Source organism: Pseudomonas mucidolens (genome assembly GCF_900106045.1).
Classification (GTDB): Bacteria; Pseudomonadota; Gammaproteobacteria; order Pseudomonadales; family Pseudomonadaceae; genus Aquipseudomonas; species Aquipseudomonas mucidolens.
Genome location: NZ_LT629802.1, coordinates 4,809,589 through 4,924,931, shown reverse-complemented (window position 1 = coordinate 4,924,931; position 115,343 = coordinate 4,809,589). Strand labels below are relative to the sequence as shown.

Annotated in this window: 93 protein-coding genes, 2 tRNA genes, 4 rRNA genes and 1 pseudogene (2 of these 100 only partly in view); 53 read left to right on the top strand and 47 right to left on the bottom strand. The window is 58.5% G+C overall.

The annotated features are described in order from the left end of the window. The 6 genes from BLU75_RS22595 to BLU75_RS22570 all read left to right on the top strand — a co-directional run. Positions 1–88, top strand: partial view of a choline sulfate utilization transcriptional regulator gene (locus BLU75_RS22595; RefSeq protein ID WP_084378400.1) — the 3' portion only. 863 nt of this gene lie to the left of the window's left edge; the window shows 88 of its 951 coding nt (coding positions 864–951); its start codon lies beyond the left edge, outside the window; its stop codon occupies positions 86–88. A 31-nt stretch (positions 89–119) separates the two neighbouring features. Then, on the top strand, positions 120–452 hold the full coding sequence (locus BLU75_RS22590; protein ID WP_084378401.1) for a DOPA 4,5-dioxygenase family protein: 333 nt from the start codon (positions 120–122) through the stop codon (positions 450–452). Between the two features lie 160 nt (positions 453–612). Beyond that, a complete protein-coding gene (locus tag BLU75_RS22585; protein WP_084378402.1) occupies positions 613–1,581 on the top strand; it encodes a 2-dehydro-3-deoxygalactonokinase in 969 nt (322 codons plus the stop codon). Between the two features lies 1 nt (position 1,582). Continuing rightward, positions 1,583–2,203 (top strand): 2-dehydro-3-deoxy-6-phosphogalactonate aldolase, encoded by a 621-nt coding sequence (locus tag BLU75_RS22580; RefSeq protein WP_084378403.1) that lies wholly within the window; start codon positions 1,583–1,585, stop codon positions 2,201–2,203. Positions 2,204–2,250: 47 nt separating this feature from the next. Continuing rightward, positions 2,251–3,399, top strand: coding sequence for a galactonate dehydratase (gene dgoD, locus BLU75_RS22575; protein ID WP_084378404.1), 1,149 nt, complete (start codon positions 2,251–2,253; stop codon positions 3,397–3,399). Between the two features lie 175 nt (positions 3,400–3,574). Beyond that, on the top strand, positions 3,575–4,885 hold the full coding sequence (locus BLU75_RS22570; protein WP_084378405.1) for an MFS transporter: 1,311 nt from the start codon (positions 3,575–3,577) through the stop codon (positions 4,883–4,885). 321 nt (positions 4,886–5,206) lie between these two features. Here BLU75_RS22570 and trpA read toward each other — a convergent pair whose 3' ends face one another. Continuing rightward, positions 5,207–6,016, bottom strand: a complete 810-nt coding sequence (gene trpA / locus BLU75_RS22560; protein WP_084378407.1) for a tryptophan synthase subunit alpha — start codon at positions 6,014–6,016, stop codon at positions 5,207–5,209. Next, positions 6,016–7,257: a tryptophan synthase subunit beta gene (trpB, locus tag BLU75_RS22555; protein ID WP_084378408.1), complete on the bottom strand. Its 1,242-nt coding sequence runs from the start codon at positions 7,255–7,257 to the stop codon at positions 6,016–6,018. Before trpB ends, trpA begins: the two co-directional genes overlap by 1 nt. Positions 7,258–7,371: 114 nt before the next feature. Between trpB and BLU75_RS22550 the strand changes: the two genes are divergently transcribed. Further along, positions 7,372–8,268, top strand: a complete 897-nt coding sequence (locus tag BLU75_RS22550; RefSeq protein ID WP_084378409.1) for a LysR family transcriptional regulator — start codon at positions 7,372–7,374, stop codon at positions 8,266–8,268. 8 nt (positions 8,269–8,276) lie between these two features. Here BLU75_RS22550 and BLU75_RS22545 read toward each other — a convergent pair whose 3' ends face one another. After that, complete coding sequence (locus tag BLU75_RS22545; protein WP_084378410.1) at positions 8,277–8,603, bottom strand: ElaB/YgaM/YqjD family protein; 327 nt, start codon at positions 8,601–8,603, stop codon at positions 8,277–8,279. A gap of 155 nt (positions 8,604–8,758) precedes the next feature. Between BLU75_RS22545 and BLU75_RS22540 the strand changes: the two genes are divergently transcribed. Both BLU75_RS22540 and BLU75_RS22535 read left to right on the top strand, forming a co-directional pair. Further along, positions 8,759–8,974 (top strand): dodecin, encoded by a 216-nt coding sequence (locus tag BLU75_RS22540; protein WP_084378411.1) that lies wholly within the window; start codon positions 8,759–8,761, stop codon positions 8,972–8,974. A 115-nt stretch (positions 8,975–9,089) separates the two neighbouring features. Next, positions 9,090–9,314 (top strand): DUF1161 domain-containing protein, encoded by a 225-nt coding sequence (locus BLU75_RS22535; protein WP_084378412.1) that lies wholly within the window; start codon positions 9,090–9,092, stop codon positions 9,312–9,314. A gap of 58 nt (positions 9,315–9,372) precedes the next feature. Here the strand turns inward: BLU75_RS22535 and BLU75_RS22530 are convergent. Then, a pseudogene (locus BLU75_RS22530) lies at positions 9,373–10,375 on the bottom strand (LLM class flavin-dependent oxidoreductase). Between the two features lie 209 nt (positions 10,376–10,584). Here BLU75_RS22530 and BLU75_RS22525 point away from each other — a divergent pair. Both BLU75_RS22525 and BLU75_RS22520 read left to right on the top strand, forming a co-directional pair. Next, positions 10,585–11,016, top strand: a complete 432-nt coding sequence (locus BLU75_RS22525) for an OsmC family protein (RefSeq protein ID WP_084378413.1) — start codon at positions 10,585–10,587, stop codon at positions 11,014–11,016. Between the two features lie 161 nt (positions 11,017–11,177). Further along, entirely contained in the window at positions 11,178–11,417 is a 240-nt protein-coding gene (locus BLU75_RS22520; protein ID WP_084378414.1) for a DUF1161 domain-containing protein, read from the top strand. Here the strand turns inward: BLU75_RS22520 and BLU75_RS22515 are convergent, their stop codons facing one another. Beyond that, positions 11,418–11,846 carry a PA0061/PA0062 family lipoprotein gene (locus BLU75_RS22515; protein ID WP_084378415.1) on the bottom strand — a complete coding sequence of 143 codons (429 nt, stop codon included), beginning with the start codon at positions 11,844–11,846 and terminating at the stop codon, positions 11,418–11,420. It lies immediately after the preceding gene. A 104-nt stretch (positions 11,847–11,950) separates the two neighbouring features. On the opposite strand from BLU75_RS22515, the gene BLU75_RS22510 reads away from it, so the two are divergent. Beyond that, on the top strand, positions 11,951–12,994 hold the full coding sequence (locus BLU75_RS22510) for an aminopeptidase (protein ID WP_084378416.1): 1,044 nt from the start codon (positions 11,951–11,953) through the stop codon (positions 12,992–12,994). A gap of 84 nt (positions 12,995–13,078) precedes the next feature. On the opposite strand, the gene BLU75_RS22505 is transcribed toward BLU75_RS22510, so the two are convergent. Then, on the bottom strand, positions 13,079–13,738 hold the full coding sequence (locus tag BLU75_RS22505; RefSeq protein ID WP_084378417.1) for an HAD family hydrolase: 660 nt from the start codon (positions 13,736–13,738) through the stop codon (positions 13,079–13,081). Then, on the bottom strand, positions 13,735–14,277 hold the full coding sequence (locus BLU75_RS22500; protein WP_084378418.1) for a gamma carbonic anhydrase family protein: 543 nt from the start codon (positions 14,275–14,277) through the stop codon (positions 13,735–13,737). Before BLU75_RS22500 ends, BLU75_RS22505 begins: the two co-directional genes overlap by 4 nt. Positions 14,278–14,378: 101 nt before the next feature. Here BLU75_RS22500 and prlC point away from each other — a divergent pair, with 101 nt between their 5' ends. From prlC to BLU75_RS22465, 7 genes are all read left to right on the top strand, one after another. Next, positions 14,379–16,430, top strand: coding sequence for an oligopeptidase A (prlC, locus tag BLU75_RS22495; RefSeq protein WP_084378419.1), 2,052 nt, complete (start codon positions 14,379–14,381; stop codon positions 16,428–16,430). Further along, positions 16,427–16,699, top strand: a complete 273-nt coding sequence (locus BLU75_RS22490; protein WP_084378420.1) for a YheV family putative zinc ribbon protein — start codon at positions 16,427–16,429, stop codon at positions 16,697–16,699. Before prlC ends, BLU75_RS22490 begins: the two co-directional genes overlap by 4 nt. Positions 16,700–16,822: 123 nt before the next feature. Beyond that, positions 16,823–18,844: a M3 family metallopeptidase gene (locus tag BLU75_RS22485; protein ID WP_157720797.1), complete on the top strand. Its 2,022-nt coding sequence runs from the start codon at positions 16,823–16,825 to the stop codon at positions 18,842–18,844. Positions 18,845–19,017: 173 nt separating this feature from the next. Next, the gene (locus BLU75_RS22480; RefSeq protein WP_084378422.1) at positions 19,018–21,048 is read left to right on the top strand and encodes a M3 family metallopeptidase; all 2,031 of its coding nucleotides are present in this window, start codon (positions 19,018–19,020) and stop codon (positions 21,046–21,048) included. 103 nt (positions 21,049–21,151) lie between these two features. Continuing rightward, positions 21,152–22,210, top strand: coding sequence for a PA0069 family radical SAM protein (locus tag BLU75_RS22475; RefSeq protein WP_084378423.1), 1,059 nt, complete (start codon positions 21,152–21,154; stop codon positions 22,208–22,210). A gap of 224 nt (positions 22,211–22,434) precedes the next feature. Next, entirely contained in the window at positions 22,435–23,166 is a 732-nt protein-coding gene (locus BLU75_RS22470) for a carbonic anhydrase (RefSeq protein ID WP_084378424.1), read from the top strand. Positions 23,167–23,250: 84 nt separating this feature from the next. Then, positions 23,251–24,792 (top strand): SulP family inorganic anion transporter, encoded by a 1,542-nt coding sequence (locus tag BLU75_RS22465; RefSeq protein WP_084378425.1) that lies wholly within the window; start codon positions 23,251–23,253, stop codon positions 24,790–24,792. 253 nt (positions 24,793–25,045) lie between these two features. Here BLU75_RS22465 and BLU75_RS22460 read toward each other — a convergent pair whose 3' ends face one another. Beyond that, the gene (locus tag BLU75_RS22460; protein WP_084378426.1) at positions 25,046–25,693 is read right to left on the bottom strand and encodes a hypothetical protein; all 648 of its coding nucleotides are present in this window, start codon (positions 25,691–25,693) and stop codon (positions 25,046–25,048) included. 366 nt (positions 25,694–26,059) lie between these two features. On the opposite strand from BLU75_RS22460, the gene coxB reads away from it, so the two are divergent. From coxB to BLU75_RS22440, 4 genes are read left to right on the top strand one after another with little or no spacing between them, the layout of a single operon-like run. Continuing rightward, on the top strand, positions 26,060–27,187 hold the full coding sequence (gene coxB / locus BLU75_RS22455; protein ID WP_084378427.1) for a cytochrome c oxidase subunit II: 1,128 nt from the start codon (positions 26,060–26,062) through the stop codon (positions 27,185–27,187). A 58-nt stretch (positions 27,188–27,245) separates the two neighbouring features. Then, positions 27,246–28,835, top strand: coding sequence for a cytochrome c oxidase subunit I (ctaD, locus tag BLU75_RS22450; protein WP_084378428.1), 1,590 nt, complete (start codon positions 27,246–27,248; stop codon positions 28,833–28,835). A gap of 21 nt (positions 28,836–28,856) precedes the next feature. Further along, entirely contained in the window at positions 28,857–29,408 is a 552-nt protein-coding gene (locus BLU75_RS22445; RefSeq protein ID WP_084378429.1) for a cytochrome c oxidase assembly protein, read from the top strand. Positions 29,409–29,442: 34 nt separating this feature from the next. Further along, entirely contained in the window at positions 29,443–30,330 is an 888-nt protein-coding gene (locus tag BLU75_RS22440) for a cytochrome c oxidase subunit 3 (protein WP_084378430.1), read from the top strand. A 22-nt stretch (positions 30,331–30,352) separates the two neighbouring features. On the opposite strand, the gene BLU75_RS22435 is transcribed toward BLU75_RS22440, so the two are convergent. After that, positions 30,353–30,556, bottom strand: a complete 204-nt coding sequence (locus tag BLU75_RS22435; RefSeq protein WP_084378431.1) for a twin transmembrane helix small protein — start codon at positions 30,554–30,556, stop codon at positions 30,353–30,355. 84 nt (positions 30,557–30,640) lie between these two features. Here BLU75_RS22435 and BLU75_RS22430 point away from each other — a divergent pair, with 84 nt between their 5' ends. From BLU75_RS22430 to BLU75_RS22410, 5 genes are read left to right on the top strand one after another with little or no spacing between them, the layout of a single operon-like run. Further along, a complete protein-coding gene (locus BLU75_RS22430) occupies positions 30,641–31,381 on the top strand; it encodes an SURF1 family protein (protein ID WP_084378432.1) in 741 nt (246 codons plus the stop codon). After that, the gene (locus BLU75_RS22425) at positions 31,347–31,940 is read left to right on the top strand and encodes a hypothetical protein (RefSeq protein ID WP_084378483.1); all 594 of its coding nucleotides are present in this window, start codon (positions 31,347–31,349) and stop codon (positions 31,938–31,940) included. The genes BLU75_RS22430 and BLU75_RS22425 overlap by 35 nt, the downstream gene beginning before the upstream one ends. A 10-nt stretch (positions 31,941–31,950) precedes the next feature. Continuing rightward, positions 31,951–33,030 carry a COX15/CtaA family protein gene (locus BLU75_RS22420; RefSeq protein WP_084378433.1) on the top strand — a complete coding sequence of 360 codons (1,080 nt, stop codon included), beginning with the start codon at positions 31,951–31,953 and terminating at the stop codon, positions 33,028–33,030. After that, positions 33,018–33,917 carry a heme o synthase gene (cyoE, locus tag BLU75_RS22415; RefSeq protein ID WP_084378434.1) on the top strand — a complete coding sequence of 300 codons (900 nt, stop codon included), beginning with the start codon at positions 33,018–33,020 and terminating at the stop codon, positions 33,915–33,917. The genes BLU75_RS22420 and cyoE overlap by 13 nt, the downstream gene beginning before the upstream one ends. Further along, positions 33,914–34,549, top strand: a complete 636-nt coding sequence (locus BLU75_RS22410; RefSeq protein ID WP_084378435.1) for an SCO family protein — start codon at positions 33,914–33,916, stop codon at positions 34,547–34,549. Before cyoE ends, BLU75_RS22410 begins: the two co-directional genes overlap by 4 nt. 133 nt (positions 34,550–34,682) lie before the next feature. Here BLU75_RS22410 and BLU75_RS22405 read toward each other — a convergent pair whose 3' ends face one another. From BLU75_RS22405 to BLU75_RS22395, 3 genes are read right to left on the bottom strand one after another with little or no spacing between them, the layout of a single operon-like run. After that, on the bottom strand, positions 34,683–35,453 hold the full coding sequence (locus BLU75_RS22405) for a MetQ/NlpA family ABC transporter substrate-binding protein (RefSeq protein ID WP_084378436.1): 771 nt from the start codon (positions 35,451–35,453) through the stop codon (positions 34,683–34,685). 49 nt (positions 35,454–35,502) lie between these two features. After that, positions 35,503–36,177, bottom strand: a complete 675-nt coding sequence (locus BLU75_RS22400) for a methionine ABC transporter permease (RefSeq protein WP_084378437.1) — start codon at positions 36,175–36,177, stop codon at positions 35,503–35,505. Next, positions 36,177–37,184, bottom strand: coding sequence for a methionine ABC transporter ATP-binding protein (locus BLU75_RS22395; RefSeq protein ID WP_084378438.1), 1,008 nt, complete (start codon positions 37,182–37,184; stop codon positions 36,177–36,179). Before BLU75_RS22395 ends, BLU75_RS22400 begins: the two co-directional genes overlap by 1 nt. 265 nt (positions 37,185–37,449) lie before the next feature. Here BLU75_RS22395 and katE point away from each other — a divergent pair, with 265 nt between their 5' ends. Continuing rightward, positions 37,450–39,591 carry a catalase HPII gene (katE, locus tag BLU75_RS22390; protein ID WP_084378439.1) on the top strand — a complete coding sequence of 714 codons (2,142 nt, stop codon included), beginning with the start codon at positions 37,450–37,452 and terminating at the stop codon, positions 39,589–39,591. Positions 39,592–39,671: 80 nt separating this feature from the next. Here the strand turns inward: katE and BLU75_RS22385 are convergent, their stop codons facing one another. Genes BLU75_RS22385 through zur form a run of 4 tightly spaced genes read right to left on the bottom strand, consistent with a single transcriptional unit; the run spans position 39,672 to position 42,477 of the window. Continuing rightward, positions 39,672–40,391: a PA5502 family lipoprotein gene (locus BLU75_RS22385; protein ID WP_084378440.1), complete on the bottom strand. Its 720-nt coding sequence runs from the start codon at positions 40,389–40,391 to the stop codon at positions 39,672–39,674. A 37-nt stretch (positions 40,392–40,428) separates the two neighbouring features. After that, complete coding sequence (znuB, locus tag BLU75_RS22380) at positions 40,429–41,217, bottom strand: zinc ABC transporter permease subunit ZnuB (protein ID WP_084378441.1); 789 nt, start codon at positions 41,215–41,217, stop codon at positions 40,429–40,431. After that, entirely contained in the window at positions 41,210–41,995 is a 786-nt protein-coding gene (gene znuC / locus BLU75_RS22375) for a zinc ABC transporter ATP-binding protein ZnuC (protein WP_084378442.1), read from the bottom strand. Before znuC ends, znuB begins: the two co-directional genes overlap by 8 nt. After that, positions 41,995–42,477 (bottom strand): zinc uptake transcriptional repressor Zur, encoded by a 483-nt coding sequence (zur, locus tag BLU75_RS22370; RefSeq protein ID WP_084378484.1) that lies wholly within the window; start codon positions 42,475–42,477, stop codon positions 41,995–41,997. The genes znuC and zur overlap by 1 nt, the downstream gene beginning before the upstream one ends. 67 nt (positions 42,478–42,544) lie before the next feature. Here zur and BLU75_RS22365 point away from each other — a divergent pair, with 67 nt between their 5' ends. Beyond that, positions 42,545–43,465 carry a zinc ABC transporter substrate-binding protein gene (locus tag BLU75_RS22365; protein WP_172832085.1) on the top strand — a complete coding sequence of 307 codons (921 nt, stop codon included), beginning with the start codon at positions 42,545–42,547 and terminating at the stop codon, positions 43,463–43,465. 149 nt (positions 43,466–43,614) lie between these two features. On the opposite strand, the gene BLU75_RS22360 is transcribed toward BLU75_RS22365, so the two are convergent. Both BLU75_RS22360 and BLU75_RS22355 read right to left on the bottom strand, forming a co-directional pair. Further along, positions 43,615–44,568, bottom strand: coding sequence for a homoserine kinase (locus BLU75_RS22360; RefSeq protein WP_084378444.1), 954 nt, complete (start codon positions 44,566–44,568; stop codon positions 43,615–43,617). Positions 44,569–44,624: 56 nt separating this feature from the next. Continuing rightward, on the bottom strand, positions 44,625–44,915 hold the full coding sequence (locus tag BLU75_RS22355) for a DUF2782 domain-containing protein (protein ID WP_084378445.1): 291 nt from the start codon (positions 44,913–44,915) through the stop codon (positions 44,625–44,627). Positions 44,916–44,989: 74 nt separating this feature from the next. Between BLU75_RS22355 and polA the strand changes: the two genes are divergently transcribed. Beyond that, positions 44,990–47,797 (top strand): DNA polymerase I, encoded by a 2,808-nt coding sequence (gene polA / locus BLU75_RS22350; protein WP_084378446.1) that lies wholly within the window; start codon positions 44,990–44,992, stop codon positions 47,795–47,797. 265 nt (positions 47,798–48,062) lie between these two features. Here polA and yihA read toward each other — a convergent pair whose 3' ends face one another. Then, on the bottom strand, positions 48,063–48,704 hold the full coding sequence (gene yihA / locus BLU75_RS22345) for a ribosome biogenesis GTP-binding protein YihA/YsxC (RefSeq protein WP_084378447.1): 642 nt from the start codon (positions 48,702–48,704) through the stop codon (positions 48,063–48,065). Between the two features lie 192 nt (positions 48,705–48,896). Here yihA and BLU75_RS22340 point away from each other — a divergent pair, with 192 nt between their 5' ends. The 6 genes from BLU75_RS22340 (at position 48,897) to BLU75_RS22315 (ending at position 54,532) form a co-directional block, all read left to right on the top strand. Further along, positions 48,897–49,187 (top strand): c-type cytochrome, encoded by a 291-nt coding sequence (locus BLU75_RS22340; protein ID WP_084378448.1) that lies wholly within the window; start codon positions 48,897–48,899, stop codon positions 49,185–49,187. A 46-nt stretch (positions 49,188–49,233) separates the two neighbouring features. Next, the gene (locus BLU75_RS22335) at positions 49,234–49,848 is read left to right on the top strand and encodes a c-type cytochrome (protein ID WP_084378449.1); all 615 of its coding nucleotides are present in this window, start codon (positions 49,234–49,236) and stop codon (positions 49,846–49,848) included. A 199-nt stretch (positions 49,849–50,047) separates the two neighbouring features. After that, entirely contained in the window at positions 50,048–50,683 is a 636-nt protein-coding gene (dsbA, locus tag BLU75_RS22330; RefSeq protein WP_084378450.1) for a thiol:disulfide interchange protein DsbA, read from the top strand. Positions 50,684–50,693: 10 nt separating this feature from the next. Then, positions 50,694–51,572, top strand: coding sequence for an endonuclease/exonuclease/phosphatase family protein (locus tag BLU75_RS22325; protein ID WP_084378451.1), 879 nt, complete (start codon positions 50,694–50,696; stop codon positions 51,570–51,572). Continuing rightward, positions 51,569–53,656, top strand: coding sequence for a GGDEF domain-containing protein (locus BLU75_RS22320; protein ID WP_084378452.1), 2,088 nt, complete (start codon positions 51,569–51,571; stop codon positions 53,654–53,656). The genes BLU75_RS22325 and BLU75_RS22320 overlap by 4 nt, the downstream gene beginning before the upstream one ends. A gap of 99 nt (positions 53,657–53,755) precedes the next feature. After that, entirely contained in the window at positions 53,756–54,532 is a 777-nt protein-coding gene (locus BLU75_RS22315) for an N-acetylmuramoyl-L-alanine amidase (protein ID WP_084378485.1), read from the top strand. Between the two features lie 31 nt (positions 54,533–54,563). On the opposite strand, the gene BLU75_RS22310 is transcribed toward BLU75_RS22315, so the two are convergent. Together BLU75_RS22310 and algB are read right to left on the bottom strand one after the other, a co-directional pair. Then, on the bottom strand, positions 54,564–56,351 hold the full coding sequence (locus BLU75_RS22310; protein ID WP_084378453.1) for a KinB sensor domain-containing domain: 1,788 nt from the start codon (positions 56,349–56,351) through the stop codon (positions 54,564–54,566). 10 nt (positions 56,352–56,361) lie between these two features. Then, on the bottom strand, positions 56,362–57,708 hold the full coding sequence (gene algB / locus BLU75_RS22305; RefSeq protein ID WP_084378454.1) for a sigma-54-dependent response regulator transcription factor AlgB: 1,347 nt from the start codon (positions 57,706–57,708) through the stop codon (positions 56,362–56,364). A 389-nt stretch (positions 57,709–58,097) separates the two neighbouring features. Here algB and BLU75_RS22300 point away from each other — a divergent pair, with 389 nt between their 5' ends. The 5 genes from BLU75_RS22300 (at position 58,098) to BLU75_RS22280 (ending at position 62,459) form a co-directional block, all read left to right on the top strand. After that, positions 58,098–58,379: a hypothetical protein gene (locus BLU75_RS22300; protein WP_084378455.1), complete on the top strand. Its 282-nt coding sequence runs from the start codon at positions 58,098–58,100 to the stop codon at positions 58,377–58,379. A gap of 78 nt (positions 58,380–58,457) precedes the next feature. Next, positions 58,458–58,622 carry a DUF1328 domain-containing protein gene (locus tag BLU75_RS22295; RefSeq protein WP_084378456.1) on the top strand — a complete coding sequence of 55 codons (165 nt, stop codon included), beginning with the start codon at positions 58,458–58,460 and terminating at the stop codon, positions 58,620–58,622. 1 nt (position 58,623) lies between these two features. Then, positions 58,624–59,091 (top strand): inhibitor of vertebrate lysozyme family protein, encoded by a 468-nt coding sequence (locus BLU75_RS22290; RefSeq protein ID WP_084378457.1) that lies wholly within the window; start codon positions 58,624–58,626, stop codon positions 59,089–59,091. Between the two features lie 711 nt (positions 59,092–59,802). Further along, positions 59,803–61,134, top strand: a complete 1,332-nt coding sequence (gltP, locus tag BLU75_RS22285; protein ID WP_084378458.1) for a glutamate/aspartate:proton symporter GltP — start codon at positions 59,803–59,805, stop codon at positions 61,132–61,134. A 95-nt stretch (positions 61,135–61,229) separates the two neighbouring features. Next, on the top strand, positions 61,230–62,459 hold the full coding sequence (locus tag BLU75_RS22280) for a nucleoside recognition domain-containing protein (protein WP_084378459.1): 1,230 nt from the start codon (positions 61,230–61,232) through the stop codon (positions 62,457–62,459). A 111-nt stretch (positions 62,460–62,570) separates the two neighbouring features. On the opposite strand, the gene BLU75_RS22275 is transcribed toward BLU75_RS22280, so the two are convergent. From BLU75_RS22275 to BLU75_RS22185, 19 genes are all read right to left on the bottom strand, one after another. Beyond that, positions 62,571–63,182: an ABC-type transport auxiliary lipoprotein family protein gene (locus BLU75_RS22275; protein WP_084378460.1), complete on the bottom strand. Its 612-nt coding sequence runs from the start codon at positions 63,180–63,182 to the stop codon at positions 62,571–62,573. Further along, the gene (locus BLU75_RS22270) at positions 63,179–64,117 is read right to left on the bottom strand and encodes an MlaD family protein (protein WP_084378461.1); all 939 of its coding nucleotides are present in this window, start codon (positions 64,115–64,117) and stop codon (positions 63,179–63,181) included. The genes BLU75_RS22275 and BLU75_RS22270 overlap by 4 nt, the downstream gene beginning before the upstream one ends. Position 64,118: 1 nt before the next feature. Beyond that, the gene (locus BLU75_RS22265; RefSeq protein ID WP_084378462.1) at positions 64,119–64,922 is read right to left on the bottom strand and encodes an ABC transporter ATP-binding protein; all 804 of its coding nucleotides are present in this window, start codon (positions 64,920–64,922) and stop codon (positions 64,119–64,121) included. After that, positions 64,919–66,067, bottom strand: a complete 1,149-nt coding sequence (locus BLU75_RS22260) for an ABC transporter permease (RefSeq protein WP_084378463.1) — start codon at positions 66,065–66,067, stop codon at positions 64,919–64,921. The genes BLU75_RS22265 and BLU75_RS22260 overlap by 4 nt, the downstream gene beginning before the upstream one ends. Before the next feature lie 55 nt (positions 66,068–66,122). Beyond that, complete coding sequence (locus BLU75_RS22255; protein WP_084378464.1) at positions 66,123–67,154, bottom strand: DUF5924 family protein; 1,032 nt, start codon at positions 67,152–67,154, stop codon at positions 66,123–66,125. Positions 67,155–67,222: 68 nt separating this feature from the next. After that, positions 67,223–68,608 (bottom strand): M16 family metallopeptidase, encoded by a 1,386-nt coding sequence (locus tag BLU75_RS22250; RefSeq protein ID WP_084378465.1) that lies wholly within the window; start codon positions 68,606–68,608, stop codon positions 67,223–67,225. A gap of 58 nt (positions 68,609–68,666) precedes the next feature. Then, positions 68,667–70,325, bottom strand: coding sequence for a Na/Pi cotransporter family protein (locus tag BLU75_RS22245; protein ID WP_084378466.1), 1,659 nt, complete (start codon positions 70,323–70,325; stop codon positions 68,667–68,669). Positions 70,326–70,740: 415 nt separating this feature from the next. Then, positions 70,741–71,508 (bottom strand): TerC family protein, encoded by a 768-nt coding sequence (locus tag BLU75_RS22240; RefSeq protein WP_084378467.1) that lies wholly within the window; start codon positions 71,506–71,508, stop codon positions 70,741–70,743. A 65-nt stretch (positions 71,509–71,573) separates the two neighbouring features. Continuing rightward, a complete protein-coding gene (locus tag BLU75_RS22235) occupies positions 71,574–72,881 on the bottom strand; it encodes a CitMHS family transporter (RefSeq protein ID WP_084378468.1) in 1,308 nt (435 codons plus the stop codon). A 405-nt stretch (positions 72,882–73,286) separates the two neighbouring features. After that, positions 73,287–75,248, bottom strand: a complete 1,962-nt coding sequence (locus tag BLU75_RS22230; protein ID WP_084378469.1) for a DUF7844 domain-containing protein — start codon at positions 75,246–75,248, stop codon at positions 73,287–73,289. Continuing rightward, a complete protein-coding gene (locus tag BLU75_RS22225; RefSeq protein WP_084378470.1) occupies positions 75,245–75,565 on the bottom strand; it encodes a DUF2388 domain-containing protein in 321 nt (106 codons plus the stop codon). The genes BLU75_RS22230 and BLU75_RS22225 overlap by 4 nt, the downstream gene beginning before the upstream one ends. A gap of 26 nt (positions 75,566–75,591) precedes the next feature. Beyond that, positions 75,592–75,900 carry a DUF2388 domain-containing protein gene (locus BLU75_RS22220; protein WP_084378471.1) on the bottom strand — a complete coding sequence of 103 codons (309 nt, stop codon included), beginning with the start codon at positions 75,898–75,900 and terminating at the stop codon, positions 75,592–75,594. A 107-nt stretch (positions 75,901–76,007) separates the two neighbouring features. After that, entirely contained in the window at positions 76,008–76,328 is a 321-nt protein-coding gene (locus tag BLU75_RS22215) for a DUF2388 domain-containing protein (protein ID WP_084378472.1), read from the bottom strand. A 387-nt stretch (positions 76,329–76,715) separates the two neighbouring features. After that, complete coding sequence (locus BLU75_RS22210; protein ID WP_003187413.1) at positions 76,716–76,931, bottom strand: DUF1127 domain-containing protein; 216 nt, start codon at positions 76,929–76,931, stop codon at positions 76,716–76,718. A 318-nt stretch (positions 76,932–77,249) separates the two neighbouring features. Beyond that, positions 77,250–78,743: an acetyl-CoA hydrolase/transferase family protein gene (locus BLU75_RS22205; RefSeq protein WP_084378473.1), complete on the bottom strand. Its 1,494-nt coding sequence runs from the start codon at positions 78,741–78,743 to the stop codon at positions 77,250–77,252. Positions 78,744–78,923: 180 nt separating this feature from the next. Next, a complete protein-coding gene (locus BLU75_RS22200) occupies positions 78,924–80,360 on the bottom strand; it encodes an NAD(P)(+) transhydrogenase (Re/Si-specific) subunit beta (protein WP_084378474.1) in 1,437 nt (478 codons plus the stop codon). Then, positions 80,360–80,683: an NAD(P) transhydrogenase subunit alpha part 2 gene (locus tag BLU75_RS22195; RefSeq protein WP_003187010.1), complete on the bottom strand. Its 324-nt coding sequence runs from the start codon at positions 80,681–80,683 to the stop codon at positions 80,360–80,362. Before BLU75_RS22195 ends, BLU75_RS22200 begins: the two co-directional genes overlap by 1 nt. A gap of 15 nt (positions 80,684–80,698) precedes the next feature. After that, positions 80,699–81,820 carry a Re/Si-specific NAD(P)(+) transhydrogenase subunit alpha gene (locus BLU75_RS22190; protein ID WP_084378475.1) on the bottom strand — a complete coding sequence of 374 codons (1,122 nt, stop codon included), beginning with the start codon at positions 81,818–81,820 and terminating at the stop codon, positions 80,699–80,701. 449 nt (positions 81,821–82,269) lie between these two features. After that, positions 82,270–83,169 (bottom strand): LysR family transcriptional regulator, encoded by a 900-nt coding sequence (locus BLU75_RS22185; RefSeq protein WP_084378476.1) that lies wholly within the window; start codon positions 83,167–83,169, stop codon positions 82,270–82,272. A 157-nt stretch (positions 83,170–83,326) separates the two neighbouring features. Here BLU75_RS22185 and BLU75_RS22180 point away from each other — a divergent pair, with 157 nt between their 5' ends. From BLU75_RS22180 to BLU75_RS22135, 9 genes are all read left to right on the top strand, one after another. Continuing rightward, on the top strand, positions 83,327–84,508 hold the full coding sequence (locus tag BLU75_RS22180; protein ID WP_084378477.1) for an acyl-CoA dehydrogenase: 1,182 nt from the start codon (positions 83,327–83,329) through the stop codon (positions 84,506–84,508). A 13-nt stretch (positions 84,509–84,521) separates the two neighbouring features. Then, positions 84,522–85,742: a CaiB/BaiF CoA transferase family protein gene (locus BLU75_RS22175; RefSeq protein WP_084378478.1), complete on the top strand. Its 1,221-nt coding sequence runs from the start codon at positions 84,522–84,524 to the stop codon at positions 85,740–85,742. A gap of 648 nt (positions 85,743–86,390) precedes the next feature. Next, positions 86,391–87,927 (top strand): 16S ribosomal RNA (locus tag BLU75_RS22165). An 81-nt stretch (positions 87,928–88,008) separates the two neighbouring features. Continuing rightward, a tRNA-Ile gene (locus BLU75_RS22160) sits at positions 88,009–88,085 on the top strand. A 30-nt stretch (positions 88,086–88,115) separates the two neighbouring features. Then, positions 88,116–88,191: transfer RNA gene (locus BLU75_RS22155), tRNA-Ala, on the top strand. Between the two features lie 233 nt (positions 88,192–88,424). Then, positions 88,425–91,318 (top strand): 23S ribosomal RNA (locus BLU75_RS22150). 161 nt (positions 91,319–91,479) lie between these two features. Continuing rightward, positions 91,480–91,595, top strand: a 5S ribosomal RNA gene (gene rrf, locus BLU75_RS22145). A 108-nt stretch (positions 91,596–91,703) separates the two neighbouring features. Continuing rightward, positions 91,704–91,819: ribosomal RNA gene (rrf, locus tag BLU75_RS22140) — 5S ribosomal RNA — on the top strand. The 16S, 23S and 5S rRNA genes sit together here with 2 tRNA genes alongside, the layout of an rRNA operon. Before the next feature lie 348 nt (positions 91,820–92,167). Further along, entirely contained in the window at positions 92,168–94,048 is a 1,881-nt protein-coding gene (locus tag BLU75_RS22135; protein WP_084381902.1) for a methyl-accepting chemotaxis protein, read from the top strand. A gap of 47 nt (positions 94,049–94,095) precedes the next feature. On the opposite strand, the gene BLU75_RS22130 is transcribed toward BLU75_RS22135, so the two are convergent. The 5 genes from BLU75_RS22130 to BLU75_RS22110 form a co-directional block, all read right to left on the bottom strand. Beyond that, positions 94,096–94,557: an SRPBCC family protein gene (locus BLU75_RS22130; protein WP_084381903.1), complete on the bottom strand. Its 462-nt coding sequence runs from the start codon at positions 94,555–94,557 to the stop codon at positions 94,096–94,098. 21 nt (positions 94,558–94,578) lie between these two features. Continuing rightward, positions 94,579–97,968, bottom strand: coding sequence for an amino acid adenylation domain-containing protein (locus BLU75_RS22125; RefSeq protein ID WP_084381904.1), 3,390 nt, complete (start codon positions 97,966–97,968; stop codon positions 94,579–94,581). Beyond that, the gene (locus tag BLU75_RS22120) at positions 97,965–98,909 is read right to left on the bottom strand and encodes a diiron oxygenase (RefSeq protein ID WP_373863679.1); all 945 of its coding nucleotides are present in this window, start codon (positions 98,907–98,909) and stop codon (positions 97,965–97,967) included. The genes BLU75_RS22125 and BLU75_RS22120 overlap by 4 nt, the downstream gene beginning before the upstream one ends. Beyond that, complete coding sequence (locus BLU75_RS22115; protein ID WP_084381906.1) at positions 98,909–99,685, bottom strand: DUF3050 domain-containing protein; 777 nt, start codon at positions 99,683–99,685, stop codon at positions 98,909–98,911. The genes BLU75_RS22120 and BLU75_RS22115 overlap by 1 nt, the downstream gene beginning before the upstream one ends. A gap of 440 nt (positions 99,686–100,125) precedes the next feature. Beyond that, a complete protein-coding gene (locus tag BLU75_RS22110) occupies positions 100,126–100,836 on the bottom strand; it encodes a GntR family transcriptional regulator (RefSeq protein ID WP_084381907.1) in 711 nt (236 codons plus the stop codon). A gap of 278 nt (positions 100,837–101,114) precedes the next feature. Between BLU75_RS22110 and lapG the strand changes: the two genes are divergently transcribed. Together lapG and lapD are read left to right on the top strand one after the other, a co-directional pair. Continuing rightward, positions 101,115–101,807 carry a cysteine protease LapG gene (gene lapG, locus BLU75_RS22105; protein ID WP_084381908.1) on the top strand — a complete coding sequence of 231 codons (693 nt, stop codon included), beginning with the start codon at positions 101,115–101,117 and terminating at the stop codon, positions 101,805–101,807. 14 nt (positions 101,808–101,821) lie between these two features. Next, a complete protein-coding gene (gene lapD / locus BLU75_RS22100) occupies positions 101,822–103,768 on the top strand; it encodes a cyclic di-GMP receptor LapD (RefSeq protein WP_084381909.1) in 1,947 nt (648 codons plus the stop codon). Positions 103,769–103,773: 5 nt separating this feature from the next. Here lapD and BLU75_RS22095 read toward each other — a convergent pair whose 3' ends face one another. Further along, positions 103,774–104,112 (bottom strand): tryptophan synthase subunit beta, encoded by a 339-nt coding sequence (locus tag BLU75_RS22095; protein WP_084381910.1) that lies wholly within the window; start codon positions 104,110–104,112, stop codon positions 103,774–103,776. 161 nt (positions 104,113–104,273) lie between these two features. Then, on the bottom strand, positions 104,274–115,343 hold the 3' portion of the coding sequence (locus tag BLU75_RS22090) for a retention module-containing protein (protein ID WP_090221563.1). Its footprint extends 2,583 nt past the window's final position; the window shows 11,070 of its 13,653 coding nt (coding positions 2,584–13,653); its start codon lies beyond the right edge, outside the window — the gene reads right to left on this strand; its stop codon occupies positions 104,274–104,276.

The following is a 115,343-nucleotide window of genomic DNA, read 5'->3' as shown; positions in this document are numbered from 1 at the left end:
CGATCGCTTTGTCGACTGGCTGGCTGCGGAACAGGCCAGCAGCGCGCAGTCACTGACGGGGCTGGCCCTGCCCTCCATTGCGGTCTAGGATTTGCCGATTACCGAGTCCGGAGCCTGGCATGCAACGTATCAAGGGGTATCACGCCCATATCTACTTCGACGCCACTACCCTCGACCAGGCGCGCAAGCTCTGTGAAGACGCGGCGACCATATTTCCCTTGCGCATGGGACGCATGCATGAGCGCCCGGTGGGGCCGCACCCCGACTGGAGTTGCCAGTTGGCGTTCGATCCCGAGTACATCGGCTTGGCGCTGCCGTGGCTGGCGCTTAATCGCAACGGGCTGGTGGTGTTCCTGCATCCCGACACCGGCGACGACCTGAAGGATCACACTGAGCACGCAATCTGGATGGGCGCCATGCGTACCCTGGATCTGTCGATTTTCCAGGCCTGACTCCCCACGGTTGAGCAGTGTAAGCGTGTGAACGCGCGGGGAACTCCCTTTAGCTTGTTCCAATATATGGGATCTGTATTTATATATTGAGATTTCGTAGGCCTTAGGTTTATATTCGCCTCATCTGCTTTTTCAGCACTCTCTGACTTCAGGTGAAGCGATGCAGGCGCAATTGATCGCGCTCGATTGGGGAACCACCTCCCTTCGTGCCTACAAACTCGGTCCTGGTGGCCAAGTCCTTGAACGACGCTCCCTGGCCTCGGGGATCATGCATTTGCCCACCGAGGCGCGGATGATTAACGGTGTGCATTGCAGCAATGGCTTCGAGTTGGCCTTTGATGCGGCCTGTGGAGATTGGCTGGATACCCAGCCTCACCTGCCGGTCATTGCCTGCGGTATGGTGGGCAGCGCCCAGGGCTGGAGCGAGACGGCGTACCGTGACAGCCCGGCCGATGTCACGACCTTGGGACAGGCGTTGCACGTGGTGCGCAGCCTGCGCGGCAGCGACGTGCATATCGTGCCGGGCGTGATGCAGCGCGACGGCGTGGCCAACGTGATGCGCGGCGAGGAAACCCAAGTATTGGGCGTACTGCAAAGCCTGACCGCCGATGACGTGTTGATCGGCTTGCCGGGGAGCCATTCCAAATGGGTCGAAGTGAGCCGCGGTTGCATCACCCATTTCGACACCTTCATGACTGGCGAGCTGTTTGCCGTGTTGCGCGATCACAGCATCCTGGGTCGCACGCAAAAAACCGCTGACACGTTCCAGGCCGCCGCGTTTGACCGAGGTGTGCAGGTAACGCTGTCGGCCGACGGCAAGATGGGCCTGCTGTCGACGCTGTTCAGCACCCGTGCGCTGGGTTTGGCCGGCGAGCTGAGCCCCGAGGAACAGCCGGATTACCTTTCCGGCCTGCTGATTGGCCACGAGCTCTCCGGCTTGCGGGCACGCAACAACACCCAGCACCGCGATATCGTTCTGGTGGGCAACAACGCGTTGTGCAGCCGCTATCAGCGGGCCCTCCAGTCATGCGGCTTTCCCCACGTGACCCTGGCGCGCGAGGCCGCTGAACGGGGCTTGTGGCAACTGGCTGTCGCGGCCGGGCTCGTTCAACCCTTATTGGAGGCCTGAGATGCTCAAGCAAGCACTGACACACAACGGTTTGATCGCAATCCTGCGCGGCCTGCGCCCGGATGAGGCCCACGCTATCGGCCAGGTGTTGTACCAGGCCGGATTCCGGGTCATCGAAGTGCCGCTCAACTCGCCGGACCCTTACACCAGCATCCGCACCTTGCGCGACAGCCTGCCCGCCGATTGCCTGATCGGCGCCGGCACGGTGCTGACCGCCGAGCAGGTGCAGCAGGTCAAGGCGGCGGGCGGCCAAGTGATCGTGATGCCCCACAGCGATGCCCAGGTGCTGCGCGCGGCAAAGGCCGCGGGCCTGTACCTGTCGCCCGGTGTTGCCACGCCGACCGAAGCGTTTGCGGCGCTGGCTGAGGGCGCTGATGTGTTGAAGCTGTTCCCGGCCGAGCAAATGGGCCCGGCGGTGGTCAAGGCCTGGCTTGCCGTCTTGCCGGCCGGCACGGTGTTGCTGCCCGTCGGCGGCATCACACCGGACAACATGCAGGTGTTCGTCGACGCCGGCGTCAAAGGTTTTGGACTGGGCTCCGGGCTGTTCAAGCCGGGCATGACAGTTGATCAAGTGGCGAGCCGCGCCCAGGCGTATGTCGCGGCCTGGAATGCCTTGAACTGATTGTGTATGGCGCCACGGGCGTCGCATCCGACAAGAGAGATAAGAAGATGAAAATCACCAAACTGACGACTTACATCGTGCCGCCGCGCTGGTGTTTCCTCAAAGTGGAAACCGATCAGGGCGTGACTGGCTGGGGCGAGCCCGTGGTTGAAGGCCGCGCCCACACTGTGGCGGCGGCCGTCGAGGAACTGTCCGACTACTTGATCGGCAAAGACCCGCGCAATATCGAAGACATCTGGACAGTGCTGTATCGCGGCGGTTTCTACCGTGGTGGCGCGATTCATATGAGCGCGCTGGCGGGTATCGACCAGGCGCTGTGGGACATCAAGGGCAAGGCGCTGGGCGTGTCGGTCAGCGACCTGCTGGGCGGCCAGGTGCGCAACAAGATTCGTGTGTACTCGTGGATCGGTGGCGACCGCCCGGCCGACACCGCCCGCGCCGCCAAAGAAGCGGTTTCCCGTGGTTTTACCGCGGTGAAGATGAACGGCACCGAAGAGCTGCAATTCCTCGATACCTTTGAAAAGGTCGACCAGGCCCTGGCCAACGTCGCCGCCGTGCGCGATGCGGTGGGGCCGAACGTCGGCATTGGCGTGGACTTCCATGGGCGGGTCCATAAGCCGATGGCCAAGGTGCTGATGAAGGAGTTGGACCCGTACAAGCTGATGTTCATCGAAGAGCCGGTGCTCAGCGAAAACTATGAAGCGTTGAAAGAACTGGCGCCGCTGACCAGCACCCCGATTGCTCTTGGCGAGCGGCTGTTCTCGCGCTGGGATTTCAAGCGTGTGCTCAGCGAAGGCTACGTCGACATCATCCAGCCGGATGCGTCCCACGCCGGCGGCATTACCGAAACCCGCAAGATCGCCAATATGGCCGAAGCCTACGATGTGGCGCTGGCCCTGCACTGTCCGTTGGGGCCGATTGCGCTGGCGGCATGCCTGCAACTGGACGCGGTTTGCTACAACGCGTTTATCCAGGAGCAGAGCCTGGGCATTCACTACAACGAGAGCAATGACCTGCTGGACTACGTCCGGGATCCGGGCGTCTTCGATTATGACCAGGGCTTCGTGAAAATCCCCAACGGGCCGGGCCTGGGTATCGAGATCAACGAGGAATATGTGATCGAACGCGCCGCCATCGGCCACCGCTGGCGCAACCCGATCTGGCGCCATGCCGATGGCAGTTTTGCCGAGTGGTGAGCTGACACCCTGTAGGAGCGGGCTTGCCCGCGAAAAACCTGAGAGCGCCTCGGGGAGTCAGGCTTCCCGTGTCATCGTTGACGATTTTCGCGAGCAAGCGCTGGGCGCCCCCTCGCTCCTGCAGGTATTAGTGCCCCAGCTTCCCCGTCCTCAACAACCATAAAAAGAGGCCTCTATGCTCTCCCCTCCAAGCACCGGACACGCGTCTTTGGTGGCGCCTAGTCGCAAGCGCTATTTCATCATGGTCCTGTTATTTATCACGGTGGTGATCAACTACCTGGACCGCAGTAACCTGTCGATTGCCGCACCGGCCCTGACCAGCGAACTGGACATCGACCCGGTGCATGTCGGGTTGATTTTCTCGGCCTTCGGCTGGACCTACGCCGCCATGCAAATTCCCGGCGGCTGGCTGGTGGACCGCGTGCCGCCGCGCATTCTCTACAGCGTTGCCTTGCTGCTGTGGTCGATCGCCACGGTGATGCTTGGCTTTGCTGCCAGCTTTATCGCCTTGTTCGTCCTGCGCATGGCGGTTGGCGCCCTGGAAGCACCGGCTTATCCGATCAACAATCGGGTGGTTACCAGTTGGTTTCCCGAGCGGGAGCGCGCCACGGCGATTGGTTTTTATACCTCCGGGCAATTTGTCGGGCTGGCGTTCCTCACGCCGGTGCTGGCTTGGTTGCAGCACCACTATGGTTGGCACATGGTGTTTGTCAGCACCGGTGCCGTGGGCATCCTTTGGGCGGTGATCTGGTACGCGGTGTATCGTGAGCCGCGGGACTTCAAGGGCGTCAACGCTGCTGAAATCGAGTTGATCCGCGAAGGCGGCGGGTTGGTGGATCTGCAGACGCAAACCGCCCAGCGCAAGGCGCCATTCAGTTGGGTCGATCTGGGGATCGTGCTTAGCAAGCGCAAGCTGTGGGGCATCTATCTGGGGCAGTTCTGCCTGAACTCGACGCTATGGTTCTTCCTCACGTGGTTCCCGACGTACCTGGTGAAATATCGCGGCATGGATTTCATCAAGTCCGGCATGCTCGCTTCTCTGCCGTTTCTTGCGGCCTTTGTCGGCGTGTTGTGTTCCGGGTTGTTTTCCGACTGGTTGATCCGCCGAGGCGCTTCGGTCGGCTTTGCGCGCAAGCTGCCGATTATCAGTGGGCTGCTGATTTCCACGGCGATCATCGGCGCTAACTTTGTCGACTCGACACCGTTGGTGATTGCGTGTCTGGCGGTGGCGTTTTTTGGCAATGGCCTGGCATCGATCACCTGGTCGCTGGTCTCGACCCTGGCGCCGGCACGGTTGTTGGGGCTGACGGGTGGAGTGTTTAACTTTATCGGCAACTTGGCGGCGATTACCACGCCGATCGTGATTGGGTTTCTCGCTACCGGGGATTCGTTTGCGCCGGCGATTACCTATGTCGCGGTCCTGGCATTGTTGGGGGCGCTTTCCTACATTCTGCTGGTGGGCAAGGTGGAGCGGATTGAGTTGTAGGGGCTTGGGGGAACTTGGCGCTTGGACTTTGTAGGAGCGAGCTTGCTCGCGAAAATCGTTAACGATGACACGGGAAACCTGAAATCCCGCGGCGTCCTCAGATTTTTCGCGAGCAAGCTCGCTCCTACAGAAGACGGTTTGATCTTGAGCGCCCCCGTTAACCCATGCGGGTCGAACGCAGGGGAACCTATATCAGCCGCTACCGCAGTAGCGGATATGGACACAACCCACAAAAAAAGGGACCCCGAACAACGTTCGAAATCCCCTCTCAAGCGGCTCGGCCCGCAGCGCTAGGGCTCCGCAACCGCCTATCCGCACCACTTACTTACGTGCGTTGCGTACACCTTCCGACAACGCTGCGCACAAACTCAACACCCCATCAATCGCCTGCGCGTCATCACTGGCATTGGCGATGTGATCGATCAGTGCCGAACCCACCACCACCCCGTCCGCCAGGCGCGCAATGGCCGCCGCTTGTTCCGGCGTGCGGATGCCGAAGCCGATGCTGATGGGCAGGTCGGTATGGCGACGCAGACGGGTCACGGCTTCTTCGACGTGTTCCAGGGTGGCGGCACCGGCACCGGTCACGCCAGCGACCGATACGTAATACACAAACCCGGAGCTGCCGTTCAGTACGGTCGGTAGACGCCTATCGTCAGTGGTCGGCGTGGTCAGGCGAATAAAATCGATGCCTGCGGCCTGGGCCGGATCGCACAGTTCGCCGTTATGTTCGGGCGGCATGTCGACCACAATCAGGCCGTCGACACCGGCGGCCTTGGCGTCGTCAATAAACTGCGGTACGCCGTATTTGTGGATCGGGTTGAAATACCCCATCAATACTAACGGCGTGTCGTTGTTGTCTTTGCGGAACTCACGCACCATTTGCAGGGTTTTCGCCAGGTTCTGTTTGGCGGTCAGCGCGCGGATGTTTGCCAGTTGGATGGCCGGCCCGTCGGCCATTGGATCGGTGAACGGCATGCCCAGCTCGATCACATCGGCACCGGCCGCCGGCAAGCCCTTGAGGATCGCCAGCGAGGTGTCATAACCCGGGTCGCCGGCGGTGACGAAGGTCACCAGGGCGGCACGGTTCTGTTCCTTGAGTTGCGAAAAGCGCGTTTGCAGGCGGCTCATCAGTGTTTCTCCTGCTGGGATTGTTCTTGTTCAGAGTGTTCCATGTGGAACATCACGGTCTGCATGTCTTTGTCGCCACGGCCTGAGAGGTTGACCACCATCAGGTGATCCTTGGGCAGGCTCGGTGCGCGCTTGAACACTTCAGCCAAGGCGTGGGCGCTTTCGAGTGCAGGGATAATCCCTTCCAGGCGGCAGCATTGGTGAAAGGCTGCGAGGGCTTCGTCGTCGGTCACCGAGGTGTACTGGACGCGGCCGATGTCATGCAACCAAGCGTGCTCAGGGCCGATGCCGGGATAATCGAGGCCGGCGGAAATCGAGTGTGCGTCGATGATTTGACCGTCGTCGTCTTGCAACAGGAAGGTGCGGTTCCCGTGCAGTACGCCGGGCACACCGCCGTTGAGGCTGGCGGCGTGCTTGCCGGTTTCGATGCCATGACCGGCCGCTTCGACGCCGATGATCTGCACGTTGGTGTCATCCAGGAACGGGTGGAACAGGCCCATGGCGTTGGAGCCGCCACCGATGCACGCCACCAGGCTGTCAGGCAGGCGCCCTTCCTGGGTCTGCATCTGGTCGCGGGTTTCCTTGCCGATCACGGCCTGGAAGTCGCGCACCATCGCGGGATAAGGATGTGGACCAGCCACGGTGCCGATCAGGTAGAAGGTGCTGTCGACGTTGGTCACCCAATCGCGCAAGGCTTCGTTCATCGCGTCCTTCAGGGTGCCGGTACCGGCGACCACCGGGATCACTTCGGCGCCCAGAAGCTTCATGCGGAACACGTTGGCCTGTTGGCGTTCGATGTCGGTGGTGCCCATGTAGATCACGCATTGCAACCCAAAACGCGCGGCGACGGTGGCGGTGGCCACACCGTGCATACCGGCGCCGGTCTCGGCAATGATGCGTTTTTTGCCCATGCGCCGCGCCAACAGAATCTGCCCGATGCAATTGTTGATCTTGTGCGCGCCGGTGTGGTTCAGCTCTTCGCGCTTGAGGTAGATCTTGGCGCCGCCACAGAACTCGGTCAGGCGTTCAGCGAAGTACAGCGGGCTTGGGCGCCCGACGTAGTCGCGCTGGAAGTAGGCCAGCTCTTCGTTGAAAGCCGGATCGACCTTGGCCGCTTCGTATTCGCGGGCCAGGTCGAGGATCAACGGCATCAGGGTTTCTGCCACGTAGCGGCCGCCGAACGCGCCGAACAGGCCGTTGGCGTCAGGGCCGTTGCGTAAATCGGTCTGGGACTGAGTCATGGGGCGCTCCAGGAAGAGAATGGGGGAGAAGCAATGACCGTCACTCTACCCCTGACGCTCTGCTGTGAAAACCGATAAGATCGCTGCAACATGTCAGGAAAACTCACAGATACCATGAGCCGAGACCTTCCCCCACTGAACGCCCTGCGCGCGTTCGAAGCCACCGCTAGGCTCAATAGCGTCAGCCAGGCTGCGGAACAATTGCATGTTACCCATGGCGCCGTCAGCCGACAGTTGAAAGTCTTGGAAGAACACCTTGGCCTGAGTCTTTTCGTCAAGGAAGGACGCGGCCTTAAACTCACAGATGCCGGCGCGCGCTTGCGAGACGCCAGCTACGAGGCTTTCGAGCGTTTACGCGACGTCTGTGGCGAACTGTCGCAAAGCAGCGCCGATGCGCCGTTTGTGTTGGGTCTATCAGGCAGCTTGCTGGCGCGCTGGTTTATTCCGCGCCTGGGTCGTTTGAATGCGGACTTGCCGGACTTGCGCTTGCACCTGTCGGCGGGAGAAGGCGATCTTGATCCTCGGCGCCCGGGGCTGGATGCCCTGCTGGTATTTGCCGAGCCACCCTGGCCGGCGGATATGCAGGTGTACGCGCTGGCCAGCGAACGGATCGGTCCGGTGTTGAGCCCGCGCTTTGCGCATTATGAGCGCCTGCGCAAAACCTCTGCCAATGCCTTGCTGGAGGAACCTCTGCTGCACACCACTTCACGCCCGCAAGCCTGGCCCAGTTGGGCGCGACAGCATGGAATCGAGGCTGGCGCGTTGAAATACGGTCAGGGTTTCGAGCATTTGTATTATTTACTTGAGGCGGCCGTGGCGGGCCTGGGTGTAGCGATTGCGCCGCAGCCGCTGGTGGCGGAGGATCTGCGGGCGGGGCGCCTGGTTGCGCCGTGGGGGTTTAGTGAAACCCCGGCGCAACTGGCGTTATGGCTACCCAAGCGCGCCGCGGACGGGCGCGCGCGACAGCTGGCGCAGTGGCTCAAGGCCGAGCTTGAGCGCCAGCCGGCGTAGCCGGTGTCTCAGTTACCGCGTTTGCACAGCAGATAAGCGGCCAGCAGGCCCAGCGCGCCAACGGCGACGCCGGCGGTAGTCCATGGGTGCTCCTGCGCGTAATCTCGGGTAGCCACACCGGTTTCGCGGATTTTCACTTTGCTTTCTTCATAGGCGTCGCTGATCAGATGGCGAGAATGCTTGAGGGCGTTCTCGGCATTGCTTTTCAGGGCCTTCAGCGTTTTGCGCGACTCGTCCGATGTGTCGTCCTTGAGGCTCTCAAGGGATTTGAGCAGGCTCGAAATCTCGGCTTCCATGCTTTCCAATGACGCTTTGCGTAAAGAGGTGTTGGCCATGTGGGCTCTCCTGGAGTGATTGAGTGGCGTGTGTTGATTCCGACTGCGGCGGTTTCAGAAAGTGCAGTAAATCTGAACTTTGAGATAGGGAAAGCCGCCACAAGCAGTAAGAGCATTGACTGCTAGGCTTCATTTACCCCCTCAGGAGAAACGTCATGTCTGATCATCACACCTACAAGAAAGTCGAATTGGTCGGTTCGTCCCCCAGCAGTATCGAGGACGCCATCAACAACGCGTTGGCCGAAGCCAGCAAGAGCATCAAGCACTTGGAGTGGTTCGAGGTCACCGAAACCCGTGGGCACATCAAGGACGGTAAGGCCGCGCACTTTCAAGTGACCATCAAGGTGGGCTTTCGTATTGCCAATAGTTGATCGGGTCGGTTGAACTTTGCACGCTGGCTGATTGCCATAACCTGCGCTACAACCTTGGAGCGCCGATGCGATGCGCGTCGGCGCGCTTTTTTGATCAGCGCAAGGAAAGTATCGGATGAACAAGTTTCTGTTAGCGGTAGGTTTGTTGAGCATCGCGGGCACGGCCCTGGCGGCGGGCAAGCCGTGTGAAGAGCTGAAAAGTGAAATTGACGCGAAGATCCAGGCCAATGGCGCTTCAGGCTACACCCTGGAAGTGGTGGACAAGGGCACAGCCGCCAGTGGCGAAGTGGTCGGCAGCTGTGAGGGCGGTACCAAGGAAATTGTCTACAACCGCGGGTGATCCCGTGCGGCAGACATGAAAACCGACGCCGGAGCGTCGGTTTTTTTATGGCTGACGATCAGCCCTTCATTACCTGGGCCAGCAGCTCGTAGGAGCGGAGCCGGTCGGCGTGCTCGTACAGGTCACACGTAAAGATCAACTCGTCGGCGCCGGTCTGTTCGACCAGCACTTCCAGCTTGGCGCGAATCTTCGCCGGGCTGCCGACCATTGCCAGGCCGAGGAAGCTGGCGACGGCGTCTTTCTCATGGGGTAGCCACAGGCCGTCCATGGTTTTCACCGGCGGGCGCTGCACCAGGCTTTGTCCGCGCATCAGCGCCAGAATCCGTTGGTACACCGAGGTCGCCAGGTAATCGGCCTGCTCATCGGTATCGGCGGCCACCAAGGGCACACCAAGCATGACGTAGGGCTTGTCCAATACGGCTGAAGGCTTGAAGTGATTGCGATAGACGCGAATCGCCTCATGCATCATGCGCGGTGCGAAATGCGAGGCGAAGGCGTAGGGCAAACCACGCTCGCCTGCCAGCTGTGCGCTGAACAGGCTTGAGCCCAGCAGCCATACCGGCACGTTGGTGCCGGTGCCCGGTACGGCAATCACCCGTTGGTCGGGGGTACGCGGGCCCAGATACGCCATCAGCTCAGCGACGTCTTCGGGGAAGTCGTCCGCGCTGCCGGAGCGTTCACGCCGCAGGGCGCGGGCGGTCATCTGGTCGGAGCCGGGCGCACGGCCCAGGCCCAGGTCGATACGACCGGGGTACAGGCTTTCCAGGGTGCCGAATTGCTCTGCAATCACCAGCGGTGCGTGGTTGGGCAGCATCACCCCCCCCGGAACCGACGCGTATGGACGAGGTGCCACCGGCCAGATAACCCAGCAATACGGAAGTCGCGGAACTGGCGATGCCGTCCATATTGTGGTGTTCGGCTACCCAGAATCGGGTGTAGCCAAACTGTTCCACGTGTTGGGCCAGGTCCAGGGAGTTGCGCAATGATTGCGCCGGACTGCCGTTAGCGCGTACGGGAACCAGGTCGAGGGTTGAGAATTTGACGTCGGACAGCGGTTTCATAAGCCTGCTTCTCCAGGGGGGCAGGATTTGACGAGCCAAAACCTGCCGCTTCATGTGCATGCTCTATGCAATGAGGGCATATACCCGAGTTTCAATAGCAGCTGCGAAATTTCCTACTGAATGACTAGGTTTTTCCGATGAGGTGAACTTTGCCAGAGCTTCTATCCTCAGAACCTTACTGACGCAAAACCACTGCATGGGAGATAGCTATGAGTATCAAGAAAACAGCATCCGCTCACTGGGAAGGCGACCTGAAGACTGGTCTGGGCTCCATCTCGACTGAAACCGGCGTGCTGCGCGAAGCGCCCTACGGCTTCAAGGCACGTTTTGAAGGCGGCAAGGGCACCAACCCTGAGGAACTGATCGGCGCGGCCCACGCCGGCTGTTTCTCCATGGCCTTTTCGATGATTCTCGGCGATGCCGGGCTCAAGGCTGACAGCATCGACACCACCGCCGAAGTGACCCTGGATCAAGTGGAGGGCGGTTTTGCAATCACCGCCGTGCATCTGATTCTCAAGGCGAAGATTCCGGGTGCCAGCCAGGCGCAGTTCGATGAGTTGAGCAAGAAAGCCAAGGAAGGATGCCCGGTGTCGAAGGTGCTCAACGCGACCATCACCCTGGACGGCACATTGGTGAACTGAACCGTTGGGTAAACATCGCAGGTCCCCGTGGCGAGGGGGCAATCCCCTCGCCCGGTTATTTTGTTCTGCGTTAAATCAGAACTCGCGTTTCGCAAGTGTGGTCTCATCAGTATGCAGCCATGGTGCACACTCGTGCGCAGCGCATTTAGGGAGCTTCACACATGAAACGTTTTGCCTTGGCGATTATTTGCGGTGCTTTGGCCACCTCAGCGCTGGCCGCCCCGAAAGACTGCGAAGAGCTCAGGAAAGAGATCGAGGTCAAGATCCAGGCCAACGCGGTACCTTCCTATACGCTGGAAATTGTCAGCAAGGAAGAAGGCGACAAACATGATGAGGCCATGCGTGTCGGCACCTGTGAGAACGGCACCAAGACCATCATCTACCAGCGCAATGACGAGTGATCAGGGCAGGCAGTTGACGCTGCGTTCCTCGGCCAGCAACTGACGCTGCGCGTCATACAGCCGGATATTCGGGGTAAACGCCAGGGAGCGGCCTTCCAGTCGATAGCGCTGGCCGGCCTCGAAGTGGTCATATTGCACGGTGATGAAACAGGTGCGGTCTCGGGGTTGGCTCAACCCGCCGCCCAGGCCCCCGCCGGAATACACTTCAAAATCGAAACGCACCATCAGTTCATGGCTGCCGGGTGGCACCTGGAAGTAGCGGCCATCGTTCAGGGATTTTCCGTCCAGGCGTTGCGCCATGACCATCTTGGCGCCGGGTGTCGGCGTGGCAAAATCGACCCAGGCCTGTTGCGGGTCAGGCGCGGGAATCGGTGTCGAAGCACAGGCGCTGAGAAAAATCATCGCCAAGGGAAGTAGAAACTGACGCATGTCGGGTCCTCACCGGTAGGAATGATGTGAGCATAGCGCCGATGGCTGCAGACACCCTACAAGCACGATAGTCTGGCAGGCCAACTACCCAGGAGCGGTGTGTAATGGTCGGGCGTTTATGTGCGGGGCTGATGTGTTTGATGCTCGGCGGGTGTTCCAGTGTCAGCTATTACAGCCAACTCGCCAGCGGCCAATGGCAATTGCTGCGGGCGCGGGTGCCGGTGGCCGAGGTGATTGCCGACCCGTCGCGGCCGCAGGTGTTGCGCAAGCACTTGGTTCATTCCCAGGAGGCACGTACTTTTGCCAGTCAGCAACTGCACTTGCCGGATAACCAGAGTTACCGACTGTATGCCGATATCGGTCGACCCTACGTCGTCTGGAATCTCTTCGCCACCTCCGAATTTTCCCTGTCACCGCAGAACCATTGCTTTCCGATTGCGGGCTGCGTGGCTTATCGCGGTTATTACAGCCAGGGCGCGGCGCGGGGTCAGGCAGCGTTGTTGCAGCAACGCGGCATGGACGTGTCGATTGGTGGGGTTGAAGCCTATTCCACCCTGGGCTGGTTCAATGATCCGATCATGAGTTCGATGATGGCGTGGGGCGAAGAGCGACTGGCGACGCTGATCTTTCACGAACTGGCCCACCAGCGTGTTTATGTGAAGGACGACACCGCGTTCAATGAGTCGTTTGCCACCTTCGTCGAGCAGGAAGGTACCCGGCAATGGCGTACAGCCCGTGGCCTCGCGCCGGCCAGTCAGGCCGCGTTGCAGCAGCGCGACCAGTTTATCCGTTTGCTCCTCGACACCCGCAAACGCCTGGAAACGCTCTACGCGCAGCCTTTAGCGGCCGATGCAATGCGCCGGGCCAAGCAGGCAGAGTTCGAGCGTTTGCGCAGCGACTACCGCCAGTTGCGTGACAGCCAGTGGGCCGGCGACAGGCGTTATGACGCCTGGATCAATCAACCGATGAACAATGCGCGGCTGTTGCCGTTTGGACTGTACGACCAATGGGTGCCGGCGTTTGCAGCATTGTTTCAGCAGCAAGGCGGGGATTGGGTGAAGTTCTACAGCGCGGTGGAACAGTTGGGCCGGTTGCCGATAGCGCCGCGCAAGGCGGCGTTAAGGCAGTTGGAGAGTCTGGGTCTTTAGGGCCTCTTCGCGAGCAAGCCGACACACATTTGACCTGCAAACACCGAGCAAAATGTGGGAGCGGGCTTGCTCGCGAAGACGCTCTCAAGGGCGCCGCAAAAACGCCTGATGCATATCGGCTAACGTCTCAAAGTGCCAAGTCGGCGCCTCGGCGCTCAACTCCTCAAAACTGCCAAACCCATACCCTACCGCCGCGGCATCCAGTCCATTGCTGCGGGCCCCGATCAGGTCGTGCTTGCGGTCGCCAACCATCAAGGTACTGGCGGGGTCCAGCCCTTCCTCGCTCATCAAGTGGGCGATCAGCTCGACCTTATTGGTGCGCGTGCCGTCCAGTTCACTGCCGTAGATCAGCTTGAAATGCTTGGCGAAATCGAAATGGCGGGCGATTTCGCGGGCAAATTCCCACGGCTTGGAGGTGGCCACATACAGTTGCCGGCCCTGGCTGTTCAAGTCTTGCAGCAGCGGCATGACGCCCTCGAACAGCCGGTTTTCATACAGCCCCGTGACCTTGAAGCGCTCGCGATAGAAGTTCACCGCTTGCCAGGCCTTGGCCTCGTCGAAATCATAGAACTGCATGAAGGCCTGCAGCAGCGGTGGACCGATAAAGTGCTCGAGTCTGCTCAGGTCGGGCTCGTCGATCCCCAGTTTGCCCAAGGCATACTGGATGGAGCGGGTGATGCCTTCCCGTGGGTCGGTGAGGGTTCCGTCGAGGTCGAAGAGAACGGTTTGGTAATGCAGGCTCATTGGTCGAATCCTTCAGCCAGGTGCAGGTCCTTGAGCTTCACGTAGTTCGCGGCGCTGTAAGTGAAAAAGGCGCGCTCCTTGTCAGTCAACGGGCGGATTTGCTTTACCGGGCTGCCGACGTACAAGAATCCGCTCTCGAGTTTCTTGCCGGGCGGCACCAGGCTGCCCGCACCGATAATCACATCGTCCTCCACCACGGCACCGTCCATCACAATGCTGCCCATGCCGATCAGGATCCGACTGCCGATCGTGCAGCCGTGCAGCATGACTTTGTGGGCGATGGTCACGTCGTCCCCGATCAGCAGCGGGAAACCGTCAGGGTTGAAAGGTCCGGCATGGGTAATGTGCAGCACGCAGCCGTCTTGCACGCTGGTGCGCGCACCGATGCGGATGCGGTGCATGTCGCCACGGATCACCGTCAGCGGCCAGACCGAGCTGTGCGTGCCGATCTCGACATCGCCGATCACCACCGCCGACGCGTCGACGAAAGCCCCGGCGCCCAGGGCCGGCGTGTGATTCTGATAGGTGCGAAGGGTCACGATAGCCTCTCTCTCTTCTACTGATAGCTGCGGTGGGTGTTGATTGTAATTAAGATGGCCCCATCTTTGTCTTACCTGTTTCTCCAGCCAAGGTGCCAACCGTGAGCGTGAACAACCCTCTTTTGCAGTCCTACGACCTGCCGCCGTTCTCGGCGATCCGTGCCGAGCACGTCCAGCCGGCCATCGAACAGATCCTCGCCGACAACCGTGTCGCCATCGAAGGCATCCTGCAAAGTCAGGGAAAAAATCCGACCTGGGCCGGTCTGGTCCTGGCCATGGACGAACTCAACGATCGCCTGGGTGCCGCCTGGAGCCCGGTCAGCCACCTCAACGCCGTGTGCAACAGCGCCGAGTTGCGCGAAGCCTATGAAGCCTGCCTGCCCGCCTTGAGCGCCTACTCTACCGAGCTGGGCCAGAATCGCGAGCTGTTCCAGGCTTTCGAAGCCCTCGCCAACAGTCCCGCGGCCGCCGATTTCGACGTGGCGCAAAAAACCATCCTGGAACACGCCCTGCGTGATTTCCGTCTGTCGGGCATTGATTTGCCGCCGGAGCAACAGCAACGCTACGCCGAAGTGCAGAGCAAACTCTCTGAGCTGGGTAGCAAATTCTCCAACCAGTTGCTGGACGCCACCCAGGCCTGGACCAAACACGTCACCGATGAAGCCATGCTCGCCGGCCTGACCGACTCGGCCAAGGCGCAAATGGCTGCCGCGGCCCAGGCCAAGGGGCTCGACGGCTGGTTGATTAGCCTGGAATTCCCGAGTTATTACGCGGTGATGACCTACGCCCACGACCGGGCACTGCGTGAGGAAATCTACGCCGCCTATTGCACCCGTGCGTCGGACCAAGGCCCGAATGCTGGTCAGAATGATAACGGTCCGGTCATGGAACAGATCCTCGATCTGCGTCAGGAGCTTGCCCAGTTGCTGGGTTTCGCCTCGTTCTCCGAACTGAGTCTGGCCACCAAAATGGCCGAGTCCAGCGATCAGGTGTTGAGCTTCCTGCGCGACCTGGCCAAGCGCAGCAAGCCATTTGCCACCCAGGACCTGCAACAGCTCAAGGCTTACGCCGCCGAACAAGGGTGCGCGGACCTGCAAAGCTGGGACAGCGGTTTCTACGGCGAAAAACTGCGTGAGCAACGTTACAGCGTGTCCCAGGAAGCCCTGCGCGCCTACTTCCCGATCGATAAGGTGCTGGGCGGCCTGTTCGCCATCGTCCAGCGACTGTACGGCATCGAAATCGCCGAGCAGAAAGGTTTTGATACCTGGCACCCGGATGTCCGGCTATTCGAAATCAAGGAAAACGGCGAGCATGTCGGCCGCTTCTTCTTCGACCTGTACGCCCGCGCCAACAAGCGCGGCGGTGCCTGGATGGACGGTGCCCGCGACCGTCGTCGCACGGCTGATGGCGCACTGCAAAGCCCGGTGGCCAACCTGGTGTGCAATTTTACCCCGGCCGACAGCGGCAAACCTGCCCTGCTGACCCACGACGAAGTCACCACCCTGTTCCACGAGTTCGGCCACGGTCTGCATCACTTGCTGACCCGTATTGAACACGCGGGCGTGTCCGGCATCAATGGCGTGGCGTGGGACGCGGTGGAATTGCCGAGCCAATTCATGGAGAACTGGTGCTGGGAGCCGGAAGGCCTGGCATTGATTTCCGGGCATTACGAAAGCGGCGAAGCACTGCCCCAGGACCTGCTGGAAAAAATGCTCGCGGCGAAGAACTTCCAGTCTGGCCTGATGATGGTGCGTCAATTGGAGTTTTCGCTGTTCGATTTCGAGCTGCATGCCACTCACGGCGATGGCCGCAGTGTGTTGCAGGTGCTCGAAGGTGTGCGCGACGAAGTCTCGGTGATGCGCCCGCCCGCCTACAACCGCTTCCCCAACAGCTTCGCGCATATCTTTGCCGGCGGTTACGCGGCGGGTTATTACAGCTACAAGTGGGCCGAAGTACTCTCGGCGGATGCGTTCTCCAAATTTGAAGAGGAAGGCGTGCTTAACGCGCAAACAGGTCGTGCGTTCCGTGAAGCGATCCTCGCCCGGGGTGGATCCCAGGCGCCGATGGTGCTGTTCGTCGACTTCCGCGGACGCGCGCCGTCGATTGACGCACTCTTGCGTCACAGCGGCCTGAGTGAGGACGCAGCAGCATGAGTGAAGGGCCTGTGATTACCAAACGACGCTTTATCGCCGGCGCGGTCTGCCCGGCGTGCAGTGAGCCGGACAAATTGATGATGTGGACTGAAGACAGCGTGCCGCACCGCGAATGTGTGGCCTGCGGTTATTCCGACACACTCAATGAACAAGGTCTTTCAATACCCAAGGAACTGGGCACGCGGGTCAATACCTCGGCGTTGAAAGCGCCGGATGCCAAGGTGCAGACGGTGCAGTTTTTCCCTAATCCGAAGCTGAAAAAAGACTGACTGAAGTAGGTCATCGTCCTTGCGCCGCCCAGGCGCGAGACGATGTACATAGATACGGCTTTGCCGGGGTGCGTTCTTCCTAGACTTTTGCGTTCCAGTCCCAGGACGAAAAGGATCGCACCCATGCCCGTACAAAATCCGTTATTGCAGACGTTTGACCTACCACCGTTTTCGCAGGTGCGCACCGAGCATCTGGCGCCGGCGGCCGAGGCGTTGATTGTCGAGAGCCGTCGTCAGGTGGCGCACATCATTCAGACCCAGACACCCTTCCCGACGTGGGACGACCTGGTCCTGGCGCTGGATGACATCCTCGCTCGCCTCGAACTTGCCCAGGGCGTCGTCACCGTGCTGGATGCGTCCGAGGTGGATGAGGGATGGGAGCGCGCGGCCAGCGACTTTCACGGGCGGTTGAATGATTTTCGCGCCGAGCTGATGGGCAATCCGCAGTTGTCCGCGTTATGCACACAGTTGGCCGCCAGCCCGATAGCGGCGCTGTTCGACGCGCAACGTCGACGCATCCTGGGGAAAATTCAGGTGCAGTTCCGTCGCTCAGGTCTTTCCTTACCGCAGGTCGAACGCGAGCGCCTGGCGTACTTGCGGCTGGCCAACGAACTGCTGGAAGGCGAGTTTTCCAATCGACTCGCCCAGGCGACGGCCGCGTGGAGCAAGCATGTCGAGGATGAGGCGCTGTTGCAGGGCGTTCCCGCCAGCCTCAAGCAGGCGATGACGGCCAAGGCGCAGGCCAAGGGATTGCCGGGGTGGTTGATCACGCTGGACAGCGAAATGTTTCGCGGGATTATGGCCAATGCCGAGAACCGCGCGCTGCGTCAGGAGGTGTGTGAAGCGTTTTTCAGCCGCGCCTCCGATGTCGGGCCGCACGCAGGCTTGTACGACAATACCGACCACCTGCTGACGGTGCTCGATGGACGGCACGAGATAGCCAGGTTATTGGGTTACGAGCACTTTGTGCAGGTGGTGCTGGAGGAGCAGATGGTGGATTCCGTCGACCAGGTGCAGCGCTTTTTCCAGGCGCAGTTGGCCAGCGAGCAATCGACCTTTGCCAGCGACCGTCGGCAACTCCAGGCGTTTGCGGCGAACCACGGTGTCCATGACTTGCAGCTGTGGGATTACGCGTTTTTTTCCGAAAGACTTCGTCAGCAAATGACCGGTATTTCGGCGGAACAGATCCGTGAGTACTTCACCCTGGATCACACCCTGGTACGTGTGTGTGAGCTCTTCCAGCGCTTGTTCGCCGTGCAGTTTGTCGAGCGCACGGATTTCGACACCTGGGCCGCGCCGGTTCGGTTGTTCGAGGTAAAGGAGTACGACGCGGTCATCGGCTATGTGTTTTTCGAGCCGTTTGCCGGCACCAGTAACGAGCAAGGTCCCAACACCATTGAACTGCGTGCCCGGCACCGCGACGCAGAAGGCCTGTTGAACCGGCCGATCGCCGTGATGCAATGTAACTTTCTGCAAGACATGCCCGGCCAACCCTATCTGCTTGACCACCTGCGCCTGCGGATTCTGCTGCATGAGTTTGGGCATTGCTTGCAACATATTCTGACCACCGCGGACAACCGCAGGCTTTCCGGGATGGCGAGTTACGGGCGTGACACCGCAGAGTTTATCGGTGAGTTCTTCGAGTTGTGGTGCTTCCAGCCACAAATACTCGTTTGGCTATCTCGGCATTACCAGACAGGCGCGCCCTTGCCGTCCGATCTGGCGCAAAAGCAGCTGACCTACCTTTCCACGCAAACCAGCTGGGACACGGCGGAGTTGCTGACCGATGCCATCTTCGACTTCGAGGTACACCGGACCTGGGGCGATGGACGCAGCATCCGCCAAGTGTTCGCTGAGGCGGTGGCGCGAGTTGGTCAGCTTGAGGGCTTGTCGAGGTTGCGCCCGGCCAACCAGTTGACTCACATCATGCAAGGCTACGCGGCCAGTCTGTATTCCTACAGATGGTCAGGCGTGCTCGCGAAAGAAGCGTTCCAACGCTTTCTGCGCGAAGGCTTGTTCAATCCGAACACTGGCCGTGCCTTCCGCCACGCGGTATTGGCGCCGGGCAATTCACGCTCGTTGCTCGACGCCTTGCAGGTATTTCTTGGGACGAGACCCGCCGCCCTGGGCCCGGCCCCACAGTGAAGGAAACGCAACAGCAGGCAAATCCGCCATCCCAGGTTGCAGATAACCGTGCCTGAATTAATTGGCATCATCTTCCAGGCCGCCTGGTCTGTAAGCGATACCTATAATACCGCCCAGCGTCAGGCCTTCCTTTCAGACTGTTCATTCAGTCCAGATTCAGAGGAAGGTTTCCCATGCTCAATGATACTAATCCGCTGTTGCAGGCCTATGATCTGCCGCCTTTTTCGCGGATCCGCGCCGAACATTTTTCCCCGGCCCTTGACCGGATCCTTATGGAGAGCCGCGCTCAAGTGGCGCAGATCATCGCGAGCCAGACACCGTTTCCAACCTGGGACGATCTGGTCTTGGCGATGGACGACATCCACACGCGCCTGGAGGTTTTTGACTATCTGTTGGGCCTTCTGACCCTGACCAGGACTGGGGACGCCTGGACACAGGCCTCACTCGACTGCCGCGATCGGCTGCACGACTTCCAGCGCGCGCTGCGCCAGAACGCCGAACTGTTCCAGCTCTATCGGCGGTTGGCGAGCAGCGACATAGCTCGGCTATTCGAACCGGCACGCAAAAGAACCTTGGAAAAAATCCTCCGAGACTTTCGCCAGAGCGGGTCTGCACATACCTCGCAGGCAGACCTGGACGTAGTGAAGCGACGCATTCAAGACGGCGAGCGTCTGTTCCTGGAACAGCTGCACCGGGCCAATAAAGCCTGGAGCAAAACGATTGACGATGAGGCGCTTTTGAGCGGTCTGCCGTCGCTGTTCAAACAGCAAATGGCCAGCCAGGCACGCGAGGCCGGGCACGCAGGATGGCGGTTGACGCTCAGTTTTGAATCGTTTCGCATCGTCACGCGCTACGCGGATGATCGTTTCCTGCGCAAGGAAATGTACGTGGCTTACAGCACCCGCGCCTCGGATCAAGGACCGCACGCCGGCGAGTTCGACAACAGCGCCCTCTTCCAGCAATTGCTGGATGACCGTCAGCAGTACGCCAGCTTACTCGGCTATGCGAATTTCGCCGAGATGGCGATCGAGCCAGAGCAAGCCGAATCTGCCGCGCAGGTCCTGACGTTCTTGCGCGGGCAACTCGAACGGCAGCAAAACGCTTTGGCCCGGGATGCTGAGCAGCTCTGGGAGTTTGCCATGCGACGCGGGTTCTGCGAACTCCAACCGTGGGACTACCAGTACCTGACGGAGAAATTCCGCCAGCAAACCCTGGGGATTTCGAAACACACGCTAAACGTCTGGTTTCCCATGGAATCGACGTTTTCACAGCTGTTGCTGATCGCGAGGGATCTGTTCGGGGTGACTCTGATCGAACGTCAGGACGTGGTGACCTGGCAGGCGGATGTGCGCCTTTTCGAAGTCAGCGAGTATCAAGAGATTATTGGTTATATCTATTTTGATCCGTTCGAGGATCCGAATCGCAACGGTCTGCCTTCTACCACCACCCTGCGCAACCGCCAGATCAGCGCTGAAGGCAAGCTCCAGCGGCCCATCGCCGTGCTGCATGGCTGGCTGCCGCGTGGCTCGCAGGCAAACCCGGTGTTGCTCGACCATCAGCAGCTGCAAATCCTCTTTCATGAATTCGGTCATTGTTTGCACCATGTCTTGAGCCGGGCCGCCTATCGCGACATTTCCGGCATTTCGGAGGTCTCGCGCGATACCTCCGAGTTTGCCGGGTTGTTGTTCGAACAGTGGTGTTTCTCCCGGCAATGCCTGGTCCGTATATCCAGGCATTATCAAACCGGGGCGGCGTTGCCTGGCGAGATCGCCGATCAGTTGCTGGTCTTGGCCAAGACTCAGACCAGTTGGGAAACCGCTGCCCTCTTGCGCAACGCCTTGTTTGATCTAGAGGTGCACCGGACCCACGGCGATGGGCGTATGGCCCAGCAGGTATTCGAGGACGTCAGTGCGCAAGTCGGGCATCTTCCGGTGTTCGCCAACGAGCGCTGGCCCAATGGCCTGGAACATATGGCGATAGGCTACGCGGGGAAAATCTACGCCTACGCCTGGTCGAAGGAATTGGCCGTTGCCGTGTTCCAAAGGTTCGAGCGCGACGGTGTGTTTAACGGGGCAACAGGACGCGAGCTACTCGAAACCGTGCTGGGGCCGGGCGATTCGCGGCCGCTGCTTGAATCGATCACGGCTTTTCTCGGGACGCCGCCGATCATCGCCGCGCCTGCACACCCTCACCCAAAGGGCTGACGGTGCAAACGTTGGCCAGGGCGCGCCGTCCATCTGAATGGCTCTGGTTAAATCCGTGCTCGTCGAATACTGTATGGGCATACAGTTTATCGGATTATGACCTATGCCCTCGTCTCTTGCGCCACGCGGCCGTGGCACCGGCACCAACCTGCACAACCGCTTTGCGCCGACTGTCAGCGTGGCCGAGGACGACGGCTGGCATCAGGAGGTCCCGCCGACCCAGAGCACCGAAGTGCGCCTTGAGATGGCGAAGACCATCATCACCCGCAACACCTCGCCCGACCTGCCGTTTGACCGCTCCATCAACCCCTATCGAGGCTGCGAGCACGGTTGCATTTATTGCTACGCAAGACCCAGCCACGCCTATTGGGACATGTCTCCTGGCCTGGATTTCGAAACCCGCTTGATCGCCAAGAGCAACGCCGCTGAGGTCCTGGAACGGCAACTGTCCAAGCCGGGTTATGTGTGTGCACCAATCAACCTGGGTGCCAACACGGATCCGTATCAGCCCATCGAGCGGGAGCACACGATCACCCGGCAAACCCTGGAAGTGCTGCTGCGCTACCGTCATCCGGTGACGATTATTACCAAGGGTTCGCTGATCCTGCGCGATCTTGATCTGCTGACGGAACTGGCTCGACAGCGTCTGGTGGCGGTGATGATCAGCCTTACCAGCCTGGACGATGAGCTCAAGCGCATTCTGGAACCCCGGGCGGCAGCGCCCAAGGCCAGGTTGCGGGCCATTCGGGTGATGCGTGAAGCGGGGATCCCGGTGGGCGTGCTGTGTTCGCCGATGATCCCGATGATCAACGACAGCGAGTTGGAAAGCCTGCTGGCCGAGGCCCACGCCGCTGGTGCGCAGAGCGCGGCCTACATGATGTTGCGCCTGCCACTTGAAGTGGCGCCGCTGTTCGAGGAATGGCTGGCGGCCCATTATCCGCAACGCGCGGCCCATGTGATGAGTCTGGTGCGCCAGGTGCGCGGTGGTGAGGTGTATGACAGTCGTTTCGGTATACGCATGCGGGGTGAAGGGCCATTCGCCGATCTGCTGGCGCAACGCTTTGCCAAGGCGATCAAACGTTTGGGGCTTAATCGTCGGGAAGGTTTTAACCTGGATTGCACGGCGTTTTGTCCCCCTGGCAGGCAGCTGGCATTGTTGTAGACTGACGCAAATACGTGTTCTTGGCAGCGCGGATAATCGCGTTTTGATATCAATGAAACCCGCGAGATAGAGCGGTTTATTCAGTTTGAGTTAAGTTTCGGCGGATACCTTGTTCATCGAGTGACTAACGAGTCGGCGTCGCTGGTTGAGTGGTTTTCCGCTATTCGCTGGCGATGTGTCGAACTGAACGGGAAGACTCCCCGCTCCAACCAAGAGGATGAATCATGAGTGACAAGGATAAACAGCCGTTGGCTGCGTCGGCTTCAGCCCCTCATCAGGTGGAGTCCGCCGATGCAGCGCTGCAACATATCGTTGATGGTTTTATGCATTTCCATAACGAGATCTTTCCCCAGCAGGAAGAACTCTTCAAGAAACTCGCCACGGCCCAGAGCCCGAGAGCGATGTTTATCACCTGCGCCGATTCGCGCATCGTTCCAGAACTGATTACCCAGAGTTCCCCCGGCGACCTGTTCGTGACCCGTAACGTCGGCAACGTGGTGCCACCCTATGGGCAAATGAACGGCGGCGTTTCCACGGCCATCGAGTACGCGGTACTGGCCTTGGGCGTGCAACACATCATTGTGTGTGGGCACTCCGATTGCGGCGCCATGCGCGCGGTGCTCAATCCCCAGAGCCTGGAGAAAATGCCGACCGTCAAAGCCTGGCTGCTCCACGCCGAGGTCGCCAAGACCATGGTCCAGGACAACTGCGACTGCGCCAATGAAGGCGAAAGCATGAAGGTGCTGACCGAAGAGAACGTCATCGCTCAGTTGCAGCATTTGCGCACCCACCCGTCGGTGGCTTCGCGCATGGCCAACGGTCATTTGTTTATCCACGGCTGGATCTACGACATCGAGACCAGTGAAATTCGGGCCTACGATGCGGGTCTGTCGGCGTTTCGACCGTTGAGCGGCACCGATTCGATCCCTTCGGCGACGCCTAAAGCGCGCTTCTAAAACCCTTCCCCGTCGGGTAACGCAATGGCTGCCATAGCGTAGCCAGGCGTTGTCACGCCCGGCGAATGCCTCGGGAGAGTCATTATGCGTGCTGCTCAATTGAAAGCTGTATTGCCACGGGAGCTGTTAGCGTCCGTGGTGGTGTTTCTGGTCGCCCTGCCATTGTGCATGGGTATCGCCATCGCTTCGGGCATGCCACCGGCCAAAGGCTTGATCACTGGCATCATCGGTGGCCTGGTGGTTGGTTGGATGGCGGGATCGCCGCTGCAAGTCAGCGGCCCCGCAGCCGGTCTGGCGGTGTTGGTTTTCGAACTGGTGCGCCAGCATGGCATGCTCATGCTCGGGCCAATCCTGCTGCTGGCGGGCTTCCTGCAACTGGTCGCCGGACGCTTGCGTCTCGGCTGCTGGTTCCGCGTGACCGCCCCGGCGGTGGTCTACGGAATGTTGGCGGGAATCGGCGTGCTGATTGTCCTGTCGCAAGTCCATGTGATGCTGGATGCGGCACCGAAACCCTCCGGACTGGATAACCTCGCAGGCTTTCCCGCTGCCTTGGCCGAGGCTATTCCCGCGCTGGGTGGCGGGTTCGGTTGGCAAGCCGGTTTGCTCGGGCTGTCGACGATTCTGGTGATGTGGCTGTGGGATAAACTCCGTCCGCAAAAACTGCGTTTTGTGCCGGGAGCGTTGCTCGGAGTGGGTTTGGCGACGGCGGCCAGCCTGGCGCTGGCGTTGCAGGTCAAGCGTGTTGAAGTACCGGAAAACCTCGCCGATGCCATCGATTGGCTGCGCCCCAGCGATCTGCTGAACCTGGCTGATCCGAATCTGTTGATCGCAGCCTTTGCGGTGGCCTTTATCGCCAGCGCCGAAACCCTGCTGTCAGCAGCGGCGGTTGACCGTATGCACAGCGGACAGCGCTCGGATTTCGACAAGGAATTGTCCGCCCAGGGCGTAGGCAACATGCTGTGTGGTCTGGTCGGAGCGTTGCCCATGACGGGCGTGATCGTGCGCAGCTCGGCTAACGTTCAGGCGGGTGCGACCACGCGGTTGTCAGCGGTGTTCCATGGCTTGTGGCTGTTGGCGTTTGTGTTGTTGCTGTCCAGCGTGCTGCAAAGTATTCCGGTGGCGAGCCTGGCGGGTGTGCTGGTGTATACCGGGGTCAAGCTGGTGGATCTCAAGGCGTTCCGGGGGCTGGCTCGTTATGGTCGGATGCCGATGGTTACCTATGCGGCCACGGCCTTGGCCATCATCTTCAGCGACCTGCTCACGGGTGTGCTGGTGGGCTTTGGGCTGACATTGCTCAAGCTGGCATTCAAGGCCTCCCGGCTGAAAGTCAGCCTGATCGACTTGCCTCAGGAGGGCGAGATGGAGCTGCGCCTGAGCGGTGCAGCGACCTTTCTGAAAGTGCCCGCGTTGACCCAAGTATTGTCGACCGTACCCACGGGGACTACCGTGCATGTACCACTCAATAACCTGAGTTACATCGACCATTCCTGTCTGGAGCTGCTGGAGGAATGGGGCCGTGCCAATGCGGCGCAGGGCTCGACGTTGGTGATTGAGGCGCGAGGCTTGAAGCGCAGGTTGGAAGGCCGGGTGCGGACGAACACCGGGATTGGCTCGGCAGCGGCCTGAACCCCTCGCTCCTGCAGCATATTTATCTACACAATTTGAGCAGATAGGGCTGTTGTGGCGAGCGGGCTTGTCCCGCGTTGGACTGCGAAGCCGTCCCAAAATCAGCCGCTACGGAGTATTTGATACACCGCATTCGGCTTACTGGGGCTGCTTCGCAGCCCTACGCGGGGCAAGCCCGCTCGCCACGGGGAAACTCACCAGATTCTGAAAGTTGTGTAGAGCCCTATGCTCCTACAGGAGCGTGATCGGGAAATTACGCTGGCTGATCCAGCTCCAACTCCACACCCAACTGTCGCGACAGGCACGGCCAGCGCTTCCACGCCGCTTCGGTGTCGGGGCTCTTGAGCTTGTCGCGATAGGCTTCAACCGACTCCAGGGCAAAGCTGTCCTCGTCGAGCATTTCATCGACCGCCAGGTGTACGGCTTCATCCAATTGGTTGGCAAAATCCTCGCCGATCAACTGATGTGCGATCAGATTGGCGACGGTGGTATCCGCTGGAATCAGCGGCTGACTGAAGTGCTTGATATACAAATCGTTCACTTCTTCTACCAGCCTGTGGGCCAGGTAGGCCTCATCCAGCAAGCTGTCCAGGCCTTCATGGCCGGCGAGGATTGTAGGGGGCTGCAGGAAGAAATGTTCGGCAATTTTCAGCACGGGTTTTATCTGGCTTTCAATACCCGCTTCGCGGGCGACTTCATTGGCGGCATCCAGCAAGTCCGGGACCAGATCGATGTAGGCAGCGACGAATCGCGTCATCACCCCGTTACGATCCTGTCCAGCCAGTGAAATGGACGAATGTAGATGGGGCAACTTTGCTTCCAACTGCCGGGCAAGCTGGTGAGTGCTGGCTTCGTGTTGATGGGCACGGGAAATCTGCTCGCGCAATGCGGCGGTGTTCATGAAAGCTCCAGAAATACAGGCACGGGAAAGGGGACTGCATAAGGTAGCTCGTTTATACGGGCTCCTCAGACGCATTTGTCATAATTATTTCATGCTTATGTGTGTTCGCTATATCGAAATGCCATCGTTCGTCGGATAGGCGTTCAATCCCCTGCCCGATCTGCACCGTTGGTCATTTTTTATTGATTTGCCCTCTCACATTGCGGGGTCGCAGTCGCTGGCTATACTCGGGTTTGTACGCGATTAGCTGATGACGCCCAACTGCATAAGCAGGCAAGGCTTGGCGGATGCAAGCATTTTGGAAGCCGCCCCCTTGGCCGCAGGTGCACACCGGCGGGATAACAAGAACGATAAGGGGAACCCGCAATGACGCGACATCCACATGTTTGGATGGGCTTACTCTTGTGGTCAGTATTCAGCCAGGCGCAGGCCGCCTGGACGGTGAATATGGCGCCAGGGGCCACTGAAGTCAGTCACGCTGTGTTCGATTTGCACATGACCATTTTCTGGATCTGTGTGGTGATCGGCATCATCGTGTTTGGCGCGATGTTCTGGTCGATGATTGTCCATCGACGCTCCACCGGTCAGGTGGCGGCCAAGTTTCACGAGAGCACCACGGTGGAAATCCTCTGGACCGTCGTGCCCTTGCTGATTTTGGTCGTCATGGCCATTCCGGCGACCAAGACCCTGATCGACATCTACGACAGCAGTGAGTCGGATATCGATATCCAGGTCACCGGCTACCAGTGGAAATGGCATTACAAATACCTCGGTCAGGACGTGGAGTTCTTCAGCAACCTGGCCACACCCGCCGAGCAAATTCAAAACAAGGCCGACAAGGGCGAGCACTACCTGCTGGAAGTCGATCAGCCATTGGTGCTGCCGGTGGGCGCCAAGGTGCGCTTTCTGGTGACTGCGGCCGATGTGATCCACTCCTGGTGGGTGCCGGCCTTTGCGGTCAAGCGCGATGCTATCCCCGGATTCGTCAACGAAGCCTGGACCCGTGTCGAGAAGCCCGGGATCTACCGTGGCCAATGCGCCGAACTGTGCGGCAAGGACCACGGTTTCATGCCGATCGTGGTCGAGGTCAAGTCCAGGGCCGACTACGACGCCTGGCTGGGCGAGCGCAAGCAGGAAGCCGCCAAACTCAAGGAACTGACCTCCAAGGAATGGACGCTCGAGGAGCTGGTAGCGCGCGGCGACAAGGTTTACCACACCGCCTGCGTCGCCTGTCACCAGGCCGAGGGCCAAGGCCTGCCGCCGATGTTCCCGGCGCTCAAGGGCTCGAAAATTGCCACCGGGCCGAAGGCCGATCACCTCGGCATCGTCTTCCACGGCAAGCCCGGCACGGCGATGGCCGCCTTCGGCAAGCAGCTCTCGGAAGTCGATATCGCGGCCGTGGTCACTTACGAACGTAATGCGTGGGGCAACAACACAGGCGACATGGTGACCCCGAAAGACGTACTGGAACTCAAACAGGCGGAAAGCCAATGACCTTCTTCCCTGCGTATTCCCTGAACCGTCCCGCCCACTCGTTTGCAGGAGAAAGGCCATGAGCACTGTGATCGATGACCACGGCCATGCCGGTGACCACGCGCACGGCCCGGCCAAGGGCCTGATGCGCTGGGTACTGACCACCAACCACAAAGACATCGGGACCATGTACCTGTGGTTCAGCTTTGCCATGTTCCTGTTAGGCGGTTCCTTTGCCATGGTGATTCGTGCCGAGCTGTTTCAGCCCGGCTTGCAGATCGTCGAGCCGGCGTTCTTCAACCAGATGACCACCATGCATGGCCTGATCATGGTGTTTGGCGCGGTGATGCCGGCCTTCGTCGGCCTGGCCAATTGGATGATCCCGCTGATGATCGGCGCGCCGGACATGGCGTTGCCGCGCATGAACAACTTCAGCTTCTGGCTGCTGCCCGCGGCATTCCTGTTGTTGGTGTCGACGTTGTTTTCGCCGGGTGGCGGGCCGAATTTCGGCTGGACGTTCTACGCCCCGCTCTCCACCACTTACGCTCCGGAAAGCGTGACCTTTTTCATCTTCGCCATTCACCTGATGGGCGTCAGTTCGATCATGGGGGCGATCAACGTGATCGCGACCATTCTCAACCTGCGTGCGCCGGGCATGACGCTGATGAAGATGCCGCTGTTTGTCTGGACCTGGCTGATCACCGCGTTCTTGCTGATCGCGGTGATGCCGGTGCTGGCCGGTTGCGTGACGATGATGTTGATGGACATTCACTTCGGCACCAGCTTCTTCAGCGCCGCCGGCGGTGGTGATCCGGTGTTGTTCCAGCACGTGTTCTGGTTCTTCGGTCATCCCGAGGTGTACATCATGATCCTGCCGGCGTTCGGCGCCGTCAGCGCGATCATCCCGGCGTTCTCGCGCAAGCCGCTGTTCGGCTACACCTCGATGGTTTACGCCACGGCAAGCATTGCCTTCCTGTCGTTTATCGTCTGGGCGCACCACATGTTTGTGGTGGGTATTCCATTGGTGGGCGAGTTGTTCTTCATGTACGCAACCATGCTGATCGCAGTGCCCACCGGGGTGAAGGTGTTTAACTGGGTCAGCACCATGTGGCAGGGTTCACTGACGTTCGAGACACCGATGCTGTTTGCCGTGGCCTTTGTGATCCTGTTCACCATCGGTGGTTTTTCCGGACTGATGCTGGCCATCGCCCCGGCGGACTTCCAGTACCACGACACCTACTTTGTGGTCGCGCACTTCCATTACGTGCTGGTGCCGGGGGCGATCTTCGGAATCTTCGCCTCGGCCTACTACTGGCTGCCGAAATGGACTGGCCACATGTACGACGAAACCCTGGGCAAGCTGCATTTCTGGCTGTCATTCGTGGGGATGAACATGGCGTTCTTCCCGATGCACTTCGTTGGGCTGGCGGGCATGCCGCGTCGGGTGCCGGACTATAACCTGCAGTTCGCCGACTTCAACATGGTGTCGTCGGTGGGCGCTTTCATGTTCGGGGCCACGCAGATTTTCTTTCTGTTCATCGTCATCAAATGCATCCGCGGCGGCCAGCCCGCGGCGGCCAAACCCTGGGATGGCGCCGAGGGGCTGGAATGGAGCGTCCCCTCGCCCGCGCCGTACCACACCTTCACCACCCCGCCGGAGGTCAAATGAAGAGCCGGAAGGGAGACATCCATGGCTGAGTCCCTGCCGACCCGACGCCTGATTACGCGCCTGTTGATCCTGGTGCTGGCGATGTTCGCTTTCGGCTTTGCCCTGGTGCCGATCTATGACGTGATGTGCAGCGCGTTTGGCATCAACGGCAAGACGGCCGGGCAGTACCAGGGCTCGCAGGTGGTCGATCAGTCGCGGCAGGTGCGGGTGCAGTTTCTGTCCACCAATGCAGTGGATATGGTCTGGGAGTTTCATTCCACGGCTGACGAGGTGGTGGTCAATCCTGGCGCGGTCAGCGAGATGGTATTTATCGCCTTCAACCCCACCGACAAACCGATGACGGCGCAGGCGATCCCGAGTATTTCCCCGGCGGAAGCGGCGATGTACTTCCACAAGACCGAGTGTTTTTGCTTTACCCAGCAAGTGCTGCAGCCAGGGGAGCGGATCGAGATGCCAGTGCGCTTCATTGTCGACCGTGACATGCCCCTGAATGTGAAGCACTTGACCCTGGCTTACACGCTGTTCGATATCACCGCGCGCCAACCGCCCGTGGCTGTCCATACCGGCGGCTAGGCGTGCCTGCGGGCTCGATTAGGAGAACGAATACATGTCGAATCATGATACGTACTACGTACCAGCGCAAAGTAAATGGCCGATAATTGCCACGTTCGGCATGTTGATCAGCGTGTATGGGCTGGGCCTGTGGTTCAACGACCTCAAGGCAGCACGCCCTGAATCAAATGGACCGCTGATCTTTTTCGTCGGCGGCCTGTTGTTGGCCTACATGATGTTTGGCTGGTTCGGCGCGGTGATCAAGGAGAGCCGCGCCGGCCTCTACAGCGCCCAGATGGACCGTTCCTTCCGCTGGGGCATGACCTGGTTCATCTTTTCCGAGGTGATGTTTTTCATCGCATTCTTTGGCGCGCTGTTTTACGTGCGCAATTTGTCCGCGCCCTGGTTGGCCGGAGAAGGATCGAAAGGTGTTGCGCACATGTTGTGGCCGAATTTCGAGTTCGCCTGGCCGCTGCTCAACAACCCGGACCCGAAACTCTTCCCGACGCCTGAAGGCACCATCAGCCCGTGGGGTTTGCCGTTGGTCAACACCATTCTGTTGGTGAGTTCCAGCGTGACCATCACCATCGCCCACCATGCGTTGCGCAAGGGCCATCGTGGCGCGCTGAAAATCTGGCTGGCGCTCACGGTGTTGCTGGGGGTGGCCTTTCTTGGATTCCAGATTGAGGAATACGTCCACGCCTACAAGGAGCTGGGCCTGACATTGGGCTCCGGGGTGTACGGCGCGACCTTCTTTATGCTGACCGGCTTTCACGGCGCTCACGTCACCATCGGCACCATCATTCTGTTCGTGATGCTGATGCGCGTGCTGAAAGGGCATTTCAATGCCGAACACCAGTTCGGCTTCGAGGCGGCCAGTTGGTACTGGCACTTTGTGGACGTGGTGTGGATCGGCCTGTTTTTCTTCGTTTACGTACTGTGAAGCGCTTTGTCCCAGCGCCTAGTTACCACGGGACATGGGAGACCAGTTGGCCGCTGAAGAAACCCCAGGTGATCAATGCCAGGGTGATCACGGCCAGCGTGACACGTACGGTCAAGGCAGTGACGAGGCGGTTGGAGTTGCCCTCGTCCTTGACCAGAAAAAATAAGCCACTGAACAGGCTCACAACGGTAGCGATCAGCATCAGGGCAATAGCGGCTTTGAGCATGGTCAGGCTCCTGGGCTCTTTTGGGGAGGGGCGAGCAATGAGATTCAGTATAGCCAGCGCACCAGCGACCTCGGTGGCAATGCCATGAAACGCTTTCGCCCTGGGATTGCGCCGACGCTGGTGGTGCTGGTGTTGCTGCCGCTGATGGTGAGTCTGGGGTTCTGGCAATTGTCCCGTGGCCAGGAAAAACAGGCGCTGCTGGAAAACTACGCCGAGCGCAGGGCGGCGGAACCGGTGAGCGCCGAGCAATTGCAGGAAACGCTGGATCCGGCCTTTCGGCGAGTGCATCTACGTGGGGCGTTCGACGCCGAGCACAGCGTGCTGCTGGACAACCGGATGCGCGACGGCAAGGCGGGCGTGGAGTTGCTGCAACCCTTTCATGATCAGGCCAGCGGCCTCTGGCTGTGGCTCAATCGCGGCTGGCTGCCTTGGCCGGACCGGCGCACGCCCCCCGCCTTCACCACACCGGCGCAACCCTTGAGTCTCGATGCGTGGGTGTATGTGGCGCCCGGCGAAACCTTTCAACTGCACGCCGATCCTGACGGCGGCGCCTGGCCGCGCTTGCTCACCGCGCTGCATCCGGCGGCGTTGTGGGCGGAGCTTGGGCGCAACGGATTTACCTATGAGCTACGGGCCGAAGCCGGCCCGGCGACTTACGCAACCCATTGGCCGGTAGTGGCCATGGGGCCGGAAAAACACTTGGGGTATGCCGTGCAGTGGTTCGCCATGGCGCTGGCGCTGTGCGGTCTTTACCTCTACCTCGGATGGCACAACGCAAGGGAGAAGCACCATGGGAACAGCCATGAATCCACCCAGCATGTCTGACACACGCGCCGCGCCCGACCGGCGCAAGGGGCGTTGGCAGCTGATCCTGATCGTACTGATGGTGATCGGTCCGATGGTGCTGGCCACCTTTATGTACAAGTTGCAGTTCTGGGTGCCGGACGGTCGCAGTTATCACGGGCAGTTGATTGGCAACGGCCAGACCCGCGCCGATATCGGCGTCCTGGCAAACGAAGAGCGTTGGCAGCTGCTGGTCACCGCGCCCACCGCCTGCGCTGCCGATTGCCAGCAGTTGGTGTACCTCGCGCGCCAATTGCAGATCGGCCTCGGTCGAGATGCCTCGCGCGCCAGCCACGCCTTGGCCAGCGCGCAGCCGGTCAGTGCCGAGTACGAGGCCAAGCTGAAAATCGAATACCCCCAATTGCAGCGCTACCCGCTGGCGTTGCCGGCCTTCAACCAGAACGCCGCCGCGCCGGGAGATGCGCAACTGTGGATCGTCGATCCCCACGGCAATCTGGTATTGCGCTACGACGCCCAGGTCAAGGGCAAAGACTTGCTGAACGACCTGCGCCATCTGCTGAAACTGTCGAATATCGGATAAGGGCATCGTCATGGCCAAACCTGGATTTCGCCTCGCGTTGTTTGCCACTTTGCTGGCGTTGGTGGTGGTGTTGCTGGGGGCCTACACCCGGCTGACCCATGCCGGCCTCGGTTGCCCGGACTGGCCAGGGTGCTACGGTTTTATCAGCGTGCCCAAGAGCGAGGCGCAACTGGCCCATGCCGAACTGCATTTCCCGGATACGCCGGTGGAGGCCGACAAGGGTTGGAACGAGATGGTTCATCGTTACGCGGCGGGCACGCTGGGGTTGTTGATCGCCCTGCTGGCCGCGCGTGCCTGGACCCACCGACGTCATCCGGGGCAGCCGTTGAAACTGCCCTTGTTCCTGCTGGCGGTGGTGTTTGCCCAGGCGATCTTTGGCATGTGGACGGTCACACTCAAGCTCTGGCCGCAAGTGGTCACCGGGCATTTATTGGGCGGCTTTGCGACCTTGAGCCTGCTGTTTTTGCTGACACTGCGCCTGTCCGGTGTGTTGCCGGCATTGATCGTGCCCCGGCGCTTGCAGTATTGGGCGACGGCCGGGTTGGTGCTGGTCATTGGGCAGGTCGCCCTCGGCGGCTGGGTCAGTTCCAACTATGCGGCAGTGGCCTGTATCGACTTGCCGACCTGCCACGGGGAATGGTGGCCGGCGGCAGATTTTGCCAATGGTTTTCATCTGACCCAGCACATCGGGCCCAACTATCTCGGCGGGCAACTGGACAGCGAAGCCCGCACGGCGATTCATCTGACCCATCGCATGGGCGCGTTGGTGGTGACGCTGGCGCTGCTGGGGCTGGCCTGGCAACTCAAGACGGTAGGCATGACGCGTCTGGCCGGCCTGCTGCTGGCCGCGCTGGCTGCGCAAATCGCCCTGGGGCTGAGCAATGTGTACTTCCATCTGCCGCTGCCTGTGGCGGTCGCGCATAACGCAGGTGGCGCGGCGTTGCTGGTGACGCTGGTGCTGGTCAATTATCACGCCCGTACCAGCCTGGTCCGGGTGCGTCATCACGTGCCGCTCGGTTGGCGCTTCAGCCCGCGTAAACAGGTATCGGGCCTCATTACCCTCAAAGGAGAGATGCCATGGCGACCTTGACCGAGACGTGTGACAGTCGAGCGATCTGGCGTGACTACCTGGAGCTGACCAAGCCCAAAGTGGTGGTGCTGATGCTCATCACATCCTTGGTGGGCATGTTTCTCGCCACCCGGGCCGGCGTGCCATGGCCGGTGCTGATCTTCGGTAACCTGGGCATTGCGCTGTGTGCCGGCGGCGCGGCGGCGGTCAACCATGTGGTGGATCGGCGCATTGATGCGCTGATGGCGCGTACGCACAAGCGCCCGCTGGCGGAAGGCCGTGTTTCACCAGCCGCCGCCCTGGCCTTTGCGCTGGTGCTGGCGGTGGCAGGATTGGCGTTGCTGCTGACGTTCACCAATCCCTTGGCGGCATGGCTGACGCTGGCCTCGCTGCTGGGTTACGCGGTGATCTATACCGGCTTTCTCAAGCGTGCCACACCGCAAAATATCGTGATTGGCGGCCTTGCCGGCGCGGCGCCGCCGTTGCTGGGCTGGGTCGCGGTGACCGGTCATGTCAGCGCGGAGCCATTGTTGCTGGTGCTGATCATTTTCGCCTGGACGCCGCCGCACTTCTGGGCCCTGGCGATTCATCGCAAGGAGGAATATGCCAAGGCTGATATTCCGATGCTGCCGGTGACCCACGGCGAGCACTACACCAAGCTGCATATCCTGCTGTACACCTTTGCGTTGTTGGCTGTGAGTCTGATGCCTTATGTCATCCACATGAGCGGATTGTTATACCTGGGATCTGCGTTGATCCTGGGCGGACGCTTTCTGCAATGGTCCTGGGTGCTGTACCGTGGCAGTCGGCCGCACGCGGCGATCAACACCTTCAAGTACTCTATTTGGTACCTGTTCCTGCTGTTTATCGCCCTGCTTGTAGATCACTACTTACTGTTGAACCTATGACTCGAACTCAAAAAACTGTCTTTATTCTGGTGGCCCTTGTGGCGTTGGTCGTGGGCCTGACCGTCAACAAAGTACTGTCCGGCAAGGGGCAGGGTGATCCAACGGCGTTGATCGACGCGGGCATTATCCTGCTGCCGCAAAGCCGTCAGTTACCGCCTGTGAGCATGACCAATCAGGACGGTCAGCCGGTACTGGTCAACGCGTTGAAAGACAAGTGGAGCCTGTTGTTCTTTGGCTACACCTTCTGCCCGGACATCTGCCCGACCACCCTCGCCCAACTGCGGCAGATCAAGAGTGAACTGCCCAAAGACGTTGTGGATAAGTTGCAGGTGATTTTGGTCAGCGTGGACCCGCATCGCGATACGCCGACGCAACTCAAGCAGTATCTGGGCTACTTCGACCCGCAATTTTTGGGCCTGACCGGCGCGAACGTGGAGGATGTGCAGAAGGTATCGAATGCGGTGAGTATTCCGTTCATTCCGGCGGACACCAGCAAACCCAACTACACCGTCGACCACAGCGGCAACCTGGCGCTGATCGGCCCCGACGGGACGCAGCGTGGATTTATCCGTGCGCCGTTGAATAACCAGAAGCTGGTGGCGCAGTTGCCGGGGTTGTTGCAGCGTAACTAAGCCGAGTGGCTATAAATGTGGGAGCGGGCTTGCTCGCGATAGCGGTGGGTCAGTCAACCTGTTTACTACTGATACACCACAATCGCGAGCAAGCCCGCTCCCACATTTTGATCTCCAGGGGCTTGGAGATCGATCAGAACGCCGGCTTGACCGCGCCTTTGTACTTCTCTTCGATGAATTTTTTCACTTCAGGCGTGTGCAGGGCTGCGACCAGCTTCTTCACAGCGTCCGAATCCTTGTTGTCCTCGCGGGTCACCAGGATGTTGACGTAAGGCGAGTCGCTGCCTTCGATTGCCAGGGCGTCCTCGGAAGGGTCCAGCTTGGCTTCGAGGGCGTAGTTGGTGTTGATCAGCGCCAGATCGACCTGGGTCAGTACGCGTGGCAGCGTGGCGGCTTCCAGTTCGCGGAACTTGAGGTTTTTCGGGTTGGCGGTGATGTCCTTGATGGTCGACAGGATGTCTGTCGGGTTCTTCAAGGTGATCAGGCCGTTCTTGGCCAGCAGCAACAGTGCGCGGCCACCGTTGGTGGCATCGTTTGGGATTACCACGTTGGCGCCGCTTGGCAGCTCGTCCAGGGTCTTGTACTTGCTGGAGTAGGCGCCCAGGGGTTCCAGATGCACGCCGGCAACGCTCACCAGGTGCGTCCCCTTGGCTTTGTTGAACTCATCCAGGTACGGCTGGTGTTGGAAAAAGTTGGCATCCAGGCGTTTTTCGGCCACTTGTACGTTCGGTTGAACGTAGTCGGTGAAGACCTTGACGTTCAGCTCCACGCCTTCCTTGGCCAATGCTGGCTTGACGAACTCAAGGATCTCGGCGTGCGGCACCGGTGTGGCGGCGACCGTCAGGGTCTCGGCATGGGCGGAAAACGCGGCAACGGCGGCGAAAGCAACCAGTAGTTTTTTCATCCAACAAGCTCCTTGTTCGGGCAGGCCGACGTCAGGTCGGCAATGGCCGTTATTTTCGAGAGAAATGCGCCACCAGCTTGTCGCCGACGGTTTGCAGAATTTGCACCAGAACAATCAGCATCACCACAGTCACAACCATCACGTCGTCCTGAAAGCGCTGATAACCATAACGAATGGCCAGGTCACCCAACCCACCTGCGCCGACCACGCCGGCCATGGCGGTATACCCGACCAGTGCGATGGCCGTGACGGTGATCGCGGCGATAATGCCGGGCCGTGCCTCGGGCAGCAACGCCTTGACGATGATCTGCCGCGTCGTCGCGCCCATGGCTTGCGTGGCCTCGATGATGCCGCGATCCACTTCACGCAGAGCGGTTTCCACCAGTCGGGCGAAGAATGTCGAGGCGCCGACCACCAGCGGTGGAATCGCTCCCGCCACACCCAGGGAGGTCCCCGTAAGGAAGACCGTGGTGGGAATCATCACAATCAGCAGGATGATAAAAGGCAGGGAGCGAATGGCGTTAACCACAAAGGCCATTATCGAATAAGTGGCTTTCTGTTCCAGCAACTGTCGCGGGCTGCACAGAAACAGCAGCACGCCCAGCGGCAGGCCGATGAGTACAGTAAAGAACAGCGAGGTGCTGAGCATCAGCATGGTATCGCCGGTGGCAACCCAGATGTCGGCCCAGTCAACCTGGTCGAAGTAATGCAGTAAACCGTCCATTAACGCAGAATCTCCATGTGGACATCGGCCGCGGTGAAGCGAGCGAAGGCCGCTTCCATGTCACCGCCGGTAATGGCCAGGGTCAGTTGCCCGTAGGGAGTGTCTTTGATGTGGTCGATACGACCGGCCAGGATGCTGTAGTCCACGCCCGTTTCGCGGGCGACGGTTCCCAGCAGTGGCGCGTAGGTAGCGTCGCCCTGGAACGTCAGGCGCACGATGCGCCCCGGCACGTGGGCGAAGTCATTGCGCTGCTCGCCTTCATCGACCTGCTCGGCTTCTTGCACGAAGCGCTTGGTGGTCGGGTGCTTGGGGTGCAGGAACACCTCGGCCACGCTGCCTTGCTCGACGATCACGCCGGCATCCATCACCGCGACCTGGTCACACACGCGGCGGATCACGTCCATCTCATGGGTGATCAGTACGATGGTCAGCTTCAACTCACGGTTGATCTCCGCCAGCAGTTGCAGAACCGAAGCGGTGGTCTGCGGATCAAGCGCGCTGGTGGCCTCGTCGCACAGCAGGATTTTCGGCTTGGTGGCCAAGGCGCGGGCGATGCCCACACGCTGCTTCTGACCGCCTGATAACTGCGCCGGGTATTTCTTCGCGTGGTCGGACAGTCCGACGCGGGCGAGCAACTCAGCCACGCGCTCATCGACTTCGCGACGCGACAATTCACCCGCCAGTTTCAGCGGTAATGCCACGTTGTCGGCGACGGTCTTGGAGGCCAGCAGATTGAAGTGCTGGAAAATCATCCCTACCTGCTGGCGGAAACGGCGCAGGCCGTTGGCATCCAGAGCGGTGACTTCTTCGTCATCGACCGTGATCTGGCCGCCAGTGGGCTCTTCAAGGCGGTTGATCAGACGCAGCAGGGTACTTTTCCCCGCGCCAGAGTGACCAATCAGGCCGAACACCTGGCCGTTTTCGACCCGCAGGCTGCTGGGATGCAGTGCGGGAATATCCTTACCGGCGACCCGGTAAGTTTTATGGACGTTATGAAACTCGATCACGTAGCGAACCTTGTGGGGCGCATTAAAAAGGGATCAGCGGTTAGCCGGGCGCGCATTTTAGCCTGTCCGTATAGCGTTTCTTAGCATTTATTTCGCATTCAACCAGCGATTTGGCAATAACGCGATCAAAGGTCATAAAAAAGGAACGGTACAAAACCCCGCAAGTCATTACTTAAGCAACTCGATTCCCAGGTGCCGTGCCTGGGGTTCGCCCGAACGGAGCCGGGGATCGCCTTGGCCACTGCAAGCGAGGAGTTTTTGTCTGATGAGTACTAAAAAACCTGTGTCCCCGTCCAAGAGTGAATTGGCGGGCACCGACACACTGGATCGTGGCAACACCAATGCCAAGCTGCAAAGCCTGGAAACCTTCCGTTCCGACGCCACAGGCCAAGCGCTGCGAACCAATCAGGGCGTGAAAATCGCCGATAACCAGAACACCTTGAAAGTCGGATCCCGTGGCCCTTCGCTGCTCGAAGATTTCATCATGCGTGAAAAAATCACGCATTTTGACCATGAGCGGATTCCGGAGCGTATCGTCCATGCCCGGGGTACCGGCGCCCATGGTTACTTCCAGAGCTATGAAAACCATTCTGCGCTGACCAAGGCTGGGTTTCTGCGCGACCCTGCGCACAAAACCCCTGTGTTTGCGCGCTTCTCCACGGTACAGGGCCCACGTGGCTCGGGTGATACCGTGCGCGATGTACGCGGTTTTGCCGTGAAGTTCTTCACCGACGAAGGCAACTTCGATCTGGTGGGCAATAACATTCCGGTATTCTTCATTCAGGATGCGATCAAGTTTCCTGATTTAGTGCATGCTGTAAAACCTGAGCCACACAACGAAATTCCTACCGGTGGCTCGGCTCACGATACATTCTGGGATTTTGTCTCGCTGCAGCCAGAGTCGGCGCACACGGTGATTTGGGCCATGTCTGACCGGGCGATTCCAAAAAGCCTACGCAGCATGCAAGGTTTTGGCGTTCACACCTTCCGCCTGATCAATGCGCAAGGCCAGTCCAACTTCGTCAAGTTCCACTGGCGCCCGACCGCAGGCACCTGTTCGCTGGTGTGGGATGAAGCGCAAAAACTTGCAGGTAAAGACACCGATTACCATCGTCGCGATCTCTGGGAAGCGATTGAGAGCGGGGATTACCCTGAGTGGGAGTTGGGTGTGCAGGTGATTCCTGAAGATAAGGAACACGCGTTCGACTTTGACATCCTTGACCCCACCAAGCTGATTCCTGAAGAACTGGTGCCGATCACCCCGCTGGGCAAAATGGTGCTTAACCGCAACCCCGACAATTTCTTTGCCGAAGTCGAGCAGGTCGCGTTCTGTCCCGGGCACATCGTACCGGGCATCGACTTCTCTAATGATCCGTTGCTGCAGGGCCGGCTGTTTTCCTACACCGATACGCAAATCAGTCGACTGGGCGGGCCGAACTTTCACCAGTTGCCGATCAACCAGCCGGTGACGCCGCTCCATAACAACCAGCGTGACGCCATGCATCGTTCCACTATCGACAAGGGCAGGGCGGCTTACGAGCCGAACTCCATCGACAACGGTTGGCCCAAGGAGACACCGCCAGCGGCGCAGGACGGTGGCTTCGAGACCTATCCGGAGCGGATTGAGGCGCACAAGGTCCGCGAGCGCAGCGAGTCGTTCGGCGATCACTTTTCTCAGGCGCGGCTGTTTTTCCGCAGCATGAGCAAGCATGAACAAGAGCACATCATCGCGGCCTACAGTTTCGAGCTGGGCAAGGTGGAGCGTGAGTTTATTCGCGCCCGTCAGGTCAACGAAATTCTGGCCAATATCGATCTGGAGCTGGCCAAGCGCGTTGCACAGAATCTCGGGCTGCCAGTGCCGACCCAAGGCACGGTCCCGGAGCGTAATACCAAGCCCGAGCGCTCTCCAGCGTTGAGCCAGGCCAATTTGCTGCCGGGTGATATTAAAACCCGTAAAGTTGCGATCCTGGCCGCGAATGGCGTGGATGGCGCGGTTATTTCAGCGTTGAAAAAGGCACTTGAAGCAGAAGGCGCGCACGCCAAGTTGCTCGGGCCGACTTCGGCGCCGGTCACCACCGCCGATGGCAAGATGTTGCCAGTGGATGCGTCCATGGAAGGCATGCCGTCTATTGCGTTCGATGCGGTGTTTGTACCGGGCGGTGCCGATTCGGTGAAAACCCTGAGTGGGGATGGGGTCGCTCTGCATTACGTGCTGGAGGCCTACAAACACCTGAAAGCGATTACGTTGGCCGGTGAGGCCAAGCAATTGTTGGATCTGTTGAAGCTGGAGGCCGATGCCGGGTTGATCGTGGGCGGGGACGCCAAGGCGTTCAAGGCGTTCTTTGCGGCGATTGCCCAGCATCGGGTCTGGGATCGTGAGCCTAAGGCGAAGGCGATTCCGGCCTAATACATGGGGGATTTGCCAGGCCACCAGCGCCTACAGTTGAGAGGTATTCAGCTGTAGGCGCTGGTTTGCCTGCGCAGACATCATTCGGCTTTACGAGGAATCAAAACCACCTGCGCCGGGATGTGTTTCAGAATCTGTCGGTGGATCTTCAGGTCGTACCCCGGATCGATTCGCTTCACCCGTTTGGTCAACAGCGTGGCCAGCCACGGGTAATCCTGGGTGCGCGGCGCCTGGATGCTGACATCACACTGATAATTCACCACATCGGTGGCAATCGCATCCAATTGATGACGAAGTTTCGAAATGTCCGTGAGATTAAGCGCGACGGTAGTGCTATCGGCCGCCGGGTCGATGACCTTGGCGGGCGGCCGGGCTTCTGCCGCTTTCAACGCCGCTTCGGCTTTATCCAGTTCGGCCTTACGGGCGTGAACAATGGCGCTATTGACGCCACCGGTCAGTGCGGGCGCCTTGGGCATCAAGGCCCGGGCACGGCTCAATGCCGTTGCCGCAGCGTTGACATCGCCTTTTTGCAGCACGATCTGGCTGCGCTGCAAATAGGCTTCGGCCAATTGGCGTTGATAAGGCTCCAGCGTCGGGTCGTCAGGCGACTGCGCCTGCAAGGCCGCAAGCTGGTCTTCGGCCGTGGCCAATTCGCTGCTGGCCAGGTTTTGCTCCAGCTGTGCGATGGCCGCAACGCGCGCATCCGGCGCGCCAGGGGCGGCGGGCGGTGTGCTTTGGCAGGCGCCCAGCAGCAGGGAAAATGCGGCAAGGAGCAAATAACGGGAGGTACACGGCTTCATTCCTGCGACTCTCTAATTGCGCAAAAAGCGAGCAAGTCTACACCCCACGACGGGGCAGGACAAAACTCAGCAGAAACAGGGCGGCCGCCGCGACCACAATTGACGGCCCGGCCGGTGTGTCCTTGAACCAGGACAACGCCAGGCCACTACACACGGCAAGCATCCCCAACACGCTGGCGCCGACCGCCATTTGTTCCGGCGAGCGTGCGTGACGCTGGGCGGCGGCGGCGGGAATGATCAACAGCGACGTGATCAACAATACGCCGACAATCTTCATCGCGACAGCAATCACCACCGCAATCAGCAACATCAGGGTCAGGCGCAATGCCGGCACCGGTAAACCTTCGACGGTGGCCAGCTCTTCGTGGACCGTGATCGCGAGCAACGGACGCCACAGAGCCACCAGCAGGATCAGCACCGCAGCGCTGCCGCCGAGGATCCAGTACAGGTCGGCGGGGCTGATCGCCAGCAGATCGCCAAACAGATAGGCCATCAGGTCGATCCGCACTTCATGCATGAAGCTCAGTACCACCAGGCCCAAAGACAGGGTGCTGGGCGCGAGGATCCCCAGCAATGTGTCAGAAGCCAGTGGCTGGCGTTGTTGCAACGTGACCAGCAACACGGCCAGCAGCAGGCAACCTACGGTCACCGCAATGGTGGGGCTGATATCCAGCAAAAAACCCATGGCCACACCGAGCAAGGCCGCGTGGGACAGGGTGTCGCCAAAGTAGGCCATGCGTCGCCAGACCACGAACGAGCCCAGCGGGCCCGCGACCAAGGCCAGAGCCAGACCCGCGAGCAGGGCGTAGAACAGAAAATCAGCCATGCTTGCAGCTATCTCCGTGAACGTGAGTGTGGGGTGCCTCAGGATCGTCGACCACCGCGCCATGCAGGTCATGGGCATGATCGTGGTGATGGTGGTAAATCGCCAGGCTCTGGGCGTTCTTACCGAACAGCTCGACGAAAGCCGGGTCGCCGCTGACGTGCTCCGGGTGGCCGGAGCAACAGACGTGGCGATTCAGGCACACCACCTGATCGGTGGTGCTCATCACCAGGTGAAGGTCGTGGGAGACCATCAGGACGCCGCAGCCATGGCGATCGCGCAAGCGGGTGATCAGGCTGTACAGCTCGGCTTGCCCGGCAACGTCGACGCCCTGCACCGGCTCGTCGAGCACCAGCAACTGCGGTTCGCGCAACAAAGCACGGGCCAGCAGTACACGCTGCATTTCACCACCGGAAATGCCTTGTATCGGGTTATCGATAACCTGTTCGGCCCCGACTTCCTTGAGCGCCGCCATCGCGCGAGCGCGGTCTACGCCAGGCACCAGGCGCAGGAAGCGCAGTACCGAAAGAGGCAAGGTCGGGTCCACGTGCAGTTTTTGCGGCATATAGCCGACCCGCAGCTTGGGTTTGCGCCAGACGCTGCCACTGTCGGGCTTGAGCAAACCCAGCACGGCACGCACCAAGGTGGTTTTGCCGGCGCCGTTGGGGCCGATCAGCGTGACGATCTGCCCTGGCTCGACGCTCAGTTGGATATTGTCCAGCACGGTCTGGCCAGCGAATGTGACACCGACCTGCTCCAGGCGGATTAGCGCAGTGCTCATCAAGCCCCCTGGCAGCCCGAGCAGACACCGACCACTTCGACGGTTTGCCCTTCGACCCGGAAACCGACGTCATGGGCGCTCTTGACGATGGCGTCGCTGATGCTTTTTTGTTCAAGCTCGATGGCCGCGTGGCAGTTGCGGCAGATCAAAAACTGGCCCTGGTGCGCATGTTCCGGGTGGCTGCAGCCGACGAAGGCGTTGAGCGATGCGATGCGATGTACGAGACCGTTTTCCAGCAGGAAATCCAGCGCACGGTACACCGTGGGTGGCGCGGCGCGGCGGCCGTCCTGTTCGCTGAGCACGCCGAGAATGTCGTAGGCGCCCAGTGGCTTGTGACTTTGCCAGACCAGTTCGAGCACCCGGCGACGCAGGGCGGTCAGGCGCAGACCTTGCCGCGCACACAGGGCGTCGGCCTCTGACAGCGCGCTGTGGACGCAATGAGAGTGGTCATGGGGACGACTGGCAAGCGGTGTTTTAGGCATGAGCGGCAACAGATTTTTGTGAGAGACGTTATTATGTTACCCGTTCCTGCTGCCTTGAGTGCTCATCGTGTCCCGACTTTTTCCCGCTTTTGTCGTATTTGTCACCAGTTTATTGATGACCGGTGCCGTCCAGGCCGAGGTCCGGGTGCTTACCAGCATCAAGCCCCTGCAGCTGATCGCTGCCGCGGTGCAGGACGGTGTCGCGGTTCCACAGGTGTTGCTGCTGCCGGGCGCATCGCCGCACAACTACGCGTTACGACCTTCCGACGTACGGCGTGTGCAGTCATTCGAGCTGCTGTATTGGATTGGCCCGGACATGGAAGGCTTCTTGCCGCGTGTATTGAAGGGCCGTAATTTGCCGACGGTGGCGGTGCAGGACCTTCCCGGCATGAAGCTTCGCCATTTTGCCGAAGATAACCATTCCCACGGCGAAGGAGCCGACGACCATGATCACGCTCATCGTCCGGGTAGCCTGGATGCGCATTTGTGGCTGTCGCCGGTCAATGCGCGGGTGATCGCCACCCGGATGGCGGCGGATTTGAGCGCCGCCGATCCGGCCAATGCGGCGCGTTACCAGAGCAATCTGCAAGCCTTCGACGGTCGTCTGGATGCTTTGGATGTGCGCTTGAAAGCGCGTCTGGCGAACGTCGCCGGGAAGCCCTACTTCGTGTTTCACGAGGCCTTCGATTACTTTGAAGACGCCTATGGGCTCAAGCACGTAGGCGTCTTCAGCGTGGCTCCGCAAGTGCAATCCGGCGCCCAGCATGTGGCGGCGATGCGCAAGCGTCTGGAGGACGTGGGCAAGACCTGCGTGTTCAGCGAGCCGCCGCTGCGCCCGCGTTTGGCTGAGACGCTGGTGGCCGGGTTGCCGGTGAAATTGGCGGAACTGGATGCGCTGGGCGGTTACACCCCGGCCACGGCCCAAGGGTATGAGCAATTGCTGGAAAAACTCGGCAATGATCTGGCCGGTTGCCTGGAATCCCTATAACAAACCTGTAGGCGCGAGCTTGCTCGCGAAGAACTTATAGGCGCTGCGCTTATCCAGGAAACACGCGTTATCGTTGACGTTTTTCGCGAGCAAGCTCGCTCCTGCAGAGAGCAGTCGCGAGCAAGTTCGGTCAAACAGGTGGCGCTGGGTTACAAGGCGAACGGCAGGTGCGTACTCACCTGCTGGCGCAGAGCCAAGCGCTGCTCGAACTCGGCCGGGTCATGAATCAGCACATCCTGGCCGGCAAAGGTCTCAGCGGCGATCAGGCGTGACAGCCAGAACCGCACACATGCCACCCGCAACATGCTTGGCCACAGCTCGGCCTCCTTGGCGGTAAACGGTCGCAGTGCTGCATAGGCGCCCAGCAGTGCGCGCGCCCGTTGGCCGTTGATCATGCCGTCGGCATCCGAACACCAGTCGTTCAGGGCAATCGCCACGTCATACAGCATCGGCCCGGAGCACGCGTTGTAGAAGTCGATCAGCCCGGTCAGGTGCGTGCCTTCGAACATCGCATTGTCGCGAAACAGGTCAGCGTGGATATTGGCCCGAGGCAACGCCAGGATCTGCTCCTTATGTGTCTGGATTTCATCCAGGGCAGCTTGCAGCAGGCTTTGCTGTTGCGCGCCGAGGTGCGAAATCAACCGCGAGCCCTCGTTGAGCATCCACTCCAGCCCGCGATCTGTCTTGCGTTCCAACACTTTGTCGCCTTGGGTCGCCAGGTGCAGATGGCCGAGCAACTCGCCCACTTGCACGCAGTGCTGGGCGTTGGCGTCCTGGATATGCTTGCCCGCCAGGCGCGGCTGCAACAACGCCGGTTTGCCGGCCAGCGTGCGTAAGGCCACGCCGTCGGTGGTGCGCAGAGCGTAGGGTACCGGCAAGTCGGCGTCGTGGAGGACGTCCAGCAACTCGATGAAGAACGGCATTTCCTGCACTGGACCGCGTTCAACCAGGGTCAGAACAAACTCGCCATGCTCCAGGCTGATAAAAAAATTGGTGTTTTCGCTACCAGCGGCGATTCCCTGGAAGTCAAGCAGGCGGCCGAGCCCGTAAGGAGCAAGAAAGGTTTCCAGCTCGGACCGAGCCAGGGGGGTGAACACAGACATGGTTAAAACTGCCAGTACGGGCGCTGCGGGCCGCAGCGCCAATTGAAATTAAGAAATCATTTCCATTCGAAAATCTTCCATGACGGGATCAGCATATCCGGCTGGTCCGAGCGGATGAAGTTTGCATCGGTTCCGTCCGCACGCACCAGGAAGTACGGTGGCGCGCCTTTGGGCGTTACCTTGATTGCGTACAGAAATCCGTTCTGACGGTATTCGCGGATCTCCTTGTCGCCTTCGGTGCGGATGGTAACGTCCGGGTCACCCGAAGGGGCAGTATCCGCCGCCATGGCGGCGATGGGAGAGAATGCAATCAAACCGGTCAACAGCAGGCGATTGAATGTACGCATGATAACCTTGTCCCTTTGTCGTCATTGGTCCGGCTATTCTAGCGCCTGACCCGCCGAAAAGGTTGATCCTGCTCATGAGCCAAGCCCCCCTCGTCCTGGTGGACGGTTCTTCATACCTGTATCGCGCTTTCCACGCGCTGCCGCCGCTCACCACGTCCAAAGGCCTGCCGACCGGCGCGGTCAAGGGCGTGTTGAACATGCTCAAAAGCCTGCGCAAGCAATACCCGGACAGCCCGTTCGCGGTGGTGTTCGACGCCAAGGGCGGGACATTTCGCGATGATATGTACGCCGAATACAAGGCTAACCGCCCCAGTATGCCCGACGACATGCGCGTGCAAATCGAACCGCTGCACCAGAGCGTGATTGCCCTGGGCTTCCCGCTGCTGTGTGTCGAAGGCGTTGAAGCTGACGATGTGATCGGAACATTGGCCCGCAGCAGCGCGGCAGCCAGGCGACCGGTGGTGATCTCCACGGGTGACAAAGACATGGCGCAGCTTGTCGACGGGCACATTACCTTGGTCAATACCATGACGGGTAGTTCCATGGACGTTGACGGCGTAAAGGAGAAATTTGGGGTCGCTCCCGAGCAGATCATCGACTATCTGGCATTGATGGGCGATTCGTCCGACAACATTCCGGGTGTGCCGGGGATTGGTCCCAAGACGGCTTCCGGCTTGCTGGTGGGCGTCAATGGTGGCCTGAAAGAGCTTTATGAGCAGCTCGATATCGTCCCGACCCTGCCCATCCGCGGCGCCAAGACCTTGCCGGCCAAACTCGAAGAACATAAAGAGATGGCTTTCCTTTCCTATCAGTTGGCGACCATCAAGGTCGATGTACCGCTGGAGGTCGGGCTGGACGATCTACATTTGATCGAGCCGGACCGCGAGAAGCTGCTTGAACTGTACACCTTGCTGGAGTTCAAGAGCTGGTACGAAGAGATTGCGCGTGATGCCAAGCGCGTCGAGCTGAAAGCGGCCGCCGAGGTCGCGCCGGTCCAGGCCTCTGTTGTGCCCGAAACTGTCGAGGCGGTGGCTTCGGTGGCCGTCGAGCCTCAGTACGAAACCATCCTTGATCAGGCGCGTTTCGACGCCTGGTTGAAGAAGCTCAATGACGCCAAGCTATTTGCCTTCGATACCGAAACCACCGGGCTCGACGCTCATCAAGCGCAGTTGGTGGGGGTGTCCTTTGCCGTACAAGCCAACGAAGCCGCCTATATCCCGCTGACCCATGCCTATATCGGCGTGCCGCAGCAACTGGACCGAGACACGGTGTTGCTGGCGTTGAAGCCGCTGCTGGAAGACCCGGAAAAGCTCAAGGTCGGCCAGCACGCCAAATTCGATATGAATATCCTGGCCAATTGCGCCATTGGTGGCGATCCGGCCTGCGGTATCAACGTGCGAGGCATTGCCTTCGACACCATGCTCGAATCCTACGTGTTGAACTCCACCGCGACTCGACATGACATGGACAGCCTGGCGAAGAAGTATTTGGAGCATGACACCGTCAGCTTCCAGGACATCGCCGGCAAGGGCGCCAAACAACTGACTTTCGACCAGATTCCTCTCGAGCTGGCCGGTCCGTATGCGGCAGAGGACGCTGATGTGACCCTGCGTTTGCACTTGGCGCTGCATGCGCAGCTCGCGGCGTTGCCGAGCCTGGCCAGCGTGCTGACCGATATCGAGATGCCATTGGTGCCCGTACTGGCGCGGATTGAACGCCAAGGGGCGTTGGTGGATGCCGATTTGCTGGGTGTCCAGAGTATTGAGCTGGGTAACAAAATGGTCGAGCTGGAGCGCCAGGCGTATGAAATCGCCGGGGAGCAGTTCAACCTCGGTTCGCCCAAGCAGTTGGGGGTGATTCTCTACGAAAAACTCGGCCTCCCGGTGCTCAAGAAGACCGGCAAGGGCCAGGCGTCCACGGCCGAGGAAGTGCTGGCCAAACTCGCCGAAGATGATTATCCGCTGCCCAAGGTACTGATGCAGTACCGCAGCATGAGCAAGCTGAAAAGCACCTACACCGACCGCCTGCCAGAACAGATCAACCCGCGGACCCGGCGGATTCACACCTCTTACCATCAGGCCGTGGCCGCTACCGGGCGCTTGTCGTCAAGCGATCCGAACCTGCAGAACATTCCGGTACGCACCGCCGAAGGTCGGCGGATCCGCCAGGCGTTCGTCGCGCCCAAGGGCTACAAGTTGTTGGCGGCAGACTATTCGCAGATTGAGCTGCGGATCATGGCACACCTGTCCAAGGATGAAGGTTTGCTGAATGCGTTCCGCGACAATCTGGATGTGCACACGGCCACGGCGGCCGAGGTGTTCAAGGTTGAACTGGGCGAAGTCACGTCCGACCAGCGCCGCAGCGCCAAGGCCATCAACTTCGGCCTGATCTACGGCATGGGTGCCCAGAAGCTGGGCAAGGACATCGGTGTCGATACTAAGACGGCCAAGGCTTATATCGACGTGTACTTCGCCCGTTATCCCGGGGTTCGCGAGTACATGGAGCGCACCCGCGCCCAGGCGTCTGATCAGGGTTATGTCGAAACACTGTTCGGGCGCCGATTGTATCTGCCGGATATCCATTCCAATAAACCCCAGGAGCGTGCCGGCGCAGAGCGTACGGCGATCAACGCGCCGATGCAGGGCACCGCGGCGGATATCATCAAGAAAGCGATGGTCAAGGTCGATAACTGGCTGACTGAATCAGCCCTGGATGCCAAGGTCATCCTGCAGGTACACGACGAATTGGTCGTCGAGGTGCGTGAAGACCTGGTGGCCGAAGTCAGCGAAAAAATCCGTGAGCACATGAGCGCCGCGGCGCAGTTGGATGTGCCACTGTTGGTTGAGGTCGGGGTAGGTAATAACTGGGACGAGGCGCACTAAGCGTGGACTTTTGCTGCGGCGCAATGCCGCAGCGGTTTTTTTTTGTCAGAAAAGGCCGGCAGTTATTTCCACTGGTTTTTTCGGGGGCCTGGAACTTAACCCATAAAAAGCCAGTCATAGGTACTGAATGGGTGGTGAAGCCCTTCAATGCTCCTATGTTGTGTTAAGTGTTGGCAGATATCTGGACCCCGCCTTAGCGGTCCGGAGCTTGGACCCCGAACTTCCCTCCCCATACGAAGTCCGGGGTTTTTTTTGTCCGGCGTTTTTATTCCGCCGCTTCGCTACCCTTGTCCGCCAGCTCCATCCAGCCCGCCAATACGGTGTAGGCATCTTCCAGGCCCATGCGCTTGGGGGCCGAGAACAGCTGGATAGTGATTGCGTCACCCCAACCCTTTCGAATCTCGGACTGCACCTTGAGCAAGGTGTTCTTCGCCGCGCCGTAGGTCAGTTTGTCGGCCTTGGTCAGCAGAATATGCATCGGCATGCCGCTGGCGACTGCCCAATCGAGCATCAGCAGGTCGAAGTCAGTCATTGGATGACGGATGTCCATCATCAAGATCAAACCCTTCAAACTCTCCCGGCCGCCCAGATAGGCTTCCAGGTGACGCTGCCAATGCAGCTTCAGCGGGATGGGGACTTTTGCATAACCGTAGCCCGGCAGGTCGACCAGACGCCGATCTTCGTCTAGCTTGAAGAAGTTGAGTAACTGTGTGCGTCCTGGCGTTTTCGAGGTGCGGGCCAGGCTGGCATGGGTCAGGGTGTTGAGCGCGCTGGATTTGCCAGCGTTGGAGCGTCCGGCGAAGGCAACTTCAAAGCCTTCGTCGTCCGGGCATTGGTCGACTTTGGCTGCGCTGAGCATGAAGGTGGACTGTTGGCACAGACCGAGGATGGGGTTCTTGAGTTGCATGGGATTTCCGATGTGGGCGGTGCCGGGAATGGGTGCGGCAAGTAGTGTCGTTTCCGTTTCAGTAGCGCCAGTATATAATGCCGCAGATTTTGTGTGTGCTTTGTCCCGGCGAAGGACGAAGTTCACGGGAGCGAAAGACCTTTATTGCGCATTAGAACGCAAAACGCTCCCAAACCCTGAAAAGGTCGATGTATGACCAGGTGGATGCTAGCTGTCGGTGTCCTGATGACGCTTGATTGCGCTCAGGCTACACAGGATCCGGACGCTGTGTACAACCGCGTTTGTGCGGCTTGTCATGCCGGACAGTTGCCAACGGCCCCGAAACGGGGTGATCGGGCAGCGTGGGCGCCGAGGCTGGCGCAAGGCATGGGTACGTTGGTGCAACATGTGACCCAGGGTTTCAAGGCGATGCCGCCGCGTGGTTTGTGCATGGACTGCAGTACCGAGGATTACCAGGCCATCATTGTTTTGATGAGCGAGTAGACCCGGTCCATAACTCTATAACCCTTAGCCGTAATTGGATTAGCTGATGAACAAATTGATCGTGAGTCTGCTGTTGACCTTGGGTATCACTGGTGTTGCCCATGCTGCAGGTGACGCTACTGCTGGCCAGGCGAAAGCCGCAGTATGTGGTGCCTGCCATGGACCGGATGGCAACAGTCCGGCACCAAATTTTCCAAAGCTGGCGGGCCAGGGTGAGCGTTACCTGACCAAGCAGCTGCACGATATCAAGGACGGCAAACGCACGGTGCTGGAAATGACCGGTTTGCTGACCAACCTCAATGATCAGGATCTGGCGGATATTGCGGCGTTCTACGCCAGCCAGACTGGCAGTGTGGGCGCTGCGGATCCCAAGCTTGTTGCTCGCGGCGAGAAGCTGTTCCGGGGCGGCGACCTTGATAAAGGTCTGCCGGCCTGTACCGGCTGCCACGCCCCGGACGGTTCGGGTAACGCTGCGGCGGGCTTCCCGCACCTGGGTGGCCAGCATGCCCAGTACATCGCGAAACAGTTGACTGATTTCCGCAAGGAAGAGGCCGGTCGAGCCAATGACGGCGATGCAATGACTATGCGTACCATCGCTCGCAAGCTGAGCGACGAAGACATTGCAGCGGTAGCCAGCTACATCCAGGGCCTGCACAAATAAGCCGTGGATGATATGTCCCGCCGGGCGATGTGGCTCGCGCAACGTTAACGCTCGATTAATCTGTCGATGCGAGCATAAAAAGGGTGGCTTCGGCCGCCCTTTTTTGTACCTGCTACCGTTACACTAACGAACTCATGCCCGTGTAGACCTGTCTTAAATAAGGTCGCGCGAGGCGACCTTATTTGTTCAGGAGTAAAGCATGCGTAATCTGATCCTCAGCGCCGCTCTCGTCAGTGCCAGTCTCTTCGGCATGACCGCGCAAGCCGCCGATGTGCCGCTTGAAGCGGGTAAAACCTATGTTGAGTTGGCCAACCCGGTACCGGTTTCCGTGCCGGGCAAGATCGAGGTTGTCGAGCTGTTCTGGTATGGCTGCCCGCATTGCTACTCGTTTGAACCAACCATTAACCCGTGGGCCGAGAAGCTGCCCGCGGACGTGAACTTCAAGCGTATTCCCGCCATGTTCGGCGGTCCCTGGGATGCACATGGCCAGATGTTCCTGACCCTGGAAGCCATGGGTGTCGAGCACAAGGTACATAACGCGGTGTTCGAAGCGATTCAGAAGGATCGCAAGCCGCTGACCAAGCCGGAGCAGATGGCGGACTTCCTCGCCACTCAGGGCGTGGACAAGGAAAAATTCCTCGCAACCTTCAACTCCTTCGCTATTCAGGGCCAGATCAAACAGGCCAAGGAACTCGCACAGAAATACGGCGTGCAAGGTGTTCCAACCCTGATCGTCAACGGCAAATACCGCTTCGACCTCGGGACTTCCGGCGGTCCTGAGCAGACGCTCAACGTTGCCGACCAGTTGATCGCCAAAGAGCGCGCAGCCGAGTAAGGGGCTTTCCATGCGTCGCTGGGGTACCGAACGGTTGGTTGGCCTGCATGACCCGCAGGTCAACGAGCACCATCTGGAATCCACGGGCTTGCCGGCAGACAGCCGGCTGCGGCTGTTGAGTTTCAATATCCAGGTGGGGATCAGTACCGAGAAGTACCGGCATTATCTGACCCGTGGCTGGCAGCATTTGCTGCCCCACAACGGTCGGGCCAGTAATCTGCAGAAGATTGGCGACTTGCTGGGTGACTTCGATCTGGTAGCCCTGCAGGAGGCCGATGGCGGCAGCCTGCGTTCCGGCTATGTCAATCAGGTCGAGCACCTGGCCCAGCTCGGCGCATTTCCTTACTGGTATCAACAACTCAATCGCAACCTCGGAAAGCTCGGTCAGCACAGCAATGGCGTGCTCAGTCGCCTGAAACCCTGGGCGATCGAGGATCATCCGTTACCGGGCCCCAAGGGCCGGGGTGCGATTCTCGTGCGCTTTGGCGAGGGGCCCGAGGCGCTTGTCGTGGTGATGATGCATCTGGCGCTCGGGGCTCGTACCCGTACTCTGCAGTTGGCTTATATCCGTGAGCTGATTGGCAACTATAAACACCAGGTGCTGATGGGAGACATGAATACCCATGCCAGCGACCTGCTGCAGAATTCCCCGTTGCGCGATCTCGGACTGCTGGCTCCTCAGGTCGAAGCCACTTTTCCCAGCTGGCGCCCGCAACGTTGTCTTGATCACATCCTGCTGAGCCCCACCTTGACCCTGGAAAGTGTTCAGGTGCTGGCGCAACCCATTTCCGATCACCTGCCGGTTGCGGTAGAGATTCGTCTGCCGGGTTCGCTCACGGTGGATGCATTGCCCGCGTTGAGCCCCGGCCCTCGCGGACCTCTTGCATGAGCGACGACGCCCAGCGCTGGAAAGAAAAATACCTGTTAAGTCTCGAGCAACAAGAAAAGGTCGAGCGGCGTTGGGCTGCGCGCCTCGACCTGCTGCGCCGTGGCCTGGTGCGCAGCACGTTGGCGGCCGAGGGGACTGATCGAGCTGTTGACCAGTGCATGAAAGAGATGCGCGATGTCGTGCGTACCGATGATATGGACGCCGCGTTGGCCGCGTTGTTGCCGCGCCTGGAAAAGGCGGTGTTGGACTCAGAGCACCGTCGGGAAGTGCGCGTTGATCAGACCAGCGCGGCGCTGACGGCATTGGTGGCCCAGTTACAGGCGTTGCCGTTGCCTCGGGAAGTGAGTCGCCCGCTGAAGAGCTTTGCCAAACAATTGGACAGCCGCGTCGGTCAGGCGCGTGAAATTCCGCTGTTGCTCGGCGAGTTGAGTGACCTCCAGGGCCAGGCCTTGAAGAATCTCGAAGCGCAGGACGAGCCCGGTCGTCCGGGGTTGCTACAGCGCTGGTTTGGCGCCAGAGAAACGGCTGGAGACTTCGCGGCCGGCGAACCGACTGTTTCTTCACCGCCGCCAGTGGGGAAACCTGCCGCCAGGCCGGGCGCTGTCCCGGTGCCGGTCCAGCCACCAGCGGCTGGCGTGGAAACCCCGGAACTGACTGAGGCGCTGCGTGCTTTTGCTCCACTCCCGCTGGCCGACGCGACGCCTGCTACCGAAACCCCGGATGAGGTGATCAGCGCACCCGTGACGAAGGCCATTGAGGTCGGCAGTCAAGCGTTGGTGTCGCCGTCCGTTTCAGTGGCCCCGGCAACCGTTACCGAAGCACCTGTTCACATGGTCCAAGCGCCAGAAACACCGCTCATCGAGAGCGTGACTGCCGCACCGATCGAGCCTGTGGTCAGCGCGAAGGTGATGGTGCCGCCTGTCCCGACCAATGCACCGGAGCCTACGATCATCGGCAGCCTTTGCTTGCCGCCAGTGCTGGCCGTGGAGACCGATGAAGACGATCAGCAATATGCGCTTGCGGATTCTCCCGAACCTTCGTACAGCTCAGTCGCCAGGCACATCGAGAGCACGTTGCTCGGCCTTCTCGAGGACCTGGTCCTCTCCGAGCGTCATCGTCCTCAGGCTGAAGCGATGCGCGAGCGCCTGGCCCACGGGCTGAACTGGTATGAGCTGTTGCCGATCCTCGATGATCTGGCCGTACTGATGCTGGCCATCACCGACAGCGGGCAACATGAGTTCGAGGACTATCTCAAACGCCTCAATGACCGCCTCGAGGCATTCCAAAGCAACCTGAAGGCCGCCAGCGACGGACATGCCGACAACCGATCGGCGGCGCGGGAAATGGATACGCAAATCCGTGAACAGGTGGATGGCTTGCAAAGCAGCGTCCAGGACGCTGCAGACCTTGAGAGCCTCAAGCACGTGCTGGAGAACCATCTTGAAGGTTTGCTGGGGACCATGGATCAGCATCAGAAGCAGCGTGACCAGCGCGAACACGAGGTGGCCGCGCGCTTGCAGGGTTTGGCGGAGCGGGTCGCCAGTATGGAGCAAGAGGCCCAGGGTTATCGCGAACACCTGGAAGTGCAGCGCCAGAAAGCGCTGATCGACCCCCTGAGTGGATTGCCGAATCGTGCTGCCTGGAGCGAGCGCCTGGAGCATGAGGTCAATGTCTGGCACCAACATGGCAATAACCTGTCGCTGGCCATGCTGGATCTGGATCATTTCAAACGGATCAACGACAACTATGGCCATCTGGCCGGCGACAAAGTGTTGAAGATCATCGCCAATGTACTGGGCAAGTGTCTGCGACCTACTGACTTTATCGCGCGTTTTGGCGGTGAGGAGTTTGTTTTGCTGATGCCGGGCTCGACCTTGGGCGAGGCGGTGGCCGTGGGTGAGCGCCTGCGGTCGGCCATCGAGGCATGCCCGTTTCACTTCAAAGGCGAACGGGTGACAATCACCCTGTCCATCGGCATCGCACAGTTTCTACCCGGCGAGCGCAGTGATCTGGCGCTGAAACGTGCTGACGAGGCGTTGTACCGGGCCAAGGCCGCGGGGCGTAATCAGGTGCAGGCGGCCTGAAATTTGTGCCATTTTGTATAAATGATTGTATTTGGCCGCTGGCCGGCGAACGGTACGTTACACTGTTGCATTATCGTCTTAAGCGTACTGTTCCCTGCCATGAAATTTCTCTGCTCTGCCCTTCTGTTTCTGTTGCTCGCTGGTTGTGCAAGTGGTCCTCGCCTGAATACCAGCCACCCTTCGGTAAATTATGACGAGCGTGTCCAATTCGTCGTCGTTCATTACACCTCCACGTCCCTCGAGCGTTCGCTGGCATTATTGACCCATGGTCAGGTCAGCAGTCACTACCTGATTGGCGATGATGCCTCGGCCACCATTTACAAACTGGTGGATGAAAGCAAGCGCGCGTGGCATGCAGGAGAAAGTGAATGGATGGGCCGCACCTGGCTCAACTCCAGCTCCATCGGTATCGAGATCGTCAATCAAGGGTACCGTGATACGCCGACCGGGCGTGTCTGGTATCCGTATTCCGAAGCGCAGGTTCAGTCGCTGGTGACGTTGCTCAAGGACATCAGCAAGCGCAACAAGATCGACCCGCGCTATATCATCGGTCACAGCGATATTGCCCCCCTGCGCAAACTGGATCCGGGCCCTTTGTTCCCATGGAAACGCCTGGCTGATGAAGGGCTGGGTATCTGGCCGGATGCCAGCGCGGTGGCGCGCTATCAGGTGCAATACGCCGCCGATCTGCCGAGCATTACCTGGTTCCAGGAAGAGTTGGCGCGCTTGGGCTACCCGACGCCGCAGACGGGCGAGCTGGATGTGGCGACGCGTCATGTACTGGCAGCGTTCCAGATGCGTTTCCGGCCATCATTGTTTGACGGTACGCCGGACGCGGAGAGCGCAGCGATTCTGCGTGCCCTGAACCGTCGTTGAATACAGAAGCCGGTATGCCGGCTTCATCGATTCAAAGCGGCAACGCCATATAAAATTGGGTGCCCTGCCCTGGTCGCGAATAAACGCCCATGCGCCCGCCATGCAGTTGCACGATCTCTTTGCACAGCGCCAGGCCCAGGCCGGCGCCGCCTTTCTTGCGGCCCACTTGGACAAAGGGTTCGAAGATGCGTCCCTGCTGCCCATAAGCGATGCCCTCACCGTTGTCCTCAACGCTGACGATGACCCGCTCGCCATGACGACGCGCCTGCAGGCGAATTTGCCCGCCATCGGCGGTGTGGCGAAGGGCGTTGCCCAGGAGGTTGTCGAGTACCCGCTCCAGTTGTGCTTGATCGGCATGCAGCCTGGGCAGTCGTGGCTGGGCTTCTACCAACAGCTCAATGTTCTGCGCATTCGCGGGCTCGGTGAAGCGGGCGCGGGCATGCTCAAGCAAGTTATTGATATCGCAGGGTGCCAGCGTGAGTTTTTGCAGGCCGTTCTGGTAGCGGGAGAAATTGAGCAAATCGTTGATCAGTTGCATCAGGCGCTGCATTTCTTCATTGACCGTATTCAACAGGTCGGCTTCGCGAGACTCGGCGGGAAATTTCGCGCGTTCCTGGAACAGGCCGAACGCCATGTGCATGCCGGTGACCGGGGTGCGCAGCTCATGGGAGGCACGCAGTACAAACTCACTGCGCACGCGCTCGAAGGCGCGTTGTTCGGTGACGTCATGCAGTACCATCACGGCGCCCAGGATATGGCCCTGGGTATGACTGACCGGTGTCAGGCTGTACGTCAGCAAGCGCGATTCGCCCTCCACTTCCACTGCAAGGTCTTCAGGGTCTCGCTCCAGGTTGCCGCCGCGCAACACCAACTGCAGCTGTTCATCCAGCTCCGGGCGCCCGAGTGCTTCAGCCAGCCCCTGGCCCAGGCGGTTTTCGTCCCAGCCCAATTGGCGCTGTGCCACGGGGTTGAGATGCTCCAGCTGGCCCTGGCGATCAATCATCAACAAGCCATCATCAATACTGTCAAGCACGGCCTGCAGGCGCTGCTGGCCTGCGAGCAGCTCATTGACGTTGGTGGCCTGGTGCTGGCGCAAGGCTTCGGCCATGAGGCCGAAGCGTCGGGTCAGCAAATTCATTTCTACTGCCGATGAGATGGGCAGTGTCACCTCAAAATTGCCTTGGCCGATTTTGTCGGCGGCCTTGGCCAGTGCCTCGATTGGTCCGCCAAAACGCTGGGCGATGCCATGGGCGGTGATAAAGCCGATGATCAGTACTGCCAGCCCTACCAGCCCCAACAGAGCGGCAACCCACAGCGCACGCTCCCGGGACCGGCGCTCGGTGGCGTTGATATTTTCCAGCGCTCTTTTGTGTTCGCCGATCAAACCATTGCGCAATACGTTGAAACTGACCGTCAGTTTCTCGTCATTGCGCAGGTTTGGTTGCGTGCTTTTACTTTCTTCGAACGCTTGCCAAAACCTCAGATAGTTGACTTTGGCTTGGGTGAAACCACGGTTGCTGGTGTCTTTTTTCTCATGCTCGACGCCTTGGTCCAACACCGTGAGGTAGTACTGTCGGGCGGCTTGCAGCTTGGCCGGGTCTGGTTTCTCCTTGAGCATCAGCATCAGTTGGTCGCCTAGGGACTGGCGCAACTTGAGTCCCAGGTCGAGGGTGATGAAGTTGTTGCGGATCAATGATTCCTGGCTATGGGCCATTTGCATGACGCTGACCAGGCCCAGCAGTAAGCCGAGCAGGGCCACGGTGATCAGCGCTGAAATACTCAGGAACAACCGAGTGCGCAGTTTCATCGCCAGCTTCATAAGGTGCTGCTCACAGGTTGTATTGTTTACGTTTGCGATACAGCGTCGACGCGTCAATGCCGAGGGTTCTGGCCGCCTGATCAAGGGTGTCGCTGGTGGCGAGAACCGCGCCGATATGCGCTTTCTCCAGCTCATCCAGGCTTAAGGCCGCCCCGATGCGTGGTGAGTTGTTGGTGGATTGCTCGGCCATCCCCAAGTGGCTGATTTCGACCTTTTCCTGAGCGCAGATGATGCTGGCGCGCTCCACCACATTGCGCAGCTCGCGGATATTACCCGGCCACCGATAGTTGAGCAGCGCCTCTCGTGCCTCATCGCTGAAGCCTCGCGCCGGCCGCGCATACTCTTTGACGAAGCGCGCCAGGAAGCGGTCGGCCAGCGTGAGAATGTCTTCGCTGCGCTCGCGCAAAGGCGGCAAGTGCAAGGTGATGACATTGAGGCGATACAGCAAGTCTTCGCGAAAGCGTCCGTCGCGGACCATGTCTTCCAGATTCAGGTTGGTGGCTGCCAGGATGCGTACATCGGCGCGGCGCGTGACCGGATCACCGACTCGTTCATATTCCTTGTCCTGAATAAAACGCAGCAACTTGGGTTGCAGGGTCAGAGGGAAATCGCCGATTTCGTCGAGAAACAGCGTACCGCCATCCGCTTGGTTGACGCGGCCCAAGGTGCTTTCGCTGGCCCCAGTGAAGGCGCCGCGGCTGTGGCCGAATAGTTCGCTTTCCATCAGCTCTGCGGTCAGTGACGGGCAATTGATGGTGACGCAGGATTTCTTCGCCCTTTTGCTCCAGCCATGAATCGCTCGGGCCAGTTCACCCTTACCGGTGCCGGACTCGCCGAGGATCAGAATATTGGCATCGGTGCTTGCCACCTGGCGGGCCGTCTCCAGTACCACCATCATTGCCGGGCTGTGAGAATCAAGGCCGTCCTTGGATTGACGCACGGCGCCTTCGAGCACTTCGAGACGTGCCGAGAGTTGGCGCACTTCCAATTGCTTGGCGGTCGCCAGGCGCAACTGGTCCGGGCTGCACGGCTTGACCAGGTAATCGGCGGCGCCGGCCTGTATCGCGTCCACGGCCGTATCCACTGCCGAGTGCGCGGTGACAATCACCACGCGCATCCACGGCGCCTGGATGCGCATTTGTGCCAGCACATCCAGGCCGTTGTCTTCGCCCAGGCGCAGATCCAGGAAGCACAGGTCGAACACTTGGCGTTGCAACAGCGCGTCAGCCTGGGCGGCACTGTTGGCAGTGGCTACGGTGTAGCCTTCATCTTCCAGGCAGTAGCGGAAAGTGCGAAGGATCGCCGATTCGTCGTCGACTAAAAGAATGCGGCCTTGTAGTTCCTTGGCTGATTCCATTTGTCCCGCGCTCCTTAAAAATGAATGATCTTGGTTAGTCCCGGAATAATCGGGCAAGTTGCATGGTTTATTCTGATTGATGCAAAGCGGTACCGCGCAACTATCTGCGCTTAGGCTGCCGGGGCTCGAGTCAGTGCGCTTTCCCACCTCCTGTCATTCTCTGGCAGTCAGATATCTGCGTCTTATCCCTTTGCCCGACCACTGGTCATCGTGCATTTCGCACGGCAAGGATAGGCGCATCGTGCAGGATGCTGGCGCGACAAAATACTCGAATATCATAACCTGCTGATTTTTATGATGTTTTCTCTCTATAGAAACTGGCACGCGCTCTGCACTATCTCTCATACAAGTGTCATTGACCGATAATCAGAATGCGGGAGAGATTCAGGATGACTCGCCAACGCCTCAACCAACTGCGTGTATCGCCACTGCGTCTGCAGCAAGGTCTCTTTGCAAGCCTGGCCTTGATGGTGACATTGATCGGTGGCCAACAGTTGCAGCGTTGGGAGCAGAGTCAGCACATCCCGCAAGTCGAGCATCCGGTCATGACCCAGAGCCATTTTCGTCCCGTTGGCAGCTACGATGCTGACGTGACGCCCCCGCGAATGATGGTGGTTGAACAGGACATTGCCCTGCACGATCAGCCTTACCAAGAACGTTGGGTGTTCTAGGCATCACCCTGGCGCTCGTAGCGGGCGACAGGATCTGCGCAGCTGTCATTCATAAGTAGAAGCGTAAGGAGAATCACCATGTTGAGTTGGGCAATCACATTCCTGATCATTGCCATTGTGGCTGCTGTCTTGGGCTTCGGTGGTATCGCGGGCACCGCCACGGGTATCGCCAAGATTCTCTTTGTCGTATTCCTGGTGATGTTCATCGTGTCTTTCTTCTTTGGTCGTCGCGGTCGAGGCTGACATGTTCGACTTTTCTCTGAAAGCCGTTGCTGCTGCCCTGTTGTTGGGCGGCAGTGGCTTGGCGATGGCCGCCAATGATGGTCAGTCCCGGGCCACCGAGCTGCTCAGCTCCGATGAGCAATACCGCGAGACCTGGAAGGACGTGGTGGAGAAGGAAGAGCGCTTGCCGGAATGGGTGATGAACCTCTCCGGTAGTGCTGAGCAAATGAATGCCGTGGAAGAGGATGGCGACAAATATTTGGTCGGGCCGCTCTGTGAAACCGCAGACACCTGCCTGAACAAACGCTTGATCGTTGCTTTCAGCTACGACAAGGAAGATGCCTACGCCATGTTGGTGGAAGTCCCGGCCGGTCTGCCGACTGACAAGTCGCCGACCCGGCATGCGACTTACCGTTTTATCGGTAAGCCAGACGAAGGCATGCAGGCGTTGCTGCGTGAACAACTGAAAAAAGATCCGAACTGGTATTAGGCTCGTTTGACGGACCTGATGCCTACGCACAGCGGTCGGTTACCGCCGTGCGTTTGTGCCACGGCATAACCGTGGTGCATGACCAGGGGGCCGGGTTGCTCTGATCAAGGTAGATTGGCGTGACCTACGGGGACAGGGAGTGCCTGCGCGAGGGCCGGGTCAGGAGAGTAAGCTGCGCCGCACGTTCGCGGGTCGAAATGACTTGTCGAACGTGCGGCGTACTTGCTGTGTTGGGTTTCTGCCTGATGCCGGCCATAGCTGAAAACTTCCAAATTTCTGTACTCCAACCGTTTCGCGGTGTTTCTGCGTGACCATCTATCGAGAAAATTTCCGCCTACCTCGAACTATTTTTCGAGGTATGCCTAGGAATTTTCGAGAGTTTTTCCTACATGGCAGAAAATTCCGAAAAACCCTGAGCGAGCCTGAAATGGCAGGTTCACGGCATGTATGCCTGACAGAATGTCGCATTTGAACTGACCGAGCAGACAGTTTTGTCTGAAAAAATCCATGCCGATTCGGCATGGGGTAGGCGTTTACGGCATTAGACGGCGCTCCCCCGCATCGCAATAGTTGCGCCTTTTTTCGCTTGCCAGTAAGCCATATCGGCCATCTTGCGGTGACCTTCTACGGAGGCTGATGCACACACTTTTTCGCTTCCGGGCGTTCCAGCTGACGCATCTGCCTGAGTCCACTTGAAACAAGGGTAATGACATGAAGAAGGCAAAACTAAGCCTCGCCTGGCAGATCCTCATCGGTCTGGTATTGGGGATTGCAATCGGTGCTGTACTCAACCACTTCAGTGCCGAAAAAGCCTGGTGGATCAGTAACGTGTTGCAACCGGCCGGCGATATCTTTATCCGCCTGATCAAGATGATCGTGATCCCGATTGTGATTTCGTCGCTGATTGTCGGAATCGCCGGTGTAGGTGATGCGAAAAAGCTCGGCCGGATCGGCGTAAAAACCATTGTTTACTTCGAAGTGGTCACCACCATTGCGATTGTTGTCGGCTTGTTGCTGGCCAACCTGTTCCACCCAGGTGCCGGCATCGACATGAGTACCCTAGGTACCGTCGACATCTCCAAGTACCAGGCGACGGCCGCCGAAGTGCAGCATGAGCATGCGTTCATCGAGACCATCCTCAACCTGATCCCCTCGAACATCTTTGCTGCCGTGGCCCGCGGCGAAATGCTGCCGATCATCTTCTTCTCCGTATTGTTCGGCCTGGGCTTGTCGAGCCTCAAGCCTGAACTGCGTGAACCCTTGGTGACCATGTTCCAGGGCGTGTCCGAGAGCATGTTCAAAGTCACCCACATGATCATGAAATACGCCCCTATCGGCGTATTCGCGCTGATCGCGGTGACGGTCGCCAACTTTGGTTTTGCCTCGTTGCTGCCGCTGGCCAAGCTGGTGATTCTGGTGTACGTCGCCATCCTGTTCTTTGCGTTTGTGATTCTCGGCCTGATCGCCCGCCTGTTCGGCTTCTCGGTGATCAAACTGATGCGCATCTTCAAGGATGAGTTGGTGCTGGCCTATTCCACCGCCAGCTCCGAGACGGTGCTGCCGCGTGTGATCGAGAAAATGGAGGCCTACGGTGCGCCGAAGGCAATCTGCAGTTTCGTGGTGCCGACCGGCTATTCATTCAATCTCGACGGTTCGACTCTGTACCAGAGTATTGCGGCGATCTTTATCGCCCAGCTGTATGGCATCGACCTGTCGATTGGCCAGCAGTTGATGCTGGTGCTGACCCTGATGGTCACCTCCAAAGGTATCGCAGGCGTGCCGGGCGTCTCCTTCGTGGTACTGCTCGCGACCCTGGGCAGTGTGGGTATTCCGCTGGAAGGCCTGGCATTTATCGCCGGTGTCGACCGCGTCATGGACATGGCCCGTACCGCGCTGAACGTGATCGGCAATGCGCTGGCCGTGCTGGTTATCTCGCGTTGGGAAGGCATGTACGACGATGCCAAGGGCGAACGCTACTGGAACTCCCTGCCACACTGGCGTACCAAGCAAGTGCTGCCGGCTGGCGATACCCTCCAAGGCTGATCATCGCCTGATGTGAACAAACCCCGGTAAATCCGGGGTTTGTCGTTTGTGTCAGCCCCGTTATCATTCGCCACATATTTCGAGGGGTGTAACTGATGCTCAATGGCCTGTGGCTTGGCTTCTTCGTCGTGGCAATGGTGTCAGCACTGGTGCAATGGCTGGTGGGAGGCAACGCCGGGATTTTTGCGGCAATGGTGGAAAGCATTTTCGCCATGGCCAAGTTGTCGGTGGAAGTGATGGTGCTGCTGTTTGGTACCTTGACCCTGTGGCTGGGCTTCTTGCGCATTGCCGAAAAGGCCGGGATCGTCGAATGGCTGGCCAAGGCCCTCGGTCCGTTGTTCCTGCGACTGATGCCGGAAGTGCCGGCCGGTCACCCCGCCATTGGCTTGATCACCCTCAATTTCGCCGCCAACGGCCTGGGGCTGGATAACGCGGCAACGCCTATCGGCCTCAAAGCCATGAAGGCGCTGCAAGAACTCAACCCCATTCCCAACACCGCGACCAACGCACAGATCCTGTTCTTGGTACTCAACGCGTCCTCCCTGACGCTATTGCCGGTAACAATCTTCATGTACCGCGCCCAGCAAGGCGCGCCCGACCCGACGCTGGTGTTCCTACCGATCCTGCTGGCAACCAGCGCCTCGACCCTGGTAGGCCTGTTATCGGTGGCGCTGATGCAGCGCCTGCGTTTATGGGACCCGGTGGTGCTGGCCTATCTGGTTCCAGGTGCGCTGGTGTTGGGCGGGTTCATGGCATTGCTGGCTACCTTGTCTGCCACGGCGCTGGCCGGGCTGTCGTCGATCCTGGGCAACCTGACGCTGTTTGGCCTGATCATGTTGTTTTTGCTGATTGGCGCGCTGCGCAAGGTCAAGGTCTACGAAACATTTGTCGAGGGCGCGAAAGAAGGGTTCGACGTTGCGAAGAATCTGCTGCCTTATCTGGTAGCAATGCTCTGCGCGGTCGGCGTGTTACGTGCGTCCGGGGCACTGGAATTCGGTCTGGAAGGTATTCGCCATCTGGTGGCCTGGACGGGCCTGGATACGCGTTTTGTAGATGCCTTACCCACGGCGATGGTCAAGCCATTTTCCGGCAGCGCGGCGCGGGCCATGCTGATCGAGACCATGCAGAGCCAAGGTGTGGACAGTTTCCCGGCGTTGGTGGCGGCGACGATTCAGGGCAGTACCGAGACTACTTTTTATGTGCTGGCGGTGTACTTTGGCTCGGTGGGTATTCAGCGTGCGCGGCATGCGGTGGGCTGTGCGTTGCTGGCGGAGTTTGCCGGTGTCGTGGCGGCGATTGCGGTCTGCTACTGGTTCTTTGGCTGAGGCTTGGACCGCTAATCCTGTAGGAGCGAGCTTGCTCGCGAAGACCTCAAGGGCGCCGCGTTATCGTTTAGGTTTTTCGCGAGCAAGCTCGCTCCTACAAGGGTTTGGCTATCAGCGTTTCGGTGCGGTATTGCCCTGCTGCACAGCCCACTCCACCACCTGCTTATTCAAGGCATCCCCAGCCAGCCCAAACCCAGCCACCACCGCTGGTACCTGGGTATCATTTATAGGTTGATGCACCTCGAACCGCTTGGCGGCGATGATCCGTTGATCACTGCTGCGTACCAACCGCGCATCCAGTCGAATCACCACTTCCACCGCGCTGCCCCGATACTCGCTTTGAAAGGCCTGCAACTGCCCGCCCAGCTCGAAATCCGCTTGCAAGTTGGTGTCGTCGGTACTGAGTAGGGTGACCCGCCCGTCGCGCTGGAAGCCATCGAGCAGGCGATTGCGTAACAGCACGGGGGCGGGATCGCTCCAGCGTGACTGAGCGTAACTGCTGATCAAATTACCCTGTGGTACCACGGCAATGCGCGGGCTATCGAGGAATTCGCTGGTCTGTGGCTTGGCCAGGCGCAATGACCAGGCGACGGGGCTGCCTTGGCCGGATGCCTGGGACGAAGGCAGTCGATAGACATCCGACGGATCAGCCTTGGGCAAAATCGAACAAGCGCTGAGCACGGCCAAGGCGAGCGGGGCGATCAGTAGGTAAGCACGCTTCATGGCGTGAACTCCTTGTTTTTCTCGCTGCCCAGCAGGTAGCCGCTGGGGTTGGCTTCCAGGCGGCGGGCAATCGCCCGCAACGCGCTCAGGGTATCGCGCAGTTCGCGCACGGCCGGGGCCAGTTCATTCAGCCCCTGCATACCGCTGTTGAGGGAGTCCTTGTTGTCATTGAGCAAGGTGTTGATGGTCACGGTGCTTTGCTCCAGGGAGCGCATCACGCCTTCGGCACTGCCAAACATTTGCTTGCCTTGGTCGTTGAGCAAGCCGTTGGCGTTACGCATCAATGCGCTGGTCTGTTCCAGGGTGGCGCCGGCCTGTTGGCTGACGTGCGCCAGTTGCTGCAAGACCTGTTTGATATCGCCGCGTTGTTCGGCGATGGCGCCGGTGGTTTGCTCCAGATGTGCCAGGGTGCTGCTGAAGCGATCGACATTGTCCGTGGAAAAAACGCGGTTGGCATTGTGCAGCAGCAGGTTGATGCTGGTCATCAGGTCATTGCTGTTGTTCAGCAGGCGGGCAATGGGCGATGGCGAAGCGGTAATCTGCGGCAGGTTGCCGTTCTTGCCCCTGAGCTCGGGGCTCTGTGGGGTGCCGCCACTGAGCTGGATGATCGAGGTGCCAGTGATGCCGGTCAATGCCAGCTTGGCCTGGGTGTCTTCCTTGATCGGTGTCTGGCCGGCCAGGCGAATACGCGCGAGGACACGGCGTGGATCCTTGGGGTCCAGGCGCAAGCTGGTGACATCACCGACCTTGATCCCGCTGTATTGCACCGCGCTGCCTTGGGACAGACCGCTGACCGCCTCGTTGAAGATCACTTCGTAATCCTGGAAGGCGCTGTCGACGCTGGATTTGGCCAGCCACAGGCCGAATAGCAAGGCGCCGACCACGACAATCACGCTGAACAGGCCGATCATCACATGATGGGCTCGGGTTTCCATGTCATACCTCGTTGAGCTGTTGAGCGGCATCCAGTGCCGCGCGGCCCCGTGGGCCATGAAAGTACTCGTGAATCCAGGCGTCGTCGGTTTCCGAGACAACATCGATGGTATCCGCCACCAGCACCTTTTTTTGCGCCAACACCGCCACGCGGTCGGTGATGGTGTAGAGCGTATCGAGGTCGTGGGTGACCAGAAACACACTCAGGCCCAAGGCATCGCGCAGGGTCAGGATCAACTGATCGAAAGCGGCAGCTCCAATGGGGTCGAGGCCGGCAGTGGGCTCATCGAGGAACAGAATGTCCGGGTCCAGCGCCAGGGCTCTTGCCAGTGCCGCCCGCTTGATCATCCCGCCAGACAGCGAAGACGGGTATTTGTCGGCGGCCGACAAGGGCAGTCCGGCGAGCGCCAGCTTTACCGCCGCCAGATGTTCGGCGTCGGGACGGCTGAGACCGGCATGTTCAATCAGGGGCAAGGCGACGTTTTCCGTCACCGTCAGCGAGGAAAACAGTGCGCCCTTCTGAAACAGCACACCGAAACGGCGCTCCACCAGCGACCGTTGGTGTTCCGGCAGGCTGGGCAGGTCCTGGCCAAACACCCGGACCTGACCTTCGCTGGGCTGACGCAGGCCAATGATGCTGCGCAGCAACACCGATTTACCGCTGCCCGAGCCTCCGACCACGGCCAGAATCTCGCCTTTGTACACATCCAGGTCGAGGTTTTCATGCACGCTCTGGGGACCGAAACGGTTGCCCAGTCCACGGACTTCGATCACCGCCTCAGCGGGCGCTCGCGGGACACGACTCACCAGCCCATCTCCATGAAAAACAGCGCGGCCACCGCGTCGAGCACGATCACCACGAAAATTGATTGGACCACGCTGGAGGTAGTGTGAGCGCCGACGGATTCGGCGCTGCCGCTGACCTTGAAGCCTTCCAGGCAACCAATGGCGGCGATCAGGAAAGCGAAGATCGGGGCTTTCACCATGCCCACCAGGAAATGCTGGACGCCGATGTCCGATTGCAGCAGCGAGAGGAACATGGCCGGCGAGATATCCAGCGCCACCGCACACACCACGCCGCCGCCGATGATCCCTGAAAGCATCGCCAGAAAAGTCAGCATCGGCAACGCTACCAGCAGCGCCAGGACTCTGGGCAGCACCAGCAACTCCATGGGGTCGAGGCCCAGGGTGCGGAGGGCGTCGATTTCTTCATTGGCTTTCATCGAGCCGATTTGCGCGGTGAAGGCGCTGGCGGTACGGCCGGCCATCAGGATCGCGGTGAGCAATACCCCGAATTCACGTAGGAAGGAAAACGCCACCAGGTCCACGGTGAAAATACTCGCGCCAAAACTTTCCAGCACGGTCGCCCCCAGAAAAGCCACCACCGCACCTACGAGAAAGGTCAGCAAGGCGACGATGGGCGCCGCGTCGAGCCCGGTCTGTTCGATGTGCGCAACCACGGGTGTCAGGCGCCAGCGCTTGGGGTGAAACAGGCCACGGGCAAAGGTTTCAAGGATCAGGCCGATAAAACCCAGCAACTTCAGGGCGTCTTGCCAGACGGTATCCACCGCACTGCCGATGCGCGCCAGTAACTGGATGCCGGCGCTTTCCTGCGGTTGTTTGACCGGCACACAGAAATCATTCAGCGAGCGGTAGACGGTTTTGAGCAGCGCACGATCGGCGCCGGACAGGCTGCAGTCGGACTGCTCGGTGCAGTGCTCGATGCGCTCGGGCCCCAGCAGCTCAACCAGCAGCGAGGCTCCGGCGGTGTCGAGGGCGCCCAGGCCGTTCAAGTCAATGCGCGTGCTGACGTCGTATTGGCCGTCGAGCTTTTCCGAGCGCTTTTTCAGTGCCGTGTAGTGCAGCAGCGTCCAGTCCCCGGTAACCCTGAGTCGGGGAGGCTGGGTGGACGCATCCAGATGAGCGTCGCCGGGCGTTGTGCTACTGGTCATAAGCTCCGAGCTTGTTTGGCTATTTCCCAAAGCCTAGGTAATAGCACGATCCAGCTTACTTTGGCGTGTACGTTTGTGCTGTGTCAGTGACTTTAAATCGCAACACGCCGATCACTTGCCCGTCCTCGGTCAACACTCGCACTTGCCAGCGCCCCACGGCATCTGGCGGGAAGTTCTGCTTATGGGTCCAGGCCCGATAGCCTTCCTTTCGGCCGCCGTGGATATCCAGGGCAATGCGATCGACTTCTTTACCGTTGAACTGCCAGACATGGTAAATGCGCTCGTCCAGCCCGCGCGGCGCGTTGATCGCGGTGTAGGCATACAGTCCGCTGCTGCGCAGTTGGCTGGCGCTGACTTCCTTGAGGTCATCTCCCGGAGTGCGATCCTGCAGTTGCGTGCTGATCGCGACCTCGCTCATCCACAGCGTGGCCGGTGGTACCCAACTGCGCAGGAACCAGCCGGCGCAGCCGATGGCCGCGGTGACGCCCAACAGCATCAGCCACCCGCGCACGCTGCGCAGCGGCAGGCTCACCGCGAGGCTGGGGATCGACAACAGCATCGCCACGCCGAGGGCCAATTTGTAACTCTCGGCGGTGGTCAGGTGCAGGATGATCGGTAATGCGGTGAGCAAAGCGGCAAACAGTGTCAGAGTGTGCAACGCTAAAAACAGCGAGCGCTTGGGGGACAGCCATTTGTAGTACAGCGGATCGATGATCGATACCAGCGCGGCGGCGCCCAACAACCCGGTGAAAATCGACTGGCTGCTGTTCCAGGTCGTGGTGACGAAAAAGAATGGCAGGACAAAAAACAGGCTTTCCTGGTGAATCATCTGCGTGGCGTAGCGCAGCAGCGGCTCGGGAATTTCTCGATTGAAGACCTTTCTGAACAACTGGGTGAAGCTGTTTTCCAGCATCAGCCATAACCAGCTCACCAGCATGATGATGGCGATCCAACTGGCCATGCCTTGTTGGCGATCGACGAGGATGAAACTGCCCACCCCCGAGATAAAACCGCCGAGTGCGATCACCCCGGGATAGCGCTTGATCAATTCGAGGAGGCGCTGGATGTAATGGGTCAGGTTAGGCATTCGGCGGTTCACAGTCTTGATAGAAAAAAGCCCAGACAGAATAACGTCTTAGCCGTTGCATTGGGGTGTCATCGCGCAACTGCTTTGCGATAACGACGCACGCCAGACACCACAATGGCTATCAACCCCAGCACCCCCGCGGCCATCCAACCCAGGGCGTCATAGCTGAACAGCGGCTTTTCGATGCGCCAGTAGCCGGGCTGATTGAAGAGTTGGCGCATGGCCTGATTGGTTTGTTCCAGGCTGACAGCTTTAATGCGCTTGGCCGGGTCACTGAAGCGACCTTCGTGGTAGTCGCCGGCCGCGCTCCAATAATAATCGGCCAGGGCGCTGTTACCTTGCACAGCCCAGGCCTGTCGGGCGATGGCGGCCTGTTGCAGGCGGATGAAAGTCGCCGGATCGAGGCCCTCCCTGAGCAACCGGGCCTTGAGGGCTTCCAGGACACGTTCGGCCTCGGGCAGGTCGTCGCGCTGAAGGTCGGCCCTGAGGCTCATGAAGCCGACGCCGCCGCGCACCTCGCGTTCGCTGCCGGGTCCGTAGGACAGGCCGTGCTGCAGGCGAAGATGACGATACAAGGTCCAATCCAGATAGTCCTTGAGCAGGTCGTAAGTCGCGTCGTGCTGATCGTCCAGTACCGGTTCGGGGAACAGCCAGTGCAGTGTGGCGCTATCGCCGACCCAGCCACGGATCAGGTCGCGACGGATGGCTGCGGCGTGCTCGATTTGCGGAAGAAGGCGATGTTCGCTGGGCTCTACCGGCTCCAGCTGGCCATAGGTTCGCTCCAGATAGGCGGGCAGCAGCTTGTCGAGATCGCCGACGATGATCAGGGTCATGTTGTTCGGCGCGTACCAGTCCTGGCGCACCTTCTCCAGTTGGGCACGGGTCAAGTGGCTGACCTCTGCCCGCTCGGCACACTTGAGGCCCAATTCCACCGCCAATTGGTTACTGGCGCCGCGGCCCAGGTCCTGACGATCCAGCAAGCGCTGCAAGTGTGAGTAATGGCCGCCGTCTTCGCGCTCCACCACCTGTTTGGCGGTGTGGATGGCCGCGTCACTCAGCTCGGTACGGGTCAGGATTGCCAGCAACAGGTCCAGCACCTTGCGCTGGTTGTGGGCCGGCGCTTCGATGACAAAGGTGGTGTCGGCGTTACTGGTGTAGGCGTTCCATTCACCCCCCAAGGCTTGCATCTGCTCTTCCAGATCACCCTCGCCGCCGCCGTCGATACCGCTGAACAGCAGGTGTTCCAACAGGTGGGGCAGCTCCTTGTGTTCACAACTGAAGTCATCCAGGCCAACGCCGACCACCAGGCGGATGGCGACGTGACCGCGCTCGGCACCGGGTTTGAGCAACAGTTGCAGACCGTTGGGCAACATATAACCTTCGACTTGCAAGCGATCAAAGGCAAAGGCATGTGCCGAGCCGAAGAGCAGGCAGGCGAATAACAGGCGACGCATAACTGGCTTCCTGGCGAGTGAGGTCGATTGTTAACTGACTTCACGCGCCGCTGTACGTTCAGGGCGAATGCGTGATGTCGATGATATTGTCCACGGCCAGCGCGCCGGTTTCGGAGGTTTCCAGCACCACATAGGCACTGCTGCAGAACAGCGAGTTCAGGCGTTTCATGTCGGCAATCAGCTCCAGGTGCAGGGAGCTGGTCTCGAGGCTTTGCACGATTTTGCGTTGCAGGCGGCTGACGTGGGCGTGGGCCAGGCGTCTTTCCTGGGCGCGGAAACGACGCTTCTCGCGTAACAATTGCCGGGCACTTTCCGGGTCGGCGCTGAGGAACACCGTCAGGCCCAGGCGCAGATTGGCGATCAACTGGCTGTGCAAGCCTGCCAGTTCTTCCAGGCCGACATCGGAAAACGAGCGGCGCTGTGAGGTTTTCTGCTGCTGGACCTTACGCAACATGCGTTCGATCAAATCGCCGGCCAGCTTGAGGTTGATCGACAGCTCGATGATCTCGGCCCAGCGCCGGCTGTCTTGCTCGCTGAGGTCTTCGCGGGGCATTTGCGCCAGATAGAGTTTGATCGCGCTGTAAAGCGCTTCGACGTCATCGCTGAGGCTGCGCATCTCCTGGTTGATGGCGGTTTGTTTGCCGCGCAGCACCTCCAGCATTGAGGTCAGCATGGTGTCGATCAAGTCCCCCAGGCGCAGAGTTTCCCGGACCGCGTTGGCCAAGGCCAGGCTGGGAGTGGTCAGCGCCGTCGCGTCGAGATGACGAGGTCTGGCCAGGCCATTGGCTTCAGGTCGTTCCGGCAGCAGCCAGGCACACAGGCGCGCCATGGGGCCGATGGTGGGCAGCAGGATCAAGCAACGGATTACGTTGTAGAGCAGGTGAAAGGTGATGACCATGCCTTGGGCGCTGTAGTCCAGGGCGTCCAGCCACAACACCAGCGGATCAAGGACCGGGATGATCAGCAGCAAACCGATCAGCTTGTACAGCAAGCTGCCCAGGGCGACCTGGCGCCCGGCGGCGTTTTGCATATTGGTGCTGAGGAACGCCAGCACTCCGCTGCCGATGTTGGCCCCGATCACCAGCCCGATGGCCACGTGCAGGCCAATCACGCCGGCGCCCGCCAGGGTCGCGGTCAGCAGGACAGCGGCCAGACTGGAGTAGGAAATCATGGCGAACAAGGCGCCGATCAACGCATCCAGCAGAATATCGCCGGTCAACGAGGCGAACACGACTTTGACACCTTGGGCGTGGGTAATCGGCCCCGCCGCTTCGACGATCAGTTGCAGCGCGAGAATGATCAGACCCAAACCGATGCCGACCCGGCCCATTTGTCCGGCGCGCGTTTGTTTGCGGGACAGGAAGAAGATCACGCCGAGAAAGATCAGTAGCGGTGATAGCCAGGACAGGTCAAAGGTCAGTACCCGCGCCATCAGCGCCGTACCGACGTCGGCGCCAAGCATGGTTGCCAGGGCGGGCGTCAGTCCCATCAGGCCTTGGCCGACAAACGAAGTCACCAGCATGGCCGTGGCGTTACTGCTCTGCACCATGGAGGTGACCAGAATCCCGGCAATGAACGCCAGCCAGCGCTTGGCCATGTTCTGTCCGATGACTTGGCGCAGATTGGAACCGTAAATCCGCAGGATACCGGTTCGGACGATGTGCGTGCCCCAGATCAACAGGGTCACGGCGGAAAGCAGATTGAGCAGGGTCAGCATGCTCGGCCCCCCTGTGTGGTGTGCTCCACTGGAGCAACGAAATGTTACCGCGTGCCGCTCTACGTCTTGTATTTAAGCTGTAGTTGGCGAATGGGCTTTGCGCCAGCATCGCATAGCTTGAAACAAAACGGTCATCAAACTGGATTTTTACAGACCCTAGAAACCCCTGTAGGAGCGAGCTTGCTCGCGAAAAACCTGAAGACGCCGCGGGGTGTCAGATTTCCCGTGTCATCGTTAACGACCTTCGCGAGCAAGCTTGCTCCTACAGGTGCACCTGAGCCGAGCCGTGTGTAGGCGCGAGCTTACTCGCGAAGACCTCAAGGACGACGCGTTGAATCAGACAGCACACGTCATCGTTGAGGTCCTGCACGAGCGCGAATCAGGCGTCGCCCTCGCTCCTAGCGGGACTGCGGGGTTATTGGCCCGGGAAGTCCTTGCGCAGCTTCACTGGATCTTGCTGTTTTTTCTTCTTCGCGATGGCAGTGCGCATCTTGATATTGATGGCCTCTACCGCCAGCGAGAACGCCATGGCGAAGTAGACGTAGCCTTTTGGCACGTGAACATCGAAGGATTCGGCGATCAGCACCGTACCTACGACCAGCAGGAACGACAGTGCGAGCATTTTCAGCGACGGGTGCTTGTCGATGAACTCGCTGATAGTGCCCGCGGCGAGCATCATCACCAGCACGGCGACGACGATGGCGGCGACCATGACCGGTACGTGGGAAACCATACCTACGGCAGTGATGACCGAGTCCAGGGAGAACACGATGTCGATGATCGCGATCTGGATGATGGTGTAGATGAACTTGCCACCCTTGCCAGTCGGCTCATCATGGGTTTCGTCTTCACCTTCCAGGGCGTGGTACATCTCCTGGGAGCTTTTCCACAGCAGGAACAGGCCGCCGAAGAACAGGATCAGATCGCGTCCGGAAATGCCTTGGCCGGCGACGGTGAACAAGTCTGCGGTCAGTTGCATGACCCAGGTGATCGACAGCAGCAACAGGATCCGCGTGATCATGGCCAGGGCCAGGCCGAAAATCCGGGTACGCGCCTGCATATGCTTGGGCATGCGGCTGACCAGGATCGAAATCATGATGATGTTATCGATGCCCAGAACGATCTCAAGGGCCGTCAGGGTGAAGAAGGCAATCCAGATTTCCGGATTGGTCAGCCATTCCATGTGTATTCCTTTGAGCGAGTGTTAGACCGCACCGGCAGTCAGGCCGGCGCAGTGGGTTGTTACGATTATAGAGCGCTGAACAGCGGAAAAATCCCCATCAGCAAGGCGGCGACCATTATGCACAGGCATACCAGCACTGCCCACTTCAGAGTGAAGCGTTGGTGATCGCCGAATTCGATACCGGCCAGGGCCACCAGCAAGTAAGTCGAGGGTACCAGCGGGCTGAGCAAATGCACGGGTTGACCGACGATCGAGGCGCGGGCCATTTCCACGGCGGTAATGCCGTAGTGGCTGGCGGCTTCGGCCAGTACCGGCAGTACGCCGTAGTAGAACGCATCGTTGGACATGAAGAAGGTGAACGGCATGCTTACCAGCGCGGTGATCACCGCCAGGTACGGGCCCAAGGCTTCAGGGATGACCGCCAGCAGGCTCTTGGACATGGCATCGACCATGCCGGTACCTGACAGGATGCCGGTGAAAATACCGGCGGCGAAAATCAGGCCAACCACGGCCAGCACGCTGCCAGCGTGGGCGGCGACGCGGTCTTTCTGTTGTTGCAAGCACGGGTAGTTCACGATCATCGCGATACTGAACGCCACCATGAACAGCACCGGCAACGGCAGCAGGCCGGCAATCAGGGTGCACATCAGGGCCAGAGTCAGGAAGCCGTTGAACCAGATCAGTTTCGGGCGACGAGCATCCGGAAATTGCGAGACGCTGATTTCGTTGTGGTCGACCTCATCACCCAGCAGATGCAATTCGCCCAGACGTGCGCGTTCACGTTTGCCGTACATATAGGAAATCACCAGGATCGCCAGGACACCAGCGAGCATGGCGGGGATCATCGGTACGAAAATATCCGAAGGGTCCACGTGCAGCGCACTGGCGGCACGTGCGGTTGGACCGCCCCACGGGGTCATGTTCATCACGCCGCCGGCAAGGATGATCAGGCCGGCCATGATCCGTGGGCTCATGCCAATGCGTTTGTACAGCGGCAACATGGCGGCCACGCAGATCATGTAAGTGGTGGCGCCGTCACCGTCCAGCGACACCACCAGCGCCAGCACAGCGGTGCCGACCGAGACTTTCAGCGGGTCACCCTTGACCAGCTTGAGGATCTTGCGCACGGCCGGGTCGAACAGGCCGGAGTCGATCATCAGGGCAAAATACAAGATGGCGAACATCAACATCACGCCAGTCGGCGCCAGCTTGGTGATGCCCTCGAGCATCATCGGACCGATCTTCGGCGCAAAACCACCGAACAGCGCGAACAGGATTGGGATAATGATCAAGGCAATCAGCGCGGACAGGCGCTTGGTCATGATCAGGAACATGAACGTGATGACCATGGCAAAGCCAAGGAAAGTCAGCATAGGAATACTCCAGGCGTAGCGCGACTAGGGAATGGCGAACCGGGGGACGGTCAGCGCAGAACGAAAAACGCGAGGCGTACGGGGGGAGTCGAGATAGACAGGCGGGTACGTGCAAACATCAGAATCACCATTGTTGTTGTAAATTGGGCCCCAGAGCGCTGAAACACTCAGGGTGGCCAACCGGTCTGTCGCCGGTAGTGAAGGCGATCCTAATCGCGCAAGCTTTCAGCCAGCTTTCGCTGCATAAGTTAACCGGTAGCAGCTGTCGAGCCCTGGCGAGGCGGCGTTGGCGGTGTGTGACGCAGCCTCGCCAGGGCTCGACAGCTGCTACGGAAGGGCCCGGTGCTTACGCTTGCCAGGCGTGATTCAAGACGCTACCGGCGAGGAAGTTGCCAGGCGCGTTTTTCAGGGAAGTTGCAGGCCGCCGGCGGCCTTGTGCAATGCCCGCAGATGTTCGCCGACTTGTTTGAGGTTGGCCTCGCAGGCAGCAATCTCGGCCGCGCGTGAAGGCTCGAGCAGCGCCCTCACCTCTTTATCCAGCTCGCCGGTCAGCGATTGCAGTTGTTTCTGGCGCACAGCGCTTTGCGATTCCAGCCGCTGCCATTCCTTGGGCTGCGGCAAACCATAACCGCTGCTGTCGAGCAGTTCCGCCGGGCGACTGAGGAAGCCGCTGTTGGCGAGGATCTGCTGCAAGGTCGCATTTGCCTTGTCCATTCCGCCGTTCTTCAGTTCCCGGGCACCGAGGTAGCGTTGCTTGACCTCGTCTTGGGCGAGCATCAGCTGTTTGCGAAAGCTGGCCTGTTCCAGGAGCAATAACGCGGCGCTGGTGCGCAAATCAGCCTGGGCGAACCAGGGACGACGTTGCTCGGCGCTCAACGCCAGCCAATCTTCGACCTGGGTTTGCTTGATCGGCAAACGCTTCCTCAAGACCTCGAACATCGCCTGGTAGCGCTCGCGGAAGGAGTCGAAATGGTAGCCCAGACGCAAGGCCTCCCGACGGTCGTCGAGTACGCTGGTGTCGGCCAGGCCCCGGGCCGCGAGGACCTCCAGCAAACCGTTGGGGGTGATGTTGTCCAGAGCGGTCAAGCGCGGATTGGCGCTGCCGCTGCGTAACAGTTTCAGGCCTTCCACTGCACAGTTGTTGGACAGGAAGTAGTAATTGCCGTCGTAGCTCCAGTGCATTTCGGCAGCATGCTCGACGGTGTCATTGATCTCCTGGCGCGTGAGGATCAGCGGTACGGATGCCAGGCCGCGCAGTTCAGTCTTGGTGTATTCGTCGATGACTTGGGCCAAAGGCAATATGAACAGCCGCGATGGGTACTTGCCCACCAGCCCGTCCCAACTCGACAACTGTACGTCGCCGACGAACGCGCGGTAGGACAGCACCAGGTGCTGGTCCAGATCCAGGCGGCAATCCGGACCGCGCGGCCGACCAGGCGCGCAAATCACCAGGCGCAGCATGCTGTGGCCCCAGCGGCTCACCAGGTTCTGATTGGCTTCGGCCAACAGGTAATCGATGGCGTAGACCCGTTCAGGATCGACCTGGCCCAATGGCGTCTTGGCAAAATCGTTGCCAGCGTTGAGGAAGGCGAACGTTTTCGCGCAGGTGTCCTTGACCGGCGGCGCCCAACCGAAATGTTCCTTGTAATACCGATACAACGCGGGTCGACGGCAGGCGTAGCTTGGGTCGAGGAGGAAGTACTCCATGTTGACCGCGACGAATTCCTTGGGATTGGTGATCTCGTAAAGGTCTGGACTGCGAGCCGCTTGTCGGTTGTGTTGCTCACGCGCGCCGCGACGACCGACGTACTGCGGCCAGCCGGCCAGGTCCAGCAAGCGTGGATCATCACTGAGGGTAAAGCGGCGGTCGTTCTGGCCACGGCATTGATCGGGCAAGCCAATCAACCCGGTGACGTTGTTCTGGCGACTGCAGCGACGGATCAGCGAGCGCTCGGCAGTTGGCCACAGGCGCGCACGGTCATAGATATGGGTCAGCTCATGCAGCACGGTGGCGAGCAGTTCCTGGCGCACGGTGCCGTGGGGGCGATGAGTTTTGCGGGTGGCGGCGCTGCCGTCAGTCAGGCTGGCCAGCAATTTATGATTGAGGTTCAGTTCAGAGACCAGCGAAGCCTGTCCATAGGCATTGCCTGGCATATCGTCGCTCCAGCTGACGTCAATCCGCCGGTCGAGTTGCGCAATAAAGCGTGGCGGCAGGGCCTGCATGGCTTCATCGAGCAGCGTTTGGCTGGCCTGTTGTTCGGCGCGGCTCAAGCCGTCGGTCTTGAGCCTCAATTGCAGCTCGGCCTGAGCGGTGCCGCCAAACAGCAGCACGCTTGCGGCCAGTGACCAGGCAGCGAAACGCCTCACAATGCGAGGATGGCTTCTGCAAGTACCTGATCGCTGGCGTCGCGGGCTTCTGGCACGCGAGTTCGCAGGGTATCGAAAGCAGCTTCCAGGCGAGCGCCGCGAAGGGTGCCATCGGTGGCGACGAAGCTGGCCGCGTCATCGTGGGCTTCACGCACGACTTTGGAGTCGCGGATGGAGGTGGTGGTATCTGAAGTGAAATCAATGGTGCGGCCAAAGGCACGAACGATGATGTTACTGGTGGCCACCAGGGTTTGCGCCTGGGCGACATCAGCCAACAACACCAAGCCGAGAGCGGCAGCGATCAGCGGGCTACGCATGGGATGACTCCGAAAAACAAAGATGGTTATTGGACGAGAATTGCTTCGGCCAGTTCAAGGTCACTGGACTTAAGTTTTGGTTGGCGTGCACGCAAATAATTCAGTGCCGACTCCAGCCGGGCGCCCCGCCATTGACCTTCAGTGGCAATGAACGCGGCAGCGTCATCCTGGGCCGCCAGGATCCGTTTACGGTCGAACGGAGCGGAGCTGACTTTGCTGGTGGCGTAAGCGCTGACTACGACGCTTTGGGTCGACAGGTCAAAGGCTTGCGCCGAACCCGGCCAGCACACCGCAAACAACGCGGGAGCAATCAACAAACGGTATAAAAAAGCCATGGGACTCGACAATTGAAAACGAGCGCCAAGGCTAGCGCAATGCCCGTACGAGAGCCAGCGCCGAGGCTTCGGGGAGCGGCGGGCGCTCCCCGATTCTCTGTCTGCGATCAGATAGCCAGGATTGCCTGGGCCAACTGAGCGTCAGTAGCGGTGTTCAGTTGCGGCGCTTGTTGGCGGATCTGCGCCAGCGCGCTTTCCAGTTTCACACCGCGAATCGCGCCTTCGCTGGCAACGAAGCTGGCAGCGTCGTCACGGGCAGCGCGCACGACTTTATTGTCGCGCAGGGACGATGTGGCATCAGAGGAGGCGTCAGATGTGGCTTTCAACGCGCCGACGATCGAGTCGGTGGTCATGATGAAGCTCGAGGCACTCGCGTTGGCAGCCAGGGTCAATAAGGCAGCAGCGCTTAGCAGGCGTAGACGGGACATGGGATGACTCCTGAGTATGAAGAAGAAGGTGGCGCACAGCCGCCTCTGTGAGCGGGACGTTGTTGCTATTGGCATCAGACGCGCGTTCTACAGGGTTCGCCACATGATGACAGGATATTAGCTGGCACTTGTCGGTTCGGGTAGCTAAAGGTCGGAAGTTGTTCTTTGGCGCTCAGCTGGAGCGAAAACAGTTCGCAAGGAAACTGTACTTGTTTGATTCGTCTTTTTTAAAATTGTACTTGTCGAGAAGCTGGCCACGCGAGTCATCTTGTTTTTTCAATGCCCAGATACAACAAAACCCGCATCCGGTTACCCGGAGCGGGTTTTGCTATAACAATTCGGGGTGCTGGCGTTGGACCCGGCAGGTCAGGGCCAGCAAGCGCTAAATCAGCGCCAGAACGGCTTGCTCAGCTCTTCGTAGCGTTGAGCTTCGCTAATCCCGGCATCAGCCAGCAGACGCGAGTCCAGACGAGCCAGTTGATGGCGGCTGGAGATGCGGCGCTGCCACAACATCAGGTTGGCGAGAACGCGCAGAGGCAGGGAAGCCTGGGTGTTTACAGCTTTTTCTTCGAAGAACAGTTCGGAACTGAGTGTACGTTCCATGATGACATCCTTCCGCTTGTGGCGGGATTAGGTAGTGGTTTAACTGATGCCAATGATCCTCCTCCGGCGCAAGACTCTCTAGATACAGTTCACCTGTATTGTGAGGGGCCAGTTAACTGTTTATAGCGGCTGTACTGTCCTAAAATGGACAAACCGTACCTGTCGGCACTTAAATGGTGCGTTTTAGGTGTTTTCGCGGGGTTGAGTAAGGTGTTTCTGTAGGAAATGACCGGTACAGCAGTACAGTTTTTGTCATGGGGTGAGTCGGCGTGGCAAGGCGGATACCACTGTATTGGCATCCGCCGGGTTCTGTTTCAATTACGCCTTGAGCATATGTCCGGTTTCTTCCAGATTGATATGCCAACTCAGGGCATCGCGCAGGATGTGTGGCGTGTGGCCGCCTATTGCGCAGGCTGCTGTGAAGTAGCCGTTCAGCGCGTCGCGATAGTCCGGGTGCACGCAGTTGTCGATGATCACGCGTGCCCGCTCCCGTGGGGCCAGGCCGCGCAGGTCGGCCAGGCCCACTTCGGTCACCAGGATGTCGACGTCATGTTCAGTGTGGTCGACATGGCTGACCATCGGTACCACGCTGGAAATCGCCCCGCCCTTGGCAATCGACTTGGTCACAAAGATCGCCAAGTGTGCATTCCGAGCGAAATCCCCCGAACCGCCGATGCCGTTCATCATCCGCGTACCGCAAATGTGGGTGGAGTTGACGTTGCCGTAGATGTCGAACTCCAGCGCGGTGTTGATGCCGATGATGCCCAGGCGCCGTACCACTTCGGGGTGGTTGGAGATTTCCTGTGGGCGCAGCACGAGTTTGTCCTTGTAGCGTTCCAGGTTGCCGAATACGTCGGCATTGCGCCGTTCCGACAAGGTGATTGAGCTGCCGGAGGCGAAGCTCAGCTTGCCCGCGTCGATCAGGTCAAACGTCGAGTCCTGGAGCACTTCGGAGTACATGCTCAGGTCTTCGAAAGGTGACTCGATCAGGCCGCACATCACTGCGTTGGCAATATTGCCGATACCCGCCTGCAGGGGGCCGAGCTTGTTGGTCATGCGGCCTGCGTCAACTTCCTGCTTGAGGAAGTTGATCAAATGATTGGCGATCCACTGGGTATCGCTGTCGGGTGGGGTGACGGTGGAGGCGGAATCGGCCTGATTGGTGATGACGATGGCGACGATTTTCTCCGGCGGGATCGGGATTGCGGTGCTGCCGATACGATCGTCGACCTTGACCAGCGGGATCGGCGTACGCGTTGGCCGGTAGGTCGGGATATAAATGTCGTGCAGGCCTTCCAGGTTCGGGTTGTGCGCCAGATTGATCTCAACGATCACCTGCTTGGCGAAAATCGCGAAGCTGGCCGAGTTGCCCACCGAGGTGGTCGGTACAATATGGCCTTGCTCGGTAATGGCCACGGCCTCGATCACGGCAATGTCCGGCAACTTGAGCTGATTATTGCGCAACTGCTCGACGGTTTCCGACAGGTGCTGATCGATGAACATGACGTCGCCGGCATTGATGGCCTTGCGTAAGGTGCTGTCCACCTGAAACGGCATACGCCGCGACAGCACGCCGGCCTCAGTGAGTTGTTTGTCCAGGTCGTTGCCCAGGCTGGCGCCGGTCATCAAGGTGATTTTCAACGGCGAGGTCTTGGCGCGTTCGGCCAGGGCGTGGGGCACGGCCTTGGCTTCACCGGCGCGGGTAAAGCCGCTCATGCCGACGGTCATGCCGTCCTCGATCAGGGCGGCAGCCTCGGCGGCGCTCATGACCTTGTTCAACAGCGAAGGCAAGCGGATACGATCACGGTACATGGATGGTTATCTCGGGCAACGGAAGCAAGGTGGGCAGTCTAGTGATTTGAAAAGATTTCGTCCCGCTACCATGGTCGAATGCCAGGCAGCGATTTAGAGCCTTTGGTCGGGTTTTATCCGTTAATAAAAAACCCCAGCCTACTGCAGGCCGGGGTTTGGGGTATTGCGCTGGAGCAGTGTTTATTCGACGGCCTTGACCATATCTTCGATGACTTTCTTGGCGTCGCCGAAGACCATCATGGTCTTGTCCAGGTAGAACAATTCGTTATCCAGGCCGGCATAACCACTGGCCATCGAACGCTTGTTGACGATGATGGTCTTGGCCTTGAACGCTTCGAGGATCGGCATGCCGGCAATCGGCGACTTTGGATCGTTCTTCGCGGCGGGGTTGACCACGTCGTTGGCGCCGAGCACCAGCACCACGTCGGCTTGGCCGAACTCGGAGTTGATGTCCTCCATCTCGAACACTTGGTCGTAAGGCACTTCTGCCTCGGCCAGCAACACGTTCATATGCCCAGGCATGCGACCGGCCACCGGGTGGATCGCGTACTTCACGGTTACGCCGTGATGCGTCAGCTTCTCGGTCAGCTCTTTCAGCGCGTGCTGTGCCCGTGCAACCGCCAGGCCGTAGCCGGGAACGATAATCACGGTGTCGGCGTTGGTCAGCAGGAAGGTCGCGTCGTCAGCCGAACCGGATTTTACCGGACGGGCTTCTTTCGAGCCCGCCGGACCGACAGCCTCCGCGGTATTGCCGAAACCACCCAGCAATACATTAAAGAAGGAGCGGTTCATCGCCTTGCACATGATGTACGAGAGAATCGCGCCGCTCGAGCCCACCAGGGAGCCGGCGATGATCAGCATCGAGTTGTTCAACGAGAAGCCGATACCGGCCGCCGCCCAGCCCGAATAGCTGTTGAGCATCGAGACCACCACCGGCATGTCGGCGCCGCCAATCGGGATGATGATCAGCACGCCGAGCACGAACGCCAGCGCCAGCATCAGCGCGAAGGCGCTGAGGTTGCCGGTGAACATGAACACCAGGCCCAGGCCCAGAGTGGCCAGGCCCAGCACCAGGTTCAGCTTGTGCTGGCCGCCGAACTGTACCGGTGCGCCCTGGAACAGGCGGAACTTGTACTTGCCCGAAAGTTTGCCGAAGGCGATGACCGAGCCGGAGAAGGTGATGGCACCGATGGCGGCACCGAGGAACAGCTCCAGGCGGTTGCCCGCGGGAATCGGATCTCCCAGCAGTTTGACGATGCCCAGGGATTGCGGCTCGACCACCGCCGCGATGGCGATAAACACCGCGGCAAGACCGATCATGCTGTGCATGAAGGCCACCAGCTCTGGCATCTTGGTCATTTCTACGCGTTTGGCCATGATCGAGCCGGCGGTGCCGCCGATCAGCAGGCCAACGATCACATAGCCGATGCCGGCGGTGGCAAGTTCTGCGCCGAGCTTATAAATCAGGCCGACGGTGGTGAGCACCGCCAATGCCATGCCAAGCATGCCAAACAGGTTGCCGCGCCGGGACGTGGTCGGGTGCGACAGGCCTTTGAGGGCCTGGATAAAGCAGATCGACGCGATCAGGTAGAGCGTCGTGACAAGGTTCATGCTCATTACTTGGGCGCCTCTTCTTTTACGGCTTTCGGGGCTTTTTTCTTGAACATCTCAAGCATGCGGCGAGTCACCAGGAAGCCGCCGAATACGTTTACTGCGGCCAGGGCTACGGCCAGCGTGCCCATAGTCTTGCCCAGCGGCGTGACGGTCAGCGCGGCAGCGAGCATGGCGCCAACGATGACAATCGCCGAAATCGCGTTGGTCACCGCCATCAATGGCGTGTGCAGCGCGGGGGTGACGTTCCAGACCACGTGGTAACCGACATAAATCGCCAGCACGAAGATGATCAGGTTGTAGATACCGGGGGAGATAAGCTCTTCCATCGTCTGAATCCCTGCTTAGGCGTTTTTGCGGATGACTTGGCCGTCGCGGCACATCAAGCACGCGGCGACGATGTCGTCTTCGAGGTTGATTTCAAACTGCCCTTCCTTGGTGAACACCAGTTTCAGGAAGTCCAGCAGGTTGCGCGCATAAAGAGCCGAGGCATCGGCCGCGACGGCTCCGGCCAGGTTGGTAGGGCCGCAAATGGTCACGCCATTCTCCACCACCACCTGGTCAGCGACGGTCAGCGGGCAGTTGCCGCCCTGGGCTGCGGCGAGGTCGATGACCACCGAGCCAGGTTTCATCTGCGCGACGGTCTCGGCGCTCAGCAGTGTTGGTGCCTTGCGCCCGGGAATCAGTGCGGTGGTGATGACGATGTCGGCTTGTTTGGCGCGCTCGTGCACGGCCAGCGCCTGGCGCTGCATCCAACTGCTGGGCATGGGGCGCGCGTAGCCGCCGACGCCGACGGCGCATTCGCGTTCCTCATCGGTCTCGTATGGCACATCGACGAACTTCGCACCCAGGGATTCGATTTGTTCCTTCACCGCCGGACGCACGTCGGAGGCTTCGATCACCGCACCCAGGCGTTTGGCCGTGGCGATCGCCTGCAGGCCCGCGACGCCGGCCCCGAGGATCAGCACGCGCGCCGCTTTCACGGTACCTGCGGCGGTCATCAGCATCGGCATGAAGCGTGGATAGTGATGGGCGGCCAACAGCACCGCCTTGTAGCCCGCGATGTTGGCCTGGGAGGACAACACGTCCAGGCTTTGTGCACGGGAGGTGCGCGGCGCGGCTTCAAGGGCAAAGGCGGTGATGCCGTGTTCGGCCAGTCTGGTGATGGTTTCGTTACTGAACGGATTGAGCATGCCCACCAACACGGTGCCGCTTTTAATCAGCGTCAGTTCGCTATCGCTGGGCGCGACCACCTTGAGAATCAATTCGGCACCGAACGCGTCGCTGGCACTGCCAATGGTTGCGCCCGCCGTTTCATAAGCACTGTCGACGACGCTGGCATTAATGCCAGCCCCGCTTTGTACAGTGACCTTATGGCCCTGGCCGATCAGCTTCTTGATGGTTTCCGGGGTTGCAGCAACCCGCGTTTCACCGGTCTGGGTTTCGAGAGGAACACCAATGTGCACGTCAAATCTCCTGCATGATCTTTTTGCTTTTGATTTTTGTAAAAAGGCCAGTGCACCGTGAGTGGCACATCTGGGGCGGCCGATCAGCACGATCCCGCTTAAATGACAGCGGGGCGCGGCATTTTGCAGGCGAACTTTACGACCTTCAAGGGATTATGACGGGTGACGAAAAATTAACTACAAGTCATCCTGTGACTGATTGTCGCATTCACTGAGAATTAACCGTTTAAATACAATAAATTATGAGTATCACAAAAAAAAATGATTTTTTCCCATCGCTGATATGAATGGTCGGTTATGGAACCGTGATTGTCGCTGGAAGCCTTATAGCTCATGGCTTGGAGGAGGTTTTCTGCCAGATAGGTACAGTCTGCATAATTGCGACAAATACGTATATCTGTAGGGCCTGATATTAGTTGACTACAGGGTCAGCAAATCACGCGAACCCTTTAAAAGTGTAGGGTGTAGCGGTGTGACTGGTCGATCAGCCAGTCTCTGAATGCGTGCAAAGACGCGGATTCGACTTTTCGCTCGGGGATCATCAGGTAATACGCCTTGGTGCTGCTTAATGTTTGTGGATTGGCGATCACCAGTTGTTTGTCGTTCAGCTCTTTTTGAATCAGGAACGGCGGAATCAGCGCAATGCCCATGTCATGCATGGCCGCTTGCGACAACATGGAGAATAGCTCGTAGCGTGGGCCTGTCATGTCGCGAGGGATGTTCAGGTGCTGGGCGCTGAACCATTGGCGCCACGCGTAGGGGCGAGTGGTTTGTTGAAGTAGCGGTAGCTCGGCAATTTCTTCTGCGCTGAAGTGCGGCCGGTTCTCAAGTAATCGCGGGCTACATACCGGGAGTGGGTTTTCTCCCATTAATCGGTGGGATTCGGTACCTGACCAGTCGGCATCCCCGAAATAGATCGCTGCATCGAACTCGGTGTCGGCAAACAGGAACGGGCGCGTGCGGTTGGTCAGGTTTACCGTGACTTCGGGATGTTGTTGCTGGAAATCCCTGAGACGTGGAATCAGCCATTGAGTACCAAATGTGGGCACCACCGCCAGTTCGATGACGTTGGCGCCCTGCTGGCCCATCACCGATAGCGTGTCACGTTCAACGGCGTCCAGCTGCGCCGCGACCCTGCGACTGTAGGAAAGTCCGGCTTCAGTCAGTTTGACGCCGCGGCGTGAGCGTCGAAACAGCTCGACACTCAAAAACTCTTCAAGGCTGGCGATCTGTCGGCATATGGCGCCCTGGGTAATGGAAAGCTCCTGCGCCGCCTTGGTAAAGCTCTCGTGACGGGCGGCGGCTTCAAAGCTGACCAGGGCCGTGGTGCTGGGGATTTTCCTGCGCATGTACCGTACCCTCACTAATAAAAGGCAAAAATGCCCTTTTAAATCTTCACGAAGTGAGAAATTAGCACAAGGCTATGCAAAAACCTCGTTTGCCCTCCTCGCCTGTCCGGCCTAGGCTCCACCCACGACTTTTGATTTTCTTCGCGAGGACTCACTCATGGGTGGCAAGGCAAGCTTCAACTGGATCGATCCGCTGCTGCTGGATCAACAGCTCACTGAAGAAGAACGCATGGTGCGCGACAGTGCCGAGCAATTTGCCCAGGACAAGCTGGCGCCGCGTGTGCTTGAAGCCTTCCGCCATGAAAAGACCGATCCTGCGATTTTCCGTGAAATGGGTGAAACCGGCCTGCTGGGTGCCATGATTCCGGAGCAGTACGGCGGAAGTGGTCTGAACTATGTCAGTTATGGGCTGATTGCTCGTGAAGTCGAGCGTGTCGACTCTGGCTATCGTTCGATGATGAGCGTGCAGTCATCCTTGGTCATGGTGCCTATCAATGAATTTGGCACCGAAGCCCAAAAGCAGAAATATTTGCCCAAGCTGGCCTCCGGCGAGTGGATTGGTTGTTTTGGTCTGACCGAGCCAAACCATGGTTCTGACCCAGGCGCGATGATCACGCGTGCGCGCAAGGTGGACGGTGGCTACAGCCTTACTGGCAGCAAGATGTGGATCACCAACAGCCCGATTGCCGATGTATTTGTGGTCTGGGGGAAGGACGATGCCGGCGATATTCGCGGTTTTGTCCTGGAAAAGGGCTGGAAAGGCCTCAGTGCGCCGGCGATCCACGGCAAGGTCGGTCTGCGCGCTTCTATCACCGGCGAAATCGTCATGGATAACGTGTTCGTGCCTGAAGAAAACATCTTTCCCGATGTGCGAGGTTTGAAAGGTCCGTTCACCTGTTTGAACTCGGCACGCTACGGGATCTCCTGGGGCGCATTGGGGGCCGCGGAGTTTTGCTGGCACACGGCGCGCCAGTACACCCTGGATCGTCAGCAGTTCGGTCGCCCGCTGGCGGCCACGCAACTGATCCAGAAGAAGCTGGCGGATATGCAGACTGAGATCACGCTTGCCCTGCAAGGCTGCTTGCGTCTTGGGCGGATGAAGGATGAAGGTACGGCGGCGGTAGAGATCACCTCGATCATGAAGCGTAATTCGTGTGGCAAGTCCCTGGATATTGCGCGCATGGCGCGTGACATGCTCGGTGGTAATGGTATCTCCGATGAATTCGGGGTTGCCCGCCACTTGGTCAATCTGGAAGTGGTGAATACCTATGAGGGTACCCACGATGTGCATGCGCTGATCCTGGGTCGTGCGCAAACCGGTATTCAAGCGTTCTATTAATAGGAGGGCGACCATGGGCGCGCTATCGCACCTGCGGGTACTGGATCTGTCACGTGTATTGGCCGGTCCCTGGGCCGGGCAAATCCTCGCTGATCTCGGGGCTGAAGTGATCAAGGTCGAGCGACCTGGGAATGGTGACGACACGCGTGCCTGGGGCCCGCCCTTTCTAAAGGATGCCTCGGGCGAAAACACCAGCGAAGCTTCGTACTATTTATCGGCCAATCGCAATAAAGAGTCAGTGACCATCGACTTCACGCGGCCGGAAGGGCAGTCGCTGGTTCGCGACTTGGCGGCAAAGTCGGACATCCTGATTGAGAATTTCAAGGTAGGTGGGCTGGCGGCTTACGGTCTGGATTATGAGTCGCTCAAAGAGCTCAATCCTGAACTGATCTACTGTTCTATCACCGGGTTTGGCCAGACAGGTCCTTATGCTGGGCGTCCGGGATATGACTTTATGATTCAGGGGCTGGGCGGACTCATGAGTTTGACGGGGCGTCCCGAGGGTGATGAGGGTGAAGGGCCGGTCAAGGTGGGGGTCGCGCTGACCGATATCTTGACTGGACTCTACTCCACCGTAGCGATTTTGGCGGCGTTGGCTCACCGCGATCATGATGGCGGGGGGCAGCATATCGATATGGCGTTGTTGGATGTGCAGGTGGCCTGTCTGGCCAATCAGGCCATGAATTACCTGACCACGGGGGTGTCGCCCAAGCGGTTGGGTAACGCCCATCCGAATATTGTGCCGTATCAGGATTTTCCTACGGCTGATGGCGATTTCATTTTGACCGTTGGTAATGACGGGCAGTTTCGCAAGTTTGCCCAGGTCGCAGGACAGCCGCAGTGGTCGGATGATCCGCGATTCGCTACTAACAAGCTGCGGGTAGCGAATCGAGCGGTCCTTATTCCTTTGATTCGTCAGGCCACGGTATTCAAGACGACAACCGAGTGGGTGACCCAGCTCGAGCAGGTTGGAGTGCCGTGTGGGCCGATCAATGATTTGGCACAGGTATTTGCAGATCCCCAGGTGCAGGCGCGGGGGCTGGCTATTGAGTTGCCCCATGCGCTAGGAGGAATGGTCCCGCAGGTGGCCAGCCCTATTCGCCTTTCCAAAACGCCGGTCGAGTATCGGAGTGCTCCTCCCTTGCTGGGTGAGCATACGGCGAAGGTGCTCCAGCAAATATTGGGGATGGAGGCGGCGAATGTCGCCGCGTTGAAGGCGGCGGGGGTCATCTAGCCCAGTTCTCCTATATAGAAGAGTAGGCGCCATGTCGTGGGTCTATATAGGAGACGTCCTGGTTACTCTTTAGCCATTGCTAACTAATTGATTGGAATCTGAAATTAACGGTTGACGGGGAATTATATCTGTCTATAATTCGCCCCACTTCCGGCGCAGTCGAAACGGAAAACCCCTTGGTAAACAAAGAGTTATGCGGAGTTCGACAGCGGCCTGCTTCAGATCATCGAAGCCTGGAAGAAGTTGCTGGAGCAAGGTTGTACGGCTCTACCAACGGTTCGATCTTCTCGGTCGAAAGCGGTAAAAAAGAGGTGTTGACAGCAGCGTGTAACGCTGTAGAATTCGCCTCCCGCTAACGAGAGATCGGAAGCGCAAGTGGTTGAAGTTGCAGAGGAAACTTTGAAAACTTCTTAAAATAACCGCTTGACAGCAACAGAGGCTGCTGTAGAATGCGCGCCTCGGTTGAGACGAAAGATCTTAACCAACCGCTCTTTAACAACTGAATCAAGCAATTCGTGTGGGTGCTTGTGGAGTCAGACTGATAGTCAACAAGATTATCAGCATCACAAGTTACTCCGCGAGAAATCAAAGATGTAACCAACGATTGCTGAGCCAAGTTTAGGGTTTCTTAAAAACCCAAAGATGTTTGAACTGAAGAGTTTGATCATGGCTCAGATTGAACGCTGGCGGCAGGCCTAACACATGCAAGTCGAGCGGTAGAGAGAAGCTTGCTTCTCTTGAGAGCGGCGGACGGGTGAGTAATGCCTAGGAATCTGCCTGGTAGTGGGGGATAACGTTCGGAAACGGACGCTAATACCGCATACGTCCTACGGGAGAAAGCAGGGGACCTTCGGGCCTTGCGCTATCAGATGAGCCTAGGTCGGATTAGCTAGTTGGTGGGGTAATGGCTCACCAAGGCGACGATCCGTAACTGGTCTGAGAGGATGATCAGTCACACTGGAACTGAGACACGGTCCAGACTCCTACGGGAGGCAGCAGTGGGGAATATTGGACAATGGGCGAAAGCCTGATCCAGCCATGCCGCGTGTGTGAAGAAGGTCTTCGGATTGTAAAGCACTTTAAGTTGGGAGGAAGGGTTGTAGATTAATACTCTGCAATTTTGACGTTACCGACAGAATAAGCACCGGCTAACTCTGTGCCAGCAGCCGCGGTAATACAGAGGGTGCAAGCGTTAATCGGAATTACTGGGCGTAAAGCGCGCGTAGGTGGTTTGTTAAGTTGGATGTGAAATCCCCGGGCTCAACCTGGGAACTGCATTCAAAACTGACTGACTAGAGTATGGTAGAGGGTGGTGGAATTTCCTGTGTAGCGGTGAAATGCGTAGATATAGGAAGGAACACCAGTGGCGAAGGCGACCACCTGGACTGATACTGACACTGAGGTGCGAAAGCGTGGGGAGCAAACAGGATTAGATACCCTGGTAGTCCACGCCGCAAACGATGTCAACTAGCCGTTGGGAGCCTTGAGCTCTTAGTGGCGCAGCTAACGCATTAAGTTGACCGCCTGGGGAGTACGGCCGCAAGGTTAAAACTCAAATGAATTGACGGGGGCCCGCACAAGCGGTGGAGCATGTGGTTTAATTCGAAGCAACGCGAAGAACCTTACCAGGCCTTGACATCCAATGAACTTTCTAGAGATAGATTGGTGCCTTCGGGAACATTGAGACAGGTGCTGCATGGCTGTCGTCAGCTCGTGTCGTGAGATGTTGGGTTAAGTCCCGTAACGAGCGCAACCCTTGTCCTTAGTTACCAGCACGTAATGGTGGGCACTCTAAGGAGACTGCCGGTGACAAACCGGAGGAAGGTGGGGATGACGTCAAGTCATCATGGCCCTTACGGCCTGGGCTACACACGTGCTACAATGGTCGGTACAAAGGGTTGCCAAGCCGCGAGGTGGAGCTAATCCCATAAAACCGATCGTAGTCCGGATCGCAGTCTGCAACTCGACTGCGTGAAGTCGGAATCGCTAGTAATCGCGAATCAGAATGTCGCGGTGAATACGTTCCCGGGCCTTGTACACACCGCCCGTCACACCATGGGAGTGGGTTGCACCAGAAGTAGCTAGTCTAACCTTCGGGAGGACGGTTACCACGGTGTGATTCATGACTGGGGTGAAGTCGTAACAAGGTAGCCGTAGGGGAACCTGCGGCTGGATCACCTCCTTAATCGACGACATCAGCTGCTCCATAAGTTCCCACACGAATTGCTTGATTCATTGAAGAAGACGAAAGAAGCAGCCCGAAATTGGGTCTGTAGCTCAGTTGGTTAGAGCGCACCCCTGATAAGGGTGAGGTCGGCAGTTCGAATCTGCCCAGACCCACCAATTTTGTGTGGGAAACGCCTGTAGAAATACGGGGCCATAGCTCAGCTGGGAGAGCGCCTGCCTTGCACGCAGGAGGTCAGCGGTTCGATCCCGCTTGGCTCCACCACTACTGCTTCTACTGTTTAAAGCTTAGAAATGAGCATTCCATTGTGATGATGGTGAATGTTGATTTCTAGTCTTTGATTAGATCGTTCTTTAAAAATTTGGGTATGTGATAGAAAGATAGACTGAACGTTACTTTCACTGGTAACGGATCAGGCTAAGGTAAAATTTGTGAGTGATTGCGAATTTTCGGCGAATGTTGTCTTCACAGTATAACCAGATTGCTTGGGGTTATATGGTCAAGTGAAGAAGCGCATACGGTGGATGCCTTGGCAGTCAGAGGCGATGAAAGACGTGGTAGCCTGCGAAAAGCTTCGGGGAGTCGGCAAACAGACTTTGATCCGGAGATGTCTGAATGGGGGAACCCAGCCATCATAAGATGGTTATCTTGTACTGAATACATAGGTGCAAGAGGCGAACCAGGGGAACTGAAACATCTAAGTACCCTGAGGAAAAGAAATCAACCGAGATTCCCTTAGTAGTGGCGAGCGAACGGGGACTAGCCCTTAAGTGGCTTTGAGATTAGCGGAACGCTCTGGAAAGTGCGGCCATAGTGGGTGATAGCCCTGTACGCGAAAATCTCTTAGTCATGAAATCGAGTAGGACGGAGCACGAGAAACTTTGTCTGAATATGGGGGGACCATCCTCCAAGGCTAAATACTACTGACTGACCGATAGTGAACTAGTACCGTGAGGGAAAGGCGAAAAGAACCCCGGAGAGGGGAGTGAAATAGATCCTGAAACCGTATGCGTACAAGCAGTGGGAGCCCACTTTGTTGGGTGACTGCGTACCTTTTGTATAATGGGTCAGCGACTTATTTTCAGTGGCGAGCTTAACCGAATAGGGGAGGCGTAGCGAAAGCGAGTCTTAATAGGGCGTCTAGTCGCTGGGAATAGACCCGAAACCGGGCGATCTATCCATGGGCAGGTTGAAGGTTGGGTAACACTAACTGGAGGACCGAACCGACTACCGTTGAAAAGTTAGCGGATGACCTGTGGATCGGAGTGAAAGGCTAATCAAGCTCGGAGATAGCTGGTTCTCCTCGAAAGCTATTTAGGTAGCGCCTCATGTATCACTGTAGGGGGTAGAGCACTGTTTCGGCTAGGGGGTCATCCCGACTTACCAAACCGATGCAAACTCCGAATACCTACAAGTGCCGAGCATGGGAGACACACGGCGGGTGCTAACGTCCGTCGTGAAAAGGGAAACAACCCAGACCGTCAGCTAAGGTCCCAAAGTTATGGTTAAGTGGGAAACGATGTGGGAAGGCTTAGACAGCTAGGAGGTTGGCTTAGAAGCAGCCACCCTTTAAAGAAAGCGTAATAGCTCACTAGTCGAGTCGGCCTGCGCGGAAGATGTAACGGGGCTCAAACCATACACCGAAGCTACGGGTATCATCTTCGGATGATGCGGTAGAGGAGCGTTCTGTAAGCCTGTGAAGGTGAGTTGAGAAGCTTGCTGGAGGTATCAGAAGTGCGAATGCTGACATGAGTAACGACAATGGGTGTGAAAAACACCCACGCCGAAAGACCAAGGTTTCCTGCGCAACGTTAATCGACGCAGGGTTAGTCGGTCCCTAAGGCGAGGCTGAAAAGCGTAGTCGATGGAAAACAGGTTAATATTCCTGTACTTCTGGTTATTGCGATGGAGGGACGGAGAAGGCTAGGCCAGCTTGGCGTTGGTTGTCCAAGTTTAAGGTGGTAGGCTGGAATCTTAGGTAAATCCGGGATTCTAAGGCCGAGAGCTGATGACGAGTTACCCTTTGGGTGACGAAGTGGTTGATGCCATGCTTCCAAGAAAAGCTTCTAAGCTTCAGGTAACCAGGAACCGTACCCCAAACCGACACAGGTGGTTGGGTAGAGAATACCAAGGCGCTTGAGAGAACTCGGGTGAAGGAACTAGGCAAAATGGCACCGTAACTTCGGGAGAAGGTGCGCCGGTGAGGGTGAAGGACTTGCTCCGTAAGCTCATGCCGGTCGAAGATACCAGGCCGCTGCGACTGTTTATTAAAAACACAGCACTCTGCAAACACGAAAGTGGACGTATAGGGTGTGACGCCTGCCCGGTGCCGGAAGGTTAATTGATGGGGTTAGCTAACGCGAAGCTCTTGATCGAAGCCCCGGTAAACGGCGGCCGTAACTATAACGGTCCTAAGGTAGCGAAATTCCTTGTCGGGTAAGTTCCGACCTGCACGAATGGCGTAACGATGGCGGCGCTGTCTCCACCCGAGACTCAGTGAAATTGAAATCGCTGTGAAGATGCAGTGTATCCGCGGCTAGACGGAAAGACCCCGTGAACCTTTACTATAGCTTTGCACTGGACTTTGAATTTGCTTGTGTAGGATAGGTGGGAGGCTTTGAAGCGTGGACGCCAGTCTGCGTGGAGCCAACCTTGAAATACCACCCTGGCAACTTTGAGGTTCTAACTCAGGTCCGTTATCCGGATCGAGGACAGTGTATGGTGGGTAGTTTGACTGGGGCGGTCTCCTCCTAAAGAGTAACGGAGGAGTACGAAGGTGCGCTCAGACCGGTCGGAAATCGGTCGTAGAGTATAAAGGCAAAAGCGCGCTTGACTGCGAGACAGACACGTCGAGCAGGTACGAAAGTAGGTCTTAGTGATCCGGTGGTTCTGTATGGAAGGGCCATCGCTCAACGGATAAAAGGTACTCCGGGGATAACAGGCTGATACCGCCCAAGAGTTCATATCGACGGCGGTGTTTGGCACCTCGATGTCGGCTCATCACATCCTGGGGCTGAAGCCGGTCCCAAGGGTATGGCTGTTCGCCATTTAAAGTGGTACGCGAGCTGGGTTTAGAACGTCGTGAGACAGTTCGGTCCCTATCTGCCGTGGACGTTTGAGATTTGAGAGGGGCTGCTCCTAGTACGAGAGGACCGGAGTGGACGAACCTCTGGTGTTCCGGTTGTCACGCCAGTGGCATTGCCGGGTAGCTATGTTCGGAATAGATAACCGCTGAAAGCATCTAAGCGGGAAACTAGCCTCAAGATGAGATCTCACTGGAACCTTGAGTTCCCTGAAGGGCCGTCGAAGACTACGACGTTGATAGGTTGGGTGTGTAAGCGCTGTGAGGCGTTGAGCTAACCAATACTAATTGCCCGTGAGGCTTGACCATATAACACCCAAGCAATTTGCGTCGGCTCTCTAATCCAGAGCAACCAGATTGCGGTGTGTGAAGACGATACAAACCGAAAGTTTGCAGCACACACAAATCTATTACATACCCATTCGCTGGAACGTGATCTCGTTAGAGAAAACGCGCCGGCTACCGAATTTCTTGACGACCATAGAGCATTGGAACCACCTGATCCCATCCCGAACTCAGTAGTGAAACGATGCATCGCCGATGGTAGTGTGGGGTTTCCCCATGTGAGAGTAGGTCATCGTCAAGATTAAATTCCAGAACCCCTGTCTGCTCACGCAGACAGGGGTTTTGTTTATGTAGAAGTCCATGATTTTCACCGGCACGTTGCAAATGCAACGCTCTGGTCACAGAATTTCTTGACGACCATAGAGCATTGGAACCACCTGATCCCATCCCGAACTCAGTAGTGAAACGATGCATCGCCGATGGTAGTGTGGGGTTTCCCCATGTGAGAGTAGGTCATCGTCAAGATTGAATTCCGAAACCCCCGTCTGCTAACGCAGGCGGGGGTTTTGTCGTTCAGGGCCAGTGCATATTCTTGCCACACCGCTGACTCACGGCATGGAAACGGCGTGCATCCTCGCAGAAGCTCCAGCATTGGCATCGATTGATTAGCCCCTGAAATTGCTACCACTGGTCGCTTTCGTACATAAAAAGAGCATTAGGCTCATAAAACCCTAAGATTTATTCCGATTTGGCCGAAAGCCTGAATAACCATGCGCGCACCGAAATAGAGCGGTCGAAGAATCCGCCTATGACATTACATGGAATATTGCACCCGGCACGCTCATTCCCATTTGGCAAAAAGAAGTCAATGAAATGAATCTCAAGTTCAGTCATAAAATTCTGTTGGCTGCGTCAGGCGTTGTAGTTGTAGCCTTTGCGTTATTCACGCTGTACAACGATTACCTGCAACGCAGCACGATCAAACAAAACCTGGAGTCATCCATCGAGCAATCCGGTGACCTGACGGCCAGTAGCGTGCAGAACTGGCTCAGTGGCCGGATATTGGCATTGGAAAGCCTGGCGCAAAACGTTGCGCATCAAGGCGGCAATGCTGATCTTCCTGGTTTGGTGGATCAGCCAGCATTCACCTCAAACTTCCAGTTCACCTACGTGGGTCAAACCAACGGCGTTTTCACCCAGCGCCCTGATGCGCAAATGCCTGCTGACTACGATCCGCGTCAGCGTCCCTGGTACAAGCAGGCAGTTGCCGTTGACAAGCCAATGCTCACACCGCCTTATATGGCCGCTGTCGGTGGCCTGATCGTGACCATCGCTATGCCGGTCAAGAAAAATGGCGAGTTGCTCGGTGTAGTCGGTGGTGACCTGAGTCTGCAAACCCTGGTGAAGATCATTAACTCGGTGGACTTCGGCGGCATCGGGCATGCGTTCCTGGTCAGCGGTGACGGTCAGGTGATCGTTAGTCCGGACCAGGATCAAGTGATGAAAAACCTCAAGGACATCTACCCAGGCACTCCTGTGCGTATCGAGAAGGTCAACCAGGACGTAGTGCTCAATGGTCAGGATCGCATCCTGTCCTTTACCCCGATCAGCGGTTTACCGAGCGCAGACTGGTACATCGGCTTGTCGATTGATAGAGACAAAGCCTATGCGCCTTTGGGTAAATTTCGTACCTCGGCCTTGATCGCGATGTTCATCGCGGTCGCGGCGATTGCGCTATTGCTGAGTTTGTTGATTCAAGTATTGATGCGCCCCCTGACCACCATGGGCCGTGCGATGCAAGACATTGCCCAGGGTGAAGGTGACTTGACCCGTCGTTTGGTTGTGGAAAGCAAAGACGAGTTTGGCGAGCTGGGCGGTGCTTTCAACCAGTTTGTAGAACGCATTCACGCATCGATCAGTGAAGTGTCTTCCGCAACCCGGCATGTACATGATCTTTCCCAGCGCGTGATGGCATCGTCCAACGCTTCGATTATCGGCTCCGACGAGCAAAGCGCGCGTACCAACAGTGTGGCTGCCGCTATTAACGAACTGGGGGCCGCCACCCAGGAAATCGCCCGCAACGCCGCGGATGCCTCGCAGCACGCGAGTGGTGCCAGTGAGCAAGCGGATGACGGCCGCCAAGTCGTCGAGCAAACCATCCGGGCGATGTCGGAGCTGTCACAGAAAATCAGCCTGTCCTGCACTCAGATCGAAACCCTGAATGCCAGCACTGACAACATTGGCCACATTCTCGACGTGATCAAAGGCATTTCCCAACAAACCAACCTGTTGGCCTTGAATGCCGCCATTGAAGCTGCCCGTGCGGGAGAAGCCGGTCGTGGCTTCGCCGTGGTTGCTGATGAGGTGCGCAACTTGGCTCACCGTACGCAGGAGTCAGCAGAGGAAATCCATAAGATGATTACCTCGTTGCAGGTTGGTTCACGTGAGGCGGTGACCACGATGAACGCCAGCCAAGTGTCCAGCGAAGAGAGTGTCGAAGTTGCCAACCAGGCAGGTGCACGACTGGTGAGTGTGACCCAGCGTATCGTCGAGATCGATGGGATGAACCAGTCCGTAGCGGCGGCCACCGAAGAGCAAACGGCGGTGGTGGAGACGCTTAACGTCGACATCAACCAGATCAACCTGCTTAACCAGCAGGGCGTGAGCAATCTCAACGAAACCTTGAAAGACTGCGATGCTCTGTCGCAGCAAGCCAGTCGCTTGAAGCAATTGGTCGACAGTTTCAAAATCTGATCGTCAACGGGGTGCGGGCGTCGACGCCTTCACCCCGTCATGTTTGTTCAGGTAAGCAGCTGGCGCACGTTGTTCAATGCGCTTTGCGCGAAAGCCTGGATGAACTGTTCAAACCCGGCTGCGTCGCTCCTGTCGACAGGCTCTGCCATGAGGGTCCAGGTCGCCCTGGAATGGGTCTGCCCCAGCGACTCGACACTCATTGCCGCCCACAGTCGAGCCACGTTCAACGTGTTGTAGATCGTCGTCCAGGTCATGTGCATCGCGTCGCAATCGTGGCTGTTGAGCTGCTCTACCACGATGTTGCCATCGTGGAAAAATTTCTTGCGCAGCGATCCCACTCCGTCTCCCGTCATTTCAATGCGGGACAGGGCAGGAATGAACGCGTCAAATCGGTTGAAACGGCCCACGACATTCCACAGCTCGATGGCGCTGCAGGCAATCGTGATTGAGCACACCACGGGTCTGCTGTTGGGGTTCTTGATCAACGTATCGGGTTGCAGTGGTTTCATAAGGTTTTCCTGGGGGCGGGCTCACAGAAAGCCGATGGTCTTGAGGTATTGGCAGCCCTTATGCAACAACTCGGGACTTTTCTCCGGGTACTGCATCCCCATCCTTTCGACGCCATACCGCGCGTTGTCGTGGCAAATCAGCGACGTGTCGCCGATGTCCTCTTGCGGCTCATTAAGGTAGAAGCCGAGAACACCGAACAAAGCGTTTTCGCGACCGACTTCCCGCAGATGGTGTTGCCAATCGGCCACGCTCACCAGTTCGAACACATGACCTGCCTGCCGAAAGGAATCGACGTAGGTCTCCCAACTCAGCGGTTGCGGGTTGTGCAAATTGAACACGCTCCTTGCTGAGTCGTGGCGGCCGCTGTGGAAAGCAATGAAACGCCCCAGAAAGTCCACTGGCATCAAATCGAAGTTCAGATTCCAGCGTGGCACCCGACCCAATTGCAGCGAGCCTTTGAGCATTAGCATCAAGCGATTCTTATGCGGTTGGCAGACCCCGTTTTGACTATTGAAACTGATGTTCCCGGGGCGATAGATATTGACCCAGGCACCTTGTCTGGCGGCGCGGTCCAATAAGCGCTCAGCCACCCATTTGGACAGGTTGTAACCGTTCTTGAGGTAGAGCGGTGGTGTAGGAGCCGCGGGCGTTTCAAGCACATTGCCTTGGGCGTCTATGCTGCTGGAGGCCGACAATGTCGAAACGAAATTGAATACCTTCTTGCGATGGGTTTCACACAAGCGAAGACATTCCAGCACGGGTTCCACGTTGTCCCTGGCGAGGGCGGCGTAATCCATGACGTGATTGACGTGGGCCGCGTTATGTACCAGCACCCCGTATTGCCGGGCCAGGTATTGATAGTCCTGGGTGGCCAGCCCGAGGTGCGGCTGACAGATATCGGCGGCGTAGACCTGCAGCCGGCGCCAATCCAGATGCTCCATGCGGTACTCACGCAAAGCCTGTGCAAATCGGGTCGCGGCCGACAGTCCAGCACTTTCACGGACCAGGCAGGCAACCTCCGTCGCACCGGCCGCCAGGAGCGCTTCGACAATATGCACGCCGACGAAACTGTTGGCGCCGGTCACGATGACTTTTTGCCGATCACCCGCCCGCGCCGTCGGTAGCATGCGTATACCCAGCGCCCGCCGCGTGTCCCGTGCCGCATGATGAGTGGGTGTGTGGACCGCTGCGTCATTCCCCATCAGCGCCGAGAGGTTGCGCACCGTTGGCGCTTCAATAAACCGGCTGAGCGGTAGGCTGCGACCATACAACTCGCGGATACGCAGCAGCAGGGTTGAAAGCAGAATGGAGTGACCGCCAAGGTGGAAAAAACTATCGTCCGTCGATATCTCGCTGACCGGTAACGCCAGCAGTTCACTCCACAGGTGGAGCAACTGAGTTTCCATGAGCGTTTGCGGCGCGCGCAGGATGGCATCCGGGGCGGGCTGAGCCACCCGCTTCAGCAGTGCCTGTCGATCGACTTTGCCGTTGCTGGAATACGGCATTTCCGCCAGCTCGGTGCAGACGGTCGGTTGCATATAGTCCGGCAGTGTCTGCCGGGCATAGTGCCTGAGCGCGCTAAGGGGCGAGTCCGAGTCGCGGGCGTCGGGCTGCGCCACAAAGGCCAGGATTCTCAGGTCTCGATCAATTACCACGGCCACCTGGCGGAAAAGATGGCTGTCGCGCAGGCGCTGTTCAATCTCCTGAGGCTCGACCCGAAAGCCGCGTATCTTCACCTGATGGTCCACACGTCCGACAAACTCGATCCCATGTGCCGTCCACTTTGCCCTGTCGCCGGTACGATAGGTGCGCAGGACTTGCCCATCAGGCAGCGACAGCTGCACAAAATGCTCGGCGGTGTGCCGTGGCTGGTTCACATAACCCAGGCTCACTCCGGGTCCGGCGATGTACAGCTCGCCCACAACGTGCTCATCGACGGGCTGCTGGTGTTCGTCGAGAATCAGCACCTGGCTGTTGGCAATAGGCACACCGAGATGACGATTGCTGTCGTCGACCTTTAGTCGGCAAGTGGTGGCCAGAACCGTGGCCTCCGTCGGTCCATACAGATTGTGTAAAGCACATTGCCCAGCCAGATGCTCGATCACATGGGGCTCGCAGATGTCGCCGCCGGTCAGCAGGTGCTCAAGGTTCCACGGCCCTTCCAGCGGCAGGATGCTCAGGAGTGCCGGCGGTACGAATGCGTGGCTGATGCGCTGTTGGCGGATGAGTTTAACTAACTGCCGAGGGTCGTGGCGCTGCTCCTCGGTGGGCACTATCAGCGTGGCTCCCGCGCTTAAAGAGGGGAAGAGGTCAATCAGCGAAGAGTCAAAACTCAAAGACGAAAACTGCAGGACACGACTGGATTCGTTGAGCCGTACATGTCGGGCATACCATGCACAGAAATGCGCCAGATTGTGCTGGCTGAGCCAAACCCCTTTGGGTTGTCCCGTGGTCCCCGAGGTATAGAGCACCATGCTGGCGCTATCGATGGAGGGTAGAGTTCTTACCAGCGGTTGGCGGTTATCTGTATCTTGGCTATCGATAAGGCTGACATTCAAGGCCGTGAAATGCTCTCGCAAGGGATGCTGACCGTCATCCAGCAATACTACGGCTCCTGCGGTGTCCAGCATGCTTTTCTGGCGTACCGGCGGGTGGCCCGGCTCCAGCGGCAGGTAGATCGCGCCGCACCCCATGATTGCCAGAATACTGGCATACAACTCGACAGACTTGCCCAGGCAGATCCCGACCACTGGTGTTTGTACGCCCTCGATCAACGGCCGCAGAACGTCTTGAATGGCCAGGCTTTGTCGGTGCAAGTGAGAGTAACTGAAGGTACTGCCTGCAATGTTCAGCGCCGGTCGCTCGGCAAAGGTCCGCAAACTATGCTCCAGGCGTGTGATCAATGGCGTCCTGGCGTTTTCCAGAAGTACCGGGTCGGCGGTCCGGTTAAAACGATGCAGGTACGCCAGTCCTTCCAGGCCCTGTAAACCTTGTTCTGGAAATACAGAAGCAGTCGCGGTTTGTGAGAGGTATTCGGCCTGGCGCGAGAAGCCACTGACATGCCTTGCGACCCATTCGACCAATCGCGCCACTGCTTGCCGACGTAGTCGTTGACCATTGCCGCAGGGCTCCGGCGTCACATCCAGAACAGCAATTAACTGGTGCGCGCGGTCATAGCAGCGAAACTGCAGTGACGGCAGGCCGCATTCAACCAACGGGCCGACGGCTATGCGCAGACTCATCCATGTCGCCTGGTTTAGCGCTTGCGAAACGGGCTGGCTGCCGTCTTCAATCAACAGGTCGATATCCGGCGTTGAGCCGCTGAGCCCATGCCCGAAAGCTCCCAGCGCCAGCTTCACTTCATTCAAGGCCGGGCTGCTACCGACCAGCATAATTTCCAGGCGTCTCATGAGCTTCTCCCCGATCCAGGCAGGTAGGCCTCCAGCGACTGGGCAATACAAGGTGTTTGCAGTAACCCGCTACGGCGCAGAAATCCCATGATGTTTTCGATCAACGGGTGCTGGCAGGTAATCGGAAAGGCCAGTGCATGAATCTCCGCTCGGAGTGCCTCGCGGGTGCTGGCGTTGACGTCCAAGTGCTCGATCAACTGTAGGTCGAAGTCTTTTTGCAGTGCATTAGTCAAATAATGCTGAAGGAAGACGGGCAGGATTTGGGCGATACAGTCGCGATCCTTGGCGCTTGCCGTTTGCCAGTAGATTCGTACCAGATGGGTCCAGAATTTGGCGTGGCGGCCCTCGTCCAGTAAGTGGTCAGCCATCAAGCCCCTGACTGACAGTTTGACGCTGTCATCCCTGGCGAATGCCGCCACTTCATGGGTGACGGTGTTCTCGGCAATCGCCACGCAAATCAGCTCGATAGCGTCTCGCAGATGGCTCGGGGCTTTCGCCTGTGCAATGGGTATGGCGCGACTCAACTCGATTGCCGCTGGCAGTTGAAGGGGAGCGATGCCGGTCATCGCCACCGTTTGCTGCATGAAGTCCATGGCGACGAGGGCGTGATAATCCTCATCGACGACGATGGTCATGGCGCCGTAGCGACAAGCAGGCGGGAAGGGCACTGAAAAGCGGTTTTTGGCGATGCTTCGGGCGGTGTTGTCGACGATTTCCGTTTCGAAAATCACCACATCATTGATGAATTTATAAAACGTTTGCACCAGGACAAAATCGCGCCACTGGGGACAATGCTCAAGAAACGCGGCGCTGAGCACTAAAGGCTGGCGACATTGCGGGTAGATCAGCTTGTCGTCGTTCTCCAGCACGCGACGCGGGCGCGTGCGAATGGTCGCGTGCAGCTCCCAGTCTTCGGCAAATGAGCGATAGTCGCTGGCCATCACAGCGTTACCTCCCTTCGTTCGGCGGGCGAAGGCTGAAGGAGTCCGTCCCATAAAGCGATACGGCTCTCCACGGCGCCAAGAGCAGCGCTACAGGCTTGTTGTTTGTGGTGCAGGTTGGCGTGGGTCAGTCGACTGAGCAATTGCTCGGCAGCGGGTCCGTGCTCTTGAGTATCCAGTTCAATATGTCGCTTGAGGTAGTAGCACAAGGTCGGTGCCTGGTGATGCATGACTTCACAGCCGTCCAGAAACCGTTGGAACATCGCCGGTATGACACTTTCACGACCATGCACAAAGGCCGCCGCGACGCAGTGGGTTGGCGCGTGCAATGCGATATCCAGTGTGCGCCTGACGAAGCGTTCCACTGCCGGATGAATATCAATGCGCGATAACGCGGTGTCGACGGTTACGCCCTCTCGTTGCAGGGCGATGAAGGCTTCGATGGGAGCCGTGCTGGCACCGATTTGGCGCATGGCGTCCAGGTACAGTTCGAAGTGACTGTAATGACCATCACTCGTGCAGGTGTCTGACTCCTCGCTCAGTACGATCTCGTTTATCAGGCGTGCCGCCTGCGGGTCAGCCGGTGGTAGCCAGGGCAAACGAATACAGGTCAAATCCCGTTGCAGGCGTTTTACCAATGTCATGAAGTCCCACACGGCAAATACATGGTTTTGCATAAAACTTCTGAGTTTGGTCAGAGAGTTGACCTCCCGGAAGATAGGATGGCTGCGAAGTTGCTGTTTTTTAGATTCAAGTAGTTCTCGGTGTTGGAGCATGATTGATGCCTATAAGTCGTTATGTCGGCTCAAGTAAAAGAAGATTCATTGTGACAACGCATGAGCGTTGTTTTTTCGGGCGAATACAGCAATAGCCCGTGCTCAATGACCCACGTGGGGTGTGGTGACTGGTGAGTATCAAGTAATTACAAAACGCTCCAGTTTTATTTAGCGGAGCATTGCGCATGGCAAGGTTCAAGCAGGTATTCACGCTCTCGATAGGAATGTCGGGAGTCAGTGAGAAAATATTAAAGCGCTTAAGCGTAAAGATGCTGTTTGAATGTTATAAATTATTTTTCGAGGAAAGATGCATGGGTCTGGTAATTGTTAGTTAAAAGTAAGAAGTTTCCTTTGTGTTTGCCGGGCTATATGAACAATGTGCATTCAAGACTGCGGGACGCCGCTTTGTGGCCGACGGAGGGCGTCCGGTTCCGGAAAAACTATACGGCGTCTTTATCGCAGTCCTGCTTGAGACTATTCAGGTAAAGAGTAATCACCTCCATGCCGCGCATGAGATGGTTGTGCAGCGTCAGTACGCTTTCGTCGACTTTTTTCTGCGCTACCAGGTTCAGCAGTTCGCGATGATCCGCTTGAGACGTCTCGCCCAGCCCCATGGCTTCAAGGTTGAAGCGCAGAAATCGCTCCTCTTCATTCAGGCCGTGCTCAACCAGCTTCAACAACCGCTGGTTGGGAGCTTGGCCATACAGCGCCATATGAAACAGACGATTCAGCCGGCCGATTTCGGTGTAGTCGGTCTCACGTTCCAATGCATCAATAATGGCAGCCGCTTGGGCGATATCTTCTTCGTTGAGCCGAGGAATCGACAAGCGCAATGCCTCGGACTCCAGCAGAATGCGCAATGCGTAGGTTTCGCCCGAGTTGTCTTCGATCAGCGGTGCAACGACTGCTCCCTTGTGGGTCACCACATGCAACAGCGACTGAGCCTCCAGTTGGCGCAACGCCTCGCGCACGGGCATCCGGCTTACCCCGAAGAGGCTGGCCAGTTCTTGCTGGCGCATGGCTGTGCCGCAGGGGAGGCGGCCATCCAGAATGGCGTTGCGTAATGTTTCTTCAATGACGGCTCGGGCGAGGTGAGCGGGAATGGGTTCGCGGATTTCGATGCTGCTCAAAGGGTTCGGCTTCTGCGTCACGACTACGCTATCCTCCTTTAATAATTAGTATGGGTTCGGCTAATTGGATCCAAAGAACACTAGAGAGTGCTTGCGAGCTTGTCAAACGGGCAAGGTTTCCGTTTGTAAGTTGTGCAATAAGGCCGTTTTTCGTCTTACAACAGAGTTTGACGATGACTTACAGCCCTTGATTGCATTTACCTGACAGACTTTGCGTGATTGCATGGTGCCATTGTCTTTTGTCGGGCGAACCGTCACCATCCATTGATTATCCGTCTCTCTTTTACGGACTGAACGCATTGGCGGTACGTTTAATTCCCTCCCGGATTCTGTGCTGGCTGTTTTCAGCGCTGCTGCTGGCTGGCTTATTGCCTGGCGGGTTGCATGCCGATTGGGATTTCTCGCAGATCAGTCGCCGGGCGACCGCCCTTTATGGGCCGTTGGGTGCAGGCCAGCAGCGGATTGATGACTGGCAGCGCCTATTATCGACGCAAAAACAAGTCGGCGAGTTGGAGCAGCTCAAGGTGGTCAACCTGTTCTTCAACAAACAAGTGCGCTATGTGGAAGACATTGATCTGTGGGGGCGGGTGGATTATTGGGAAACTCCCATCGAAGCGCTTTGGAAGGGGGCCGGCGATTGTGAAGACTATGCGATTGCCAAATACTTCAGCCTTCGCCGCCTGGGCGTTCCCAGCGAAAAATTGCGCATTACTTACGTCAAGGCGTTGCGTCAGAATCGTGCCCACATGGTCCTGACCTATTACTCGACGCCCGATGCCATGCCGCTGGTGCTCGACAGCCTGATCGATGACATCCGCCCCGCCAGTCAACGCACCGACTTGCTGCCGGTCTATTCCTTCAACGCCGAGGGTTTGTACCTGCCAGGCGCCAAGGGCAACAAGAAAGTCGGTGATACCAAGCGCTTGTCGCGCTGGCAGGATGTGTTGAAAAAAATGCGTGCGGAAGGCTTTCCAGTCGAACCGGCCAACTAGGAGTAACCGTTCAGATGTCTTTGTTCAAACAACTGTTGATCGCTATCTGTCTGTTCCTGGTGATCGCTTTCAGCGGCAGCTTCATGGTCAGCCTGGAAAGCTCGCGTACGCAGTATGTGAACCAGTTGCGCTCCCATGCGCAAGATGCGGCGACGGCGCTGGCGCTGTCCCTGACACCGAATATCGACGACCCGGCGATGGTCGAATTGCTGGTCAGTTCTATCTTCGACAGTGGCTACTACGCGAGCATCCGCGTGGTGGACCTGAGCAATGACCAGACCATCGTCGAGCGTAGTGGTATCCCCGATAACAACGGTGTGCCGGATTGGTTCGTCAAGTTGATCGGCCTGGAGTCAGCCGGTGGCGATGCCTTGGTCAGCCGTGGCTGGGAACAGGCCGCGCGGGTCGAGGTGGTCAGCCATCCGATGTTCGCCTTGGCGAAGCTCTGGCAGAGCGCGCTGGGTAGCCTGGGCTGGCTGCTGCTGTGCGGCGCGGTCAGTGCGGTGCTTGGGGCGTTGTTGCTGCGCCGGCAATTGAAACCGTTGGATTACATGGTCAAGCAGTCTCACGCCATCGCCCGCCGGGAATTCCTGAGCCTGCCCGACCTGCCGCGCACCCCGGAACTGCGGCGTGTGGTACAGGCGATGAATCAGATGGTGGAAAAGCTCAAGGCACTGTTCCAGGAACAGGCTGAGCGCAGCGAAAAACTGCGGGTGGAATCCTATCAGGACACGCTTACGGGCTTGGCCAACCGTCGTTATTTCGAGATGCAACTCAACGCCCGGGTCAGCAATCCTGAAGAAACCAGCTCTGGTTACTTGCTGGTGTTGCGGATCAAAGACCTGGCCGGTCTCAACCAGCGCCTGGGTGGTCAACGCACCGACCGACTCCTGCAGGCGGTGGGCCAACAGCTGCTGCGTGAATGCGCGCCGTACCCGGAAACCCACAATTTGGTCACGCGGATCCGCGGCGGTGAGTTTGCGGTGCTGGCACCGGGGCTGGTGCGTGAAGAAGCGATGCAATTGGCGCAAAACCTGGAAAAAAATCTGCTCAGCCTGCAAGCCACCGGCGCCAGCGATGTCACCCCCGTTGCCTGTATCGGTCTGGCGCCGTTCAATCATGGGGACTCGCCTCAATCGCTATTGACGCTGGCCGACCAGGCCTTGGCCCAGGCCGAAGCGCAGGGCGACGTCAGTTGGGTGTGTCTGGATCACAGCGCCGCTGCCAGTGTCGGTGATGATCACCATGCCTGGCATTCTCTGCTCGACCAGGCGCTGGCTCAGCACCGTTTTGAGTTGTACTTCCAGCCCGTGGTGGCCAGCCAGGATCCGCAACTGATCCTGCATTACAAAGTGCTGTCGCGGCTGGTGGACGATCAGGGCCAAACCATCCCGGCCGGACGTTTTCTGCCATGGCTGGAGCGTTTCGGTTGGTCGGCGCGCCTGGATCATTTGATGTTGGAGCGGGTACTCAAACACCTGAGCGGGCACGAGCACTCACTGGCCCTGAACCTGTCCGCGGCGACCCTGGCGGACCCTCAGGCGCTGAATCGAGTGTTCGAGCTCTTGCGCCAACACTCCAACCTGGGCCCACGCTTGACCCTGGAAATCGGTGAGGAGCAATTGCCCGACCAGGCTGTGCTGGAGCAACTGACCCAGCGTCTGCGGGAACTGAACTTCTGTTTGAGCCTGCAGCGCTTTGGCGGGCGCTTCAGCATGATCGGCAATCTGGCGCGCCTGGGCCTGGCCTATCTGAAAATCGACGGCAGTTACATCCGTGACATTGATCAGGAAAGCGACAAACGCCTGTTCATCGAGGCCATTCAACGTGCAGCCCACAGCATCGACCTGCCGCTGATCGCCGAGCGCGTCGAAACCGAAGGGGAGTTGAAGGTGATTCGCGAGATGGGGATTTTTGGTGTGCAGGGCCAGCTGTTTGGGGAGCCTGCGCCCTGGCGGTAAGCGACTCAGATCAAACCGGTCTCATCGTCATTGATCAGCCGGCTCAACCCGCTCAATGATTCCCGAGCATTGAGGCGCCCCTTCAACTTGCTCTGCGCGGCAACGGGCAGGTCGGTCAGGTTGATCACGCCTTTCTGGATCAGCACGTGGATCAGGTCTTCCAGCACCCGGATCATCTCCGAGTCACTTTGCTTGAGTTGCTTGAGGCTGACCTCCGCCTCTTCGTTGGCGAACCAGGCCTGAATCTCAAGATGATCGGCCAGCAAGGTATCGGTCGACTCGATGAAGGCTGCCGTCTCTACGCGAATCAGCGCGCCCTGTGCATCTCGTTGCACGTAGAACATTGAACATCCCTCATCAGAAGTACTGGCAACAACTGGCCAGCAGCATAGGCCAACGGCGCACATCAGGCGTGAGTATGCCGTGCAACCGTGGCCCCGTGCCAGTGACGGGCTGCCTGAAATGAGCCGGCCACCTCAAGAGGCGGCCGGTCCAGTGGTTCAGCTTAGGTGTGATCGACCTTGATGGTCGGGTCGGCACCGCTGATCAACGAGTTGATCGTCTGGCCGGACCAGTTGTTGCCTTCCAGCTTGATCGTCACATCGGCATTGGCCAATCCGCCGTCGGCGTTGAGCTTGCCTTCGGAACTGATCTGCAGCGTCGTCACGTTATCCACCGTCGTCAACTTCAGGAAGTTATCGATGGTGCCGTCAGTCTCGCCCTTGAGCAGGTCGCGCAAGTCTATACGGTCGCCTTCCGACGCCTTGAAGTCCTTGATCACATCGTTGCCGACGTCGCCGGATTTCCAGACGAAGGTATCGGCACCCGAACCGCCAATCAGGATGTCATTACCTGGACCACCCATTAGCGTGTCGTTGCCGGTGCCGCCCAGCAGGATGTCGTTACCCTTGCCGCCGTCCAGGTAGTCACTGCCGCCCTGGCCGAACAGGATGTCATCGCCCGAGCCACCCAGCAGCGTGTCGTTACCGTCCTTCGCACCTGAGGTGTTGAACTCGGTGTAGTGCTCGGTGATGTACTTATGCACATCCTGGCCGGTGACCGCAGACACCGCTACGCCGTTTTTCCCGGCCACGTAGGTCTGGATCGCGTTGTAACCTTCGCCCGCAACCCCCGGGAAGCTCACCAGATCACCGAACAGGATGTCGTTGCCGTCACCGCCATCGACACGGTCGGCACCCGGCAAGGTGGCCTCGGAGTGGCCGAGGATGGCGTTGGCCAGGTCCTTCGGATCGATATTGCTTTGCGGCTTGCCATCGCTGTCGTAAGGCGCCAGTTGAGTGAGACTGACACCATTGTTGAGGCCGATGGCCTCTACGCCGCCCGTGGACAGGCCTTTGAGCAACGCGAAGGCCGTGTTGGAGTTGGTGGTGGTCGCGGTGTCGGTATCGCTACCCTTGCCATCAAGGACCGACAGCTCAAAAGTGCCATCCCCTTGGGCGTGGATGATGCCCGGATTGGACTGCGTCCAACCCCAGATGTTGCTGTAGGACCAGACGGTGACCTTGCCCGCCGCATCGATATCAATCAGGTGGGTCTGATCCACAGTGATTCGAGTGGCGGTGCCCAACGTGTAGTTGCTGGTAGTGACCACATCATCCAGCTTGACGTTGCCGTACAGCGTCGGGTTGGTCTGTTCGCTGCGCTGGTAATACGTCGGCTGGCCATCGGTGATGAAGTACGTCGTATTGATTGCGCCAGTGTTGCTGGTGGCCTGGGCGCTCTTGAAGAAGTTGGCCGTGGCTTTGAACACATCTTCGTAGTTGGTGCCGCCGCCAGACACCATCGAGTCCAGGACTTTCTGCAGGGCCTGCAAGGCACCAGGGTCTTTCAGGTTAACCGAAATCGTCTGATTGACCTGGCTGTCGAAGTCCGCCAGGAAAATGTTGACGGTACCCGAGGTGCTGGAACCGATACTGTCTTGCAGCGACTTGAACACAGTGGTTAACGAGTCTTTCGCGGCTTTGATCGAGTTCGCGTTCATGCTGCCCGAACTGTCTACCATGAACGCGATGTTGTAGTTCTTGCCCTGAACCACGTTCAGACCCGAAACATCCGCCACTACAACGTCGTTGCCACTGCTACCGGTGACGTTGTCATCGCCCGAAGTCGCCGTGACCGGGTTGTAGGTCGCCGGGTACACGGTGACTGGCAATTTCGCCACGGTACTCGCTGAACCACCCAGACTTTCCGTCGAGGTCGAGGTGACAGTCAGGTTGTACTGGCCACTGGTGTAAGGCAGCGGCTTGAGGGTCAGGTTGTTCAGATCCCAACCTGTCACATTCACTTCGCTCAGGCCGTTGGTGGCCGTGAAAGTATGCCCGGCACCGTCGCTCAAAACCGCGCCCGCCGGGATACCACCGATTTTCACGCTCAGGGTTTCCGAGCCGTCGGTATCGGTCAGGCCAGTGGTGACCGCGGTCAGCTTCACCGTGCCGTTTTCCAGGCCTTCGTTGAGCTTGTAGACGTCGTAGTAGCCCTGACCGTTGCTGCCGTGCAAATCGGAAACCTGTGCGCCGGCGTTGATCAGGTCGTTGATGCCGGTGTAGATCGGCATCGTGGTGTTGTTCAGGTGGGTAGCCGCGCCACCGTTGACCGACAGTTTGAGATCAAAGCTGCCAGGACCCGACTGGTTGGCATGGTAGATATCAATGCTGTAGTAGCCATTGCTGGTTGGGGTGAACGTACCGCTGAACTTGCCGGAGTTCGATCCCCACGTGCCACTGGCTACATCCTTGCCCCCGATGTTGACCAGGATGCTGTCATCACCGTAGCCACTGAAGGTGTAGGACTTGCCCGCTTCCAGGTAGATCAGGCCGGAGGTCTTCGAGCCGGCACCGCCGGGTACGTCTGCAGTGGGCTGGACGCTAGTCGAGACTGTCGTGCTGGTTGGCGTGCCGGCGTTGTCGATGGCGTTTTTCAACACGCTTGGCGAGGCGCCATTCCCGTTGGTGCCGATGTTCGGAATGCTGTTCCAGCTCTGCTTGATCAGCCCCACGGAATCGATGGTGTTGTCGGCAACGCTCAAGGTCGGCGCATCCGCTACCGGCGTGATGTCGACTTTGACTGTGGCGCTGTTGCCCAAGTCCTTGCCATCGGTTGGCTGGAACTTGAATTGTGCGTAGTCAGCCTGCTTGTTACCCACGCCCGTACCGCCGTAAGCGTTGGCACCGGACTCGTTGGCGTTTGGCATGAAGCGCAATTGACCGCCATCGATCTGCGCCTTGGTAAATGTCTGCCCGCTGCTCACGTTGGTCCAGGAGGTGCCATCCGCAGCCAGGAACTGCAACTTGCCGGCCACCGGCAACTCGGTAATTTTCACCCCGAGGCTCGCCTGGGAAGAGTCCACGTCGGTGACACCGAAATTCGACCAGGTCAGGGCCAGCGGCGTGTCTTCGGTGCCGGTAACGGCGCTCCCCGTGGCAACCGGTGGATCGTTGACCGCGACCACGTTGACGGTGGTGGTTGCCACGTTGGAGTAGTTGCCGCCGTCGGTTACGCTCACGGTGATGATCCGTGGCGTAGTGCTTGGGTCGTCGCTGTTGTTACTGAACGTGATGTTCTTGATCTGCTGCATGTAGTCAGTCAGCGTCGCGGTTCCGCTCAAGGTCAGGGTGATCTTGCCGGTGGCAGGATCAGTAACTGAGGTCACGGTGATGCCGGTGACGTTGCTGTAGTTCAGCGAGTCGTTCGGCTGAGTATTGGTCAGGACCACCGTGGCGCCGGTCAGTTGGGTGCTGTCCGGATCAGTGATAGTGATGTCGGCGTCAGCGATCGATACGCCGGTGCCGCCTTCGGTGAACGAGGTCTTGTAGTTGGCCCCGCTGGCGCCACTGGAGTTGTTGGCATCCAGATCAATGACCGGCGGCGCATCATTGTCGATGATCGACGTGGTGACGCTGCCCTGGGTACCGCTGATCGCCAGGTTCTCGAAGTTGCCGCCGGTAGTCTTGTCGATGGTGATCACGAAGTTTTCCGTAGGCTCGGTCAACTTGTCATCGATGGTCTTGATATCGAACGTCGCGCTGCTGGCGTTCGCCGGAATCTTCACGGTGTACACACCCGTGAAGTCAGAACCGTCGGCAGCGGTGCCGCTGTACTTGAGCGTCACCGTAACCTCGGTCGCCGCCGGATTGGTGAGATTCAGCGTGTAGTGAGCGGTCTGGCCCTCGGTGACAGAGGCATCGCCGGCGATGCTGATCACGGTGTTGCTCACCACGTCCGTCACCTTGGTGATCACCGGGGTGCCGACCGGAATCAGATTCTCGTACTTGTCGCCGCCGCTGACCACTTGGGTGATCCTGGCAGAAACGTCGCTGGCGCCGATATAGGCGTCATTGGGCGCCGTGACATTGGCGGTGCCGGAGGTCTTGCCGTTGCCGATGGTAATGGTCGAACCGTTATCCAGCTTGATCACCAGGTCGGAACCGACGTTGGTCACGGCGGCACCGTTCTTGTCAACGAGGCTCGCGGTGTAAACGATCTGACCACCCTCGGCGATGGTGTTGGTGGCGGTCAGTACAACCTTCACGTCATCGATGGTGTCATTGACGACGGTGGTTGCACCGTTGCCTGCAATTTCCAGTTTTTCGAAGTTACCGCCCGTGGCGTCGGTGATTTTGACCGTCTCGGAAGACTTGTCGATGAATACGTCATCGGTTGGCGCATCGACGGTGACCGTGCCGACGGTTTCACCGGCTTTGATGGTGATGGTCGAGTTGTTATCCAACTTCAGGGTGACGTCGCTACCTGCTTTATTGGAAAGCGTAGCGGTGTAGGTGATCTGGCCACCTTCGTTAACCGATGACGGAGCCGTCAAGGTCACGGTCGTGGTGTCATCAGTGCCCGGTGTGTCAGTGACGGTCGTGGTGACGGTATCGGTTTCAGGTACGAGATTTTCAAAGTGTTCACCGCCGGTCACCTTGGTGATAGCGGTGCTGACGGTTTGATCGCCGGCGTACACATCGTTTGGCGCCAGAACCGAAACAGTGCCGCTGGACTGGTTCACACCAATGGTGATGGTCTCGCCATTGCCCAGAGTGACGGTCAATGGGTTGGTGATATTGGTGACAGCATTACCAGCCTTGTCGACCAGCGACGCGGTATAGACGATCTGACCGCCTTCACCCACGGTGTTGGTGGCGGTCAGTACAACCTTCACGTCATCAATGGTGTCGTTGACGACGGTGGTCGCACCGTTACCAGCAACTTCCAACTTCTCGAAGTTACCGCCACTGGCGTCAGTGATTTTGACCGTCTCGGAGGACTTGTCGATGAATACGTCATCAGTTGGCGCATCGACCGTCACGGTACCGACGGTTTCGCCAGCCTTGATAGTGATAGTCGAGTTGTTATCCAACTTCAGCGTGACGTCGCTACCTGCTTTATTGGAAAGCGTAGCGGTGTAGGTGATCTGGCCACCTTCGTTAACCGACGACGGAGCCGTCAAAGTCACGGTCGTGGTGTCATCGGTACCTGGGGTATCAGTGACAGTGGTAGTAACGGTGTCAGTACCCGGAACCAGATTCTCGAAGTGCCCACCGCCAGTCACTTTGGTGATCGCAGTGCTGACGGTTTGGTCGCCGGCATACACATCGTTTGGTGCCAGTACTGAAACAGTGCCGCTGGTTTGGTTCACACCAATGGTAATGGTCTCGCCATTGCCCAGAGTCACGGTCAGCGGATTGGTGATGTTCGTCACCGGAGCACCGTTTTTATCCACAAGGCTAGCGGTATAAACGATCTGGCCGCCTTCACCCACGGTGTTGGTGGCGGTCAGTACAACCTTCACGTCATCAATGGTGTCGTTGACGACGGTGGTCGCACCGTTACCAGCAACTTCCAACTTCTCGAAGTTGCCGCCGGTTGCGTCAGTGATTTTGACGGTCTCGGAAGACTTGTCGATGAATACGTCATCGGTTGGCGCATCGACTGTCACGGTACCGACGGTTTCGCCGGCCTTGATGGTGATGGTCGAGTTGTTATCGAGCTTCACGGTCACGTCAGACCCGGCCTTGTTGCTCAAGGTCGCGGTGTAGGTGATTTGACCGCCTTCGTTAAGAGATGACGGAGCCGTCAAAGTCACTGTCGTGGTGTCATCAGTGCCCGGTGTGTCGGTGACGGTCGTGGTAACGGTGTCAGTTCCCGGAACCAGATTCTCGAAGTGCTCACCGCCAGTCACTTTGGTGATTGCAGTGCTGACGGTTTGGTCGCCGGCATATACATCGTTTGGCGCCAGTACTGAAACAGTGCCGCTGGTTTGGTTCACACCAATGGTGATGCTCTCGCCATTACCCAGGGTCACGGTCAGCGGATTGGTGATGTTGGTAACAGCATTACCAGCCTTGTCGACCAGCGATGCGGTGTAAACGATCTGGCCGCCTTCCCCCACGGTGTTGGTGGCAGTCAGCACAACCTTCACATCATCAATGGTGTCATTGACGACGGTGGTCGCACCGTTGCCTGCAACTTCCAATTTCTCGAAGTTGCCGCCGGTTGCGTCAGTGATTTTGACGGTCTCGGAAGACTTGTCGATGAACACGTCATCGGTTGGCGCATCGACTGTCACGGTACCGACGGTTTCGCCGGCCTTGATGGTGATGGTCGAGTTGTTATCGAGCTTCACGGTCACGTCAGACCCGGCCTTGTTGCTCAAGGTCGCGGTGTAGGTGATTTGACCGCCTTCGTTAACAGATGACGGAGCCGTCAAAGTCACTGTCGTGGTGTCATCAGTGCCCGGTGTGTCGGTGACGGTCGTGGTGACGGTGTCAGTTCCCGGAACCAGATTCTCGAAGTGCCCACCGCCCGCGACGTTAGTGATCGCAGTGCTGACGGTTTGGTCGCCGGCGTACACATCGTTTGGCGCCAGAACCGAAACAGTGCCACTCGACTGGTTCACACCAATGGTAATGGTCTCGCCATTGCCCAGGGTTACGGTCAGCGGGTTGGTGATGTTAGTTACCGGAGCGCCGTTTTTATCCACAAGGCTGGCGGTGTAAACGATCTGACCACCTTCGCCCACAGTGTTGGTAGCGGTCAGTACAACCTTCACATCATCAATGGTGTCATTGACGACGGTGGTCGCACCGTTGCCTGCAACTTCCAACTTCTCGAAGTTACCGCCACTGGCGTCAGTGATTTTGACCGTCTCGGAGGACTTGTCGATGAATACGTCATCAGTTGGCGCATCGACCGTCACGGTACCGACGGTTTCGCCAGCCTTGATAGTGATAGTCGAGTTGTTATCCAACTTCAGCGTGACGTCGCTACCTGCTTTATTGGAAAGCGTAGCGGTGTAGGTGATCTGGCCACCTTCGTTAACCGACGACGGAGCCGTCAAAGTCACGGTCGTGGTGTCATCGGTACCTGGGGTATCAGTGACAGTGGTAGTAACGGTGTCAGTACCCGGAACCAGATTCTCGAAGTGCCCACCGCCAGTCACTTTGGTGATCGCAGTGCTGACGGTTTGGTCGCCGGCATACACATCGTTTGGTGCCAGTACTGAAACAGTGCCGCTGGTTTGGTTCACACCAATGGTAATGGTCTCGCCATTGCCCAGAGTCACGGTCAGCGGATTGGTGATGTTCGTCACCGGAGCACCGTTTTTATCCACAAGGCTAGCGGTATAAACGATCTGGCCGCCTTCACCCACGGTGTTGGTGGCGGTCAGTACAACCTTCACGTCATCAATGGTGTCGTTGACGACGGTGGTCGCACCGTTACCAGCAACTTCCAGTTTTTCGAAGTTACCGCCCGTGGCGTCGGTGATTTTGACCGTCTCGGAAGACTTGTCGATGAATACGTCATCGGTTGGCGCATCGACGGTGACCGTGCCGACGGTTTCACCGGCTTTGATGGTGATAGTCGAGTTGTTATCCAACTTCAGCGTGACGTCGCTACCTGCTTTATTGGAAAGCGTAGCGGTGTAGGTGATCTGGCCACCTTCGTTAACCGATGACGGAGCCGTCAAGGTCACGGTCGTAGTGTCATCAGTGCCCGGTGTGTCAGTGACGGTCGTGGTGACGGTGTCAGTGCCCGGAACCAGATTTTCAAAGTGTTCGCCGCCCGCGACTTTGGTGATCGCAGTGGTGACCGTCTGATCACCTGCGTACACATCGTTTGGCGCGAGAATCGAAACGGTGCCGCTGGACTGGTTCACACCAATGGTAATGGTCTCGCCATTGCCCAGAGTCACGGTCAGCGGATTGGTGATGTTCGTCACCGGAGCGCCGTTTTTATCCACAAGGCTGGCGGTGTAAACAATTTGGCCGCCTTCACCCACGGTGTTGGTAGCGGTCAGTACAACCTTCACATCATCAATGGTGTCGTTGACAACGGTGGTCGCACCGTTGCCTGCAACTTCCAACTTCTCGAAGTTACCGCCACTGGCGTCAGTGATTTTGACCGTCTCGGAAGACTTGTCGATGAATACGTCATCGGTTGGCGCATCGACGGTGACCGTGCCGACGGTTTCACCGGCTTTGATGGTGATAGTCGAGTTGTTATCCAACTTCAGCGTGACGTCGCTACCTGCTTTATTGGAAAGCGTAGCGGTGTAGGTGATCTGGCCACCTTCGTTAACCGATGACGGAGCCGTCAAGGTCACGGTCGTAGTGTCATCAGTGCCCGGTGTGTCAGTGACGGTCGTGGTGACGGTGTCAGTGCCCGGAACCAGATTTTCAAAGTGTTCGCCGCCCGCGACTTTGGTGATCGCAGTGGTGACCGTCTGATCACCTGCGTACACATCGTTTGGCGCGAGAATCGAAACGGTGCCGCTGGACTGGTTCACACCAATGGTAATGGTCTCGCCATTGCCCAGAGTCACGGTCAGCGGATTGGTGATGTTCGTCACCGGAGCGCCGTTTTTATCCACAAGGCTGGCGGTGTAAACAATTTGGCCGCCTTCACCCACGGTGTTGGTAGCGGTCAGTACAACCTTCACATCATCAATGGTGTCGTTGACAACGGTGGTCGCACCGTTGCCTGCAACTTCCAACTTCTCGAAGTTACCGCCACTGGCGTCAGTGATTTTGACCGTCTCGGAGGACTTGTCGATGAATACGTCATCGGTTGGCGCATCGACTGTCACGGTACCAACGGTTTCGCCGGCCTTGATAGTGATAGTCGCGTTGTTGTCGAGTTTCAGAGTCACGTCAGACCCGGCCTTGTTGCTCAAGGTCGCGGTGTAGGTGATTTGGCCACCTTCGTTGACGGAGCTAGGCGCGCTTAGCGTGACAGTGGTGGTGTCATCGGTACCCGGTGTATCGGTGACAGTGGTAGTGACGGTGTCAGTTCCCGGAACCAGATTTTCGAAGTGCTCGCCGCCGGTCACCTTGGTGATCGCAGTGCTGACGGTTTGGTCGCCGGCATACACATCATTTGGCGCCAGTACTGAAACAGTGCTGCTGGATTGGTTCACACCAATGGTGATGGTCTCGCCATTGCCTAAGGTCACGGTCAATGGGTTGGTGATATTGGTGACAGCATTACCAGCCTTGTCGACCAGCGACGCGGTATAGACGATCTGACCGCCTTCACCCACGGCGTTGGTGGCGGTCAGTACAACCTTCACGTCATCAATGGTGTCATTGACGACGGTGGTTGCACCGTTACCAGCAACTTCCAACTTCTCGAAGTTACCGCCGGTTGCGTCAGTGATTTTGACGGTCTCGGAAGACTTGTCGATGAACACGTCATCGGTTGGCGCATCGACTGTCACGGTACCAACGGTTTCGCCGGCCTTGATGGTGATGGTCGAGTTGTTATCCAACTTCAGAGTGACATCGCTGCCTGCTTTGTTGCTCAAGGTCGCGGTGTAAGTGATCTGGCCACCTTCGTTAACCGACGACGGAGCTGTCAAAGTCACGGTCGTGGTGTCATCGGTACCCGGTGTGTCGGTGACCGTCGTGGTGACGGTATCGGTTCCAGGTACCAGATTTTCGAAGTGCTCGCCGCCCGCGACTTTGGTGATCGCAGTGGTGACCGTCTGATCACCTGCGTACACATCGTTTGGCGCCAGAACCGAAACAGTACCGCTGGACTGGTTCACACCAATGGTAATGGTCTCGCCATTGCCCAGGGTTACGGTCAGCGGGTTGGTGATGTTAGTTACCGGAGCGCCGTTTTTATCCACAAGGCTGGCGGTGTAAACGATCTGACCACCTTCGCCCACAGTGTTGGTAGCGGTCAGTACAACCTTCACATCATCAATGGTGTCATTGACGACGGTGGTCGCACCGTTGCCTGCAACTTCCAACTTCTCGAAGTTGCCGCCGGTTGCGTCAGTGATTTTGACGGTCTCGGAAGACTTGTCGATGAACACATCATCGGTTGGCGCAACGACGGTGACCGTGCCGACGGTTTCACCGGCTTTGATGGTGATAGTCGAGTTGTTATCGAGCTTCACGGTCACGTCAGACCCGGCCTTGTTGCTCAAGGTCGCGGTGTAGGTAATTTGGCCACCTTCGTTGACGGAGCTAGGCGCGCTTAGCGTGACAGTGGTGGTGTCATCAGTGCCCGGTGTGTCGGTGACCGTCGTGGTGACGGTATCGGTTCCAGGTACGAGGTTTTCAAAGTGTTCACCGCCGGTCACCTTGGTGATAGCGGTGCTGACGGTTTGGTCGCCGGCATACACATCGTTTGGTGCCAGAACCGAAACAGTGCCGCTGGACTGGTTCACACCAATGGTAATGGTCTCGCCATTGCCCAGGGTTACGGTCAGCGGGTTGGTGATGTTCGTTACCGGAGCGCCGTTTTTATCCACAAGGCTGGCGGTGTAAACAATTTGGGCGCCTTCACCCACGGTGTTGGTGGCGGTCAGTACAACCTTCACGTCATCAATGGTGTCGTTGACAACGGTGGTCGCACCGTTGCCTGCGACTTCCAATTTCTCAAAGTTACCGCCACTGGCGTCAGTGATCTTGACCGTCTCGGAGGACTTGTCGATGAACACGTCATCGGTTGGTGCATCGACTGTCACGGTACCGACGGTTTCGCCCGCCTTGATCGTGATAGTCGAGTTGTTGTCCAACTTCAGAGTGACGTCGCTACCTGCTTTGTTGGAAAGCGTAGCGGTGTAGGTGATCTGGCCACCTTCGCTAACCGACGACGGAGCCGTCAAAGTCACTGTCGTGGTGTCATCAGTGCCCGGTGTGTCGGTGACGGTCGTGGTGACGGTGTCAGTGCCCGGAACCAATTTCTCGAAGTGCTCGCCGCCGGTCACCTTTGTGATGGCGGTGGTGAGTGTTTGATCACCTGCGTACACATCATTAGGAGCCAGAACCGAAACAGTGCCGCTGGACTGGTTCACACCAATGGTGATGGTCTCGCCATTGCCCAGGGTCACGGTCAGCGGATTGGTGATGTTGGTAACAGCATTACCAGCCTTGTCGACCAGCGATGCGGTATAAACGATCTGGCCACCTTCACCCACGGTGTTGGTGGCGGTCAGCACAACCTTCACATCATCAATGGTGTCATTGACGACGGTGGTCGCACCGTTGCCTGCAACTTCCAACTTCTCGAAGTTACCGCCACTGGCGTCAGTGATTTTGACCGT

Bases quoted from the DNA above. Each gene is read 5' to 3' on its own strand.
- BLU75_RS22520 (WP_084378414.1), top strand. From the start codon at position 11,178: ATGAAACGTTTTGCCTTGGCGATTATTTGCGGTGCTTTGGCCACCTCA.
- BLU75_RS22505 (WP_084378417.1), bottom strand. From the start codon at position 13,738: ATGAGCCTGCATTACCAAACCGTTCTCTTCGACCTCGACGGAACCCTC.
- BLU75_RS22120 (WP_373863679.1), bottom strand. From the start codon at position 98,909: ATGGCCAGCGACTATCGCTCATTTGCCGAAGACTGGGAGCTGCACGCG.
- BLU75_RS22480 (WP_084378422.1), top strand. From the start codon at position 19,018: ATGCTCAATGATACTAATCCGCTGTTGCAGGCCTATGATCTGCCGCCT.
- dsbA (WP_084378450.1), top strand. From the start codon at position 50,048: ATGCGTAATCTGATCCTCAGCGCCGCTCTCGTCAGTGCCAGTCTCTTC.
- BLU75_RS22580 (WP_084378403.1), top strand. From the start codon at position 1,583: ATGCTCAAGCAAGCACTGACACACAACGGTTTGATCGCAATCCTGCGC.
- BLU75_RS22325 (WP_084378451.1), top strand. From the start codon at position 50,694: ATGCGTCGCTGGGGTACCGAACGGTTGGTTGGCCTGCATGACCCGCAG.
- BLU75_RS22130 (WP_084381903.1), bottom strand. From the start codon at position 94,557: ATGAAACCACTGCAACCCGATACGTTGATCAAGAACCCCAACAGCAGA.
- polA (WP_084378446.1), top strand. From the start codon at position 44,990: ATGAGCCAAGCCCCCCTCGTCCTGGTGGACGGTTCTTCATACCTGTAT.
- cyoE (WP_084378434.1), top strand. From the start codon at position 33,018: ATGGCGACCTTGACCGAGACGTGTGACAGTCGAGCGATCTGGCGTGAC.
- znuB (WP_084378441.1), bottom strand. From the start codon at position 41,217: ATGGCTGATTTTCTGTTCTACGCCCTGCTCGCGGGTCTGGCTCTGGCC.
- BLU75_RS22515 (WP_084378415.1), bottom strand. From the start codon at position 11,846: ATGCGTCAGTTTCTACTTCCCTTGGCGATGATTTTTCTCAGCGCCTGT.
- zur (WP_084378484.1), bottom strand. From the start codon at position 42,477: ATGCCTAAAACACCGCTTGCCAGTCGTCCCCATGACCACTCTCATTGC.
- BLU75_RS22540 (WP_084378411.1), top strand. From the start codon at position 8,759: ATGTCTGATCATCACACCTACAAGAAAGTCGAATTGGTCGGTTCGTCC.
- coxB (WP_084378427.1), top strand. From the start codon at position 26,060: ATGACGCGACATCCACATGTTTGGATGGGCTTACTCTTGTGGTCAGTA.
- BLU75_RS22250 (WP_084378465.1), bottom strand. From the start codon at position 68,608: ATGCGTCGCCTGTTATTCGCCTGCCTGCTCTTCGGCTCGGCACATGCC.
- BLU75_RS22295 (WP_084378456.1), top strand. From the start codon at position 58,458: ATGTTGAGTTGGGCAATCACATTCCTGATCATTGCCATTGTGGCTGCT.
- BLU75_RS22175 (WP_084378478.1), top strand. From the start codon at position 84,522: ATGGGCGCGCTATCGCACCTGCGGGTACTGGATCTGTCACGTGTATTG.
- BLU75_RS22485 (WP_157720797.1), top strand. From the start codon at position 16,823: ATGCCCGTACAAAATCCGTTATTGCAGACGTTTGACCTACCACCGTTT.
- BLU75_RS22435 (WP_084378431.1), bottom strand. From the start codon at position 30,556: ATGCTCAAAGCCGCTATTGCCCTGATGCTGATCGCTACCGTTGTGAGC.
- BLU75_RS22465 (WP_084378425.1), top strand. From the start codon at position 23,251: ATGCGTGCTGCTCAATTGAAAGCTGTATTGCCACGGGAGCTGTTAGCG.
- BLU75_RS22385 (WP_084378440.1), bottom strand. From the start codon at position 40,391: ATGAAGCCGTGTACCTCCCGTTATTTGCTCCTTGCCGCATTTTCCCTG.
- BLU75_RS22590 (WP_084378401.1), top strand. From the start codon at position 120: ATGCAACGTATCAAGGGGTATCACGCCCATATCTACTTCGACGCCACT.
- BLU75_RS22135 (WP_084381902.1), top strand. From the start codon at position 92,168: ATGAATCTCAAGTTCAGTCATAAAATTCTGTTGGCTGCGTCAGGCGTT.
- BLU75_RS22205 (WP_084378473.1), bottom strand. From the start codon at position 78,743: ATGTACCGTGATCGTATCCGCTTGCCTTCGCTGTTGAACAAGGTCATG.
- BLU75_RS22535 (WP_084378412.1), top strand. From the start codon at position 9,090: ATGAACAAGTTTCTGTTAGCGGTAGGTTTGTTGAGCATCGCGGGCACG.
- katE (WP_084378439.1), top strand. From the start codon at position 37,450: ATGAGTACTAAAAAACCTGTGTCCCCGTCCAAGAGTGAATTGGCGGGC.
- BLU75_RS22445 (WP_084378429.1), top strand. From the start codon at position 28,857: ATGGCTGAGTCCCTGCCGACCCGACGCCTGATTACGCGCCTGTTGATC.
- BLU75_RS22095 (WP_084381910.1), bottom strand. From the start codon at position 104,112: ATGTTCTACGTGCAACGAGATGCACAGGGCGCGCTGATTCGCGTAGAG.
- yihA (WP_084378447.1), bottom strand. From the start codon at position 48,704: ATGCAACTCAAGAACCCCATCCTCGGTCTGTGCCAACAGTCCACCTTC.
- BLU75_RS22195 (WP_003187010.1), bottom strand. From the start codon at position 80,683: ATGGAAGAGCTTATCTCCCCCGGTATCTACAACCTGATCATCTTCGTG.
- BLU75_RS22550 (WP_084378409.1), top strand. From the start codon at position 7,372: ATGAGCCGAGACCTTCCCCCACTGAACGCCCTGCGCGCGTTCGAAGCC.
- BLU75_RS22215 (WP_084378472.1), bottom strand. From the start codon at position 76,328: ATGTCCCGTCTACGCCTGCTAAGCGCTGCTGCCTTATTGACCCTGGCT.
- BLU75_RS22115 (WP_084381906.1), bottom strand. From the start codon at position 99,685: ATGCTCCAACACCGAGAACTACTTGAATCTAAAAAACAGCAACTTCGC.
- BLU75_RS22260 (WP_084378463.1), bottom strand. From the start codon at position 66,067: ATGACCAGTAGCACAACGCCCGGCGACGCTCATCTGGATGCGTCCACC.
- BLU75_RS22420 (WP_084378433.1), top strand. From the start codon at position 31,951: ATGGCCAAACCTGGATTTCGCCTCGCGTTGTTTGCCACTTTGCTGGCG.
- BLU75_RS22475 (WP_084378423.1), top strand. From the start codon at position 21,152: ATGCCCTCGTCTCTTGCGCCACGCGGCCGTGGCACCGGCACCAACCTG.
- BLU75_RS22310 (WP_084378453.1), bottom strand. From the start codon at position 56,351: ATGAAGCTGGCGATGAAACTGCGCACTCGGTTGTTCCTGAGTATTTCA.
- algB (WP_084378454.1), bottom strand. From the start codon at position 57,708: ATGGAATCAGCCAAGGAACTACAAGGCCGCATTCTTTTAGTCGACGAC.
- BLU75_RS22400 (WP_084378437.1), bottom strand. From the start codon at position 36,177: ATGGACGGTTTACTGCATTACTTCGACCAGGTTGACTGGGCCGACATC.
- BLU75_RS22210 (WP_003187413.1), bottom strand. From the start codon at position 76,931: ATGGAACGTACACTCAGTTCCGAACTGTTCTTCGAAGAAAAAGCTGTA.
- BLU75_RS22320 (WP_084378452.1), top strand. From the start codon at position 51,569: ATGAGCGACGACGCCCAGCGCTGGAAAGAAAAATACCTGTTAAGTCTC.
- BLU75_RS22245 (WP_084378466.1), bottom strand. From the start codon at position 70,325: ATGCTGACCCTGCTCAATCTGCTTTCCGCCGTGACCCTGTTGATCTGG.
- BLU75_RS22425 (WP_084378483.1), top strand. From the start codon at position 31,347: ATGGGAACAGCCATGAATCCACCCAGCATGTCTGACACACGCGCCGCG.
- BLU75_RS22125 (WP_084381904.1), bottom strand. From the start codon at position 97,968: ATGAGACGCCTGGAAATTATGCTGGTCGGTAGCAGCCCGGCCTTGAAT.
- BLU75_RS22240 (WP_084378467.1), bottom strand. From the start codon at position 71,508: ATGGAATGGCTGACCAATCCGGAAATCTGGATTGCCTTCTTCACCCTG.
- BLU75_RS22405 (WP_084378436.1), bottom strand. From the start codon at position 35,453: ATGAAAAAACTACTGGTTGCTTTCGCCGCCGTTGCCGCGTTTTCCGCC.
- BLU75_RS22570 (WP_084378405.1), top strand. From the start codon at position 3,575: ATGCTCTCCCCTCCAAGCACCGGACACGCGTCTTTGGTGGCGCCTAGT.
- dgoD (WP_084378404.1), top strand. From the start codon at position 2,251: ATGAAAATCACCAAACTGACGACTTACATCGTGCCGCCGCGCTGGTGT.
- trpA (WP_084378407.1), bottom strand. From the start codon at position 6,016: ATGAGCCGCCTGCAAACGCGCTTTTCGCAACTCAAGGAACAGAACCGT.
- BLU75_RS22290 (WP_084378457.1), top strand. From the start codon at position 58,624: ATGTTCGACTTTTCTCTGAAAGCCGTTGCTGCTGCCCTGTTGTTGGGC.
- BLU75_RS22280 (WP_084378459.1), top strand. From the start codon at position 61,230: ATGCTCAATGGCCTGTGGCTTGGCTTCTTCGTCGTGGCAATGGTGTCA.
- trpB (WP_084378408.1), bottom strand. From the start codon at position 7,257: ATGACTCAGTCCCAGACCGATTTACGCAACGGCCCTGACGCCAACGGC.
- BLU75_RS22545 (WP_084378410.1), bottom strand. From the start codon at position 8,603: ATGGCCAACACCTCTTTACGCAAAGCGTCATTGGAAAGCATGGAAGCC.
- BLU75_RS22340 (WP_084378448.1), top strand. From the start codon at position 48,897: ATGACCAGGTGGATGCTAGCTGTCGGTGTCCTGATGACGCTTGATTGC.
- BLU75_RS22510 (WP_084378416.1), top strand. From the start codon at position 11,951: ATGGTCGGGCGTTTATGTGCGGGGCTGATGTGTTTGATGCTCGGCGGG.
- BLU75_RS22225 (WP_084378470.1), bottom strand. From the start codon at position 75,565: ATGCGTAGCCCGCTGATCGCTGCCGCTCTCGGCTTGGTGTTGTTGGCT.
- BLU75_RS22525 (WP_084378413.1), top strand. From the start codon at position 10,585: ATGAGTATCAAGAAAACAGCATCCGCTCACTGGGAAGGCGACCTGAAG.
- BLU75_RS22270 (WP_084378461.1), bottom strand. From the start codon at position 64,117: ATGGAAACCCGAGCCCATCATGTGATGATCGGCCTGTTCAGCGTGATT.
- BLU75_RS22235 (WP_084378468.1), bottom strand. From the start codon at position 72,881: ATGCTGACTTTCCTTGGCTTTGCCATGGTCATCACGTTCATGTTCCTG.
- BLU75_RS22200 (WP_084378474.1), bottom strand. From the start codon at position 80,360: ATGAGCATGAACCTTGTCACGACGCTCTACCTGATCGCGTCGATCTGC.
- BLU75_RS22490 (WP_084378420.1), top strand. From the start codon at position 16,427: ATGAGTGAAGGGCCTGTGATTACCAAACGACGCTTTATCGCCGGCGCG.
- BLU75_RS22470 (WP_084378424.1), top strand. From the start codon at position 22,435: ATGAGTGACAAGGATAAACAGCCGTTGGCTGCGTCGGCTTCAGCCCCT.
- BLU75_RS22360 (WP_084378444.1), bottom strand. From the start codon at position 44,568: ATGTCTGTGTTCACCCCCCTGGCTCGGTCCGAGCTGGAAACCTTTCTT.
- ctaD (WP_084378428.1), top strand. From the start codon at position 27,246: ATGAGCACTGTGATCGATGACCACGGCCATGCCGGTGACCACGCGCAC.
- BLU75_RS22440 (WP_084378430.1), top strand. From the start codon at position 29,443: ATGTCGAATCATGATACGTACTACGTACCAGCGCAAAGTAAATGGCCG.
- lapD (WP_084381909.1), top strand. From the start codon at position 101,822: ATGTCTTTGTTCAAACAACTGTTGATCGCTATCTGTCTGTTCCTGGTG.
- BLU75_RS22185 (WP_084378476.1), bottom strand. From the start codon at position 83,169: ATGCGCAGGAAAATCCCCAGCACCACGGCCCTGGTCAGCTTTGAAGCC.
- BLU75_RS22300 (WP_084378455.1), top strand. From the start codon at position 58,098: ATGACTCGCCAACGCCTCAACCAACTGCGTGTATCGCCACTGCGTCTG.
- BLU75_RS22460 (WP_084378426.1), bottom strand. From the start codon at position 25,693: ATGAACACCGCCGCATTGCGCGAGCAGATTTCCCGTGCCCATCAACAC.
- BLU75_RS22180 (WP_084378477.1), top strand. From the start codon at position 83,327: ATGGGTGGCAAGGCAAGCTTCAACTGGATCGATCCGCTGCTGCTGGAT.
- BLU75_RS22335 (WP_084378449.1), top strand. From the start codon at position 49,234: ATGAACAAATTGATCGTGAGTCTGCTGTTGACCTTGGGTATCACTGGT.
- gltP (WP_084378458.1), top strand. From the start codon at position 59,803: ATGAAGAAGGCAAAACTAAGCCTCGCCTGGCAGATCCTCATCGGTCTG.
- BLU75_RS22585 (WP_084378402.1), top strand. From the start codon at position 613: ATGCAGGCGCAATTGATCGCGCTCGATTGGGGAACCACCTCCCTTCGT.
- BLU75_RS22355 (WP_084378445.1), bottom strand. From the start codon at position 44,915: ATGCGTACATTCAATCGCCTGCTGTTGACCGGTTTGATTGCATTCTCT.
- BLU75_RS22430 (WP_084378432.1), top strand. From the start codon at position 30,641: ATGAAACGCTTTCGCCCTGGGATTGCGCCGACGCTGGTGGTGCTGGTG.
- BLU75_RS22315 (WP_084378485.1), top strand. From the start codon at position 53,756: ATGAAATTTCTCTGCTCTGCCCTTCTGTTTCTGTTGCTCGCTGGTTGT.
- BLU75_RS22410 (WP_084378435.1), top strand. From the start codon at position 33,914: ATGACTCGAACTCAAAAAACTGTCTTTATTCTGGTGGCCCTTGTGGCG.
- BLU75_RS22220 (WP_084378471.1), bottom strand. From the start codon at position 75,900: ATGGCTTTTTTATACCGTTTGTTGATTGCTCCCGCGTTGTTTGCGGTG.
- znuC (WP_084378442.1), bottom strand. From the start codon at position 41,995: ATGAGCACTGCGCTAATCCGCCTGGAGCAGGTCGGTGTCACATTCGCT.
- BLU75_RS22255 (WP_084378464.1), bottom strand. From the start codon at position 67,154: ATGCCTAACCTGACCCATTACATCCAGCGCCTCCTCGAATTGATCAAG.
- BLU75_RS22275 (WP_084378460.1), bottom strand. From the start codon at position 63,182: ATGAAGCGTGCTTACCTACTGATCGCCCCGCTCGCCTTGGCCGTGCTC.